Below are 112,130 nucleotides of genomic sequence, written 5' to 3'. Positions count from 1 at the left end.
TTCGAACAGCTGGGCGCCCAGTTCTTCTTCGGCCTTGAGGATCTGCCGGTCGATCGCCGACGCCGACACGTGCAACACCTCGGAGGCCTTGCGGATGCTGCCGCAGCGGGCCACTTCGATGAAATACCGGGTAAAGCGCGAAAAGGTCAGCATGCGGCGGGGCTCGGTTGGCGTTGCATTTTTTGCAATGGCTGGGCTGAAAATCGATGTTTGATCACACACCCCCGGCTTCCTAGAGTCAATCCGGCACCGCTCCCGCCCCACGCCAGAGACCGCCCATGGATGTCGCCGTCCCCGCCCTGCCGCTGCACTGCACCTTCGAGGCCGCCGATTGGCAGCGCCTGGCCCGGCACTGGCATGCGGTGGCGCTGAGCAGCGAGGTGAGCGAAGCGCCGTTCAAGGCCACCCTGCTGGACGAGCCGCTGGTGTTGTACCGGCTGGGCAGCGAGTTGGTGGCCGCGCGCGACGTCTGCCCGCACCGCGGGGTGCCGCTGAGCATGGGCACGGCCGATGGCGGCGGCGTGGTGTGCGCCTATCACGGCCTGCGCTTCGGCGCGGGCGGGCGCTGCAACCATATCCCGGCCAGCCCCAGCCAGAACATCCCGGCCAGGATGCGTCTGCACACCTATGCGGTGGCCGAACGCTACGGGCTGATCTGGGTGTGCCTGGCCAAGCCGGCCGGGGTGAGCGATGCGGACATCCAGATTCCACCGATGCCGGGCTGGGACGAAGACGGCTTCCAGCAGATCGTCTGCCCGGCCTTCGACATCGGCGGCAGCGCCGCGCGGCAGCTGGAAGGATTCATCGACGTGGCGCATTTCGCCTTCGTGCACACCGCCACGTTCGCACAGCCGGACAAGCGCGAAGTGCCGGCCTACACCACCACCGAAACGCCGACCGGCTTCAACGCCGATTACCTGAGCACCGTGGCCAACTATTCGGTGGACATGCCGCTGCCCGACGTGGCGCCGGACTTCCAGTGGCTACGCCACTTCGAAGTGCATCTGCCCTTCACCGCCACGCTCACCATCCACTTCCCGGTACCGGGCAAGCGGTTGGTGATCATGAATGCCGCCAGCCCGGTGTCCAAGCACGCCACCCGGCTGCTGGTGCCGATCGCGCGCAATTTCGACACCCATCTGCCGGTGGAAGACGTGCACGCCTTCAACCTGCGCGTGTTCGAAGAAGACCGCGCCATGGTGGAAGCGCAGCGGCCGGAGTATTTGCCGCTGGACCCGCTGCTGGAAGTGCACATTCCCGCCGATCGCAGTTCCATCGCCTATCGCCGCGGGCTGCGCAGCCAGGGCTATAGCGACTTCTTCCTGCGCTGACGGCCGAGGACACCCGCATGAGCCTGCATGAAGTGCGCGTTGCCGACGTCGTCGATCAGGGTCACCGCCAGCGCGCGATCCGGCTGGAACCGGTGGGCGCGCAATTGCCGGCCTTCGAGGCCGGCGCGCATGTCGACCTGCATCTGCCGGATGGCTTGGTTCGCCAGTATTCGATCGCCAGCGCGCCGCATGTGCGCGACCACTATCTGCTGTGCGTCAAGCTGGCAGACGCCTCGCGTGGCGGCTCACGGCATCTGTGCGAACAGCTCGCAACCGGCGACCGCCTGCGCATCTCCACACCGCGCAATCTGTTTCCGCTGCACCCCGGCGAGCGCCATGTGCTGCTGGCGGCCGGCATCGGCATCACCCCGCTGCTGTCGATGGCCGAGGCGCTGGAAGCGCGCGGCGAGGCCTTCGTGCTGCACTATTACGCGCGCCGGCATGCGGATGTGGCGTTTTCGCAGCGGCTGCAACAAGGCTTTACGCATGGGCAGGTGTACCTGCACCTGAGCGATGGCGGGCAGAGTCCACGCGTGCATGTGCCCGAGGAACTGCGCCAGGCACGTGCGCGCGACCAGCTGTATCTGTGCGGGCCGGCGGCGTTCATGGACCACTTCACCGTGCTGGCAAAGGCGCATGGCTGGACGGCGGCGCAACTGCATCGCGAACACTTCGCCGCCGCGCCCAGCCTCGCCCACGATGCCGACAGCGCGTTCGAGGTGGAACTGGCTGCCAGCGGCCGCGTGGTGCAGGTGCCGGCCGATTGCAGCATCGCCAGCGCCCTGCGCGATGCCGGTATCGAGGTGCCGCTGTCGTGCGAACAAGGCATGTGCGGCGCCTGTCTGACCGGCGTGCTGGCTGGCACGCCAGATCACCGCGACAGCGTGCTCAGCGACGCCGAACGCGCCGCCAACCGGCAGATCACCGTGTGCTGTTCGCGCAGCCGCTCGCCACAGTTGGTGCTGGATCTTTGAGCTCGGTCGTCGCGGCGCCATTGCGGTTGTCATTCACCTCGCGCAGCCTGACGCCTCGCTTGCCCTTCACGATGGCAGGCGACACAGCGCGCCATCGCCCACGGCACGTGCGCTGCCATGCGTGCAGCGGCGGCGCGGCATGCGCCGCAACGATGCGCGATGCCGCGTGACGCTTCCGCGCACCTGTGTGCAAACGCTCCTGCAGCGCAATCCGTGCCCGATGCCCGTGGCAAGCGCAGCGCAACAGGGCAAGATGGGCCGCCCGCGTGCGTGCCCTGCCACGCACCCCGCCCCGTATCGATGAGATCTCTGCCGATGTTCGTTTGTCCTGCCGTCAACCGGCTGTACGCCCCGAGCGCATGCTGATGCGCTGGCCCGGTTTTGCGCTTGCCGCCAACGGCAGCAGCGTGCGCACCGAACTGCTGGCCGGTGCCACCACCTTCCTGACGATGGCGTACATCGTCTTCGTCAATCCCGACATCCTGGCCACCACCGGCATGGATCACGGCGCGGTGTTCGTGGCCACCTGCCTGGCTGCAGCACTGGGTTCGCTGCTGATGGGCGTGCTGGCCAACTACCCCATCGGCATGGCGCCCGGCATGGGCCTGAACGCATTCTTCGCCTTCAGCGTGGTCGCCACATTGGGCTACAGCTGGCAGCAGACTCTGGGGCTGGTGTTCGTTTCCGGCTGCCTCTTTCTGCTGCTCACCGTCACCGGCGCGCGGCGCTGGTTGGTGGATGGCATTCCGCCCACCTTGCGCAGCGCCATTGCGGCGGGCATTGGCTTGTTCCTGGCCCTGATCGGGCTGCAGAAGGCCGGGCTGGTGGTGGCGCATCCACAGACCTTGCTGACCTTGGGCGATCTGCACCGGCCCGAGCCGCTGCTTGCGCTGGCCGGGTTACTGCTGATCGGCGTGCTGGAAGTGCGCCGCGTGCGGGGTGCCATGTTGCTGGGCATTCTTGCGGTGACCGGCGCGGCGCTGGCGTTGGGGCTGGTGCGCTACCAAGGCGTCCTGGCGCTGCCGCCAAGCCTGGCGCCCACCTTGCTGCAGCTGGATATCGTCGGCGCCTTGCACGGCCATGGCGGCGGCGGTGCGCTCGCTGCGGTGCTGCATGTGGTGCTGGTGTTCGTGCTGGTGGAAATGTTCGACGCCACCGGCACGCTGATGGGTGTGGCGCAACGCGCCGGCCTGCTGCACACGCCCGCGCAGCGCCGCCAGTTCGACCGCGCGCTGCTTGCCGACAGTACCGCCATCCTGGCCGGCTCGCTGCTCGGCACCTCCAGCACCACTGCCTATGTGGAAAGCGCCGCCGGCGTGCAGGTGGGCGGGCGCACCGGCCTCACCGCGCTGGTGGTTGCCGCCTTGTTCTTGCTTGCCCTGCTGTTCTCGCCGCTGGCCGCGATGGTGCCGGCCTACGCCACCGCACCCGCGCTGATCTACCTGGCCTCGGTGATGCTGCGCGAATGCACGCAGATCCAGTGGGACGATGTGGGCGACGCCTTGCCGGCCGCCATCTGCATGCTCGCCATGCCGCTGACCTATTCCATTGCGACGGGGCTTGCGTTCGGCTTCGTCACCTATGCCGCGCTCAGGCTCGGCAGCGGCCGCTGGCGTGGGGTGCACCCGGCCACCTGGGCCATCGCGTGCTTGTTCGTGCTGCGCTATGCGCTGGAATGATGCGCGCCTCCACGTGTTCCAGGTCTGCTTGCCGGCGCGTACGTGGGTGGCTTCGGATCGCGCTGGTGGGCACGCTATGGGGCCGCCGGCCGTCGCACGCCACCGTCTCTCAAAACGAGTCTCCTGCATGCCATTTGTTTGCCGCTGTCTGATCCTGAGCGTGTGGGCGTGCTTGCCCGTTGCCGTGCACGCACGGCCAACACCAGCACCGGCGCCTGCGCAACAACGCCAACTGCAGGTGTCGCAGTTGTTCCGTGAGGCGGCCGCGCAGCCGGCACAGCTACGCACTTGGCTGCAGGCCATGCCGAAAGGTGGCGACCTGCATAACCACCTCTCCGGTTCGGTGTATGCGGAAGACTATCTGCAGTGGGCCAGCGACGATGGCGCCTGCGTGCAACTGGACGACCTGAGCCTGCGCGCGCCGCCCTGCGGGGCCGGCCAGGAGCCGGCGGGCGGCCTGGCGACCCGCAATGCCGCGCTGTACGGGCGGATGGTGAATTCGCTGTCGATGCGCAACTTCCTGCCAGGCCCAACGCACCCCAGCGGCCACGATCAGTTCTTCAGCACCTTCGGCAAGTTCGATGCGGTGGTCCGCACCCGCGTTGCCGACACCGTCGCCGCAGTGCTGGAGCAGGCCGCACGCGACCGCGTGCCGTATGTGGAAATCATCGCCAACCCGCCGCAGATGGATCAGGCTGCCAAGCGCATGCAGTTACTGCCGTGGAAGGGCGAAGACGACGCAGCCAATCTGCGTGCGTTGCAGCCCGACCTGGCGCCGCTGGTGCAGGCCGCGCAGCGCAACCTTGCCGACATCGACGCGCAGGTCCGGCGCGTACTGCGTTGCGACCAGGCCGATGCACGCCCCGGCTGCACGGTCGAGTACCGCTATGTTCCGTATGTGCTGCGCGTGCTGCCGCAGCCGATGGTGTTCGGGCAGATGGCGCTGGCGCATGCGCTGATCGCGGCCGGCGGCAGCCGCGCGGTGGCGCTGAACATCGTCGCGCCGGAAGACAATCCAGTGGCGCTGGCCGATTACGCACGGCACATGGCGATGTTCCGCTTCTTCGCAACGCGTTATCCCGGTGTGCCGCTGTCGCTGCATGCCGGCGAGCTGGCGCTGGGGCTGGTGCCGCCGGCGCAGCTGCGCTCGCATATTCGGCAGGCGGTGGATGCCGGTGCACGCCGCATCGGTCATGGCGTGGACCTGCCCTACGAAGACGATGCGGAGACACTGCTGCAACGCATGCGACGCGATCAGGTTGCGGTGGAGATCAACCTCACCAGCAACGATGTGATCCTGGGCGTCAAGGGCATGGCGCATCCGCTGGCGCTGTATCTGCGTGCCGGCGTGCCGGTGGTGTTGTCCACCGACGATGCCGGCGTCTCGCGTGCGGACATGACCCACGAGTACCAACGCGCGATGCAGGAACAAGGCCTCGACTACCCCACGCTCAAACAGCTGGCCCGCAATGGCCTCACCTACAGCTTCCTGCCGGGCACCAGCCTGTGGGATGCCGACGGTAAAGTTGCGCAGGCCTGCGCCACTGCGTTGCAGCGCGAAACCGATGACGCTGCCTGTCGCGCATTCCGCCAGGGCAGCGAGAAGGCGCGGCTGCAATGGCAGCTGGAAACCGACCTGGCCCAGTACGAGCGCACGCTATTGCTGCAACACAGATAGCACCGACAACGACATGACATATGCAACGTAGGAGCGCGCCCGAGTACGAACGGGCTTAACCGGTAACGCACCGTCGCGCGCAGACACGCTCCCACAAATGCCTCTCTCCATCGCCGTTGCAACGCCTTCAACCTTCCACGACAAGAACGCAATGAACGATCCGCACCGCCCCTCATCCAGACGCCGCGTCATTCTCGAAGACGACATCGACGGCTTCACGCCCGCACAGCTGCTGCTGTTGCAATCGCCCGACGTGCAGGTGCTGGGCATCAGTGCCGTCAGCGGCAATATCTGGCGCGATGAGGCGCTGGCGCATACCTGCCGCCTGCTGGAACTGGCTGGCCATCCGCAGATTCCAGTGCTTCCCGGCCCGGTGCATCCGCTGCTCAACAGCGAGTTGGCCACCGAGCGCTGGGAAGCGCTGTACGGCAAACTCGTCTGGAAAGGCGCATGGACCAGGCACTGGGTGGACGGGGACACCGTGCAAAGCGCGCCGCGCTATCACGCCCACGATGTGGTGCCCGAGCTGGCATTGGGCAATCCCAGCGTGGTGCGCCCCGCAGACGAGCCGGCCGCGTTGTTCATGCTGCGCATGGTGCGTCAATACCCGGGCGAGGTGAGCATCATCGCAACCGGCCCGTTGACCAATCTGGCACTGGCGCAATCGCTGGACCCGTCCTTTGCCACGTTGGCGCGCGAGCTGGTCTATATGGGTGGCAGCCTCAATCCACGGCAGCAACGCAACAGCGTGAGTGCGCAGCAATTCGCACGCGAGTTCGTCAATTCGCCGCGACGCGAATTCAATATCCGCTGGGACCCGGAAGCGGCCAGCATCGTCATGCGCGCGCCGTGGCGGCAGATCACCATGGTGCCGGTCGACCCCTCCACCGCCACCGAACTCACCGCCGAGTTGCTGGCGCGCATGAGTGCGGCCGACACCACGATTGGCCATGCACTGCGCCGCCGCGAGCCGGGCTTTCCGATGTGGGACGAACTGGCCACGGCCGTGTGGCTGCGCCCCGACTTGGCCACCCGCACCGAAACGCTGTACGTCGACACCAACACCGCCTTCGATGCCGGGTACGGCGACATCTTGTCGTGGGCACCGGGGTATCAGCCCGGGCTGGGCGAGCAGGCGCAGACGGTGGTGCATGCGGTGGACGTGCCGGCATTCGAACAGCTGCTGGTCGACCGCCTCACCGCGCCGCAACCACCGGCAGTGGGGTTACCACTTCCCCTTTTCCCATCGGACCTCGGTCCCCTTGATGGAACAAGGTGCCCGCAGGGCGAATGAAGGTTCGATATGCGGATGACAGTGCTGCATCGGTAGAGTCGCTGGTGAGGAATGTGGAAACAAATGCCTGGCACATCTCCAACTGCCGTGACAGCCTCGCCCAACGCCGCCAGCGCCCCAGCCCGCGTTTGCGATGCGAACGCTCCCATGCACGCGCACCGGTGGCGCGCAAACCGTGCCTTCTCGCTCCGCGGGAGAGCCGTTCGATCAGGACGTGAGACAGAAAGACGCGCGATGACGCTGCTGCATGATTAGATCGAATGCCGGAAGCTGCACGTCTGCGGTCTTTGCGGTCACAACGACCGCGTAACGGTGACGCGCAATCCCGACAGCCTCGTGTCGGCTCTCAACGCATCAGCCAGCACGTTTGCACGACCCGCACGCCAAGCACACAAGCAAATCTCAACTCCCCAATCCCCGCTTCCAACAGGTGATCCATGCAACTCCCCGCGCAATGGCAGGCAGGCGTCGATCGCAATACCGAAGTGCTGCGTGGGCACGCGCAGCTGCTGGCCAGCTTCCATGCGCCGCCTGCAACGGCACACGAGGGCGGCGGTGCGCGCGGCCAGATTGCCTCCATCGTCAGCACCACGCGCAGCCAGCCCACGCTGGCCGCGCGACTGGCCACCCAGACGCTGACGCGCATCAACCAGGCCAACGACCGCCTGTGCGCCATCACCCGCCTGCTGCCGGCGCGTGCCGCGGCTGATGCCGCGCGCGTGCAGGCCGCGCTTGCCGGGGGCAGCGACGGGGGCGCGTTGGCCGGCGTGCCATTCGTGGTCAAGGACCTGTTCGACGTCGCCGGGCAGGTCACCACCGCCGGCGCCGCGGTGCGTGCGCACTGCCCGCCGGCCAGCCGCGATGCGGCGGTGGTGCAACGGCTCAGCGACGCCGGGGCCGTGCTGGTGGGTACCGCCAACATGGACGAATTCGCGTACGGTTTTGCCACCGTCAACGCGCATTACGGCACCACCGCCAATCCACACGATCTCCAGCACCTGGCGGGCGGCTCGTCGGGCGGCTCGGCGGCTGCGGTGGCGGCCGGGCTGGTGCCGTTCGCGCTTGGCTCGGACACCAATGGTTCCATCCGCGTGCCGGCCGCGCTGTGCGGCATCTACGGCCTGCGCCCCACGCACGGCGCCGTGCCCCTGGATGGCGTGTTCCCGTTTGTCGACGCACTGGACGTGGCCGGCCCATTCGCCACCTCGGTGGCCGACCTGCGCCGCATCCATGAGGTACTGCGCGGGCAGCCGCTGCCTTCGTGCCATGCCGGCAACCTGCGTGTCGCGCGGTTGGGCGGCTGGTTTGAACGCAATCTGGATCCGGATCTGGAGGCCGGGCTGCAGGCCCTGCTCACCGCCTGCAACAGCCTTTCGTCGATCGACCTGCCGGAGGCCGAACGCGCACGCGCCGCTGCCTTCGTCCTGACCGCTGCCGAAGGCGGGCATCGTCACCGCAGCGCACTCACCGCGCACGGCGCGCAGTTCGACCCGGCCACCCGCGACCGCCTGCTCGCCGGCTTGCAGCTGCCCGCCAGCGCGGTGGCCGATGCGCACCGCTTCGCACAATGGTTTGCCGATGCCATGCACGCGCTGTGGGACCAGGTGGAGGTGCTCATCGCGCCGGCCACCCCGTGCGTGGCGCCACGCATCGACCAGGACACCATCCAGATCGACGGTTTGCCCGTCTCCGCACGCGCGAACCTGGGCATTTTTACCCAGCCACTCGGCCTGGCCGCCTGCCCGGTGCTGGCCGCACCGTTGCCGCGTCCCGGGCGCCTGCCACTGGGCGTGCAACTGATCGCCGCGCCCGGCCGTGAAGACCGCCTGTTTGCGCTGGCCGCGCAACTCGAACGCGACGGCCTGCTCGCCTTCAGCCCGCCGCCGGAGTCACGCTGATGGTGCATACCCTGCGCGCGCGCCGCGGCATGGTGGTCGCACCGCACCACTTGGCCGCACAGGCCGGGCGCGATGTCTTGCGCGACGGCGGCAATGCCGTCGAAGCGGCCGTGGCCACCGCCGCCTGCCTGGCGGTGGTCTACCCGCACATGACCGGCATCGGCGGCGATGGCTTCTGGCTCATCCACGAACCCGATGGCCGCGTGCATGCCATCGATGCCTGCGGCCGCGCGGCGCAGGCGGCAACACTGGATTTCTATCGCGGCCACGCCCACGTTCCGTGGCGCGGGCCAGGCGCGGCCAATACCGTGGCCGGCACCGTCTCCGGCTGGGCGCTGGCCCTGCAGCAGGCAAACGGCAGCGTGTCGCTGCAACGCCTGTTGAGCGATGCGATCCATCACGCCAGCGCCGGCGTGCCGGTCACGCTGGGCGGGGCGCAGATCGCCGCCAGCAAGGGCACAGAACTGCGTCTGCAACCCGGCGCCTATGCCGAGATCTTCGAGCCGCACGGCGTCCCGCTGGGCGAAGGCGCGCTGCTGCACCAGGCGCAGCTCGCGCGCACCCTGCAGCGGCTCGCCGATGAAGGGCTGGAGAGTTTCTATCGTGGCGCGATCGCACACGATATCGCCGCAGACCTGCAGGCATTGGACAGCCCGCTCAGCGCACACGACCTGGCGATCCATCGCGCCGACGTCAGCGTGCCGTTATCGGTTGTCATCCAGGGCGCGCGCCTCTACAACCACGCGCCACCCACGCAGGGGCTCGCCTCGCTGTTGATCCTGGCGCTCTTCGATCGCCTGAAGGTGGAAGACGCAGACAGCTACGCACACCTGCACGGGCTGATCGAAGCCAGCAAGCAGGCGTTCCTGATCCGCGACGCACACCTGGGCGACCCCGCCTGGATGACGCTCGACGCGCAAGCCCTGCTCGACGACAGCACCGCACTCGATGCGCTCGCCGCACGCATCGACATGAGCGCCGCACTGCCGTGGCCACAGCCCTCGCAAGCAGGCGACACCGTCTGGTTCGGCGCCATCGACGCGCACGGCCGCGCGGTCAGTTGCATCCAGTCCACCTACTTCGAATTCGGCTCCGGCCTGGTGCTGCCGCGCACCGGCATCACCTGGCAGAACCGAGGCTGCAGCTTTCGCCTCGCCCCCGATGGCTGGAACGCCCTTGCCCCAGGCCGCAAACCCTTCCACACCCTCAACCCGGCACTGGCCACCTTCGACGATGGCCGCGTGATGGCCTACGGCACCATGGGCGGCGAAGGCCAACCGCAAACCCAGGCCGCCGTGTTCTCCCGCTACGCCCGCTTCGGCATGCCGCTGCAGCAGGCGGTCAGCGCACCGCGCTGGCTGCTCGGCCGCACCTGGGGCGAAGACTGCACGGCGTTGAAGCTGGAAGACCGCTTCGACCCGGCCGTCGTGCAAGCCCTGCGCAACGCCGGGCATGCGGTGGAACTGCTGCCGGCGTACAGCGCGGTGATGGGGCATGCCGGTGCCTTGGTGCGCGAGGTCGATGGCGTGATCAGCGGCGCCAGTGATCCGCGCTCCGATGGGGTGGTGGCGGGGTGGTGACTAGGGCGGTCGTTCCGCTGCGGTCGCTCGCCCCATGCGCGCCATGGGCATGCACCGGGTGAAAGTGTCCATGTGTCGCAAGACCATCGTGCCGAAGCCTTCGTAGCGAACCCAACCACGGCAACCTTGGCGATCCGTGTGCCATGCTTAGGCACGCCAACGGCGCGCCATCCACATCTGCGTTACGGCTAACGCGTCGTCCAATCCACTCAAGGAGAGCAACATGACAGACCAAGATCAACATCAACCGTCGCTGGAAGACGTCAAGCTGGCGTTCGATGGCCAGAGCGTGGATTGGTATCTGCAGAAGCTGGTCGGCATTGCCAACACCTCGGACGTGCAGTTCGGCGTCACGCTGTTTGTCGAAGGCATCGTCATTTCCGGCCAGTTGGTCAGCGGCAAGCGGTATTTCGAGGCATTTGCGCAGGAGTTCTCTGCGGCCTACCCCGGCGCGGCCGATGAAAAAGAAGATATCCGTCGCGCGTTTGCCAGCCACGCCAGCATCTACGATTCCGAAGACGATGCGCAGCAGAGCAGCACGCCGCCGCAGTTCATCCACCTGATCGATGCGCGTTGCTTCTCACCGGGCGGCCAGCCGCTGCCAAGCAACCGTGGCGTGTTGTGGCGCGGCAAGGTCAATGCGGTTTCCGGCTTCACCCTGGGGTCGCTGTCGGCAGACTGAGCGCGGCCAACAACACGTCGCGCGCCGCCGTCAGGTGGGCGCGGAAGGCGCGCTCAGAACCGCAGTGTACGCGTGGTACATGCCGATTCCGGGAACAGGCCGCGCCCGCCTGGCGGCTGCAGTCGTTTTGTTAGCTGCTCCAAGCCCCGTACCGTCTGCTCCAGTGTGAGTGCGCGCCATCTCACACTGGACTACCAACCACATCTCGAAGCAGTGCAAGGCCGCTCCAGAACGGCAGCATTTGGCGATCCTGTGTCAGGCAGCGCCGTTGGACCTCAGCGCACGTTGGCGATGCAGTGGCATCAACACGGCCCCGCGTCATACAGACGGCGCGAGCGTACGCGGCAAGAACTCACTGATGTAGTGCGCAATCTCCACCGCATGCGTCTCCAGTGCAAAGTGCCCTGTGTCCAGCAGGTGCACTTCGGCCTTTGGCAGATCCTTGCGGTAGGCCTGCGCGCCGGCCGGGATAAAGGCTGGGTCGTGCTTGCCCCACACGGCCAGCAATGGCGGCTGATGGGTACGAAAATACGCTTGGAATGCCGGGTACGCTGCCACGTTGCTGCGGTAATCCAGGATCAGGTCGAGCTGGATCTCTTCGGCGCCCGGGCGCGCCATGTAGGCGATATCCAGCATGTAGCCGTCCGGCGACAGTGCCCCGGGCGCGACACCGGTACCGTACTGCCACTCACGAATGGTCTGCGGCGACAACGATGCACGGCAGGCCTCGCGATTGGCGGCGCTTGGCTCACGCCAGTAGGCTTGCCAGGCGTCCCATTGGTCGCTGAAGCCATCCAGGTAGGCATTGCCGTTCTGGCTGATGATGGCGCTCACCCGTTCCGGATGCGCGGCCGCAAGGCGGAAGCCGACCGGTGCACCGTAGTCGAACAGGTACAGGCCATAACGCGTCAGCCCCAAGGCGTCGGTAAAGCCTTCGATCACCTTGTAGAGCGCCTCGAAGGTGTAATCGAACTGCCCACGCGGCGGTGCCTTGGTCATGCCGAAGCCGGGGAGATCCGGGGCGATCAGACGGTATTGGCTTGCCAGCAGCGGCATCAGGTCGCGGAACATGTGGCTGGCACTGGGAAACCCATGCAACAGCAACAGGACCGGTGCGTCCTTGCGCCCTGCTTCGCGATAGAACACCTGGACATCGCCAACCTGCTGGGTGCGATACCTGATGCGCTGGGTGGAGTCGTGGGACATGCTGCCTCCGTCAAGTGGTGGGGTGTATGCGCCGGAAGTGTCGGCTGCACGCAATCTGCCGGCCCCCAGGGCCAGTGCCGTGCCAATCCACCCCAGGCGCAGGATGGAGCGGCGCCCGTGTAACGCCGGCGCATGTTGCCGGTGGGAATTGATGCGTGGGTCGGCGTGCATGCTGGTGCGGCAAAGCGTGTGGAAAGGCGGCCATGCTAGGTGCGCCGGTCCAGCACGAGAACCACCCTGGGATTCAATTGAGCATTGCATCGCACGCAATGCCGCGGCCACTGTTGCGTTTGCATGCGCTGCATGGCGCATGCGGCATCCAGGGGTTGCTCACATCGGGCTGCTAGGCTGCGTGCCCGGTCGAAGGTGATTGTCGAAGTCGAGGCGCAGGTGGACCGCATCCAGGAAATGACGCTGTTTGCCGCGCTGGCCGAGCACACCAGCTTTGCGGGTGTCGCACGCCATCTCGGCATTTCCACCGCCACAGTCACGCGCACCATCGCGCAGCTGGAAGCGCGGCTGGGCGTGCTGCTGGTGGTGCGCAGCACACGCACCATGCGGTTCACCGCGGCAGGCCAGCAGTATGCAAGCGACTGCCGGCGCCTGTTGGCCGAGCTGGAGGATGTCGAAAGCCGCGCCGCTGGGCTGCATACGCTCCCCAGCGGCTTGCTCACCGTGACTGCCCCGCAGATGTTCGGTGCACTGCATGTCACACCTGTCGTAGCGCACTTCCTCAGCCGTTACCCGGCGATGCGCGCACGGACACTGCTGGTGGACCGCGTCGTGCCGCTGCTGGAGGAAGGCATCGATGTGGCGATCCGGATCGGCACGTTGCCCGATTCGTCGCTGACTGCCATCCCGGTCGGCAGCGTCCGTCGCATGGTCTGTGCCTCGCCCGGCTATCTTGCAGAACACGGCATACCGCAGCACCCGGACAGGCTGCCGCAGCATGCAACGATTTCCACTTCCGCGGCCGAACGCGCACCCAAGTGGGCGTTTCGTCTGGATGGCCGTGCGCATGAGGTGGACGTTGCCTCGCGCCTGAGCGTCAGCGCATTCAACGCCGCCATCGTTGCCGCAGTGGATGGGTGGGGCCTCACGCAAGTGCCGTCCTACCAGGTCCGCGAACACCTGCAAAACGGAACGCTGGTCAGCGTGCTGGATGCCTTCGAGATCGCGCCCGAACCGGTGCACGTGGTCCATGTCGAAGGCCGCCGCGGCTCGTCGAAGGTGCGCACCTTCGTGGACGAGTGCGTGGCTGCGTTACGGCACGACCTTGGATGTGCGGACGGCGGTTGAGCGGCGCCAGGCAGCCCCGTCATGCCGTTGGCTGCCGCACGCGCGCGAAGGCGCGCCTGACCGCAGCAGCGCCATGCAGTCGATCGGCCGATGCAGTTGCAGCGCGATCCTCCCGAACTGTATGAACAGCCGCCCCCGCCCCATGAGCACGTTCCGAGGTTTTCCTTCGCGCGGCGTGTGGCGCATGGGCTGCGCGTGACGCAGCACCCACGGCGTTGCGGTGCATTCGCGGCGTTGCCGCCAACCGGTTCGGGCAAGACCGTGGCCGAGGTGCCGCTGACACGCGCACGCGTTCGCCGGATGAGGTTCTCGCAAGGGCACGCCTGCCGCTGGCAGCCCCATGCCATCGGGCCAGGTACCGCATTGCATTTTTTGCAGCACAAGCCCGCGAAAAAACTCTTTGATGGCGACAGGACTGCCTCCCTATAGTCCAAGCGTCACCTCTCCCGCCTGCTCCTGGACCGCTGTTGAAGGCTCCGCGAGCCCCGTTGGTCCTGTCGATGCCCGCTGCCCTGCCGTCCCGCCAAGCGACCGCCGACCTCACCGCTCCTGGCGGTGCGCGTGCGGTGGCACGCTGCGACGCGCTGGGCGTTGCGCCCTACAGCGATAGCGATACCGGGCTATTCCGCGGCTGGCTTGGTCCTGCCCACCGCGCCACGGTGGAACAGGTGGGCACCTGGATGAGGGCGGCCGGCATGCAGGTGCGCATCGATCCCCTCGGCACATTGGTGGGCCGGTACGCCGGCACGCGGCCAGACACGCCGGCGCTGCTGATCGGCAGCCACCTGGACAGCGTGCGCGATGCCGGGCGCTACGACGGCCCGCTCGGCATCCTGCTCGGGATCGAATGCGTCGCTGCGCTGCATGCACAGGGGCGCAGGCTACCGTTCGCCATCGAGGTCATCGCCTTCGGCGACGAGGAAGGCTCGCGCTTTCCCGCGTCCATGTTCTGCAGCCGCGCGGTGGCCGGCACGCTCGACCCCGCCAGGCTGGCGGTCACCGACGCCGCCGGCGTCACGGTGGCCAGCGCCCTGGCCGCGTGGAACCTGGACATCGCCCACGTGCAGCACGCCGCCCGCGCCCCGGGCAGCGTGCTGGCGTATCTGGAAACGCATATCGAACAAGGCCCGGTACTGGAAGCCGAAGGATTGCCGCTCGGCATCGTCAGCGCCATCGCCGCCCAGCGGCGCTTCGCGCTGCGCTTCGAGGGCCGCGCCGGGCATGCCGGCACCACCAGCATGGCACTGCGCCGCGACGCGTTGAGCGCCGCCGCCGAAGCGCTGCTGGCCATCGAGCGCATCGCGCGCGTAGGCAGCAGCGATCTGGTTGCCACCGTCGGCACGCTGCAGATGGCACCCGGCGCCACCAACGTGGTGCCGGGGCGTGTGGACTGCACGCTGGACGTGCGCGCCGGCAGCGACGCGAGCCGCGATGCCGCCGTGCATCAGATCGAACAGGCACTGGCGCAGATCGCCATCCACCGCGGCATCGCCATCGCCATCGAGCCACTGCAGACACTGGCTGCCAGCCCCTGCGCGCCGGCACTGATCACGCGGCTGGAACATGCGGTTGCCGCGCAAGGCATCGCACCGCGCCAGCTGGTCTCCGGTGCGGGCCACGATGCCATGGTGATGGCAGCGCTGTGTCCTACGGCGATGCTGTTCGTGCGCTGCGCCGGCGGGATCAGCCATCATCCGGACGAGCATGTCGATCCGGCCGATGCCGAGATTGCACTGGCGGTCATGCGCCATTTCATCGAACACCTGGGAGAACCCCTTGTCACCTGATCTGCGTCAGCTGCACACCTTTGGCGAACTCGATCCCCCGCAGCGCCTGTTGATGGGCCCGGGCCCGGTCAATGCGCATCCGCGCGTGCTGCGTGCGATGGCCGCCGATCTGCTGGGGCAGTTCGATCCGGAAATGACCGCCTACATGAACGAGGTGATGGCGCTCTATCGGCCATTGTTCGGCACCGAGAATCGCTGGACGTTCCTGGTCGATGGCACCGCGCGCGCCGGCATCGAAGCGGCGCTGGTGTCGCTGGTCAGCCCTGGCGAGCGCGTGCTGGTGCTCAACTTCGGCCGCTTCGGGTTGCTGCTCACCGAAATCCTGGGCCGTCTCGGCGCCGATGTGCACACGGTGGATGCGCCGTGGGGCGAGGTACTGCCGCTGAGCGCGATTGCCGAGGCGATCGAGCGCGTGGCGCCCAGGCTGGTGGCCACCGTGCACGGCGACACCTCCACCACCATGGCCCAGCCGCTCGATGGCGTCGGTGCGTTGTGCCGCGCAGCTGGCGCGCTGAGTTATGTGGACGCCACCGCCACCATCGGCGGCATGCCCGTCGCCAGCGACCGCTGGGAGGTGGACGTGGTTACCGGCGGTTTGCAGAAATGCCTGGGCGGGCCGTCCGGCTCGGCGCCGATCACCGTGTCCGAGCGCGCGGCCGAGGCCATCTTCGCGCGTCGCCATGTCGAACGCGGCATCGTGCGCGCCGACATCGCCAACGGCAGCGGCCCGCGCATCGCCTCGAACTATTTCGACCTGGCGATGATCATGGATTACTGGTCGGACAAGCGCCTCAATCACCACACCGAAGCCACCACCATGCTGTACGGCGCCCGCGAATGCGCACGCGTGGCCCTGCAGGAAGGCCTGGATGCACGCTTCGCGCGCCACGCGGCGGCCGGGCGCGCGGTCAGTGCAGGTATCCGCGCGTTGGGGCTGGAAGTGTTCGGCGACGATGCGCATCGCATGCGCAACGTCACCGGCGTGGTGATTCCGCCTGGCATCGACGGCGAGGCGGTGCGCCGCCGCATGCGTGAGGATTTCGAGATCGAGATCGGCACCGCGTTCGGGCCGCTGCAGGGCAAGATCTGGCGCATCGGCGCGATGGGCTACAACGCGATGAAGCACAAGGTGCTGATCACCCTGGCCGCACTGGAAGCGGTACTGCGCGCCGAAGGTGATGCCTGCACGCACGGCCTGGCGGTGGAAGCGGCACTGGCCGCCTGGCACGCGGAAGCGCAGGCATGAACGCTGCGCGCGACCTACTCGGCTATGGCGCAACGCCGCCCGCGGCGCAATGGCCGGGCGGCGCGCGCATCGCAGTGCAGTTCGTGATCAATTACGAAGAAGGCGCAGAAAACTGCGTGCTCAATGGCGATGCCGGGTCCGAAGCGTTCCTGTCCGAAATGGTCGGTGCGCACGCGCAGCCCGGCGCACGCGCCATGGCCATGGAAAGCCTGTACGAATACGGCAGCCGCGCCGGCTTCTGGCGGCTGCATCGCTTGTTCACTGCACGCAACGTGCCGGTGACGGTGTTCGGGGTGGCGCAGGCCTTGGCATCCAATCCGGATGCGGTGGCCGCGATGCAGGCGGCCCAGTGGGAAATCGCCAGTCACGGTCTGCGCTGGATCGATTATCAACACGTGGACGAGGCCACCGAACGCGCGCATATCGCGCAGGCCATCGCCGTGCATACGCGCGTCACCGGCAGCCGCCCGCTGGGTTGGTATCAGGGGCGCACCAGCCCCAACACCGCCCGCCTGATTGCCGAGGAAGGCGGCTTCGTCTACGACGCCGACAGCTACGCCGACGATGTGCCGTACTACGACCACCGCCACGGCCGTGCGCAGTTGATCGTGCCGTACACGCTGGATGCCAACGATATGAAATTCGTCGCCTATAACGGCTTTGCCGATGGCGAGCCGTTCTTCCGCTATCTGCGCGACAGCTTCGAACAATTGCGCAGCGAAGGCGGGCGCATGCTTTCGATCGGCCTGCACGGGCGCATCGTGGGCAAGCCGGCACGCGCGGCGGCGCTGGCGCGCTTTGTCGATCATGTACTGGCCAGCGGCGATGCCTGGATTGCGCGCCGCATCGATATTGCGCGCCATTGGCTGCAGGTGCACCCGGCATGAGCATTGCCGCCTCCCGGATCGATCTGCCCGAGGTGATCGCGCAAGTGACGGCCGCCTTCCATGCCTACGAAACCGCGCTGATGCGCGACGACATCGCGGCGATGGATGCGCTGTTTCATGCAGCGCCCAGCACGGTGCGCTATGGCGTGGGCGAAGTGTTGTACGGCATCGATGCGATCCGCGCATTTCGCAGCGGCCGCGGTGGTTCGCCGCAACGCCAGCTCGCACATGTGCAGGTACACGGCTTCGGGCATGACTTTGCCACTACGCACGCAGAGTTCATTCGCGAGGGCAGCAGCGCACGCGGGCGGCAAAGCCAGAGCTGGGTGCGCTTTGCCGACGGCTGGAAAGTGGTGGCTGCGCATGTCTCGTTGCAAGGCACGCACGCATGAGCGTGGTCGACGACCCCGCGCTGGACGATGCCGCCTTCCTGGCGCGCTACCGCGACCTGTTCGAGCACTCGCCGTGGGTGGTTGAACGTGCGCTGCGCCGGCGGCCGTTGGCCGATGTGCAGCGGGGCCTGATGCAGGTGGTCTACGACGCATCGCCGCAAGATCAGGTCGCACTGATCCGCGCCCACCCCGAGCTGGCCGGCAAGGCCGCGATCGACCGCACGCTCACCGAAGCATCGGCCGCGGAGCAGGCTTCGGCCGGGCTGGACCGGCTCAGCGAGGACGAATTCAAGCGCTTCCACGCGCTCAATCAGGCCTATCGCCACCGTTTCGGATTTCCGTTCGTGATCTGCGTGCGGCTGCACGACAAGGCCGGCATTCTGGCCGCGCTGGCGCAGCGGCTGGAGGCCGCGCGCAATGCAGAGATCGCCACCGCCATCGCCGAAATCGGCAAGATCGTTCACCTGCGCCTGGAGGCACTGCCATGAGCCGGCCCACCTCGAACGTACCCTCGCCCACGACCTGCAATGCCTGGCCCACGGCGGCGATGCCTGGGTGCAACCGCGCGTGCATCCGAGCGGGCACGTCTACGACGTCATCATCGTCGGCGCCGGGCAGAGCGGCCTGGGGGCGGCGTTCGCGCTGCAACGCGAGCGTGTGCACAACCTGCTGGTGATCGACGAAAACCCGGCGGGCCAGGAAGGCCCGTGGGTGACCTACGCGCGCATGCAGACCTTGCGCACGCCCAAGCACATCACCTCGATCGATCTGGGCGTGCCATCGCTCACCTTCCGCGCGTGGTGGGAGGCGCAGTACGGCAGCGCCGCATGGGATGCGCTGGACAAGATTCCGCGCGCGCGCTGGATGGATTATCTGCGCTGGTATCGCACAACGCTGCGCTTGCCGGTGCGCAACGCCACCTGCCTGGTCCGCGTGGAGCCGGACTTCGCACCGGGTATCCATCGCCTGCATCTGGCGATGGGCGCCGCCCTGCTCACGCGCAAACTGATTCTGGCCACCGGCATCCAGGGCGGGGGCCAGTGGGTGGTGCCCGAGTGGATCAGCCGCGCCCTGCCCGCGCATCGCTATGCGCATACATCTGCCCAGATCGATTTCGCCGCACTGGCCGGCAAGCGTGTGGGCATTCTGGGCGGCGGCGCCTCGGCCTTCGACAATGCCTGCTTTGCGCTCGAACAAGGCCTGGCCAGTGCCGAGGTGTTCGTGCGGCGTAGCGAATTGCCGCGCATCAATCCGTTCCGGCACATGGAACAGGCCGGCATCATTCCGCGTTTTCTGGCGCTGCCGGATGCAGACAAGTATCGGATGATGGCCAGCTTCTTCGCGCACAACCAACCGCCCACCAACGACACCTTCCAGCGCGCCTGTGCGCATGCCGGCTTCGCGCTGCATCTTGGCGCGCCGTGGCTGGACGTGGCCGAACGCGATGACGAGATCGTCGTGCGCACGCCGCAGCGCGAACACCGCTTCGATTTCCTTGCCATCGCCACCGGCCTGGTCACCGATCCGCAGCTGCGTCCGGAACTGGCTGCGCTGTCCGGGCGCATCGCCTGCTGGGGCGACCGCTATCGGCCACCGCCGGGCCAGGCCAATCCGGTGCTGGACGCACACCCCTATCTGGGCCCCGGTTTCGAACTGCTGCCACGCACGCCTGACGATGCCGCGCTGCTGCATGGGCTGTTCGCCTTCAACTATTCGGCGCTGATCAATCACGGCCCATCGGCCGCCGCGCTGTCCGGGCTGAAGGTGGCGCTGCCGCGGCTGGCCCGCGCAGTGGCCGACCAGTTGTTCCTGGACGACCGCCAGGCCGTCGTCGACCAGTACTTGGCCTACGACCAACCCGAATTCGTCGGCCAATGGCCGCAGCCCACCCAGGCGGTGGCATGAGCACGCTGTCCACGCACGTGCTGGACACCGCCAGCGGCCGCCCCGCCGCGGGCGTGCCGCTGCGGCTGTTCGCCGGCGAGACGCTGCACTTCGAGGGTGTCACCAATCCCGACGGCCGCTGCCCGGACCTGGCCGCGCTCGCGCTGCAACCCGGCCGCTACCGGCTGGAATTCGACCTTGCCCGCTATTGGCAGGCAACCGGCATGGCGCTGGCCGATCCACCGTTCCTGGACTGCATCCCGATCGCCTTCGGCATCGCCGACGACGGCCACTACCATGTCCCGCTGCTGCTGTCCCCGTACGGGTACTCCACCTATCGCGGCAGCTGAGCGCTGCGTCGTGCCGCAGTGCAGGCAATTCGGGCCCGTCTGCACGACGGCCTGCGCTTCCATCGCCGCCGGTGCGCATGACCCCCTGCGCACGGTGTCAGACCGGTTTCACTCAAGCCCCGTAGAATGGCCGCTTTCCGGCGACAGGCCGGGGCACCGGAACGGTCATGATCCACAACGATGTACTGCGCAGCATCCGCTATATGCTCGACCTCAGCGACGACAAGGTGGTGGACATCACCCACCTGGCCGACCCCGAGTTCGCGCTCGACAAGCCGCAGGTACAGGCCTGGCTGAAGAAGGAAGACGAGCCGGGCTTTGAGCCCTGCACCGATGCGATGCTGGCGCGTTTTCTCGACGGCCTGGTGCTGCGCTTCCGCGGCCGCGACGAGAGCCAGCCGCCACGCCCGCTGGAAACCCGCGTCGGCAACAACCTGGTGTTGAAGAAGCTGCGCGTGGCCTTCGAATTGAAGGACGTCGACATGCACGCCATCTTCGCCAGCGCCGGTTTCCCGCTGTCCAAGCCGGAACTCTCCGCACTGTTTCGCCAACCCGGCCACAAGAATTTCCGCCCCTGCGGCGACCAGCTGCTGCGCGCCTTCCTCAAGGGCCTGACCGCCCGGATGCGCGAAGCGGGATGATCTTCAGCGCACGCGCTTGGCCGCTGGCGCTTGTCCAGCGGATGCCCTTTGTCGGCGCAAGAGCATGAGAACCGCACGCACGCTCTAAATCGCCACCACGGTACGAATGGCCATGCGCCATCCGTACCGTCGTCGTCAGATCACGCGTGACGGCGCCCAAAACGCAGCAGGTGCGATCAGCTGAAACGTCTGTTGCGGATCTGCTCGCGTTCTTGTTCGGTCATATCATCCATGTGGATGTAGTGGACGCCTTGTCCGCGCGGGGCACTGAGAAGCTGCGACTCGATGTCCTCCTGGTCGCCGTCGGGCGAGGAGATCAGACCCACGATGGTACCGTGCGGGGCAACCCGCCATAGCGCCACACGTTGGAAGACGCGCACCTGGTCGGTATCGGTCACTTGGGGATAGGTAGCGTACCAACCATCGGCAGGCAGGTAGCGATAAGAACCGTAGTCGTTCATAGCGTCTCTGGATTGGCGGAGTGGCCTGCCGATTGTGGAAAGACCTTGACCAAGTGGGATACGGGGATTTCCGATTTAGCGCTGCGATTACGTCTCTCGCACCCAATGTTTCGCTGCAGCGTGGAGCGTTTCGTGCGCTGTATTGTGGTGAGCCGGAACGCAGCGGGCTGCCGGCAGTCGCGCACAGGTCTCTGTCGCACTCTATGCAGCACAAACGTATCCTTCCCGCGCATGACCGACCCTGCTTTTCCGATCTCCCCGTTGTTGCCGCAGATCCGCGACAGTCTCGCTGCGCATCCGCGGCTGGTGCTGGAAGCCCCGCCCGGCGCCGGCAAGACCACCCAGGTGCCGCTGGCGTTGCTGGACGCGCCGTGGCTGGCCGGCCGCAGGATCGTGATGCTCGAGCCGCGCCGCGTGGCGGCCCGCAGCGCGGCGCAGTTCATGGCGCGCCAGCTCGGCGAGCCGGTCGGCGAAACGGTGGGGTACCGCATCCGCTTCGAGAACAAGACCTCCGCGCGCACCCGCATCGAAGTCGTCACCGAAGGCATCCTGACCCGGCTGATCCAGGACGACCCAATGCTGGAAAGCGTCGGCGCGCTGCTGTTCGACGAATTCCACGAACGCCATCTGGCCGGCGACCTGGGTCTGGCGCTGGCGCTGGATGTGCAGGCGCAGGTGCGCGATGACCTGCGCATCGTGGCGATGTCGGCCACGCTGGATGGCGAACGCCTGGCCGGCTTTCTGGAAGCGCCGCGGCTGAGCAGTGCCGGGCGCAGTTTCCCGGTGGAGATTGCGCACTTTCCGGCGCGCCGCGACGAAGCGCTGGAGCCGCAGACGCGGCGCGCGGTGGAGCACGCGTTGTCCACGCATCCCGGCGACGTGCTGGTGTTTTTGCCCGGCCAGCGCGAGATCGCGCGGGTGCATCGCGCACTGCAGGAGGCGCTGGATCCGGCGGTGCAGGTGCTGCCGCTGCACGGCGAGCTGTCGGTGGAGGCGCAAAGCCAGGTACTGCAGCCCGACCCGCAAGGCCGCCGCCGCGTGGTGCTGGCCACCAACGTGGCCGAATCTTCGGTCACCTTGCCCGGCGTGCGCGTGGTGATCGACAGCGGGCTGGCGCGCGAGCCGCATTACGACCCCAACAGCGGGTTTTCGCGGCTGGACGTGGCCGCCATTGCGCAGGCTTCGGCCGACCAGCGCGCCGGCCGCGCCGGGCGTGTCGCCAGCGGCTGGGCTTACCGGCTGTGGCCGCAGTCGCAACGGCTGGAACCGCAGCGCCGTGCCGAGATCACCCAGGTGGAACTGGCCGGCCTGGCGCTGGAACTGGCCGCCTGGGGCAGCAGCGCACTGCGCTTTGTCGATGCGCCGCCCAGTGGCGCACTGGCCGCCGCGCACGAGCTGCTGCAGCGGCTGGGCGCGCTCACCGCAAGCGGCGGCATCACCACGCTCGGCCGGCGCGTGCTCGCGCTGGGCACGCATCCACGCCTGGCGGCGATGCTGGCGCAGGCCGGCGATGCGCCGCGTGTGGCGCTGGCCTGCGACCTGGCCGCGTTGCTGGAAGCGCGCGATCCGCTGCGCCAGGGTGGCGATGGGCTGGCCGCGCGTTGGCGGGCGCTGGCGGCATTTCGTCAGGGCCGCAGCGCGGCCGACGCCGATCGTGGCGGCCTGGCTGCCATCGACAGCGCTGCCAAACAATGGCGGCGCCGGCTGCGCTGCGACAGCGCCCCGCCATCCAGCGTGGAGGCGCACGCGCTCGGCGACCTGCTGTCGCACGCATTTCCCGATCGCATCGCCGCACGCCATCCGGCCGACCCGCTGCGCTACCTGCTCGCCAACGGCCGCAGCGCGCGCCTGTTCGACCATAGCGATCTGCGCGGCGAACCGTGGCTGGTGGCCAGCGAACTGCGCTATGAAGCCAAGGATGCGCTGTTGCTGCGCGCCGCGCCGGTGGATGAAGCCTACCTGCGTCGCAGCCTGCCCGAGCGCTTCGTGCAGCAGGACGTGGTGCAGTGGGACGCGGACAAACGGGCCCTGGTCGCCCGCCGCCAATCCAGCTTCGACCGCATCGTGCTCGACAGCCGCCCGGCCGGCCGCGTCGACCCGGCACACGCCGCAGCCGCGCTCACCGACGCAGTGCGTCAACTCGGCCTGGACGCCCTGCCGTGGACAGAAAGCCTGCAGCAGTGGCGCGCCCGCGTGCAGTCGCTGCACAGATGGATGCCAGAGCTGGCGCTGCCCGATCTCTCCGATGCCGCACTGCTGGAGACGCTGGACACCTGGCTACGCCCGGCCTTCGCCGGCAAGACCCGCCTGGACGCGCTGGATGAGGCCAGCCTGGGCGAAGCACTGAAGAGCGCGCTGCCCTGGGAGCGCCGCCAGTGGATCGACCGCCATGCGCCCACCCGCATCAGCGTGCCTTCCGGCATGGAGCGCCCCATCAGCTATGCCCTCGACCCCGCCGGCCAACCGCTACCGCCGGTGCTGGCGGTCAAACTGCAGGAACTGTTCGGCCTGGCCGAAACCCCACGCATCGCCGACGGCCGCATCCCGTTGACCTTGCACCTGCTCTCGCCCGGCGGGCGGCCGTTGCAGGTGACCCAGGACTTGAAGAGTTTCTGGGCGAATACGTATCCGGACGTTAAAAAAGAGATGAAGGGGCGGTATCCCAGGCATCCGTGGCCGGACGATCCCTGGACAGCTGCCGCAACCCACAGAGCAAAACCACGCGGCACCTGAAACGCACAGACCCGCGGCGGCGGTGAAACAGACGGGCGCTCGCAATCTCCTGCGGCGCGGACAGCCGCAGCTACCCACAGAGCAAAACCACGCGGCACCTGAAACGCACGGACCCGCGGCGGCGGTGAAACAGACGGGCACTCGGAATCCACCGCGGCGCACTACCTAACCGTAAGCCAAACGGCACCCGGTCCCGCTAACGCCGCCTATACGCATCAGCGCACAGACTGCAGATCACGTACTCAGAAAGGAAACGCCTCCGATGAGCAAGCTGACTGTGATCACCGAACGCGCCCTGGAGCGTGCCCTGGAACTGGCCGGCACTGCAGGCGACCAGTTGCGTCATGCCGCGTCCAATGCGGGCGATCAGGCACGCCACGCCGGCAGCAGCCTGCGTCATTTCGGACCGAGCGCAAGCGAATGGCTCAAGACCGGCGCCGCGCTCGGCGCAGTGCGCACCGGTGGCAAGGCCGCCAGCAGACTGGTCAAGCGCAACCCGGCCGTGACGGTTGCCGCCGCGGTCGCAGGCCTGGGCCTGATCGGCTATGCGGTGTACCGCAAGCGTCAGCGTGACCAGCAGGTGCTCGGCGGCAATGTGCATCGTCTGGATCGCGAACATGCCAGCAATGCCAACGCACGCCGTGCGGCCTACCAGCGCCGCGGTGCAGTGACCCCGAGCGACGGTATCGAATAAGCCATCGCGCGAAGTCATGCAAAAACGCCACGGCTTGGCGCCGTGGCGTTTTTCGTTTGTGGCATGCATGTCTGCGTGCAGCGCAATGCATCGATGTCAGCGATTGAGGGGCCCACGCTGCGTGCCGTCTGCGTCAGATATGGGACGACCATCAAACCTATCGAATAACGGTCGGCCATACGTGGCTCAGGCGAAGCGCGAGACAAGAACAGGATCTCCCCGATCACACGCTCCGGTCGTTGCGCCCGCCGGCGACGCGAACGTCCTGCCAGCGGCTACACGCGTTAACGCAATGCCACGCGTACCGCGCCCGCCACAGACGCCACACCTCAGCGCCGGCTCCGGCTCGGGCGCGCGCTGGCAGTGTCTTCAGCGCGCCACTGCCCAGGTGCAAGCGCGTCCAGCCGCCAATCGCCGATCGCCACGCGCACCAGGCGCAAGGTCGGCAAGCCCACCGCCGCGGTCATGCGCCGCACCTGACGGTTGCGGCCTTCGGTGATCTGCAGCTCCAGCCAGGCATCGGGCACGGTCTTGCGCACGCGCACCGGAGGATCGCGCGGCCACAGCTGCGGTGCCTGGTCGAGCATGCGCACCTGTGCCGGCCGGGTGGGTCCATCGTTGAGCACCACCCCGTCGCGCAACGCCTGGAGTTGTTCGGGCTGCGGCGCGCCCTCCACCTGGACCCAGTAAGTCTTGGGCTGTTTGTGGCGCGGGTCGGTCAGCCGATGCGCCAATGCACCGTCATCGGTCAGCAACAGCAAGCCTTCGCTGTCGTGGTCCAGACGGCCTGCGGCATACACATCGGGCGGCAAGCCGAATTCGGCCAGCGTGCGCTTGGGCGGCTGCGAGCGGTCGCTGAATTGCGAGAGCACACCGTAGGGTTTGTTCAACAACACCAACATTGCCAATCCTGTTGCGCGACGCGCTGCACATGCCCTAATGACGTCAAACATCTGCATGCCGACACGCGCAACGCGCCGGCATGCAGCCGGGCGTCAGCGCTTGACGAACTTCAAGGTCATGCGGTCGCTCTCGCCGATGGCCTGGTACTTGGCATCGTCGGCCTTGTCATGGCTGTTGCTAGGCGGCAGCGTCCACACACCGCCCGGGTAATCCTTGGTGTCGCGCGGGTTGGCGTTGACCTCGCTCTTGCCAACCAGGGTGAAACCGGCGGCTTCGGCCATTGCAATCACCTGTGCCTGGCCAACGTAGCCGCTCTTGTCGTCGGCCGGCACATCGGCCTTGGCGCGATGTTCGACCACGCCAAGCACGCCGCCGGGCTTGAGCACCTTGTAGAAGCCGGCGAACATCGCCTCGGCAGTGCCGGCCATGCGCCAGTTGTGCACGTTGCGGAAGGTCAGCACCAGGTCGGCGGAGTTGTCCACGCCAAAGGACGGCGACTTGGGCACATACGACACGAGCGAGGGCTTGCCATACACCTCCGGCTTGGCATGGAACTTCTTCTCCAGTTCGTCGCGCGCACGCTGCGCGTAATCGCGGCTGCGGCCTTCCGGTGCCGACGCCGGGTCGACCACTGCGGCCACGTACTTGCCCTTTTCGCGCAGGTACGGCGCCAGGATTTCCGAATACCAGCCGCCGCCGGGAGTAATTTCGATGACGGTCTGGGTCGGCTTGATGCCGAAGAACGCCAACGTCTGACCGGGATGGCGATACTGATCGCGCTGCACGTACACGCGGTCGCGCCAGTTGCCGTTGATGGCCGCCTGCAATGCGGCGTCGGGCGCGGGCAAGCTCGCGCTATCGGCAGGCTTCACCGCCATCGCCAGCGGCGCGCTCATCGCCACCACCACACCCATCACACATGCACAGGCCAGCTTGTTGCCGATCATCGCAGCACCCTCATCCGGGAAAAAGTAGCGCGAGCCTAGCATGCGCTCCCGGGCCTGCCATGTGCCCGTCGTGCATTCGCACAAGGCCTGTTGCCGCGTCCCCCGTCGCCGACATGTTCAGATCCTGTGAGCTGCTGAGGACGATCGGCGGAACGCTGAATCCACGCAGATGTCACACGCAACATCGGTGTGCGTGACTATCCTGTTGCCAGTTCGAATCAGGAGCATCCACGATGACCCAACCCCGCGCACTCGGCCGCTCCGGCCTGCAGGTTCAACCGATCGTCTTCGGCGGCAATGTGTTCGGCTGGAGCGCGGACGAGGCGACCTCGTTTGCCTTGCTCGATGCATTCGTGGATGCCGGCTTCAATCTCATCGATACGGCCGATGCTTACTCCGGCTGGGTGCCGGGCAATCGCGGCGGCGAATCGGAAACCATCATCGGGCGCTGGCTTGCGCGCAGCGGCAAGCGCGACAAGGTGCTGATCGCCACCAAGGTCGCCAAGTGGAGCGAGCATCCCGGCCTGTCGCCGGACAACATCGCAGCAGCGGTGGAAGATTCGCTGACGCGTCTGCAGACCGATGTGATCGATCTGTACCAGGCGCACGAAGACGACGAATCGATTCCGCTGGAAGCAACGCTGGCGGCATTCGGCCGACTGATTGAGCAAGGCAAGGTGCGTGCGATCGGCGCGTCCAACTACAGTGCTGCGCGCCTGCGCGATGCGCTGGATATTTCCGAGCAGTACAAGCTGCCGCGCTACGAAAGCCTGCAGCCGGAATACAACCTGTACGACCGCGCCGGTTACGAAGCCGAGCTGGAGCCCCTCGTGCGCGAACGCGAGCTGGGCGTGATCAGCTATTACTCGCTGGCCAGCGGCTTTCTCACCGGCAAATATCGCAGCGCCGACGACGCCGGCAAGAGCAGCGCACGCGGTGCATCGGTGGTCAAGCAGTACGTCAACCCGCGTGGCCTGCGCATCCTGCAGGCGCTGGACGATCTGGCCGTGACGCACAATGCAACGCCTGCGCAGATTGCGCTGGCCTGGCTGATCGCACGCCCCGGCCTGACCGCGCCGATCGTCAGCGCCACCAGCGTGACCCAGTTGCACGATGTGCTTGCAGCCGCACGCGTGGCGCTCAGTGCCGATCAGATCGCGCAACTGGACAGCGCCAGCGCGCCGGAGTCATCGGCAACGCGCTAGTGCATCAGGGGGCATGTCGCGTTGTGTGCCGACCATGCACCCTGCTGCGCCTGTGACAGCACTCTCCCGCGCAGCCGCACAGCGGCTGTGCTCATCCGACCGCGCACGCGCGGACTGCCTACGAGCCATTCCCATGACGTCCATCATCAACCGCCGCATCGTGCTGGCATCGCGCCCGCACGGAGAACCCAGCGCCGACAATTTCCGCATCGAAGAGGTCGCCGTCGCACCGACCGGGCACGACCAGATTCTGGTCCGCAATCGCTTCCTGTCGCTGGACCCGTATATGCGTGGCCGCATGGACGAAGGTCCCTCTTACGCCGCGCCAGTGGCCATCGATGCCGTGATGGAAGGCGGCACCGTCGGCGAAGTCATTGCGTCCAATCACGCCGACTATCAGCCTGGCGATCTGCTGGTGCTGCCCGGCGGCTGGCAGACGCATAGCCTGTTGACCCCCACGACACCCCTGCGCAAGCTGCCCAAGGACGACAGCCTGCCACTGAGCACCGCGCTCGGCGTCTATGGCATGCCCGGGTTTACCGCGTATGCGGGCCTGCATGAAATCGGCAAGCCACAGCCCGGCGAAACGCTGGTGGTCGCTGCCGCCAGCGGCCCCGTCGGCGCCACGGTGGCGCAGCTGGCACGCCTGCAGGGCCTGCGCGTGGTCGCCATCGCCGGTGGCGAAGAAAAAGTACGTTACCTGCGTGACACGCTGCAGGTGGAGGTGGCGCTGGACCACCGCGCCGACGACTTTGCAGAGCAGTTGCGCGCCGCAACGCCGGACGGCATCGACATCTATTTCGAAAACGTTGGCGGCAAGGTGTTCGATGCGGTGCTGCCGCAGCTCAACGACTTTGCACGCATCCCGGTCTGCGGCGTGATCGCGACCTACAACAGCCGCGGGCAAGCCCACCCCGGCCCGGATCGCCTGCCCGACTTCATGGGCCAGGTGCTGCGCAAACGCCTGACGGTGCGCGGCTTCATCCAGCACGATTTCATCCGCCTGATGCCTGCCTTCCTGCGCGAAATGGGCCAGTGGCTGCGCGAAGACAAAATTCAGTACCGCGAGCACGTGCTGCACGGCCTGGACAGCGCCCCGCAGGGCCTGATCGACGTGTTGCGCGGCAAGAACTTCGGCAAGGCCGTGGTCGCTCTGGACTAACGGTATTCGTCGTGCCTCTCTACACCCTTCGCGCTTGCGATTTTCCATTCCCAAGCGACCCAATGCGCGGCGGCGCCAGCGCCAATCATTCGTGATCCCACACACGACTTCGGCGAACCAGCAACGTTCGCCGAGCACCTTGCCACACTGGGTGCGGGGTTCATGATCGGAGAGCGACATGGGACTATGCATTTCAAAGCCGGCGATGTCTGGGTCGAGCGTGGCAGCGTCACCTGAGCATCCCGAAAGCCCTGCCTCAGAGCAGGTCACCGCCCCCACGCCTTTACCCGAGCCATCGGTGCCGCCTAGCCTGCAGGGCTTGGCGAGACTCGGCGCTGCCCGTGCGAGGCGGAGGCGCTCCGGGAAACCGACCCTGCAGCCGCACGAAGTCCAGCAGGCCGCCTACCCACTCGGAATGCGCCTCAGCGGCAGGCCCATTGAAGACGTTCGCGACCGTCAACGCCTAGCCGACGCTACGGCAACGGTGCACGAGACACGGCTGGCCTTGCATCATGGACGAGGCAATATCGAGAGCGATTTTCGGCTCAGCAATGGGCGCAGCTCCACCTGTAGTTACCTGTCTTACAGTTTCCTGTCTTACTGGCCCGGGAAACATGACATCAATTTGATGGCAGGTTGCGCGCTGGCTGTCAGCGCAGGCAATTGTGACCAAAACGCAGCGATCAACACACGCCGGCATGCGGCCCGCATGGAGGGTGGCGGGCAGATAACCAACGTCTGTGACCAAGCGTGCGCCCACATGTACGCGCTGTACCAGCCTCCAGGCTCGGCAGAGGCCCAAGACTCGGCCGTCGTTCTCGACTCGTGGTCCGATGGTCCGGCGGTTCTACTCAGGGATTCGCGCTGGGCCGGAACATACCACCGCACATCCACCTATCCGATTGAGCGCTTCGACAAGCCGGGTGCAATCGATGCGCTGGCCAGGACCCGCGCATTGCAAGCCGAAATCGAGGATCCGCAAACCGAGTTCCATGCACATCTGCGCGGCGTGGAGAGCGTCGTTCGCACCCCGCCCGTACCTCGCAAGATCTATGCCTCAACTCCGGTCATCGCCCCCGACCTGGTCCAAAGTACGCGCCAGAGGCTGCAAGAGTTATCGCCGCGGACGCGTAAGGCGCTGGCCGCCGATGCGGCGCGGCAAGCCTACGGACTGGATGACGCACAGCCCATCTCGCCGCGCACGACGACAGCGATCCTGAAAGATGCAGCGCGCCTGGATGCCTTGGGTCGCCCGCCCTTGAGTTGGGCGCCAACTTCTCACACACGGCTGAAGCGTTTTGTCACCAATGCCCGAACCAATGCAAGGCAGGCTTTCTGGTATCGACGCGGGTGGCGCCCGCCTGTTGTGGGAGAGAGATGAACGTCATTCGATTCAGACGAGCAGCTGCCTGATCATTTTCATCGCTGCGCCATCGCTGCCCTGATAGGCCGGTGGCGGCCCGCCGGACTCACGTGCTGCGCAAGACATTGGTGGCAGACGGTGGAATGCGGCTGCGCCGCACGGCAGCCTCAGGGCAAGACCACGCCGTCATGCACCATCGTGCAGAAAAACCTGGGGTTGAAGATGATCCGGTGATGCCGCTCGGTCGCGCGCCCGTTCTGCCGGCCGCGCAAGCGTCGACTGCTACGTGCAAGACACTCACGATTACGAGGGTGCGGCCCGATCGCCGCTAGTTCAACGGCCCGATCGCCATCGCCTGGCGGTCGATGCGGTGCTTTTCGGCAAGCGCCTGCATGCCTTGCAGGGTCGAGGCGATCAGGCTCGCGTAACGCAATCGCCACAGGGTGGCGCGGTCGTTGTCGTCGTGCGTGCTGCCCAGGCCGTCGAGCACCTGCGGCAGACGGCGGTCGGCAAGCGCCGACGCGGCCAGGTAGGGCTTTGCGGGAGCGATGACATCCACCGGCTCGCGCCAGTCGGTGGCCACCTGCCGGGCGATGCCGGCCAGATGCGAAAGCTGGTGCATGCCGATCAGCGTCTCGTGCAGCATCTCGCGGCATGCCCATTGCCACAGCGCCACCTTTTCCGACGGGTCCTGGGCAATCTCGGTAAGCGCCAGGTCTACCTTTTCGATGCGTGGGTCGAGCATTGCGTGGCTCCGATGCTGCTGTGCAACATAATTCACACCATCAGCCGTGAGAATCAAGTGAGCGCGTCGTTTGAATGCCGTCAGTGCGCCGATGCTCGACCGGGTTCACGCTTCGCTGCAACCGCCTGTCGACGCGCACCGGCGGCACCCTGACTTCCTTCCCATGGCGGCGCCCTACACCGTGCGCAATGCTGAAGGCCCGATTCCCAAGGCCACCGCATGCGCAGCACCGTGTTCTTCGCACCGTTGTGGCTGCTGGTGGCCTGCGCCGCACAGGCCCAGACCGCAACGCCGCGGCTGTCCTCGCAGCAATGCACGGTCAGCACCTCCTACGACGTGCTCGCAGATAACGGCGGTATCTGGCTGCGCCGCAAACAGGGCCTGCCGCGCGAGATCTTTTTCCACGGTGGCGAGCTCAACGTGGACCGCCAACCACAGCCGGTCAGCGCCGCCGACGCGCAACGCCTGCGCGAGCTGGAGCAAGGCACGCGCGCGTTGATGCCGGCGGTGGCGTCGGTTGCCCAGTCGGTGGTCGACATCACGTTCGATGCGCTCAATGGCGTGGTGCACGTGCTGTCCGGCAGCGCGCGCCAGCGGCGCAAGGTGGAGCAATTGCGCACGGCAGCACGGGCGCAGGTCGATGGCAGCCTCGGGCGTGGACGGTGGGAGCAAGCGTTGTTCGACGAACGCTTTGAAGCCAACGTCGAACATGCCGCCGAGGAGCTGGCCGGCAGCCTCACCCGCAGCATGATGTGGACGGTGATGAGCGGACGCGCTGCGCAGATGGAACGCCGTGGTGCGGACCTGGATGCGCAGATGCAGCAGCAGATGCAGGGCCGCGACGCGCTCCAAGCGCAGGCCCGCACCCTGTGCGTGCGGGCGCAAGCGCTCTACGCCGTGCAGCAAGCGCTGGAGTACCGCTTCAACGGCGAGCGCTTGCAGATGCTGGAACTCAACGCGCACCCGCAGCCGGCGGATGTCGTGGCCTCCACTGGCGTGGCGGCTACGGCGAGGCGCTAAGCAGCGTGTCGCCTTGCGCGCGTCTGCTCGATGCGCTTGCCGTGCGTCACGGTGCGTACGCCGCGCGGCGCATGCCATGACAGGCGACGCCGAAGTGCCCGCTGGCGCGTCATCGCCGGGCAATGCGTGCGCTAACCTGCAATCTTCTCAAGCCACAACGCACAACGGCCCGACGCATGCGCCGGGCCGTCGTTGAAACCGTGACACGCACTGCGCATCGCGGCCTGGCCTGCATTACGCCAGGGTCAGGGTGACGTCGATATTGCCGCGGGTCGCATTGGAGTACGGGCAGACCTGATGGGCCTTGTCGACCAGCGTCTGCAGTTCGGCCTTGTCCATGCCCGGCACGGCGATACGCAGTTCCACGACGATGCCGAAGCCGCCCGGGATCTGGCCGATGCCCACGCTGCTGTCGATGCTCACTTCGCCCGGCAGCTTGAGCTTGTCCTGTGCGGCCACGGCCTTCATCGCACCGATGAAACAGGCAGCGTAACCGGCTGCGAACAGCTGCTCCGGATTGGTACCGTCGCCGCCGGCGCCGCCGAGCTCGCGCGGGGTGGACAACTTGGCGTCCAGCGCCTTGTCCGAGGACACGGCACGGCCTTCGCGGCCGCCGGTGGCAGTGGCGTGGGCGGTGTAGAGGACTTTTTCAGGTGAGGCCATGGTGGTTCTCCAGGGTGAGCGCGAGGGGCGCATGAGGGTTCAATAGGTTCAATAGTTGACGATTGAATCGTGTACAACGCGTTGCAAAACAGTGCACATGCCGGAAGCTCACCCGGCGCCAAGGCTGGAGCGTAGCTTCTCCAGTTCCTGCTTGAGTTGACGCAGTTCGTCCAACGAACAGGCCGACGCACAAAACACCTGCTCCGGTACCGCGCCCGCCTTGCTGCGCAACGCACGGCCGGTCTCGGTCAACGCGATGATGACTTGGCGCTCGTCGTTGGCCGCACGCGTGCGGGTCACCAACCCGGCCGCCTGCAGGCGCTTGAGCAACGGCGTCAGCGTGGCCGAATCCAGGTACAGGCGCTCGCCGATCTCCGACACGCTGCGTTCGTCGGTCTCCCACAGCACCAGCATGACCAGGTACTGCGGGTAGGTCAGGTCCAGCGCCTTCAGCAAGCCGCGGTAGAGCTTGTGCATCGCCAGGTTGGCCGAATACAACGCAAAGCACAGCTGGTTGTCGAGCTGCAGCAGCGCGTCGGTGCGGGCAGTGGTGGCCGTGGCGGTGTCCATGGGACGCAATTTACATAGTGCGCGATCTAATTGCAAGCGATTTATTGGGATGTCCTCTGCGGCTTGGCTCCGTGAGGGACCATCGGCCATTGCGACCAGAACTTTGGACGCTGGCTGGGAGTTGCGTCGCAGTCGCGCTGCAGGGTCAGCGCTGGAAGAAAGAGGCCAGCCGCCGGTGACATGGCGGCGGCACGTATCACGATCGCCGGATGCGCACGGCATCACCTGGGGCGCCTCATCGGCTCCACGAAGGAATTGAAGGACGTACCAGCAACAACCCGACTATCGTCGTCAACCGCAGTTGAGCGGTCACGCTGCCGGCAGTGCAGTGCCACCACCGCACATGCACGGCAGTGGCAATCGCACAGGTCATCGCCTATCCGATGACCGACTCACGCGCGATGCGCCGTTGCCAGATACTCCGCGCTCTGCATTTCGATCAGGCGCGAAGCGGTGCGCTCGAATGCACCGGCCAGGCGCTGGCCGCTGTATAGGGCCGGCGGTGCGTCTTGCGCGGTGCAGACCAGATTGACATGGCGGTCGTACAGCTCGTCGATCAGGTTGACGAAGCGGCGCGCGGCGTCTTCGTTCATGCGGTCGAAGTGCGGAATACCGCCCAGCAACACGGTGGTGAACTCGCGCGCAATCTCGATGTAGTCGCTGGGTCCGCGCGGGCCTTCGCACAGCGCAGCAAAATCGAACCAGGCGATGCTCTTGCCGCGTGCGCGCACCGGAATCTTGCGCGCCTCGATTTCGATATTGCCGGCACGCGCCTCGGCGTTGCCGCTCAACTCGGCCCACCGCTGCGCAAGCCAATCGTCGGCCTGCGCATCCAACGGCGCGCGATACACCGGCGAACGCGTCAGCGCGCGCATGCGGTAATCCTCGGTGCCTTCGGCGTAGAGCTCCACGCAGAACTTCTGCAGCAACCCGATCGCCGGCATGAAACTGTCGCGCTGCAAGCCGTTGGCATAGAGGTTTTCCGGCGCGGTGTTGGACGTGGTCACCAGCGTCACGCCTTCGGCGAACAGGCGTTCGAGCAAACGTGCCAGCAGCATCGCATCGCCGATATCGGTAACGAAGAATTCGTCCAGCACCAGCACGCGCAGGTTCTCGCGCCACTGCTGGGCGATGCGTGCCAGCGGATCGCTTTGCCCTGCGTGCTCGCGCAACTGCTCGTGCACGCCGCGCATGAAGCGGTGGAAGTGGGTGCGGTATTTCTGCTTGATCGGCAGGCCGTCGTAGAACAGATCGACCAGAAAGGTCTTGCCGCGCCCGACACCGCCCCAGAAGTACAAGCCGCGTACCGGCTCGGGCTTTTTCCAGAACGCCGACAGCCGGTCCAGCCAACCATCTTGCGCGCTGTCCACCAGCGCCTCGTGGATGCGGTCCAGCTCGGCCAAGGCCGCCTGCTGCGCAGGGTCGGCGCGCCAGTCGCCGCGTTGTACGCCGGCGGCGTAGCGCTGCGACGGGGTCATCTCACTCATTGCATTCTCCGCGGGCCGCCGGCTGTTGCGCGGACCGCTCAACAGCGCATCGCCTGGCGATACGCGTGGGCCGTGCCGCGGTCAGGCTGCGGCCGGCAACCAGCGCCGGACACCATGCTGGATCGCACCGCGCAGGTCGATCAATTTGCGGTGGAAGAAATGGCTGGTGTCGGGCATGCGCACCAGCTCGGGTTGCTGCTCCAGCGTTTCCAACCAGTCGTAGACCGCCTGCGGGTCGACGATCTCGTCGGCATCGCCCTGGATCACCAACCATTGCGCCGGCGGCTGGATGTCGCTGAAATCCCAGCGCCCGGCCGGCGGCGCGATCGAGATCAGCACCTGCGGTTCGAGCGAGCCGGCGGCGCGCAACGAGACATACGCGCCGAAGCTGAAACCGCCCAACCACAACGTGTGGCCTGGCCGCTGCGCACGCACCCACTCGGCAACCGCACGCAGGTCGTCCTGCTCGCCATCGCCATGGTCGAACGCGCCGGCCGAATTGCCGACGCTGCGAAAATTGAAGCGCACCACGGTGATGCCCAGCTCGCGCAGCGCGCGCGCGGCCATGGTGACGACCTTGTTGTGCATGCTGCCGCCCTCGGAGGAGAGCGGATGGCAGAAGATGGCGGTGACCGCGTGTGCGGCAACATCCGGCTCGGGCAGATCGACCGCGACATCCAGCGGGCCGACCGGCCCGTCCAAGGTCAACGCAGCCGATTCGGTGGGGAATGAGGGATTGGACATGCCTGCATAATAGCCGCCCCGCCGGCCGCGTTCATCGCCCTGCCTGCACACTTCGTTGCGTTGCCCATGCATTTTCTGCTGTTTGCCGTTGTCTGCAGTGTCCTGGTGTCGGTGCTGTTGAAGCTTGCGCCACGCCACCAGATCGACGTGTTTCAGGCCATTACCTGGAACTACGCCACCGCTGCACTCCTGGCCTGGCTGATCCTGCATCCGGCGCTGGACACGCTAAGCGCCACGACCACTCCCTGGTTGGCGTTGCTGCTGTTGGCCGTGGCGCTGCCTTCCATCTTCCTGGTGCTGGCGCGGTCGGTCGCGGTGGCCGGCGTCGTGCGCACCGATGTCGCGCAACGCTTGTCGCTGGTGCTCTCGTTGGCCGCCGCCTTCACCGTTTTCGGCGAACCGGTCAATGGCTGGAAACTGGCAGGGCTTGCGCTGGGCATGGCGGCCATCGTGTGCATCGTGCGACGCCCCCGTCAGCACCTAGCGACCGATCCGCTGCCGAGCACAACCGGCCTGCCCTGGCTGATTGGCGTCTGGATGGGCTTTGCGCTCATCGACCTGCTGCTCAAGCACATCGCGCAGGCCGGGACACCATCGCTGACCTCGTTGACCTTGTGCTTTGCGCTGGCCTTCTTGCTGATGCTTGGCGTGCAGAGCGTGCGTTGGGCACGTGGCGCACGCCTGAGCACCCGCAGCATGCTTGCCGGCGTGCTGTTGGGTGCGCTCAATTTCGGCAACATCCTGTGTTACGTACGTGCCCACCAGCTGCTGCCGCACAGCCCGGCGACCGTGTTTGCCAGCATGAATCTGGGTGTGGTCGTGCTGGGGGCACTGGTGGGCACATTGGGATTTGCCGAACGCCTGGGCCTGCGCGGCTGGTTGGGGCTGGCACTGGCCGCACCGGCCATCGCGGCGATCGCCTGGGGAATACGTCTGGGTTGACGCCCGCTTTCGGCCTGCGCGACGTCGGTTCGCCATCCGCCTTCCGCGCCGGTTGGCGGTCGCTAGCATGAGCGTGCATTCCCGCGGGAGTTTGTGATGCGCCTGACTTCGTTCTTTCGCAGCACTCATCCGGTTGCCCCGGAGCCGTTCAATCCGGCAGCCACCGATACGGCAGCGACAGCAGGTGCGACGCCGTCGCCGCACCTGCTGTCTCACGCGCCCAAGGCCGGCACCGCGCAGGGCGCGGCCAAATCGCGGCAAGGCATGCTGGCTTCGGCACGCAAGTCGCTGGCCATGCTACGCAAACAGCTGCCGTCGATGTGCATGGGAGCGCCAGCCACGAAAACGGCGCAGAGCCAGCCTACGCTGGCCACATCGGCACCGAACGCTGCCAGGCAAGGCACGCACCCGCGTCCACCGGCACTGCAGGCTGGCGTCGATGCGCGATGGAAGGCGCCCGAGGCGATGCCTCAGCCGCGCAATCGTGCGCCGATATACACAGCAGCGCCACCGCAGCAACCGCCGTCGCCGCCACGCGCGTCAGAACGCTTTCAGCAACGTCAACGCGCTCCCGAGCAACAGCGGCAGCAGCAGGTTCCAAACGTGGCCAGGCGCGAACCGCTACGGCCGCCGCAGCAGCCGACGTTCCCCGTGCGGCCAGCACCGGCTGCTTCCCCGAAAGCGGCGACACCGGCTCCGCCCTCGCCGTCCAGGCGGCTACGCCCGGTGCGCAACATGAATCTGGAATTGGCCGCGCTCAACGAGCAGTGCCATAACATCGGCCGGCGCCTCTACAAGGAGCGCCGGGCGCCTAGCCCGCAGGAAAGGTCGGTGTTCGAGATGCGCGCGGCCCTGATCGCCGAGCGCGACGCCGTGCGCGATCGGCAGCTCGATGGGATGTTGGCGGCGCTGGCGCCATTGGAGAAGATCGCTGCGCCGAGGACCACCAGCAGTCGGCTGGCCATGGTCCAATATGACGTGATGCAGTCCAATCGCCGTGCGTTGCTTGCGGTCCGCGAAAATATCGACATGACCAAGATGGCACGGTATTACACGCGCGCGCAGCGGCGCCTGCAATCCTTGAAGGAGAGCGATGCTCCGCCCGACAAGATCCGACGCCTGGAACGCATGATGCAGGGCTATACCAACGTGCTGGCGCTGGAAGACATGGTCAAGCGCACCGACGACCAGTTGCATCGGATGGGTGCGCCACGCTTGATGGACAGCATCCCCACCACGCCGCAGGAGCGTGCGCTGTCCGAGCAGAACGAACGCGACGACCATCAGGAGGCGATCAACAACGGCTATTGAGCGCGTCGTCGTTGCGCGCAAAGCGTCCGCGGACCGCCAGCGCCCACGCACGCCCTGGCGTCAGCCACGACACAGCGTGCCGTTGACCAAAACTGCGATCTCGCCAGTGCAATGGGACTGGCGATGTCCGCGGCTCGCCTGTCGGGCGGCAGCAGTGCTGCCTTCAACGCGCCCAGTGCGGAAATGGGTCGTCCAGCAGTTGCCATTGCGCCGGCCCCTGCCGTAGTTCCTGGTCGCTGAGCAGGCACGCGTCCAGCGCGGCGCGTGTGCGCGGTGCATCCATGTCCACGCCGATCACCGCCAGCTCCTGGCGGCGGTCGCCCCAGAGCGGATGCCACAACCGCTGCATCGCGGCGTATTCGTTGGCATCGCCCACCTCGTGCGGTTGCGGCAGTGGCGCGGTCCAGCACTGCGTCTGTTGCCGCTGCCAGCCGATATCGGTGTATGGCAGTGGCGTGACGCTGGTCTGCAGCGGCTGGCCGACCGACTGCGCATCCACACGGTGGCGCGCAGCGAACCAGAACCCGGCCGCGCTGGTCTGGGTGGCACCGCCCACGCTGGACAGTTCACCCACCCAATCCATGCGACTGGCCAGCCAGAAGAAGCCCTTGCTGCGGATCACCTGCGGCAAGCCGCTGTGCACCATGCGCGCGAAGCGCTGCGGATGGAATGGCCGGCGTGCGCGGTACACGAAGCTGCTGATGCCGTATTCCTCGGTCTCGGGCGTGTGCTGGCCGCGCAGCTCCTGCATCCAGCCCGGCGCCAGCTGCGCACGGGTGAAATCGAAACGCCCGGTGTCCAGCAGCTGCTGCAGCGGCACTTCGCCGTGCGCGGCATCCACAATTGCCGCGTCGCGGTTGAGCGCGCGCAACACGGCGCGAAGGCGTTGCAGCTGCTGCGCGTCGATGCGGTCGCACTTGCTGATCACCAGCACATCGGCGAACTCCACCTGTTCGCCCAGCAACTGCACCAGCCCGCGCGTGTCGTCCGGGCCGGCTTGCTGGCCCAGGTCGGCCAGCGTGGCAGCCGAGCCGAAGTCTTCCAGGAAATGGCTGCCGTCCACCACCGTCACCATGGTGTCCAGCCGGGCGATGTCCGACAGGCTGAAACCATCGGCATCGCGCACCGCGAAGGTGGCTGCCACCGGCATCGGCTCAGCAATACCGGTCGATTCGATCAGCAGATAGTCGTAGCGACCCTGCTCGGCCAGCCGCCGCACTTCCTGCAGCAGATCGTCGCGCAGCGTGCAGCAAATGCAGCCGTTACTGAATTCCACCAGCGTCTCTTCGGTGCGCCGCAACGCCGCGCCGCCCTCGCGAACCAGCTGCGCGTCGATGTTGACCTCGCTCATGTCGTTGACGATGACCGCCACCCGCAAGCCGTCGCGGTTGTGCAGGATGCGGTTGAGCAAGGTGGTCTTGCCCGCACCCAGAAAGCCGGACAACACGGTGACGGGAAGGCGCGCATCGCGCTGGGGGGACAGAGACATCCTGAGAACCTGGCGGGAAAGGAGTGTTACTATATAACACTTACTGGACCGGATGCTTCTGATGCGCGCCACCGCCTCCCTGCTGGACAGCTCGGCCATCGCCCTGTCCGGGTTATGCCTGTTGCATTGCCTCGCCCTGCCGCTGCTGGCCGCCACGCTCCCGCTACTGGGCGCCTGGAGCCGGGCCGAGTGGATACATGTGATGTTCGCCACGGCGGCGGTGCCGCTGAGCGGCTACGCGCTATGGAGCACGCATCGCCGGCACGCCCTGCCGGCGCCGGTCTGGGTGCTGGCGCTGTGCGGACTGGCCGGGCTGGTGATTGGAGCGAGCGGTCTGGTCGGCGATGCGCTGGAAACACCGGTCACGGTCGCCGGCAGCCTGCTGCTGGCCAGCACGCATCTGCTCAATCTGCGGCTGCGTCGCCGACATGGGACATGCGCGAACTAGCGACCGATCGGCGTACGGCACCATCGCCAGAGCGGTCGCCAGGCGGGAAGGGAGGTGGGGCACGCATCGGTGGTCGATGCGCGCCCTGCTGGGCTCGACCACCTCAACGCATGCCGCGCGTCGGCGTCGGCGTCAGTGCTGCCGCCGTGATCACCTTCGCGTCATCGTCCGCCGCGTCCGCTTGGCTTGACGACGGCCTACGCAATCCTCGATGACCGCCCGGTTTGCAGCAGCACGCGCGTCCCCAATTCGCCTTGGCACGCGTGCAGCGTGCACAGCCACGATCGGCAGCGCTACAACGAAAAACCCAGCAACACCGGGTCGTGATCGGAGCTGCGCCACGGCCCCGGCAGGTTGCGCTTGGCGTAGCCGGCGTCGTCCATGACATCGGCATTGATATGCCATTCGGCCGCGCCACGCAGCTGCTTGGCCATCGCCGGGCTGAGCAACGCATGGTCCAGGCGCCCGCTCAGGCCGTCGTAAACGTAGCTGTAGGGCTGCTTCACACCGGCCACTGCAAACGCGTCCTGCCAGCCGCTGGCGCGCAGGCTGCGCATCGGCATTTCCATCGCATAGGCATTGAAGTCGCCCAGCAGCACGGCGAGCTTGGTCTGCGCGCCAGTGGGGTCGGTCTGCAGCCACTGGTGCAACCGCTTGGCCGATTCGGTCCGGGTGGCATTCCAGCAGGCCTGGCCGTCCTGCTGATCGGCGTCTGCACCGCTGGCGTTGCCGCAGCCTTTGGACTTGAAGTGATTGGCGACCACCACGAAGGTGGCTCCGCGCGCACTGCGAAACGCCTGCGCCAGCGGCACGCGACTATGGTTCTCGAACGGCCCGCCGGTCAGCGTGGCCGGCTTGCCGACCGGGGTGACCTGCGAGCTGCGATAGAGGATGCCGACCCGGATCGCATCGTCGCCCGGGCCGCTGCCGGTATCGACGAACTGCCAATCCTTGTCCTTGCCGGCAGCGTTGAGCGCGGCCACCAGTTGCGATACCGCCGCATCGGCGCCGTTGCCGTCGTTTTCCACTTCCATCAACGCAGCCACGTCGGCGTCCAATGGCACGATGGTGGCGACCAGCTTGGCCAGCTGCGCCTGGAACTGTTCGTGCGTGCGTGCGCCACGCTTGGTCGGGAAGCCACCGCCACGGCCATTGCCGTTGAAGAAATTCTCCAGGTTGAACGAGGCAATACGCAGATCGCCGCCCACCTGCGGCGCAACGGCTGTGGGCATCGCCGGCAAGGTCAGTGGGCTCAGCACCTGGATGCGATAGTTGCCGTCGTAGCGTTGATCGACGATGCCATCGACCGATTTGAGCAGGCTGCCGCTGCGCAACACCGGATCGGCCGGCAGATACGACACCGTCTTGGGGCTGCGGCCGTTGCGCACATCGTCCAGCAACACGCGACGACGTGCGTTATCGGCCTGCACCTGCGCGAACGCCGGCGTGCCGGCAGCGGCGACCTCGCTCGGCTGCCACAGGCGTCCGCCGAACGCGGCGACCAGCTCGCCGTACGTATCCAGGCGGTCGCTGCCATTGAGCGTGAGCGAGGCGATGCGCACGTGCTCGCCTTCCAGCGCTTCCCAGTTGGCCGGCGGGCCGCTGAGCATGCGCACCGGCACCGGCTGGCCACTGGCAAGCCGCTCGATGCTGCTGGCGTCCACGGTGGTCAGGCTCGCCTCGCCACCTGCCGAAACCTCGCGCACGGTGCCGACGATGCGCACGCGGTCGCCCACCGCCAGCTCGGCATTGCCGGCCCCGGTGACGAACAGGCCATGCGAGCGCCGCGGTTCGAACCCGGGCTGCTGCACGAACAGGCCGGCCAGCCCCGCGCGCGTATCGGCGGTGACGATTGCTTCCACCTCCACCACGCGACCGTCGTACGGGCTGCGGCTGTCTTCGCCCTGCACGTCGGCAATCGAGAGCCGCTGCGCGGCACCATCGGCGGCGCTGCACAGCAACGGGGCCAACAGACCAACCAAACCGAGCACAACCAGCGGGCGAGGCGACATCGAACGACTCCAGTGAGTGGATCAAACGCAAACGCCGCCCGGAAAGGCGGCGCGTGATAACGAAAAAGCGCGGAAACAGGCTAGCAAACGATGGTCAATGACCGCCAGGCACATACGCTGCGCAACCGTGATGCGGCTAACGCGTGCACTGATGCAGTGCTGTAGCGCCTAGGTCACCTCTGCACGCGAGGCGTTCGATCGGGCGCGCAACGCAGCCAATGCGCGGTACCAGGCGGGAATCGCAGACCCATCCTCCTCCGCCGACTCGCCGAGCCCTTACTTGAGGTTGCCCAGCATCCAATCGACAGTGGCGCGCACCTGCTCTTCGGTCAGCGCCGGGTTGCCGCCCTTGGGAGGCATGATGCCGCCATCCGGACCGGTGTAGCCCTCGATCGCGTGCTTGTACAAGGTGTCCTTGCCCTGTGCGATGCGTGCATCCCAATGCGAATGGTCCAGCGTGGGCGCCTTGCCGACACCGGTGGTGTGGCAGGCGGTGCACAGGTTGTTGAAGATGGTCTTGCCGTCGGTCGTACCGCCGTAAGCAGACTGCGAGGCGGCCTTGGCCAGCGCCGCGGCCTGGGCTGCGGCCTGCGCGGACGCGCCAGTGGCGCCGGCATACACCGCACCGGCAGGCGCAATGCGTTGCTGCACACGTTTTGCGGCGGTAGGCGAGACTTCGTCGGGGATAGCGCGTTGCAAATACGCTGCCAGGGCGATCAGGCCCAGGGTGATCACCACGAGTAAACCGATCACCATCGAGAATTTTTTCAGGAACTCGAGGTCGTAATTCCGCACGCGCTCACCCCTGGCTGTTGGTCGAAGACCTCTGCTAGCGCCGGAGTATAGAGCACACTTTGCGCCAGTCTGACCAGCCTGTATGACAGTTTTCGCAGCGATGGGCGCTGCGCGCCCGGTGGGCGGATGCTTCTGTCCACGGGCACGCTCGCCCCGGCTGGCCAATTGCCGCAGCGCCGCATGCCGCGCATTGGTCTCCGTTGTGGGAATTGCGTATCATTCCCAACAACCACGGTGGCGCGGTTCTCGCCTCGCCGGTCCCGTCCTTGAGGAGTCGCCGCGATGAAATCCTTCCTGCTGTCCTGCCTGGCCTTGGCCAGCATCAGCCTGTCTGCCCAGGCCCACGAAATCTGGATCGAGCGCGACGGCAGCGGCCCGGTGCGCATCTTCTTCGGCGAACCGGCGCAGGACGCGCTGGACCACGGCGAAGACGAGATCAAGCGCGTGGTCAAGCCGAACGTGTTCGGCACTGCCGGCAAGGCCGGCCCGCTGCAGCGCGGGACCGAGTTCCTGACCGCGCCGCTGGCCGGCAGCGGCGATGCGTGGTTGAGCGACGACAGCGTGTTCGAGCCGTGGAAGGGGGAAGCCGGCGGCTTCGAGACGGTGAGCTATTACGCACGCGCCGGCCGTGCCACACCGGCTGCAAAGCTCGATTTCGAGCTGGTTCCCACCGCTGCCAATCGCAATACGCTGACCGTGCTTTATCGCAACAAGCCGCTGCCCAAGGTGGAAGTGACGGTGATCGACCCGCAAAAGTGGCAGAAGACGCTGACCTCCGATGCCAAGGGCCAGGTGACGCTGCCCACGCTGCGCGCCGGCCGTCACATCCTGGTGGCCACCCACAAGGAACCGGTGAAGCGCGAGATCGCCGGCAAGCAGGTGTCGATGGTGCATCACATCAGCACGCTGACGTTCCTGGCCGAGTAAGCGTGGTCGGCACATCTCCCGCGCACTCATGGAACGGGCGCTGCCGCTGCGCGGTGGCGACGCCGGGCTTGCGCGTCCGATGCCACACGCGGGAACCACTAGCGGTTGCCGGCCCACCCGGCTGGGCAACGTTGCGTTGCGGTATGGCGGTTGCCCCACGTCCATCGCGCGCGGTGGCGTGATGTCCAGCGCCTCGCCCCTGCCGCTTGCCTGGTTCAGGCGCCCCTGGCTGGGCGTGCTTGCGCGCACGCTGGCAGCCATCTTCGGTGGCTACGCGCTGGCCAGCGCCACCAATCTGTTGCTGGCGCTGGTGCTGCCGATGCCGCGCAGTGAAGCGGTATTGACCAGCATGCTGATCGGAATCGTGGTGTGCGCGTGTGCGCCGTTGTGGGCCTTCGCCACCGCCAGCGTGTGGCGTGCCTGGGCCGGCATCGCGGTGCCGGCGGCGTTGATGTTTGCGTTGGCCACGTGGCTGCAACGGAGCGCGGCATGAAGCAGGGCTTTCGCCAATCGATGGCGTGGCTGCACACCTGGACCGGGCTGCTGGTCGGCTGGGTCTTGCTGCTGATCTTCATGGGCGGCACGGCCAGTTATTACCGCGACGAAATCAGCCGCTGGATGCGCCCGGAACTGCCCACCACCACCGTGAGCACCGCCACCGCGCTGCGCAGTGCCGAGCAGTATCTGCAGACACACGCAGCCGATGCAGTGAGCTGGAACATCACCTTGCCGGATCCGCGCACTCCGGTGGTGAGCATGTACTGGCAGAATCCCGCGCCCGCCGACGGTAAACCGGCAGAGCGCCGGCAGATGTACGGCACCGCCATCATCGACCCGGCCACCGGCAAGGACATCGCCGCACGCGACACGCTGGGCGGCGAGTTCTTCTACCGGCTGCATTTCGACCTGCATTACGTGCCGGTGATGTGGGCGCGCTACATCGTGGGGTTCTGCGCGATGTTCATGTTGGTGGCGATCATCAGCGGGGTGATCACGCACAAGAAAATCTTCAAGGATTTCTTCACCTTCCGCCCCGGCAAGGGGCTACGGTCGTGGCTGGATTTCCACAACGTCAGCGCGGTGACCGCGCTGCCGTACCACGCGATGATTACCTACACCGGCATCGTGACCTTGATGTTCATGTACCTGCCGTGGGGCATCAAGGCGCGCTATGCCGGCGATGAGATGCGCTTCTACGACGAGGCGGCCAACCGGGTGGCCGATACGCGCAAGGCCGCCGGTGTACCGGCGCACATGCTGCCGCTGGAGCAGTTCGTGGCACGTGCGCGCAGCGACTGGCGTGGTGGCCAGGTGAGCAATGTGGCGGTGTCACTGCCCAACGATGCGCACGCTGCCGTCGGGGTGAGCCAGTTGGCCGACAACCTTTCCACCGACGTGCCCTCCATCCTGTTCGATGCAGTGAGCGGCGAGCGCCTGCAACGCAGCGGGCCGCCGGGCGGTGCCAGTCAGACGCGCGGGGTGATGGTGGGCCTGCATCTGGCCCATTTCGCCGGGCCATGGCTGCGCGCGCTGTTTTTCGGCTCCGGCCTGCTGGGCTGCCTGATGGTGGCCAGCGGCGTGGTGATGTGGGCAGTGAAAGAACGCCCCAAGCATCTGAAAGCCGGGCGAATCGGTTTCGGACTGCGCCTGGTGGATGCACTCAATATCGGCACCGTGGCCGGTTTGCCGATCGCCTTTGCCAGCTTCTTCTGGGCCAACCGCGTGTTGCCGGTCGGCCTGGATGCACGTGCAGCGATGGAGGCCAATGTGTTTTTTGCTGCGTGGGCCACGGCATTGCTGGCCGCATTCGTGTGGCCGCGGCGTGCGATGTGGAGCTGGCAGCTCTATCTGGGCGCGGCGTTGTTCGCGCTGGTGCCGGTGCTCAACGCGATCACCACCGATGCGCATCTGGGCGTGACGCTGCCGGCCGGGCAATGGGCACTGGCCGGTGTGGATCTGGTGTGCCTGTTCCTGGGCCTTAGCCTAGGCATTGCCGCCTTTCGCCTGCAGCGTTGGAAAGCGCCGCAGCCGGCTTCGGCACGACGCGCGCGCGCTGCGGCTGCCGCAACGCCCGTGCCGCACACCGCGCCGATCCAGGAAAGCGCATGAGCGTGTTGCTGTTGCTGGCGCTGAATTTTTCCGGCTTTGCTGCGCTATGCCTGGCGATGGACAAGCATCAACTGGAACTTCGCGGCCGCCTGCTGGGCACTGCACGGTCGCGCCAACTGCGTGTGCTGGGTTGGTTGCTGCTGTGTGTCACCTTCGCGTTGGCGGTGCATGCGCAGGGCTGGGGCATCGGCGCAGTGCTGTGGCTGGGCACGTTGACCGCCAGTGCGGCGGTGTTGTCGCTGTGGCTGCTGCCGTACCGGCGCGGCGCGATCGTACCGGCCGCAGTGGCTGCACCGGTGCTTGCGGGTGTGGTGCAGGTGCTGAGTGGTTGAAGGTGGTTCGCGGCTGATCAGAGGTCTACTGCATGCGTTTGCATGCCGACCCGGCGGCAACGAACAGCATGAAGCACACGCGTGACCGGCCGACGGAATCGCCGAGCTAAACTGTCGGCGGATCGCCCCAACTGCGGCCATCGCGCGGCAGGCGGCCATCGTCAAGCACCTGCAGCACGCGCTCAGGCTGCAGCATGTCCAGAAACAGCACCACGTTGACGCCTTCCGGCCGCGCCATGCTGGGGAAGATCGCGCCGGGAATCTCTGCTTCGCGCAACAGGTCGCCGAGCACCCAGCTCACCGGTTCGATCTTGTTGACCAGCGCCTTGCGCCAGTCGTCGGCCCAGTCGGCCCACACCGCATCCCAGCTGGCATCGAGCAAACGCAGATCGGCCAGCGCCGGAAGATCGGCGGCGTAGCTGACCAGCGTCAACGGTGGCAGGAACGGGGCAGCCTGGGCATATTCGGCCGCGGCGGTTTCCAGTTGCAGCGACAGATAGAGCGCCGGCTGGCCGAAGCGATTGAAGCGCCCACCCGAGCGCGCCGCACCGGCACCGCTCAGCGGTTCGGCGGCCCAGCGCGGGGTAAAGGCGCGATAGAGCGTGCAGTGCGCCGGGGCGCTCAGCTTCAACCGGCGGCCCCTGCGGCGACCGTGCGCAGATAGGTCAGCGCATCGTCGGTGCGCCCCTGCTTGACCACTTCCAGCAAGGTGGCGAACTCGAACGCGGGGATCGGCGTGTTCTTGAGGTGGAACACCACCTGGCGCTCGTCCGGTTGCACCTGCGCCATCGCCACCAGCAGCCGCGACAGATTGCGCAGCAGGTCCTGCACGCGCGGGCTTTCAGGGTGCACGCGCAGGCTGTTGCGATGCACGCCGGCCAGGTCGGCCAGTTCCTGTTGCGAAAGATCCAGCAGACCGGCCATGGCCGGCGGCGACAGGATGGTTCGGTCCGGCACGCGCAGGCGTTCGGTCAAGGCCAGGGGATTGAGAACGGCGACCATCGCACGGCTCCGGCAAGGTAGGTGCACAGTATATGCACAGTCAGCCGCATCCGGGAGGCACATCCATGCGCTCGGTCAGTGCACTGTCAGCTGCGCGCTTGCGCTGCCCCTACCGCGCGCAGACAGAAGCCGCAGATCGCTTCGACCAGTTGCTCGCCCTGTTGCGGGTCGCCACGGCTGGGGGCGATCGGCCCCACCAGGGCCTCGGTAAACGCGCCAACGATGCAGGCAGCCGCGGCATCCAGCGACTGCTGCGGAAACTCCCCGGCCGCCACGCCTTCGGCAAGCAACTGGCGAAACACCTCACCGAACAGGCGGCGGCCGCGGATGCGCTCGGCGTCGACCTCGCTCTCCACCGGCTCGGCGATGAAGGCGTATGCCAATGCCGGGCCGGCCAGCGCCCGCCGTACGAAAGTGGCGATCGCGTTACGCAGGCGCTCGGCTGCGCTGGCCTGGGTAGCCGCAATGGCACGCAGGATGGCCATCTCGCGCTGTACCGCTTCGTTTAGAACTTCCACGAAAAGTTCGGCTTTCGACGGGAAATGTCGATAAATCTGCCCGGTTGATACGCCCGCCGCCGCGGCCACCGCGGTGACCGGTGCATTGCGGTAACCGCCTTCGGCGATCAGGACGCGGGCGGCGTGCAGGATCCGTTCGCGATTGCCGGCCAGGCGTTCTTCCATCAGGGCGGAGCGTCGATAAGCCATGGTGTGATTCTTGGTTCAATAGTTGAATTTTAGTTCACTTTTTTGTTGCGGACCGCTAGTCTGGCCGCATCCGCCGCGCGGCCCGCCCGCTCCCACCCGGCACATCCCGATCCCTGTGGAGTTGTTGCATGCATGTGCCGTCCTTGAACTTCGAGCTTGGCGAAGAGATCGACCTGCTGCGCGAAAGCGTGGCCGCCTTCGCCAGCCACCATATCGCTCCGCTGGCCGCGGCAGCCGACCACGATAACGTGTTCCCCGCCCAGCTATGGCGCCTGCTCGGCGAACAAGGGCTGCTCGGCCTGACCGTAGAAGACGCGTACGGCGGCAGCGGCATGGGCTATCTGGCGCATGTGGTGGCGATGGAAGAAATCTCCCGCGCTGGCGGTGCGATCGGGCTGTCGTATGGCGCGCATTCCAATCTGTGTCTGAACCAGTTGCGCAAGAACGCCAGCCACGAGCAGAAGCAACGCTACCTGCCCAAGCTGTGCAGTGGCGAGCATGTGGGCGCGCTGGCGATGAGCGAAGCCGGCTCCGGTTCGGACGTGGTGTCGATGAAGCTGCGCGCCGATGCGCGCGGCGACCGCTTTGTGCTCAACGGCAGCAAGATGTGGATCACCAACGGCCCGGATGCCGACGTGCTGGTGGTGTACGCCAAGACCGACCCGGACGCCGGCGCGCGCGGCATCACCGCCTTTATCGTCGAGAAGGGCATGCCGGGCTTTTCCACGGCGCAGAAGCTCGACAAGCTAGGCATGCGCGGCTCCAACACCTGCGAGCTGGTGTTCACCGATTGCGAAGTACCGGCGGAAAACGTGCTGGGCACGCTCAACGGCGGCGTGCGTGTGCTGATGTCCGGGCTGGATTTCGAACGCGTGGTGCTGGCCGGCGGGCCGCTCGGGCTGATGGCCGCAGCAATGGACGTGGTGCTGCCGTACGTGCACGAGCGCAAGCAGTTCGGCGAGCCGATCGGCACCTTCCAGTTGATGCAGGCCAAGCTGGCCGACATGTACGTGGGGCTCAATGCCTGCCGCGCGTATGTGTATGCAGTGGCGCGCGCCTGCGATGCCGGGCGTACCACCCGCCAGGACGCAGCCGGCGCCATCCTGTATGCCGCCGAGAAGGCAACCTGGCTGACCGGCCAGGCCATCCAGGTGCTGGGTGGCAATGGCTACATCAACGAGTACCCCACCGGACGCCTGTGGCGCGATGCCAAGTTGTACGAGATTGGCGCGGGCACCTCGGAAATCCGGCGCATGCTGATCGGTCGCGAGTTGTTCGAACGCACCGCCTGACGGAGCCACCATGAGCGTGATCGATAGCCAGCTGCAGGTCAGCGGCGAGACTTTCCAACACAACGCCGCCGCGATGCGCGCGGTGATCGACGACCTGCGCCACACCCTCGCCCGGACCGCGCGTGGCGGCAGCGACGCCGCACGCGCCAAGCACACCGCACGCGGCAAGCTGCTGGCGCGCGAGCGCATCGATGCCTTGCTGGATCCGGGCAGCCCATTGCTGGAACTCGCCCCCCTGGCCGCCCATGGCATGTACGACGACCAGGTCCCGTGCGCGGGCGTGGTGGCCGGCATTGGCCGCGTGTCCGGCGTGGAATGCGTGATCGTGGCCAACGACGCCACCGTCAAGGGCGGCACCTATTACCCGATGACGGTGAAAAAGCACTTGCGCGCGCAGGAGATCGCGCAGCAAAACCGGTTGCCGTGCATCTATCTGGTCGATTCCGGCGGCGCATTCCTGCCGTTGCAGGACGAAGTGTTTCCGGACCGCGACCACTTCGGGCGCATCTTCTACAACCAGGCCAACCTGTCGGCCAACGGCATCCCACAGATTGCCTGCGTAATGGGCTCGTGCACCGCTGGCGGCGCCTATGTGCCGGCAATGAGCGATGAAACGGTGATCGTGCGCGAGCAAGGCACCATCTTCCTGGGTGGCCCGCCGCTGGTGAAGGCCGCCACCGGCGAAGAAGTCAGTGCCGAAGACCTGGGCGGCGCCGATGTGCATACGCGCATTTCCGGCGTGGCCGATCACTTTGCCGACAACGATCTGCAGGCGCTGGCGCGCGTGCGCGCCATCATCGCGCAGCTCAACTGGCGCAAACCTGCCGCATCGCTGGCGCTGCAGGCACCGTTGCCGCCACGCTATGCCGCCGACGAACTATATGGCGTGATTCCTGCAGATACGCGCAAGCCGTTCGATGTGCGCGAAGTGATCGCGCGCATCGTCGACGATTCGCGCCTGGATGAATTCAAACCGCGCTATGGCAGCACGCTGGTGACGGGGTTTGCGCACCTGCATGGCTACCCGGTCGGCATCATTGCCAACAACGGCATTCTGTTTTCCGAGTCCGCGCTCAAGGGCGCGCACTTCATCGAGCTGTGCACGCAGCGCGGCATTCCGCTGGTCTTCCTGCAGAACATCACCGGCTTCATGGTCGGGCGCAAATACGAACATGGCGGCATCGCCAAGGACGGCGCCAAGTTGGTGATGGCGGTGGCCTGCGCCAAGGTGCCCAAGTTCACCGTGGTGATCGGCGGCTCGTTCGGTGCGGGCAACTACGGCATGTGCGGGCGCGCGTATTCGCCGAACTTCTTGTGGATGTGGCCGAATGCGCGCATCGGCGTGATGGGTGGCGAGCAGGCGGCCAGCGTGCTGGCCACGGTGCGTCGCGACGGTATCGAGGCCAAGGGCGGTGCATGGTCGGGCGAAGACGAGGATACGTTCAAGGCGCCGATCCGCGCGCAGTTCGAGCAGCAAGGCCATCCGTATTACGCCAGTGCTCGGCTCTGGGACGATGGCATCATCGATCCGGCCGATACGCGCCGCGTGCTGGGCCTGGGATTGTCGGCGGCCTTGAACGCGCCGATCGAACCCACGCGCTTTGGCGTGTTTCGTATGTGAGTGAGGGGGAGCATTGCAGCCGCGGTTCTGCGTGCTGCGGCACCCGATGCTGGTGTGCAGGCTGGGAGTGAGGTTGTGTGTATGCGTGCCGGCAATCGTCGACGTTTGCGCAGGTGGCTTGCAGCAACACAGCGCCGTGTGACAACAAACCTGCTTGCGCTCGATGCCGGTGTGCAACAGGCAAGCCGTTTATCTTCGTAAGACGACCCGCCGCTACGGCGACGTGCAGAGACTGATCCGATGACCCAGCGCGACCCTATCGCCGCAGCAACGCAAGCGCCCTTCGACAAGATCCTGATCGCCAATCGCGGCGAGATCGCCTGCCGGGTCATCGCCACCTGCCGCACCCTGGGCATTGCGACGGTGGCGGTGTATTCGGATGCAGACCGCAATGCACGGCATGTGCGCCTGGCGGACGAGGCGGTGCACATCGGCGCCGCGCCCGCGCAGCAGAGCTATCTGCGGGGCGAAGCAATCCTGCAAGCGGCACGCGCCACCGGTGCGCAGGCGATCCATCCCGGTTATGGGTTCCTGTCGGAAAACGCGGCATTTGCCGAGGCTTGCGCACACGCTGGCATCGTCTTCATCGGCCCGCCGGCAGCGGCGATCCGCGCGATGGGCGACAAGAGTGCGGCCAAGGCACTGATGCAACGGGCCGGCGTGCCGCTGACACCGGGCTACCACGGCGACGAGCAGGCACCGGCATTCCTGCGTGCGCAAGCCGACGCCATCGGCTACCCGGTGTTGATCAAGGCCAGTGCCGGCGGCGGCGGCAAGGGCATGCGTCGGGTGGATACCAGCGCAGCGTTCGAAGACGCGTTGGCGAGCTGCCAGCGTGAAGCGCAGTCGGCATTCGGCAATGCGCACGTGCTGGTGGAGAAATATGTCCAGCGGCCGCGGCATATCGAAATCCAGGTGTTCGGCGATACGCATGGCGAGGTGGTGTACCTGTTCGAACGCGACTGCTCGGTGCAGCGCCGCCACCAGAAGGTGCTGGAAGAAGCGCCCGCACCGGGCATGAGCGAAGCCAGGCGCGCGGCGATGGGCAAGGCGGCGGTAGATGCGGCACAGGCGGTGGGCTACGTCGGTGCCGGCACGGTGGAATTCATCGCCGGCCCGGACGGCGATTTCTATTTCATGGAAATGAATACCCGTCTGCAGGTGGAGCACCCGGTGACCGAATTGATCACCGGCACCGACCTGGTCGAGTGGCAATTGCGGGTTGCCGCTGGCGCGCGCTTGCCGCGCAGGCAGCACGAGCTGCGCATCCACGGGCATGCACTGGAAGCGCGCCTGTACGCCGAAGATGCCGAGCGCGGTTTTCTGCCGTCCACCGGCACGCTGCGTCAGTTGCAGATGCCTGCTGCCAGCGCGCATGTGCGCGTCGATGCAGGCGTGGAGCAAGGCGACACCATCAGCCCGTACTACGACCCGATGATCGCCAAGCTGATCGTCTGGGATACCGATCGCACGGCTGCATTGGCCCGCATGCGTGCGGCATTGGCGCAATTCCACGCAGTAGGGGTCACCACCAACAGTGCATTTCTGTCGCGCCTGATCGCGACCGATTCGTTCGCATCGGCGAATCTGGACACCGCCTTGATCGAGCGCGAACACGCCGTGCTGTTTCCAGAGGCGCGCAGCCCCGACAACGCCTGGTGGTGCCTGGCAGCGGTGTTGATTGCCGATGCATTGCCGCCAGCGGCCGTTGATCCGGCCGATCCGCATTCGCCGTGGCAGCACGCGGACGGCTGGCGCATCGGTGCGCATGCAGCGCAGCGCATCGTCCTGGAAGCAAACGGCGAGCGCCGCCAGCTCGCTGTGCGCCCGGATGCCGATGGCTGGCAAGTCACCGACGCAGGCCAGACGCATGCCGTGCGCTACCACCGGCAAGAGACGGGCGTGCGCGTGGAGATGGACGGCCGGCAATGGCGTGCACAGGTGTTGCGCGACGGCGCCACGCTGACCCTGATCGGGGCCACGCAGCGGGCCGTCTTCCGTCACCACGATGCACTGGCAGAAGCCGACCAGCCCACCCACGACACCGGCGGACTGACCGCACCGATGCCCGGCCGCATCGTGTCCCTGCCCGCAGCAGTGGGCCAGCCGGTCGCCCGTGGGCAGGCACTGGTGGTGCTGGAAGCGATGAAAATGGAGCACACCCTGCACGCGCCCAGCGATGGCACCGTGCAGGCGTACCTGGTGGCCGAAGGCGACCTGGTGAACGACGGTGCGGCGCTGGTGGAATTTGTGTCCGCGTCTGCGTAGCGGCGCATGGCAGGGTGACCAACGGCACGTTCGCCTGCGCGCACGCTGCCGCTAGCGTGGCAAATCGGCCGGCCCGGCCGCCTTGCCACCGGAGTTCCCATGCAACGCCTGCTTCTTGTTTCCAGCATGCTGCTCGCGCTGTCTGCGTGCAGCGACAAACCTGCGCCCGCTCCCGAGAAAGCGGCAGCACCTGCACCGGCGGCAGCAGCGCCCGCAGCGCCGCCTGGGCTGATCACCCGCGATGCGCTGTTCGGCAATCCCGAGCGGGCCAATGTCAGCATCAGTCCGGACGGCAAGTACCTCAGCTGGGTGGCGCCGCTGGCGGGTGTGCTCAATGTCTGGGTTGCGCCGGTGGATGCGCCCGACCAGGCGCGTGCGATCACCAAGGACACCGCACGCGGCATTCGCAATTACTTCTGGACCTATCAACCCAATACCTTGCTGTATCTGCGCGACAACGGCGGCGATGAAGATTTCCACCTGTTTTCGGTCAATTTGGCTGACGGCAGCAACAAGGATCTCACTCCGTTCAAGAAGACCAATGCCGAGGTGTATCGGGTCAGCGCACAACATCCCGAATCGATCATGGTCGGCATGAACGACCGCGATGCCAAGTGGCACGACCTGTACCGCGTGGACCTGGCCTCCGGCAAGCGCACGCTGGTGCAGAAGAACACCGACAGCCTGGATGCATACCTGCTCGATGGCGACTACCAGCTGCGCTACGCCACGCGCGCGACAGACGATGCCGGCAGGGAGTTGCTGGTGCCCGATGGCAACCGCTGGAAGAGCGTGGACCGCATTCCGTTCGAGGACGTCACCAATACCGCGCCGGAAGGCCTGACCGAGGATGGCAAGACGCTGTACATGCAGGATTCGCGCAACCGCGATACTGCAGCGCTGTATGCCATCGATACGGCCAGCAACACACGCACGCTGCTGTTCGAAAACCCGCGCGCCGACGTCGGCGCCACCTTGAACGACCCCAAGACCGGGGCGGTGCAGGCGGTGTCCACCGACTACCTGCGCGAAGAATGGAAGCCGCTGGACAACGGCATTGCCGCGGATCTGCAGAAACTCAAATCCCTTGGCGGCGGCGATGCCAGCGTGGCCGCGCGCACGCTCGACGACCGCATCTGGATCGTGGGCTATTCCGCGGCAGAAACCCCGCTCACGTACTACCGCTACGATCGCGCCGATGGCGGCAAGCTGACCAAGCTGTTCTCCGCACGGCCCGCACTGGAGGGCAAGCCGCTGGTGCCGATGTGGCCACAGGAGCTGACCGCACGCGACGGCCTCAAGCTGATCAGCTACCTCACCCTGCCGGCCGAAGCCGATGCCAACCACGACGGCAAGGCCGACAAGCCGGTGCCGTTGGTGCTGTTCGTGCACGGCGGCCCGTGGGCGCGCGACAGCTACGGCTACGGGCCGTACGAGCAATGGTTGGCCAACCGCGGCTATGCGGTGTTGTCGGTGAACTTCCGTGGCTCCACCGGGTTCGGCAAGGCATTCACCAACGCCGGCAATGGCGAGTGGGCCGGCAAGATGCACGAGGACCTGCTCGACGCGGTGCAATGGGCGGTCAAGCAAGGCGTCACCAAACCGGACGAGGTCGCCATCATGGGCGGCAGCTACGGCGGCTATGCCACGCTGGTCGGCATGACGTTTACCCCGGACGCCTTCAAATGCGGCGTGGATATCGTGGGCCCGGCCAATCTCAACACCTTGCTCGGCACCGTGCCGCCCTACTGGGCCAGCTTCTACAAGCAGCTGACCCGGCGCATGGGCGACCCCGCCACTGAAGCCGGCAAGCAGTGGCTGACCGACCGCTCTCCGCTGACCCATGTCGACAAGATCAGCAAGCCGCTGTTGATCGGCCAGGGCGCCAACGACCCGCGCGTCAAGCAGGCCGAAAGCGACCAGATCGTCAACGCAATGAAGGCCAAGAACATTCCGGTCACCTACGTGCTGTTCCCCGACGAAGGCCACGGCTTCCGCCGCCCGGAAAACAGCAAGGCCTTCAACGCCGTGACCGAAAGCTTCCTGAGCCAGTGCCTGGGCGGCCGCGTGCAACCGATCGGTGCGGACCTGGAAGGCTCCAGCATCACCGTCCCGGAAGGCGCCGACAAGATCAACGGCCTGAGCGAGGCCTTGAAGACGCATACGCAGGCGATTCGGAAGTAAGCCTGCGCGGGACTTGCTTTAGCCGGGAAACGAAAGCCGACGGCACTCTGCCGTCGGCCTTCGCAGGTGCTACGCAACACCGGAGCGCGGCTCGGATTGTCAGTAAGCGGCGCCAGATACCGGCGGGTAAACCGGGTGTATCAAGGGCAGCTACCAATACGTCAACGGCACACGCTCGGACATAGCGAGAAAGCGAGCAAACTGACCTCACGCGATTGTCCGATACGTCTCAAGTCGCTGCGGACCAAATCGCACCCATAGGATCCAGCTCTGCCGTCACCATGGTCGTGGCGCGCCAGCCAAAGCCGCATACGGCGAGAACGCCTTGCGAAGTCGGGTCCAAACCAAGCGCGCGCTCAAGATGTTTTTCGTTCACCGCACCGGTGATAAACGCCCCCAAACCGAGGTCGGTTGCCGCCAGATACAGCGTCTGCGACAAGTGCCCGGCTTCCAACGCAACCACGCGATACCCTTTGGCATGCTGCCTGTATTTCCAGAAGGTTCGATCAAAGCGCGGCACCAAGGCAACCAGTACATGCGCGTCTGCGAACCAGTGTTGCTGTCCTACAGCCTGCATGACGAAGTCATCGGAGCACTCAAGACCTGACATACGCTCTAAGGCGTGACTATCTGCACGATAGTGGTAGACGCCAGATTCCAGATCTTGGACGTTCCTCACCAAAATGTATGCCTCGATAGGATGCAAGCCACCACCGGAAGGCACATTCTTTTTAAGAAAAACCAGGTCATCGCCCACCTTTACCTTGGCATGAGCAGCGAACACCCGCTGCAACATGTGGGCGAACGTCGGTAGAGGAACGGGTCTGCTCTGATCGAAATTACGACAAGTGACACGCCGTCCCAGCAGGTCATCGAAATCGTTTGCGACCATGGGCGGCAGGCCGATGAGTGTTCGACGGTCATTTGCCGGCAACACTTCCGGAGGCGCAGGCCCCAAGACACGCCGCATTGCCACCGCTGTATCGGTGCCAGAATCCCGGGTGTTCTTGACCGCATCTACCCCATCCCATCGCGTAAATGCGTGCAGCACCGCGGCAAGCGGATGCCAGTGCGAGGCCCTCAGACGCGAATCGGCTTTAGCAAACCTGCTGCCTTGCGTTTGTTCCTCCAGCACCAGGCCCTGCGCGATCAAGCCGTCAAGCGCTTCACTCTCGTATGGCAAGCGGGTCGTCCAGTGCGAGGGACTAAGCTCACCCAGCAACGCCCGCTGAGCTTCTGACACGGCCACCGGGGCGTCGAGATGCGGCGCGAGCGCAAACCACTGCATCGAATGGTCCAGCCCATTGCCGCCTCGTAGAAGACTGTCCAATGTGTAAGACACGGTCTCACGTGGCTCCAGCACGACAATTGCGCAACGCTTGACCAGCATCATCTTCTCCAGCGATCTGAGGTACACCGTGTGCAGATATTTCTGCTCCAGGAATAACGCCCCGCCGTTGCCTAACTTGAGCCAATGCCTGATACCGCTCAAGCCAGCCCCGTTAGAGCCGCTATGTGTTACTTCATCCCACTGAAGTGCCAGCGATGCCAATGCTGAAGCTTGAACCTGCTGTTGCAAGCAACCTGATCGATCTACTGTCTACCGATGATGCCTTTCGTGCATTATTCGTCTCAGACACATTAGAGGCACTACGACAGGTTGGGCACATCGCCGCACCTGGCGACGACATCGAGGCATTCGTTCGCGATTGCGCATGCAATATCCAGTTGGCAGATAAGGATGTAATCGCAGGTGCGCGTGAGCAGATCAACACCATGCTGACGTCTGGGACCTCACACATCGTCCCTCAGCTGGATGCCGGTTACAACGGCGATAGGACGCTCAAATAAAGAACAGCTTTTTGGCACGCTGCAGGTTTACCCCTGCGTCTCTGCTATCCACGAATCTTCTGCTGTTCTCAGATCCACCAGATTGAGCGGCTGCAGACAGTATCCGCATTCGATCTCCGCGTAAGCCAAACCTCGATGCTGGCGGATCCAGTCGTGTTGAATCCGCGCATCTGCGTCACGCTGTCCAAGTTGGGCAGCGCGCATTGCCGTTGCCCTTGTCTGAAATCGCGACATCGAATCCAGATAGGGACTGAGCATGCGGAATGCATCGTCTGGCCGCTGCTCGGCTAATAGAATTTCCGCATCGACAACCGCACCCAGTTCCACCACCAAGCGGTTGGCGTAGGCCAGTGGCGCCACCTTGACCTGCTGCCGGACCCTAGCGGCACCTTGGGTATCGCCGGCGCGGGCCATGATGAGCGCGGCAGCCAATGCGGTGGACAGGTTGTCGATCCTATCGATTGGGACATCTGCGCCTAAATCCCGCAATGCCAACCTTGCCCCCTCTTCGGCGACCTTCGCGGCTTTTGGTCGCTGCCCGGAGGCAAGCAACGCAGTTGCTAGCGGGACGTAATAGTTGATCCGATCAGTTCCTCTCCTGTTCAATCCTGCGCTCAGTCCGACTTGGGCATGCGCGACCGCCGCGTGCAGATCCCCTTCATCAAGAGCGATAGTGGTTCGCGTGATATCGGCATGGAAATTCGTCTTGTCGACTCGAGCAAGCGCATCGCGTGCGCCCGAGTAGTCACGCTTCGCAGCCGCGACAGCAGCCTGACGCAGCAGCGCGCCATTCCATCCTGATCCGACCGCCTTTCTCACTGCCTGATCGGCTTGGTCGTATTGACCAAGAGCCAGCAAGATACGCCCATACATATCGAGCGATACGCTGGAAAGATCGTACTTCCCCTGCGCCGAAGCACGCGCGTACGGCAGAGCGTCAGCGAACCGATTAGCGACGAACAAGTCCATCGCTGCGTTCGCTTGGGCAGGTGCATAGTCGGGATACAACTCCGCCATCTGTATCCAGGAATCGGCCGCCTGCGCTGGATCGAGAATCTGCACGCCCCAGCTTTTTACGTAAAGCGCCTCGCGCGGGGGGAGCCTGGACTTGAATTGCTCAGCAACCCTAAGCGTTTCGGTCGCCTTCTTGTAATCGACATTGGCAAAATGGGCGCGCACTTGACCAAGCCAGGCCAGCGCAAAGTGCGGATCGATATCGACTGCTTTCTGGAAGAAATCCAAAGCAGCACCGTATTTCCCTTCCGAGTATCGTTGTTGTCCCAATGCATAAGCGCGCAACGCATCGAGACTAGATGTGGTGACATCCGGCAAGGCAGGACTGTTTTGTCGAATACTGTCACGGTTTTCGCCGAGCTGCGTCCTCAGTTCGCCCGTCACTGTATCAACAGCAGAAAGAATCGACGGATTTGAGCCGAATGCGGTACTTACAGCAACAGTCTGCTGAGTTTTCGGGTCGACCACTTCCACGACGAAACGTGTGCGCCCCCCAACGTAACCCACGGAAGGAAGTAACACCGCTCTCGCACCGGTGCGTAATGCGACATCCGACGCGTTCTTGCGGTCCAGCGGATCTTTGGTGGGATCTTTGCGCATCAGTGCTAACAGTTTCAGTGTTCTGTCTTCACTGAGAACGTTGACGTATCGCGATTGCTCCAGGCTGATCCGAAATGCCTGATCGAGTGCTCCGTCCAGCATCACGTCATTGGTGAGGTTGCGGACCGTCCCGACAACCACCCAGTCGCGTTCTGCAAACGCGAGCGCTGGTTGCGGCCGTGCAAAGAGCCAGATTGCGAAACCAATCCCCAGCACCACCCCCACCTCAGCCACCAACGCGGCCGGCCTGCGCCACAGCGGCACATCGCGCCAGGCTTTTGCCGAGTTCTTCGGCATGCGCAGGGGAGTCAGGCCGACTTCGCCGACTTCGTAGATCTCCATCGCGGTGGGCATGCCTTTGAAGCGCCAGCGCCCGTGCGATTTCCACAATAACCGGTCGGCCCGGTTGCCGAGTTCGCGTGCGGCGCGATGGGTCAACGACTCGGCTACCGCCGAGAGCAAGATCTGCCCCGGCCGTGCCATCGACATCAGGCGTGCGGCGGTGGGCTTGGCCAGCCCTTCGACTTCCAGCGGCTTGGCGCCGATGCTGATCGCTTCGTCGCTATTGCGCCAGGTCAGCACTTCGCCCACATGCAGGCCCTGACGTGCGCAGAGCGTGAGCGCATGCGCATCGCCCATCGTCTTGAGCCCGCGCGCGTAATCCAGCGCGAAACCCAGGCCATCGATGGGGCGGTCGAACAGCAGCAGCAGCCCGTCGGAACGATCGATCAGGCGGCCGCGCCAGTGCTGCTGCAGCTTGACCACCAGGCGGTCGTGCTCGCGGAACAAGGCGGCTGCGGCGTTGTCGCCGATACGTTCGACCAGCGCGGTCGAATCGCAGAGATCGGTCAACAGCAAGGTGCGCAGCCGCGGCGCCTGGATCGCTTCCGACGACGCGTCCTTGCGTGCGTGGGTACGGCTGCTCATCGCTCAGCGGTGACCGGTGGCAGGCGGTTGATCCAGGGCCAGCGTCTCCTGCATGCACAGCACATTGCCGCCCTGCCGCTTGGCCTCGTACAAGGCGCTGTCGGCGAGCGTGTACCAGTCGTTCCAGGCCGCGTCCGCGTCGATCATGCACGAGCCTACGCTGACCGAGCAGCCTTGTTCGCCCTGGCCGTTGCACAGCCGCGCTTCCACCGCGCGCACGATGCATTCGCCGATGTGGTGCACCAGCTCGCTGGTGCCTTGCGCGACGAGCACGCAGAATTCATCGCCGCCGAGACGGCAGGCCAGGTCGCCTTCGGCGATCACCGAACGCAGGGCATGGGCCACGTTCTGCAGCACGCGGTCGCCTGCCAGGTGACCGAACTCGTCGTTGATGCGCTTGAAACGGTCGCAGTCGATCAGGATCAGGCCCACACCCGGCATGTGGCCGGCCCGCCGGCATTCCTGCAGATGCAACGCCAGCCCGCGCCGGTTGTGCAGGCCGGTGAGCTCGTCGGTCCGGCTCAGTTCTTCGGTGTGGTTGAGCTGGTGCGAGGTGACGTAGAGGTTGTCCAGCGCCGCTTCCAGATCGTGGTTGCGGCGGCGCAGCTGGCGGATCAGCAATTGTTCGTTGTTGACCACCCGCACGATGGAGCGGCGCAGGAAGTGCGCCACCATCGAGGGGTCCTGGTCGACCAGACGCTGGAAATCCTCGTGTGCCAGCTCGATCAGACGGCTGTCGGTGGAGGCGCTGGCGCCGGCGCTGCGCGCGTGATCGCCGATCAGCAGGCCGAGCTCGCCGAAGAATTCTCCCGGGCCCAGATGCTTGAGCATCAGGTCCTCGCCGAAATCCAGGTCGATCTGGCCGCTGACAACGATGTACATCTGCGTGCCCACCGCACCGCGCTCGAACAGCGACTGGCCCGCGGACACCTCGCGCGAACGGCCGAAACGGGCGAAAAACGCCAGTTCCTCGGCAGTCATCAGCGCATGCAGCCCATCGGGGACCGTTTTGGCAACGTTCCCTGTCGGCTCGAGTGCGCCTGCGGTGTTGTGGCACGTCATCGGTTTTCCCTTAGGCCAGCCTGCACCATTAGCCCATGGACAAATCCTACAGGACCCCCTTGTTCAGCACCAGATCACACTATTTCTCACCAAGAAAGAGACGAATTGACGGGTATCGGACGTAAAAAAAGGGCTCGGTTCTCCGAGCCCTTCCCCCTCCCAGGGTGGCGCAATGTGGCGCCGGTTGAATCTGCCTTGGTCGGCTATTGCTGTAGCAACAGCTGCATCAACTCAGCGCCAGGTGTCGCTGCACTGCATTGCCTCATGTACAGCCGCTGCCGTTTGAGGTGCCGCCAGCCATCAGGCCGCCTTGTCGCTATGGAATTGCGCTTCTTCGGTGGAGCCACGCAAGGCGGTGGTGGACGATTGCCCCTGCTGGATCGCCTGCGTCACTGCATCGAAATAACCGGTGCCTACTTCGCGCTGGTGCTTGACTGCGGTAAATCCCCTCTCCGCCGCCTCGAACTCGGCCTGCTGCAATTCGACGAACGCACTCATCTGCCGGCGCGCATAGCCGTGCGCCAGATGGAACATGCCGTAGTTCAAGGCGTGGAAGCCAGCCAGGGTGATGAACTGGAACTTGTAGCCATAGCTCGCCAGTTCGGCCTGGAATTTGGCGATGGTGGCATCGTCCAGATTCTTCTTCCAATTGAAACTCGGCGAGCAGTTGTAGGCCAGCAATTTGCCGGGGAACCTGGCATGGATGGCCTGCGCAAACGCACGCGCAAATTCCAGGTCCGGCTTGCCGGTTTCGCACCAGATCAGGTCGGCGTACGGGGCATAGGCCAAGCCGCGGCTGATCGCCTGATCCAGGCCATTGCGGGTCTTGAAGAAGCCTTCGACCGTGCGCTGCCCGGTGGTGAACGGTTGGTCGTTGGCATCCACGTCACTGGTGATCAGGTCGGCGGCTTCGGCGTCGGTGCGTGCAATCAGTACCGTCGGCACGCCCAGCACGTCGGCAGCCAGGCGCGCGGCATTCAATTTTTCGATCGCCTCACGCGTGGGCACCAGCACCTTGCCGCCCATGTGGCCGCACTTCTTGACCGAGGCCAGTTGGTCTTCGAAATGCACGCCAGCCGCGCCGGCTTCGATCATCGCCTTCATCAGTTCGAAGGCGTTGAGCACGCCACCGAAGCCGGCTTCGGCGTCGGCCACGATCGGCTGCAGGAAGTCGATGGCATCGTTGCCTTCGGCGTGATGCAACTGGTCGGCGCGCAGCAAGGTGTTGTTGATGCGCTTGACCACCGCCGGCACCGAATCGGCCGGGTACAGCGATTGGTCCGGATACATCTGCCCGGCCAGATTGGCGTCGGCGGCAACCTGCCAGCCGCTCAGGTAAATCGCCTTCAAGCCGGCCTTGACCTGCTGCATGGCCTGGTTGCCGGTCAATGCGCCCAGCGCATTGACGAACGGCGTGGCATGCAATGAGGCCCACAATTTTTCCGCGCCCAACCGCGCCAGCGAATGCTCGACATGCACGGTGCCGCGCAGGCGCACCACATCGGCAGCGCTGTAATTGCGGGTGATGCCGCTCCAGCGCGGGTTGTTGGCCCAGTCCTGCTGCAGTTGTTCGGCGCTTTGCAGTGTAGTGCTCATCTTGCGTTCTCCTGAGAGGTACGACGGATGGAACGAGGAAGAATGGTGGGCATGCGGCATGGCAAGGCCGTCGTTGAGCGCGTGTGCGCAACGGGCGTTGGAATGCGTTGAAGTGGAAACTGCGCGACGCCGGTGGCAGGCGTCGCCGCAGGGTGAAATCAATCGATCAGGCGGTACGCCGGTACGGTAAGGAAGTCCGCCAGTTCGTCGGCGCGGCTCAACTCTTCGAGCAAGGCGATCGCTTCATCGATCCGTGCAGCGCCGGGCAGCGCGGTGGCGGTTCCCAGCCGTGCAGGCAGTGCGCGCAAGGTGGCCTGCAGCAGGTGTTGATCGATGGCGGTGCCATCGTCCAGGTGCTGGCCGTGATGCAACCATTGCCACAGCTGCGCGCGGCTGATTTCGGCCGTGGCGGCGTCTTCCATCAGGTGGTGGATCGGAACGCAGCCATTGCCGTCCAGCCAGGCCGCCAGATAGCGCACGCACACTTCGACATTGCCTTCGAACCCGGCGCGGGTGACATTGCCCGGCGAGGGCGCGATCAACATGTCGCGCGTCACCTGCACGTCATTGCGCACTACATGCTGCTGATGCGCGGTGGGCATGTGTTCGTCGAACAGTTTCATCGCCACCGGAATCAGCGCCGGATGCGCCACCCAGGTGCCATCGTGGCCGGCGGTCACTTCGCGCAACTTGTCGGCACGCACGCGGGCCATGGCCTGTTCGTTGGCGGCTTCATCGTGGTTGATCGGAATCTGCGCGGCCATACCGCCCATCGCATGCGCACCGCGGCGGTGGCAGGTCTTGATCAGCAGCTCCGAATAGGCCTTCAAAAATGGCTGGGTCATGGTGACCTGGCCGCGTTCGGGCAGCACGCGGTCGCGGTGCGCCCGAAAGGTTTTCAGGTAGGAAAAGATATAGTCCCAACGCCCGCAGTTCAGGCCCACGATGCGCTCGCGCAGCGCATGGAGAATTTCGTCCATCTCGAACACCGCCGGCAGCGTTTCGATCAGCACGGTGACCTTGATCTGCCCATGCGGCAGGCCCAGCATCGCTTCGATATGCGCCAGCGCGGTGTCCCACAGTGCGGCTTCTTCCATGCTCTGCAGCTTGGGCAGGTACAGGTACGGGCCGCGGTCCTTGGCCAGCAACGCACGGCCATTGTGGAAGGCAAATAGCGCCGCATCGAACAGGCCGCCGGCCAACGGCTGGCCGTCGATCAACACGTGCTTTTCGTCCAGGTGCCAGCCGCGCGGGCGCACGATCAGCACTGCACGTTCGGCCTCCGGGCGCAGGGCGTAGTGCTTGCCGTTGGGCGCATCGAAGCTGAGGTCACCGCGCACCGCCGCAGCCAGGGTGCGCTGGCCGGCCAGCAGGTTGCGCCAGGTCGGCGCGGTGGAATCTTCGAAGTCGGCCATGAACACCTTGGCGCCGGAGTTCAGCGCATTGATGACCATCTTCGGGTCGGTCGGGCCGGTGATTTCGACACGGCGGTCCAGCAGTGCCGCCGGCAGGGGAGCCACACGCCAATCGCCGGCACGGATGGCCTGGGTATCGGTACGGAAGTCCGGCAGCTGACCGGCATCGAAAGTGGCCTGGCGCTGGCGCCGCTGGGCCAGACGCTGCTGGCGGCCGGGCTCGATCGCCCGGTGCAGCGAAACCAGCAGGGCCAGCGCGGCGGCCGGCAGCAGTTCTGCCTGGCCGGCGATCTGGGTGGTCAGCGCAATGCCGGGCGTGGCGTGGTCGGTGGGACGGGCAGCAAACGCGGTGGCAGCCATGTGGGGGTCCTTGTGCATCCGGACCTGCACCGTGCGCCCGATACAATTATTTGACAAAGCAGTTTTATCAATGCTGTAAATAAGCTCGACTTATATTAGACCAGCGCAACGCACGCTCATGGCGCCAACCCCGCGATTTTCCTACAAATCTGATCGCCTCAAGCCGCTGCGCGCATTCTGCCAGACAGTGCGGCTGGGCTCTGTCTCACGGGCCGCTGAGGCGCTCTATGTCAGCCAGCCGGCCGTGACCCTGCAGCTGCAGGCACTGGAGCGTGATCTGGGCGTGCCGTTGTTCGAACGCTCCGGTCGACGCATGGCACCCAGCCGCGAAGGCCAGTTGCTGTACGACATGGCGCAACCGCTGGTGGAAAGCCTGGATGGGCTGGAAGCGAGCTTTCGCGAAAAGGTGCGCGGGCTGGATGCCGGCGAGCTCAATATCGCCGCCAACAGTTCCACCATCCTGTACCTGCTGCCGCGCATCGTGGCCAACTTCCGCGCGCGCCACCCGGACGTGCGGCTGACCCTGCACAACGCCATCAGCGCCGATGGCACCGACCTGCTGCGCGAAGATGAAGTGGATCTGGCGGTTGGCTCGATGCTGGATGTGCCGGCCGACCTCAACTACGCGCCGGTCTACCGTTTCGAGCAATTGCTGATCACCCCGCCCGATCATCCATTGGCCGGCAAGGCCGAGGTCTCGCTGCAGGATCTGTCGCCATATCCATTGATCCTGCCGCCGCGCCGGCAGGTGACCTACCGCCTGGTCGATCTGGTCTTTCAGCAGGCGCGCGTGCCCTACACCGTGGCACTGGAGGTGGGCGGCTGGGAGGTGATCAAGCAATACGTGGCGATGGGCATGGGTATTTCCATCGTCACCGCGATCTGCCTCACCGATGCCGACCGCGACAAGCTGGCCACGCGCTCGCTGAAGGATTTTTTCCCGACCCGCAGCTACGGCGTGGTGGTGCGCAAGGGCAAGTATCTGTTGCCGCAAGCACGCGCGTTTATCGAGCTGATTCAGCCGGATCTGTTCACGCCGCGTGGCTATGACGAGAGCGGCGATTCGGAGCGTTGAGTCGTTCGCGATGGCCCGGCGTCATCGTCTGGCATCGCGGCCATGCGAGCACGCGTCGCGCCATCCATCACGCACATCCGCCGGAAGATGCTGGATCAAGCGCGCCAAACGTGTGTGCCCTGCAGCAATGCGAGCGAACGCGACAAGATGCGTGACCTGCATTCGACCATCTATCCCTTACGTCAGGACGCATTGCCTGCGCGCGTTGATCGCCAACCTGATCGCAGCGCGTCGCCATGCATACACTAAGCGCCGGCATGCCGCGCATCGCCGTGTCGTCGGTTGGGGGGGAACTTGCCGATGCCCTGCAGGACGCGCGGCTGAGCCGACTCAACCACTGGAATGCTCACGCGATGAATCCGACCACGTTGTTGCTGGTGCAGTTGGCAGTGATCCTGGGCGCTGCGCGCCTGTGCGGTGCGTTGTTGCAACGCATTGGGCAGCCGCCGGTCATCGGCGAAATGGCGGCCGGGTTGTTGCTCGGTCCGATCGCATTCGGTGCCTGGCTGCCCGACCTGCACATGGCGTTGTTCGCCGCCAGAAGCCTGCCGCCGCTGTCCGGCCTGGCCACGATGGGCGTGGTGCTTTTCATGTTCGTGGTCGGTGTCGAATTGCGTGCGCCGGAAGGCACCAAGGCGCAAGTGCGCGCCTCGATCCTGGTGGGCGTGTCCGGCATCGTGTTGCCGCTGCTGCTCGGACTGGCTGCCGCGCCGTGGCTGTTCCCGCGCTTCGCACCGCAAGGCGTCAGCTTCTGGCCATTCGCGCTGTTCATTGCCGCGGCGATGTCGGTAACGGCATTTCCGGTGCTGGCGCGCATCCTCAAGGACCGCAACATGACGCGGACGCCCGCCGGCCGCCTGGCGCTGGGCGCGGCCGTGATCGACGACGCCACGGTATGGATCTTCCTGGCGATCGTGCTGACCCTGACCGGCAACAACGCGCATGGCGGCGTGGCGTTCACGGCCATCGGTGCGTTGGTCTTGATCGCCGCCGTGTTCGGTGTGCTCAGGCCTGCCTATGCGCGCGTGCTGCGGCCACATGCGCATGACGGCCGGTATGCACCGAGCGCGCTGGTATGGGTCTTGATCGGTCTGCTGGCGTGCGCCGCGCTGGCGGAGTGGATCGGGCTGCATGCGATCTTCGGTGCATTCCTGTTCGGCATTTGCCTGCCGCGCGATGACCGCCTGCTGGAACATCTGGCCGGGCGTATCGAGCCGCTGGCCATCACCCTGCTGATGCCGGTGCTGTTTGCGGTTGCCGGTCAAGCCACCAGCCCTGGTGCATTCGCCGGCGCCGGCCTGAGCGGACTTGTGCTGGTGATCGGGGTGGCGGTGGGCGGCAAGTTGCTCGGCTGCACGCTGGGTGCGCGCCTGAGCGGCCATCACTGGCGCGACAGTCTCACCGTGGGCTCGCTGATGAACGCACGCGGGCTGATGGAGTTGGTGGTGATCAAGATCGGCCTGGATAGCGGCGTGATCGGGCCGGATCTGTTTACGCTGTTGTTCGGCATGACGCTGGTGACCACGGTCATGGCCTCGCCGATGGTGGCCTGGTTCCAGCGCAAACGTCATGCAGCAGCCGATGCGCTGGCCGCAAGCAATTCACCTCACGGATGAGGGCGCGATGGTGCTGCGGTGCCGCGTCAGGCCCGATACCGTGCATGCAACTGGGCTGCCGTGCAGTGCATGCCATTGAATCATGGCGCGCTCCACGTTGCGGCACTGCACGCGCCCGCATCCACTCTTACGCAGAGTGCCGTCATGTCCGACCCAGCTGAGCCGTGTTATGCCGAAAGCGCGGCACCGCCTGCGTTACGCGCGCAGCTGCAGTGCAGCTGGCAATTTCGCCAGGGCAGTCACGCGCCGCAACCGGTGCTGGTGTTGCCCGATGGCAGCGTCGATCTGATCTGGAATGGCAGCGAAGTATTCGTCGCCGGGCCGGATCGCATTGCCAATCCCGCATCGGTGGCGGCAGGCACGACGTTGACCGGTGTCCGTCTGGCAGCGGGCGTGGCAGCCGGTCTGCCGCAGCTGCCGTTACACGCCATTGCCGACCAACGCGTTGCGCTGGAAACGCTGTGGGGCGAGCGGGGCCGCACATGGCAGCATCGCCTGGAAGACGGCGCCGACCCGTTACAGACCTTGCAGGCACTGTGCCAACAGCACGCCGCAGCGCGCGATCCGCAGATGGCTTGGCTGTTCGAACAACTGACCGTCGGCGCGCCGACCCGGCTAAGCGCGTTGACCGACGCGTTGGGAATCAGCGAGCGCTCGCTGCGCCGCCGCTGTCAGGACGCGTTCGGCTATGGCAGCAAGACGCTGGAGCGCGTCTTGCGCCTGCAGCGCTTCCTTCGGATCGTGCGAAGGCACCGCAACTTGACCGAGGCCGCGCTGCATGCAGGCTACGGCGATGCGCCGCATCTGGTGCGCGATGCACGTCAACTCACAGGGCTGAGTCCGCGCGCACTGGTGCAGCAGCATGCACGCTGAGTTGGCCGTTTTCGCCAAGCCACGCGCGTGCGCCATCTGCATGCTGTGCACTCGCTCAGGAGCACGCCATGACCGACACCACGCAGCACCGCATCGATTATCTGGAATTTGCCGTCGACTCGATCGCCGTCGCCAAAGCCTTTTACGGGCAGGCCTTCGGCTGGACATTTCAGGACTACGGCCCTGACTACTGCGAATTCCGCGACGGCCGCCTGAGCGGCGGTTTCTTCCATGGCACGCCGCAGCCGGGTGGCGCGCTGGTGGTGCTCGCCTCCGATGATCTGGCGCGCAGCCAGGCGCGTATCGAAGCGGCAGGTGGACGCATCACCCAACCGGTGTTCGCGTTCCCGGGCGGGCGCCGTTTTCACTTTGCCGACCCGCACGGCTATCCCTTGGCAGTGTGGTCGAAAGACTAAGCGCAGCTGCCAAAACGGCTGCGCGCGCCGCCAGGCGGCGCGGCCGGTGCGCGAAATCGGGGCACGTCCCACTCGTCCGCTGCGTCTGTGAGTGCGCCGGCTGCGCTCACCTGACGAATACTCGCTACGCCTTGTTAGCAAATGAACGGGCTGCCCGCGCTTATTTGCGCGCGTACAGCCCCAGGAACATCGCCACCGCCGATTCGGCCACCTGCGTCTGTTGCTGCGGCGACAGCGGCGGCTGGCCCATGGTGATCTGCGGCCAGAACGCAAAGCCCTTCACCAGCGCCTGCAACTGCTGCGCGGCGAATTCAGGCTCCACGCCTGCCAGCCGGCCATCGGCCAGTGCGGCACGCAGCCAGGTGGTGGTGCCCTCTTCCTTGCTGCCCAGCTGCGACAACAATTCGCGCGCACGCGCCGGCGAGTGGATGCCTTCGGCGATGGCCACGCGCGACAGATCGATGAACGCCGGGTCGTCCAACAGCCGCAGTTTCTGTTGCAGCAGGGCGATCAACTGCAGGTGCAGCGGTTGGTCGGGCCGATAGGCCAGGTTCACCGCCTCGGCGCTGCGTTGCCACAGTCCGCGCAAGATCTCGCCAAACAAGGCGTCCTTGCTGGGGAAGTGGTTGTAGACCGTGCGTTTGGAAACGCCGGCGGTGGCGGCCACGCGGTCCATGCTGGTCGCTTCGAAGCCGTGCTGCCGGAATTGGGCAATGGCGGCCTCCACGATGGCGTTGCGCTTGCGGTCGGTCAGGCGCTGGGGCGTGGCCGGAGGGGAAGATGCGGTCGACATGGGGCGATTTTACACCCGGCAGTTTACTTTCACGAAATAAAACTACACTGTGTAGTGTAATCAGTGCTGGTGCGCTGTGCGGTTGTCACCCCGCCGCCGTTGGTCTGTAGGAAGCTGCCTGTACGCCCGTCCATGCCGATCCTGACGCCAGGTCCACCCAGTGCTTGCTGCATCGCCGTTGCCTGATCGCTCGTCCTTCTGCTCTCCCACGTCTTGCCCGGACTTCCTATGGCTTCCCCACGCCCTTCCCCGTATGTCGATTCGCCGCAGTTTCGCGCTGGCCGCTTCCGTAATGCGATGCCGTTGCCGACCACCGTCATGACCCTGCGCGAGCAGCTCGGCCTGATGTGGGCCATGGTATTCGGCAAGCCCCGCACCACGGTGCCCTCCGCGCCCTTGCCGGTGCAGCCGCTGACACGCGCGCAACTGCTGGCCGCACCGGATCGCAGCCTGTACCGGCTAGGCCATTCCACCCTGCTGATGAAGCTGGCGGGCGGGCTGTGGCTGACCGACCCGGTGTTTTCCAAACGCGCCTCGCCGGTGCCGTTCGCCGGACCCAAGCGCTTCCACGCCCCGCCGATTGCGCTGGACGCGCTGCCGCCGCTGGCTGGGGTGATCCTGTCGCATGACCACTACGACCATCTCGACCGCGCCACCATCGGTGCGCTGGCCGACCGTGTCGGCGTGTTTGTGGCCCCGTTGGGCGTGGGCGACCTGCTGGTGCGCTGGGGCGTGGACCCGGCCAAGGTGCGGCAGCTGGATTGGTGGGAGTCGATCAGCATTGCCGGCCTGCAGCTCACCGCCACCCCGTCGCAACATTTTTCCGGCCGCGGGCTGTTCGACAATGGGCGCACGCTGTGGTGTTCCTGGGTGATCCAGTCAGGTGACCTGCGTTTGTTCTTCAGCGGCGACGGCGGCTATGGCCCGCACTTCAAGACCATCGGCGAGCAGCTCGGGCCGTTCGATGTCGCATTGATCGAAAACGGCGCCTACGACCACATGTGGCCGCACGTGCATATGCAGCCGGAGCAGACCTTGCAGGCGTTCATCGACGTCGGCGGCCGTAGCCTGCTGCCGATCCACAACGGCACCTTCGATCTGGCCATGCACGCGTGGCAGGAGCCGCTGGACCGGATCGTGGCGCTGGCCGACTCTGCTGGTGTCGCACTGATCACCCCGTGCATGGGCGAGCGTGTGGACTTGAATGCCCCCGGCAACCGCGTGCGTTGGTGGCGGCAGGACGCTGCGGCCACTGCGTCGGATGGAGTGGTGGCAACGCCGTAAATGGCCGGCTGCGGGGCCGGCGTGGGTGGCGGGTGTGGCTACGCCATGGTGCGTGTCATGCTTGTCGACGCCCTGGTGACCGCGTGCACAGCGCGACGCAAAGATCGGCAAGGTCGGTCTCTTCGACATCGCGAGTGCCACTGCCACGTGTCTCGATCTGCGCGTCTCGCACTGCAGCGGCAGGCATGCGGATACGACCGGCATGACGTGGCACGTACCCGGGCACGGTGCGTTAAAAACTGAATGCTGATCCTGAAAGTGGCAATACCGTCATGTAGCGCGTACATGCGCACAAACAAAAAACGGGATGGCACGTGGCCATCCCGTCTTGATTGCTCAGCACTGGCCAGGCATGCATGCCTTCGCATGCAAACATCGCCTACGCAGCACACGCTTACTCGGTCAATCCACGGTTTTCCAGCAGCGCCTTGACGCTGGGGTCCTTGCCGCGGAAATCGCGATACAGCGTGGCCAGGTCGACGGTGTTGCCGCGCGAGAGGATCTTGGCGCGGAACGTGTCGCCGTTCTTGCGGGTCAGGCCGCCGTTTTCCTTGAACCATTCGAACGCATCGTCGTCGAGCACTTCCGACCAGAAGTACGCGTAGTACCCGGCAGAATAACCGCCGCCCCAGATGTGGTCGAAGTAGCTGCTGCGATAACGCGGCGGCACTTCGGCCAGATCCACCTTGAAGCGCTTCAAGGCGTCGGCTTCGAACTTGCTCACGTCCTGCAGCGGCGCGTCGGCCGGCTGGGTGTGCCAGGCCAGATCCAGCAGCGCCGCCGACAGGTATTCGGTGGTGGCGTAGCCGCTGTTGAAGGTCTTGGCCTTCTTGATCTTTTCCACCAGCTCGGCCGGCATCGGCGCGCCGGTCTGGTAGTGCTTGGCGTAGTGGGCGAAGACCTTCGGATCGGACGCCCAGTGCTCGTTGAACTGCGAGGGGAATTCCACGAAGTCGCGCGAAGTGCTGGTGCCGGCAATCGAGGGGTACTTGACCTTGGAGAACATGCCGTGCAGCGCATGGCCGAACTCATGGAACAAGGTGGTGACGTCGTCAAAGCTCAGCAACGCCGGCTGGCCGGCGGCCGGCTTGGTGAAGTTGCACACGTTGTAGACCACCGGCTTGGCACCGGTAAGGCCATCCTGCTCGACGAACACGTCCATCCACGCGCCACCGGACTTGCTGTCGCGCTTGAAGTAGTCGGTGTAGAACAGCGCCATGGAAGTGCCGTCGGCATCGAACACCTCATACACCTTCATATCCGCGTGATAGGTCGGGATGTCGGTGCGTTGCTTGAAAGTGATGCCGTACAGCTGCGTGGCGGCGTAGAAGACGCCGTTCTGCAGCACGTTGTCCAGTTCGAAGTACGGCTTGATCTGCGCCTCGTCCAGGTCGTACTTGGCCTTGCGCACCTGCTCGGCGTAGAAGTCCCAATCGGACGCGGCGAGCTTGAAATCGCCGGTCTTTGCATCAGCACGTTGTGCGTCGATCACCTTTTGCATGTCGGCCACTTCGCGGCGCGCCTTGGCGGTGGCGGCCGGCACGGTGTCGGTCAGCAGCTTGAGCGCAGCATCCGGCGTCTTGGCCATCTGGTCGCCCAGGCTGTAGGCGGCGTAGTTGTCGAAGCCCAGCAACTTGGCCTTTTGCGCGCGCAGCTGCGCCAGGCGCTGGATGGTCTGGCGGGTGTCGTTGGCATCGCCCTTTTCTGCGCGCGTTTCAGAGGCCTTCAACACCTCGGCACGCAGCTGGCGATCCTTCAGCGAGGCCAGCACCGGCTGCTGGGTGGTGTTCTGCAGGGTGAGCAGATACTTGCCATCGAGCTTGCGGGCCTTGGCGGCATCGGCCGCGGCGGCGATATCGCCTTCGCTCAGGCCATCGAGCTTGGCCTTGTCGTCCACCACTACCGCGCCGGCGGCCGAGGCGGCGACCAGGCGGGTATGGAACTGCGTGGAGAGGGTGGTTTCTTCCACGTTGAGCTTGCGCAGGCTGTCCTTGTCGGCATCGGACAGCTGCGCGCCGGCGCGTACCAGCTCTTCGTAGTCGCGCTCGACCAGACGCTTCTGCTCCGGGTCCAGATTCAGCGTGTCGCGCTGGTCGTAAATGGTTTTGACGCGTGCGAAGAGTTTGGGGTCCAGATTGATCTCGTCCTGATGCGCGGCCAGCTTGGGCGCGATCTCTTCCTGGATTTTCTGGCGTGCGTCGCTGGTATCGGCCTGCACTAGCCCGAAGAAGATGCGCGACACGCGCGTAAGCGTTTCGCCACCACGCTCCATCGCTTCGATGGTGTTGTCGAAGGTGGGCGCTTGGGGGTTATCGGCGATCTTGCGGATGTCGGCCAGATGCTGGCGCATGCCTTCTTCGAACGCCGGCAGGTAATCGGCGTCCTTGATCTTGTCGAACGGCGGCGCCTGGAACGGCAGCGTGCTGGCAGTCAGCAAGGGGTTGGATGCAGCATCCGCGGCCGGGGCCGGGGCGGTTTTCTCGGTCACGGTGGTGGACTCCTGGCCGGACGGCTCTTTTCCAGAACAAGCAGCCAGTGCCAAGGTGATGGCAGCGGCCAGAACGACGGTACGCGACATGGCGTGTGATTCCTGAGTGGGTAGTGCAGCCGGCCACGCTAGCGGGTTTCGCGCCCGCTGGCATGTGCCGTTGGATTGGGTCGACGGACGCGGTTGGGGATGGCGGCGCTACAGCGTCTCGTCCTTGAAAATCGCCACATGCGGGGTGCCGTCGGCACCGATCCAGCCGCGGTACATGCCCTCGGTATTGAAGGGAAACGCCAGGTTGCCCTGTGCATCCAGCGCGATGGCGCCGCCGTCGCCGCCGGCCTTTGGGATCTGCTGGTCGATCACGGTCTCGGCCGCCTGCTGCAGCGATTGTCCGGCGTATTTCATGCGCGCGCAGATGTCGTAGGCCGCCACGGCGCGGATGTAGAACTCGCCCCAGCCGGTGCCCGACACCGCGCATTGGCTGTTGGCATAGGTGCCGGCGCCGATGATCGGCGCATCGCCCACGCGGCCATAGCGCTTGTTGGTCATGCCGCCGGTGGAGGTACCGGCAGCCAGATGGCCGTCGCGGTCCAGCGCCAGCGCACCGACCGTGCCGAAATGCTTGGCGGTTTCCAGGTCCAGCTGCGCCTGCGCCTGCCGATCGCCAGCCTCGGCCTTGAGCGCCTTCTGCAGCTGCTTCCAGCGCTTGTCGGTGCGGAAATAGCTGGGGTCGACCAGGGCGACGCCTTGCTCGCGCGCGAATTGCTCGGCGCCGTTGCCGACCAGCATGACGTGCTTGGAGTGGTCCATCACGCGGCGTGCCAGCTGGATCGGGTTCTTGACCGTGTGCACGCCGGCAATCGCGCCGGCCTTGCCGCTGGCGCCGTCCATGATGGCCGCGTCCAGTTCGTTCCTGCCGTCGTGGGTAAACACCGCACCACGCCCCGCATTGAACTGCGGTGCGTCCTCCAGCACGGTGATCGTGGCGGCCACTGCATCCACCGCACTGCCACCGCGGTTCAACACCGCGTGCCCGGCGCGCAGTGCGCGTTGCATCGCCTCGCGCGCCTGCGCCTGCTCGTCCTTGGAAAGGCTGGATTTCTCCACGCCCGCACCACCGTGGATCACCAGCATCGGCGTGGCCGACAGCGCCGGGCCGGCGATGAGCAGCAGAGAAAGCGACAGACACAACGCGCGTGCGCACCTAGCGATCATGAAGTGCCTCGATGGAATGCATATTCGACGACAGGCGCACCGGTTCACCAACCAACGCCGACGATCCTTCAACCGCGCGCCACGCCACTCACAACGTATCGCGATGCTTGCCGCGCCACGGTCGGTACCAGGTGCGGATGGCGGCGATATCGGCGGCCATGTCGTTACCGGTCCAGAACGGCTCGCCGATGCCCACCGTCTTGCTGGGGTAGTCGAAATACACCGGCAGGATCGGCACGTTGGAATCGGAAGCGATCTTCCAGAAGCCGGCCTTCCATTGCTCCACCCGCTTGCGCGTGCCTTCGGGGGTGATCACGTACCACATCTGCTCGGAGTTACGGATCAGCCGCACCGCCTGGCCGATGGTGCCCTGTGGCGAGCTGCGGTCCAGCGGAATGCCGCCGAGCTTGCGCAGCAGCGGGCCCAGCGGCCACCAGAACAGCTGCGCCTTGCCCAGCACGCGCACTTCAAAACCCAGCGCGAACTTGGCCGCAAAGCCCAAAAAGCCGTCCCAGTTGGACGAATGCGGGGCCACGATCATGACCAGCTTGGGCTCGTCGGGCAGCCGCCCGAGCAGGCGCCAGCCGGTCACGCGCAAGGCGGTACGGCCCAGCCAACGGATGAAGCGGCCATGGGCACGCGGCATCCGGGGCGGAGATGGCTGCAGCAGGATGTTGGCCTGTGTTACCGGTGGCAACGACGGGTCGGGTTGACTCACGCTTACTCCCAGTGGGACGCAGAGCGTCCACGCTTGATTTGGCTGCGTTCCCGCTTGGCATCCAGCCGCCGCAGCTTGGCACCATGACTCGGTTTGGTGGCGACCCGGCGCTTGGGCACCGACAGGCACGCACTGATGATTTCGACCAGCCGCTCGCGCGCATCGTCGCGGTTGCGGTCTTGGGTGCGGAAGCGCTGCGCGTCGATCACCAGCACGCCGTCGGCCGTCATGCGGCGGTCGCGCCGCGACAGCAGCCGCGCCCGCAGCGGCTCGGGCAGCGACGGCGACCCAGCCACGTCGAAACGCAGCTCCACCGCGGTGGAGACCTTGTTGACGTTCTGCCCGCCGGCGCCGCTGGCACGCACGAAGCGTTCGACGAGTTCGCTCGGCGGAATCGTCAGGCTGGGGGTGATCTGGATCGGGTCGCTGGCCATGTGCGCCGATTGTATCGGCAGCGGCGTGGACGCGCGCGCGAACGCCGGCTCCCGTATGCTGCGGCCGGTCCCCCGTTTGCAGGATGCTCCGATGACACCTACCCATTCGCTCACTGCCACGCGCCACCTTGCGTGCCGGCTGCTGCTGTCGGCCCTGCTGGCCGTGGCTGCCCCGGCGGCATTGGCGCAGGCGCCCAGCGATGCCGACATCAACCGCCTGCTGGCCGCCTCGCGCGCGCAGACCATGCTGGATACGATGCTGCCGCAGATCGAAGCACTGCAGCAGCAGCAATTCGCCCAGCTCACCGCACAGCGCCAGCTCGACCCCGACCAACAGGCACAGCTGCAGCGCATCCAGGAACGCACCCGCCAGACCGTGCGCAAGGCGCTGTCGTGGTCGGAACTGCGCCCGATGTATGTGGATATCTACAAGCGCTCGTTCTCGCGCGAGGACGTGCTGGCCATGGCCGAGTTCTACGAGAGCTCGGCCGGCCAGAGCCTGCTCGACAAGACCCCGGCCCTGACCCAGAACCTGATGGGCGCCATCCAGCAAAGGATGCTGCCGCTGTTTGCCGACCTGCAGAAGGACCTGGAGAAGATCGTCAACGAACCTGCGCCGGCCAAGAAGCCCTGAGAGGCGGGGAATGGGAAATGGGGAATCGTCAGAGCTTGCTTTGCTGGGGCTTTGAGTTAGCGGAGAGTGGCATGCGCGTTGACCAGGCGGGCTGAGCGCGCGCCCTCATCCGCCTCTGTGGCGCCCCTCCCCCGTAGGACGATCAGGGCGCTCCCGCGCGACAGCGGTGGCGCCACCTACAACTGCGCCACGTCCCAACCAAACAACACACACGCCTTGGTGAACTCCGCATCCAGTGGCGCGGTGATGCTGATGCGCCGGCCACCGCCCGGATGCGGAAATTCCAGGCGTTCGGCGTGCAGCAACATGCGGTGGATGCCGAGCATGCGGAAACTGCGGTTGTGGCGGCCGTCGCCGTGGCTGGTGTCGCCGATCATGTGATGGGACAGGTGCTTCATATGCCGGCGAATCTGCCGGAAGCGGCCGGTCTGCGGCTGACAGCGCAGCAGTGCGTAGCGCGAGGTGGTGAACCCGGTGGAAGGAATCTCCAGCTCGCCGGTGGCCAGACGCTGGAAATGCGTCACGGCCGGCTTCTTGACCGGCTTGCCCGGCCCGCCGTCCAGGTCATGGTCGACGATGAAGCGCTCCTCGGCCGGCCAGCCGCGACAGACGGTGAGATAATCTTTCTCCACCTCGCCCGCCATCAAGGCCTTGCCCAGCGCACTGGCGCTGTCGCGATCGAAGGCCAGCAGCAGGCAGCCGCTGGTGGCGCGGTCGAGCCGGTGCACCAGAAAGATCGGCTTGCCCAGCTGCTCGCGCAGACGGTCGGCCAGGAAGTCGTCCTCCCCACGCGCCAGCTTGCTGTCATGGACCATCAGGCCGGCGGGTTTGTCGACGACGGCCAGGACATCGTCCTGGTAGAGAATCTGCAGATGCTTGGGGGATATGCTCACCGGCGGATTATCCGCATCGCCGACACCGCATGCCACTGCATCGCCGCTGCCGACGGCGAACAGACCGTGCTGTCGCCAGCCACGTGTACGGCAATGGCTGCGGCCTGGACCGCTCGTACGGTGCAATTGCTGCGCGCTCCACACGCAACTGATGCCTGCCCGCCGCATGGGTGGCTGCTTCACGTCTCACTTGCCCCAACCACGCCAGCGTCAGGGCAGCAGACGGATGCGCGTATCGCGGTGTATTGCGCCATCGTGCAACGCCAACAGATGGACCACCACCGGCGCGCTCAGTAGGGCGTGCCGTTCTTGTGCCGGTACGCGCGCTGCCCGTCCGCCACGGGGACCAGCATCAGGTCATCGTCCGGATAGGTCACGCAATCGCCGGCACTGCGGTCGCCCACTTCCAGGTACGTCACCACCGCCTGGCTGCGATTGATCAGGCAATGCGCATCGCCGGCGCGGAAGCCAACGCACATGCCCGGCTGCAGCAACTGCTCGCCGGCGTTGGTGATCAGGCTGGGCGCGCCGCTGACGATGTAGACGAACTCGTACTGTTGCGAATGCCCGTGCCGCAGCGCCGAACGTGCACCCGGCGCCAGCGTGGTCAGGTTGACGCCGAAGTTGCGCAGCCCGAACACCTCGCCCAGTGCGCGCTTCTGGCGGCCGCCCATCTGCGCGGCGAACACCGGCGGATAGCTGGATTCTTGCGTGCGCGGTGGCGCATCCAGCGCCGCAATCGCCGCTACGGGTGTGCTTGCGTCCAAGGTATCGGTTGCGTCGGGCATGGTCGTCCCCTATCGCCGCAACCAGGCGACCAGCAGCGCGGCCGAACCGGCGCCGCCGCTGATCCAGCTCCACACCGGCACCGTACCCAGGTACCAACCATCCGGATGCAGTCCATAGAGCACGGCCGCGACCACCAGTAACCCGCTGCCGGTGATGGCGGTCACCACGCGGGTCTGCAGCTTGCGCAGGCTCAGGTCCAGGGCGAGCAGTTCGGGCGAGCGGATGTCGATCTGATGGCGGCCTTCCACCTGCTGCTTCAGCCAGCTGTGCACCAGGCGCGGCATGTCCGGCGCATGGGTCATGATCTCCGGCAACCGCTTGCCCAGTTCGCGCAGCACGAGGCGCGGGCTGTAACGCTCGCGCAGGATGCGTTCGAGCACCGGTCGCGCCACTGCCCAGATATCCAGCTTGGGGTCCAGCTGCCGGCCCACGCCTTCGATATTGAGCAGCGTTTTTTGCAGCAAGATCAGCTGCGGCTGCAGGGTCAACTCATAGCGCTGCGCCACGCGGAACAATTTGATCAGCACCTGCGCCAGCGAAATCTCCGACAACGGCCGGGTGAAATACGGCTCGCATACCGAGCGCGCGGCCGCTTCCAGTTCGTCGATGCGCACGTTGCTGGGCATCCAGCCGGCCTCCACGTGCAACTCGGCCATGCGGCGGTAATCCTTGTGGAAGATCGCCATGAAGTTCTCGGCCAGGTAGTACTGATCTTCCTGCGAGAGCTGGCCCATGATGCCGAAATCCAGCGCGATGAAGCGCGGGTTGAGCCGGCGTTCCGGGTCCGAATCGACCCAGATGTTGCCGGCGTGCGCATCGGCATGGAAGAAGTTGTCGCGAAATACCTGGGTGTAGAACACGCGCACGCCCTTGGCCGCGAGCGCCTTGCGATCGATGCCCGCCGCATCGAGCTTGGCGATGTCGTCGGATGGAATGCCGTACACGCGCTCCAGCGTGAGCGCGCGCTCGGCGGTGTGCGACCAGATCACTTCCGGCACGTACAGATCGTCCGAGCCTTCCCAGAACCGGCGCAATACGCTGGCGTTGGCGCCTTCGCGCTGCAGGTCCAGTTCGGCGGCCAGCGTGCCTTCGATCTCGGCCACCACTTCACGCGGACGGATCTTGTCGGCACGCGGGTGGGTGCGCTCGACCAAAGTGGCCAGCGAGTGCAGCAACGCGATATCGGCATCGATCTGGCGTTCGATGTCCGGACGCAGCACCTTGACCACCACTTCGCGGCGCACGCCGTTGGCATCGGGCGGCAACGTGGCCGCATGCACCTGCGCGATCGACGCCGAGGCCAGCGGCACGGTATCGAAGCTGGCAAACGCCACGCTGACCGGCAGGCCGAGTGCGGCTTCGACGATCAGGCGCGCGGCCTGGCCATCGAACGGCTTGACCCGGTCCTGCAGCAAGGTGAGTTCTTCGGCCACGTCGGCCGGAATCAGATCGCGCCGGGTGGACAGAATCTGCCCGAACTTGACGAAGATCGGCCCCAGTTCCTGTAGCGCCAGGCGCAGCCGCGCACCGCGCGATTGCGCGGCGATTTCGGCGCTGGCACGCGGCACGAAGGGCTTGGCCAAACGCAACCAGCGCTCGGCCGGGGTGCCTTCCAGCAAGGCATCCAGGCGATAGCGCAGGATCACCCGGCCGATGCGGCTTGCCCGCAGGATCGCCTTCATGCCGTGCCTCCGCTCGCACGCAGGCGGCGCACGCGCGCGGCCAGCCGTTCGACGTCATCGCGTAGCTCGTCCACGTCGTCATGGAAAGCCTCGAGCTCGGCGCGCGGCACCACATCGCGCGATTCTTCGGTGACAAATTCGGCCGCGCTCTGCGCCAGATCCACCGCACTGCGACGTGCCTGCTGCAGCGCTGCGCGCACCGCGCCGGCGATCTGCACGCCCAGGATGTCGCCGAACACCGTAACGAACGGCAACTGCCAATCCGGGTCGAAGCGGCCGGCCAGTTGCTGCAGCTGGCGCGCCAGTTCGGCATCGCCGGAAACCTTGAGCCGACCGGCCGGCGCGCCGGCGCGACGTGCGTTGGCCAGCAGCGGCAGTTGCCCGAGCAAGCCGGCCAGGCTGCTGCGCACCGCCAGGTCAGGTTCCTGTGCCTGATCGACCGGGCCGACCAGCAACCGGCGCTCGTGCACGCGGATCTGCAGGGCCAGCGCGGGCGCCTCCAGGGTCAGCGCGATGCGCTGGCCTTCCAGCGGCAGCAGGGCGTCGCGGGTATCCGGGTCCAGCGCCAGCGCACGGTTGAGCGCTGCCTGCAGGGCCTGGCCGGCGAGCGGCTTGAGAGAATTGAAGAGTGATCCGGGCATGCCCGCATTCTACCGCCCCTGCATGTCGCAGCTGCCTGACGGCGGTGTGGCACGTGCGCCGGCTGTCGGTACGGCGGTCGTGCGGTCGTTGCGACGGCAGGTTGCCGGGCACCGCGGCGCATGGTCAGGCGCATCGGGCACGCCGGCGTTGTTCGCCATGGTTGGCTGCAGCACGACTTCCTTCAGCGCATACGCCACAGGCATCCTGTCCACTTCCAATGGCAGGAGCAGGCAATGCGCATGATTCGGGTCGGCCTCATCTTCGGTGGCAAATCGGCCGAGCACGAGGTCTCGTTGCAATCGGCGCGCAATATCCTGGATGCGCTGGACCCGCAACGCTTCGAGCCGGTGCTGATCGGTATCGACAAGCAAGGCCAGTGGCACGTCAACGACCCCGACAGCTTCCTGCTGCATGCCGACGACCCGGCGCGCATTGCGCTGCATCGTAGCGGGCGCGGCGTAGCGCTGCTGCCGGGCGCGCAACAGCAGCAGGTGCGGCCGATCCAGCCGGAGCAGGCGCTGGCGCAGATCGATGTGGTGTTCCCTATCGTGCACGGCACCCTGGCCGAGGACGGCTCGCTGCAGGGGCTGCTGCGCATGGCCAACCTGCCCTTCGTGGGCTCCGGCGTACTGGGCTCGGCGGTCGCGATGGACAAGGACATGGCCAAGCGCGTGTTGCGCGATGCCGGGCTGGCGGTGGCGCCGTTCGTCTGCTTCAACCGCCACACCGCCGCGATGGCCGATGTAGAGGCGTTGATCGCGCAGTTTGGCTTGCCGCTGTTCGTCAAACCGGCCAACCAGGGCTCGTCGGTGGGCGTCAGCCAGGTGCGCAGCGCCGATCAGTTCGCCGCTGCACTCGCCTTGGCCTTGGCCTACGACCACAAGGTGTTGGTGGAAGCGGCCATTGCCGGGCGCGAAATCGAATGTGCCGTGCTGGGCAATGCCACACCCCAGGCCAGCGTCTGCGGCGAGGTGGTGGTGCACGACGCGTTCTATTCGTACCAGACCAAATACATCAGCGAACACGGCGCGGAGATCGTGATCCCGGCCGACATCGATGCGCGGACCCAGCAGCGCATCCAGCAAATCGCGGTGCAGGCTTACCAGGCGCTGGACTGTGCAGGCCTGGCACGGGTGGATGTCTTCCTGTGCGCCGATGGACGCATCGTGATCAACGAGGTCAACACGCTGCCGGGCTTCACCCGCATCAGCATGTATCCGAAATTGTGGCAGGCAAGCGGGCTGGACTATCGCAGCCTGATCACGCGGTTGATCGAGCTTGCACTAGAACGGCATGCCGACGACCAATTGCTGCGCAGTGCGGTCCAACTGCCTTGATGGCGCTGCCGCCGTTACATCGCATACAAGCGCGCGCCCTCGACCACGACGCCGCGCTTGGACTCAACAACGCACATTCAAAATGCGCGCATCTCCGGCCACAACGCACAGGGCCCGCGTCCTTGCGGAAGCGGGCCCTGTGAGCGCCAACCGGCAGCGCCGCTGCCGTGACGTATCGCAGCTAAGCGTTATACCTTGCCGCGACGGAACATCGAGATCACTGCCAGGATCAGGAACACCACGAACAGGATCCAGGCGATGTTGGTCGCCGCACCGGCGATACCGCTAAAGCCCAGCACAGCAGCGATGATGGCGATGACGAAAAAGATGATGGCGTAATGCAGCATGGCAAGGTATCCAGAAGTTGTCGTGCCGAATCGGCGCAGACGTATCTTGTGGATATGCCGGTCTTTATCCGGTGATGGCGATGTCGTTGGAAGATGAGGATCGCAGCCGTTGCAGGCCTTCTTCGATGCTGATGCGCGGTACATAGCCGAAGTCGCGACGTGCCGGCTCCATGCTGTACCAATGCGGCGTACACAGCTGTTCCACCAGAAAACGCGTCAACGGCACCTCGCCTGGCAGACGCAACAGTGGCCATAGCGTTTCGCACACGGCGCCGATGCGGTAGGCGGTGTTGAATGACAGCGAGCGCGTGACTGCCGGCGCGTCCACCGCAGCCAGCAAACGATTGAGCAACTCGCGCATCGGCAGCGGTTCGCCATTGGAAATGAAGTACGCCTTGCCTGCGCAGGCAGCGCCCACGGCAAGGTGCTCGAACGCATCGAAATGCGCCTGCGCGGCGTTGTCGATGTACGTGCTGTCGACCAGATTGCTGCCATCGCCGACCATGCGCAGCCGCCCGGCACGCGCACGCGCGGCCAGGCGCGGCAACAAGTGATTGTCGCCCGGACCCCAGATCAGGCGCGGTCGCAGCGCCACTGTCGCCAACTGGGCATCGTTGGCCGCCAGCACTGCACGCTCGGCAATGGCCTTGGTTGCCGCGTAGGCGGCGCGCAGATTCTCGCCATACGGCACTTCGTCGGCACCGAGTCCTTCCACCGGGTTGGTGGCGCGATGGGTGACGCTGGGCGTGGAGGTATAGATCAACCGCGGCACGCCATTGGCGCGGCAGGCCTCGATCACGTTCTGCGTGCCTACCACATTGGCCTGGTGATAGCTGTCGTAACTGCCCCATGCGCCGGCCTTGGCGGCATTGTGGAACACCGCATCGATACCGGCGAAGGCATGCCGCACCGCCTGCGGGTCGGCCAGGTCGCCGCGGATCTGGCCCACGCCCAGGCGTTGCAGCACCGGGTAATCGCCGCGCTGGAAGCTCACCACCTCGTGCCCACGCGCGCGCAGGCCGCGGCACAACGCCTGGCCAAGAAAACCGCCACCACCGGTCACCAATACCTTCATCGCACCACACCTCGCCTCTGAGGGACGACACCATAGCCGGCCACACCCGACTTGGCGATCTTGCGTCGACGCGCGGCCGTGCAGGCTGCCGTCAAGGGCCGCAGCGACCAACAAACACTGCGCCTAATCCGTGGCGGGCGGGTGCGGTGATCGGAATCGACCACTTGCGCGCTGCAATTTACGAGTGCGCCATCCATACCCGCCTGACCACTAGGCGCTCCCTGTTGTCATCCGTTCTTGTGCAGCTGCTGCGCTGTCCACACCGCCAGCGTTTCGCGGCCGATCTTGGCGTTGTGGCGGATGTCGACCGGAAAACCGGAGTGGCGCAGGAAACGCGCGATACCTGCGGTGTGCGGGTGGGCAGCGCCCAGCGCGCGCAGGTCGCTTTCCACCTGTGCGAACGCGGGAGCAGACACCCCCGGCTGCAACTCCACGCACAGCACCGGTTGCTGCTGTCCGGGCGCACCCACGCCCACCAGCGCGGTGCGCCGCACCTGCGGATGCACGTTGAACACCGGCTCCACCTGTTCGGTGTACAGCGGGCCGCTGGCGGTTTCCACGCGCTGGGTCTTGCGCCCACAGAACCACAAGCGTCCTTCGGCGTCGAAATATCCGACATCGCCCATGCGGTGCACGACGCGCTCGCTGCCATCGCTGCGGCGTTCGCGAATTTTGGCGATGCGCGTGGCCGCATCGCGGTTGAAATAGGTGTCGGTGGCGGTGGGGCCGGCAACGGTGATCTCGCCGACCTCACCGGTCGCCAGCACGCGCACGCCACTCCAATCGGCAATGGCCGCATCGTCAATCGCAATAATGCGCACCTCATTCGGCGCGACCACCTGGCCCACACAGGTGCCGGCACCAGCCTCGGTGGCGGCGCGCGTGGCATCCAGGGTGCGCCCTTCGATCGCGGCCACCGGCAGGCATTCGGTGGCGCCGTACGGGGTCCAGAACTGCGCATCGTCCGGCAGCAGCGCGCGGATCTTCGCCACCACATCCGGCGGCACCGGTGCACCGGCCGACGTGGCCAGGCGCACGTTGGGAAGCGGCTGCCCATAATCGGCCAGCACGCGCATCAGGGCCGGCGAACCGAACAACTGGGTGACACCGAAGCGCGCGATCGCATCATGCAACTTGCGCGGGTCGGCACTGCCCGGGCGGGTCGGATCCATGTCCGGAATCACCGAGGTCAGCCCCAGCGCCGGATCGAACAAGGCGAACGGCGGAAACGTCGGCAGATCCACCCCGCCCGGCTGCATGCCGAACGCATTGCGCAGCAATTCGATCTGCCCAACAAAGTGCCGGTGGCGATACACCACGCCCTTAGGCACGCCGGTCGAGCCGCTGGTGAACAGGATCGCCGCCACATCGTCCGGCCCGGTGTGGGCCAGCTGGCTCCCGGCGCCGGCACCATCGCGCTCCACGCGCGCCAGCGTCACCCCGCCCCAGCCATAACGTCCGCCGACGGTAACGATCTGTTTGGCAGAGCGCGCCCAGCGCAGCAAACGGCGCGCCAGCTGCGCCAGCGCAATGCCGATAAATGCCTGCGGCTGCGCTTCGTCCAGGCACTGCTTGAGCGCACGTTTGTCGATGCCGGGGTCCACCAGCACCGGCACCGCGCCAGCCTTGAACAAGGCGAACATCAGCAGGAAGAATTCCGGCGACGGCCGCACCATCACCACCGCACGCGCGCCGCGCCCGATGCCGTGGCGTGCCAGCCCGGCGGCGATCGCATCGCTGCGCGCATCCAGCTCGGCATAGCTCAAGGTCAGATCGTAGGCGGCAAACCCGTTGGCACCGCGAGCGCCCGGGCAACGGATGGCGATCTGGTCGGGGCGCTCGCGCGCCAGTTGCGGAAGGGTGGCCGCGATATTGCAGAGGGTCGTCATCTGCGCATTATCACCCATGCGCCAATGACGCCGGCCGCTGCAGGCTGCCTGAAGGCGACGCGCGGCGCGGGCGCAAGCGCGGCTCATCATCACCTGACGCCATGACGCATCGCTGCGCGACAGTACCCGACCCAATCGCCGCAACGCGTTCGCAGCGCATGCCTGGGTGCGCGGCACGCGTGGAGCGCCGCCCACCCAGGCATGGCGGCGCGCATCTGAATCGCTAACCGGTCACCGCGGCACGCTACTTGTATCGCGGCGCGGTTCGGTCAAAATGCCGCGCTTCCCACGCGATTTCGCCGCGCCAGGCTCGGCATTCCATGGCACACCCCTGCCTTACCTGCGGCGCCTGCTGCGCCTATTTCCGCGTCAGTTTCCATTGGAGCGAAGCCGATCCTGCATTGGGCGGCAGGGTGCCGATCGAGCTGACCGACGCCCTACGCACGCATGAGCGGGTGATGCGCGGCACCTCGCAGTCGCAGCCGCGCTGCATCGCGCTGGACGCGGACATCGGGCGCTACAGCCGCTGCAGCATCCACGACCGCCGCCCCTCGTCCTGCGCGGCCGTGCCGGCCTCGCTGGAATTCGGGCAGCGCAGTGCGCAATGCGATAAATCGCGTTTGGCGCACGGCCTGCACGCACTGACCGATGCCGATTGGGTTGGCGTGGACGACGCACAACGCAACCCGCTGCCGCCGGTGTAATGCCGTAGCGCAGCACCTGGTGTCGTGCTCGCAATCGCGTCGGCAGGCATCTGGCCGGGATGACCGATGCGCTGCATCGGATTTGGATGCAGTCATTCCAGTCATTGCGTGCAGTGAGCTGACGCGTGGCCGCACGCTGCTGCCGGCGCAATGCGCTAGAGCGGATTGCGCTCCAGAAACGCGCGAATCGCCGGCACCAACACCTCATGCTTGTCTTCCAGCACATAGTGATTCGCATCGTCGAATGCTGTCACTTCGGCCTGCGGCAGTGCCTTGCGAAAGCCGGCCAGGAAGTGCTTGTCGAAGCAAATGTCGCGCAGGCCCCAGGCAATGAAGACCGGACGATCGGCGAACGCAGGCAGCGCCTGCGCCGAGCGCTCCAGCAGCGACCACCCCTTGTCGGCCGGCGATAGCGGAATATCCTGCATGAAGCGGATGGTGGAGATGCGATTGCGCCAGTTGTTGTACGGCGCCACATACGCACGGCGTACATCCGACGGCATCGGCCGCGACACGCCCAACCATGAAGCGCCGGACGAGAACGCATTGAACGTGCGGATGAACCACTCGCCCAGCCGCCAGTGCCGGCCCATCGCAATCTGCCACGGCATCGGCTTTTCCGCCGGCAGCGGGAACGCTGCGGTGTTGGTGATGACCAGCCGCTTGACCTGGGCGTGATGCGACAACGCCCAGCCGAACCCGATCATGCCGCCCCAATCGTGCACTGCCAGCGTCACCGGCCCGGTGATGCCCAGATGTCGCAACAACGTATCCAGATCGTCCACGCGCGATTGCAGCGTGTAGTCATAACGCGGCTGCGCGTCGGGCGCATCGTCCGGCTTGTCGGACAGCCCCATGCCGATGTGATCGGGCACGATGCAGCGGTAGCGATCGGACAGGCCGCTCACCAGATGCCGCCACAAATAACTCCACGACGGATTGCCGTGCAGCATGACAACCACCTCGCCATCGCGCGGGCCTTCGTCCAGATACGACATCGCAACGCCGGGGCGCACTTCAAGGCGCTTGGGGGTAAAGGGGTAGCCGGGGTAATTCATGCAAAAACGCGTCCGATTCAGTTCGAGTAATTTCGCGCGGTGCAGGTGCTGCCCTGTACCGCACACAAGTGCAGATTACGTTGGTTGTCACGATGCGTCCGGGCCAAGGCACGCCAGCCGTAGCGGAGATTCGAATAGCTCCCAAGCGTCACTCGGCTTGCCTGGCATGCCCCCGATACGGCGGCAGTTGATGCTCGTCGCTGGACAGCAGCTGTAAAAATGCCGGATGTAGGAACAGTTTTTCCTTGCCTAAACGCTGCTCTTTCAAGACACCGATATCTACCAGTTCCTTGAGGTGACGTGCAGCGGTTTGCCTGGTCACGCCCAGCACCTCTACAACATTTTGGATGCGGCAATACGGCTGGTTGAAGATCACATCGACAAGCTCGCGGCTGTAGGCCTTCGGTGCGAGGCTGCGGACGTGATCTTGCGCCTGTGCCTCCAAGCCGCGAATCGCCTGGATTTTGGCTGTTGTCCATGCAGCAGTCTCAGCGACGGCAGCGAGCATGTAATGAATCCACTCGGCCCAGTGCCCATGCCGCGTCACGTCCAGCAGCAAGCGGTAGTAGTCGCTGCGATGTCGAATGATGTAGCGCGACAGATACAGCACCGGTACATCGAGTAATCCTTGTTCGATCAGCATCAGCAGATTCAACACCCGCCCTGTGCGACCGTTACCATCGGTAAATGGGTGGATCGCTTCGAATTGATAATGCGCAACCGCCATCCGGATCAATGGATCGACATCGGTGTGTTCGTGGATAAAGCGCTCCCAGTTCGCGAGTTTGTCGCGTAGCAGCGTTTCACCCACTGGCGGGGTATAAATGATCTGCTGGATCTGATCGTTAGCCAGCGCAGTACCAGGCACGCGACGAACCTGCATCTGTACCGCGTTGATACGACTGCACACGACAATTGCGGTTTCGGTACACAGCGGCCGCTGTCTGAGCGATTGAAAGCCTTCGTACAGCGCACTGCGGTAACGCAGGGCTTCTTTGGTCGCGGGGTTTTGGGCGCGCTCTTGGTCGTCTGCGTAGCGAAATAAATCGTCAGTGGTCGTGACGATGTTTTCGATCTCCGAGCTGGCCTGCGCCTCCAGGACCGGAATCGTATTGATCAACACGGCCGGGTTGGGTAACAACGCGGTGGCCTGTTTCAGTTCGGCCAGGGCGGTGCGTGCGACGATGCAGGCCTTGAGCAGGCTGCGGGTTTCTATATCTCCCGCCGGCGGTAGCGGCGGGAGAGCATTGTGGGGTTGACCCGGGTCGAAAGCGGGTGGTTCATCCATGGCACCTGCTCATGTTGCGAGAACGAACATGATGCAAGAACGCGTTCTAAAAATCCATTTTTTTTAACGCGTCTTTCCGTGCATCACCAAACCACTTCGGCCATCGAGCAGTTCAAGCCCGAGCCAATGCCCAGCAGCGCGATGCGGTCGCCCTTCTTCAGGCGGCCCAGCTCCTTGAGCTTGCTCAGCACGATCGGCACCGAGGCCGGGCCGATGTTGCCGTGCTCGCCGAAGATGGTCATGACCTTGGCCGGGTCGATGCCGAACGACTTCACGAAGGCGGCGGTGTGCGGGCGGCTGACCTGGTGGATGACGAACTGGTCCAGCTCCTCCACCGCCCAGCCCAGCACCTGCCTGGCGGCCATGAAGGTCTTCTGGGCCAGCTTGATCCCTTCGATCAGCAACAAGCGGGTGTCGGTGACCATACGGTCCAGGTTGCCCCGGCACAGCTTGTTCCACTCGGTGGCCGAACGGGTCACGCCGCCCTTGTAGCGCGGCGCGTCGGGCACCAGCTCGGTGCGCGCCATGACCATGGCTGCTGCACCGCAGCCCAGTGTCAGCGCGGCGAGTTCATTGCGAAACTCCTCCTCGGTGACATCCGGCGAGGTCATGCGCTCAAGGGTCTTTTCGTACACCAGGTTGGCAGTCTCGCCATCCACCACCAACGCATAGTCGATCTCGCCGCGCTCGAGCATGCGTGCGGCGATGTCCATGCCATTGATGAAGGCCAGGCAGGCGTTGGCCACGTCGAAGGTGACGCAGTGGTCGCCCACGCCCAGGTTGCCGGACACGATGGACGCCGTGGACGGCTCCAGGTAATCGCGGCTCACCGAGGTATTGACCAGCAGGCCGATCTTCTCGATGCCGATACCGGCATCGATCAGCGCCTTGCGCGCGGCCTGGGTGGCGGCGTCCGATGCCTGGACATCCTGGTCCCACAAGCGCCGTGCATGGATACCGGCAACGTCGCCCAACACGTCGGTCTTGATTCCGAGGCGGTCGTAGGTCGGTTGCAGGCGTTCGTTGATTTCCTTGGAAGTCAGCGTGTGCGGCGCATCAACATGCGCCAGTCCCGCGATGGAGACATTCTGGAAGAGCATCGAAGTAGCGCCATGGCGTCAGGCGAGGGGGCGCTAGTCTAGCCGCTGGCTGGTTTTACCGCATCTTTACAATTGAATCGCCTGCGCCCCAGCCCAACGGTTCAGCGCGGGGGGCAGCGGAAGGCGTTGAAACGCTGGCTGCCGTCGGCCGGCTGGCCTTGCGCCTGCACCGCATTGGCGTTGGCGCCGGGGGCCTCGTTGCGCGCCAGCGTTTCCAGCTCTTCCTGCACGCGCAGCGGGTTGCGGTTGTAGAAGCCGACCTTGCTCTTGACCGTCACCACCACTTCGCCCTGCTGCTGACACCCCGCTGGCACAGGGCCTGCGGGCAGCACCCGCACACTTTTGCCGCTTTGTTCGATCGGCACCCAGGTGCACGCCGCAGTGGTGGTGGCAACCAGAACAGACAGCATCAGCACGCGCATAAGTCATCACACCTGTGGGGAAAGCCGGATTGTGCCGCAGTTGCCTGCTGGCGATCCGGCGCGCGGTGGCACCCGCCATCCACCCATTCAGCGCACCGAACCGCCTTGCCTTGAGCGTGCATACCCGTTTGGCCGCGGTGTCCGCCGTCCTGCAGCGCGTCCGGGTGTCCGGACACGGACACTCCTACGCGACTGAAGACCCTTTAAAAACAATGGCTTTTTGTTGGCACACCGTTTGCTCTTCTGTATCTCGCAACCGCCGGCAGCCGCTGAAACTGACTTTTCGCTGAACAAAATAAAAAGCCACGCGAAAGTTCTTGTGCGTACCGAAGCGGTGTACTACCTTACTACCACACCACTGATTAACAACACCAAGAGACCCCGCCATGAAGACCCAGACCCTGCGCATCGCCCTCTCCACCGCCCTGTTCGCTGGCGCCACCCTGGCCGGGTTTGCCCAGGCCGCGAGCCTGACCACCCTGGACACCGTCCAGGTTCGCCCGGCCGCCGACCAGATCGCCCAGCAGACACTGGAGCGCAACAGCGCCATTCGCACCCTGACCGCCGTGCAAGTGCGTCCCTCGGCCGAGCAAGTGGCCGCGCTGGCCGCCGAACAGGCCGGCCCGCGCATCGTCACCTTGGCGGCGGTGCAGGTGCGCCCTTCGGCTGAACAGCGTGCTGACCTGGTGGTGCGCAGCGCCGCCGCCAGCGCGCAGAGCGCCTCCAGCCAGGCAGCTGGCGCCATCGGTGCACTGATGGGCCAGGTCATCGTGAACCTGCCGACGCCGCAGCTGCAGCCCTCGCCGGCCGAACTGGAAGCGCTGGTCAACGCCGCCATCAGCCTTTAAGCACGCGCGCAGCTACACTTGCGCGCATGCCAGCACCTGTCCTCGACGTCATCCTGTTTCAGCCTGAAATTCCGCCCAATACGGGCAATGTGATTCGCTTGTGCGCCAATACCGGCGCGCGCCTGCACCTGATCGAGCCGCTCGGCTTCGACCTCAGCGACAAGCAGCTCAAGCGCGCCGGCCTGGACTACCACGAATACGCGCCGTTGCAGGTGCACACCGACCTGCCCAGCGCCCTGGCCGCGATCGCGCCCAAGCGCGTCTTCGCGCTGAGCACCCGCAGTACGGTGCGCTACGACACACCGCAGTTCGCCGATGGCGATGCGTTTTTATTTGGTCCGGAAACCCGCGGCCTGCCGGCCGAGGTGCTGGAGTCAATTCCGCCGCAGCACCGGCTCCGTTTGCCGATGCGCCCGGACAACCGCAGCCTCAATCTGTCCAACACCGTTGCGGTGATGGTGTTCGAAGCCTGGCGGCAATGGAATTTCGCTGGCGGCCAGTAACCGGGCGATAGCCGGGACTGTACGCAACGGCATGCGCCTGCGTGCCTGCTGGCAAGACCGCATCGACGGACGCGCGATGAGATGGTGGCTACCGCACCTGATCTCTCACCAGAACGCGGCATCTGTGGTGGTAGCTATCGTTGGACAGCGACAGACACTGCATCGATCCGGACCAACGAGGCGATGATGTGCGCCGCGTCATCTGCGCGACTGCCAGGCCTGCCGGCCGACAGGACACGCCCCTGGTCAGAGCGCACTTGCTCGTCCCTACCAACGCAGTGCGATCGATAGCGCGCAAGCCGCGACGGACAGCGATCGGTCGCTCCGCTTGCGCGCGCCCTGCGCACCGGTCACAGCACTGTCTCGGCCTGAATGGAAGCCGCTGCCTGCAACATGCCGCGACAGCCGGCCCATAACGCCACTGCCAGCAGCGCGATCGCACCCAAGGTCAGAAACGCGATGCGGTAGCCGAAGGCATGCGCCAACCAGCCACCAAACGCCGGACTCAGTGCCGCACCGACGCCCTGCACGGTCATCACCGCGCCCTGGCCGACATTCACGCGCCCGGTGCCTTGCAACAACCGCGCGACCAGTGCCGGCACCACCACGCTTTGCAAGCCGGCGCCGAGCCCATCGAGGATCTGCACCGGAAACACGCCCCAGCCGTGAATCACCGATGCCGCCACCAAGGCGCGCAACGGCAGGGCCATGAACGCCACCAGCAGCACCCACCAGTGCCCATGCACGCGTATCCAGCGCATCGCCAGCAACGCGACCACCACCATCGTGGCCTGTGCCACCACGATGGTGGTGGCCGTCAATGCACTCGGGTCGCCGGCGTGCGCCGCCACGATCGCCATGCCGTACAGCGGCAGCATCGCCGCATTGCCCAGATGGAACAGCCCCAGCGTCACCGCCAGCAGCGCCAGCGGGCGGCAGGTCAGCAGCACACGCCAACCGCTCAACGCATCCCCACCGTTGTTGCTTGCCAGACCGCGTGCTGCGCGGTGGTCGATGGCCGCAGCCGGAATCGCCAGCACCGCCACCAGCGCCAGGGCGCCGAAAAAGGCGGTCAGCAGGAACACGGCGGCGAAGCCATAGCGCCATCCCAACCAGCCGGCCAGCACCGCGGCCAGCACGTTGCCGGCATGGTTGGCCACCTGATTGCGCGCCAGCTGATGGTCGAAACCGTGCGCGTGCACCAGCCCCAACGTAATGCCCGTCAATGCCGGGCCAATGCCGGCCGATGCCAACGCCGAGGCGATCTGGGCGGCGACCACGCCCGAAGAGGTGGGCTGCAGCCAGATCAAGGCGGTGGCAAGCAGGATCGCCAGGCAACCGATGACCACCACGGCGCGTTTGCGCCGGGTGGCATCGACCAGCGCGCCGGCCGGTGTGGTGGCGAGCATGCCGGCAATGCCGCCCACGCTCATCACCGTGCCGATCGCCGCCACCGACCAGCCTTTGGATTGCAAAAACACGCTGAGGAACGGCCCCAGCCCGTCCTGCACATCGGCCACGCTGAAATGCAGTGCTTCCAGCGCGCGTGTCCCACGGGGCCTGGCCTTGGTCATCGGCATGGCACCGCTCCGCTGCGAGCGCGCACGAAGGCGCACGTGGCAGGCCACGGGGCGGGCATCTCAGTGGCGCGCGGTGGCCGCATGTTAGGCTCCTAGTGTTTGGGCTTGGGCTTGGGTTTATGCGCAGGGCCGTGCGGTGGATGCTCGATCTGCTTCAGCGTCGCCGCCTTGCCACCCAAGGCATGGGCATGGATCAGCACACCGTGCGGCGTGGCCTTGGTCTCGCCTTCGGCCACCAGTGGCTTGCCGACCACTAGCTGCTTGGCGAAGTCGCCACCGGCATGCGGCGGAAACCGCACCGTGACCGCATCGTCCAGCAGCACGCCATGCACCTGCCCATGCGGACCGTGCAGCAACCGGGTGATGGTGCCGCTGTGCTGGGCCACTTCCGGCTTGGGCGGTTTGCCGGGCGGTTTGGGTTTGGGCTTGGCATGCGGCCCATGCGGGCCTTCATCGAGGATGCGCTTGCCGCCTTCCGGATCGATTGCCAGCGCCACCAGCATCTCCACGTCGCGCGGCTTGAGGCCACGTACGGTGAGCGCGCTACCAGGCTTGAGCGCCTTCAGCAGCGCCTCGGACAGATGCGGCGGGGTGTGCACTTCGGTGCCATCGGTGAGCAGCAGGCCGTCGATATCGGCCTTGGGGTTGAGCAGGAAACGCGCCAGGGTGCCGCGGGTGGCGGGGAGGAAATCAGGGTCGACCCAATGCATGGTGTTACTCCGAAAAAGGACCGGCATTGCCGGTCAAGCCGCTGGCCACGCGGCTGCGTGACCAGCGGAGGAAACCAACGAACAAAACAGGAGCGGTACGACTCAACGGCCGGCCGGCGGAACCGGCGCGCCCGGCGGCGGTGGCGGCAGCGGGCCGTCCGGACGCGGCGCGGTGAACAGCGCACGCAGCGAGGAGCGATCACGCCCCAGCTGGGTCGCCTCGATCGCACGGCCGTCCGGGGTGGCCACACCGAAGCCGCTGGCGCTCAGCGGCTCACCCACGCGCAGCAGATCGGCAAACTGCAGCGCCAGATGCGGTGGCATCCGCACCACCGTGCCATCGCTGACCAGCGCACCATTGACCTCGCCGGCAGGCCCATAGACCAGGCGCTGGATCGTGCCATCGGACTGCAACGGGGTCAGCTGGCCGGGGGTCGGCGGCGGCGGCGGGGCGGCGCCGAAGGTGGGCGGACGGTCGACCACCTCGCGGCCGCTACGGCCGGAGCGGATCGAACTGACCTGCAGCACCGGCAGATTGCCCAGGCGGAAGCCCTTGACGACGACATTGTCGCCGGCCCGTACGGCTGCCTTCACCTCGCTGGACAGATGCGGTGGAAACCCGACCTGGGTGCCGTCGCGCAGCCACAGTCCGTCGACCTCGCCATTGGGGTTGAGCAGGAAGCGCTCGACGGTACCGCTCACGCTCACCGGTGTGGCGGCGACCGGGGTCGGCGGGGCTGGCGGACCGCCGATCGGGCCGTTGGGCGCCGGCGGCGGCGGCGGGGCGGCCACCTGTGCGGCGGCGGCGCCGATGGTGCAGGCCAGGGCAATTGCAAGAACAGTCTGACGCATCATGGGGATGTCTCCTGCGCGGCGGGAAGGGGCCGCGTACCAGAGACAAAGCAGCAATCGTGCCAACCAATAACTGATTGTTTTGAAAGAGCTTTATTTGCTCTGCAGCCGGACGGAGACGTCTGCATTTCATCCACCCTGTCTGGTTTGGGGACACCTGTCCCGCAGCCTGCGATCGATGTGCGTACAAGTGTCACAGGCCGTATTCCTCCAGCTTGCGATAGAGCAGCTGCCGGTGGATCCCCAGCCGGCGCGCGGCCTCGGCGCGATTGCCCTGGCTGTGTTCCAGCGCCGACCGGATCATCTGCGTTTCCAGCCGCGCCACGGCCTCGGGCAGGGTCCCGGTCACCACCGATGGCTCCTGCGGCGGCAACTCGCCCGCCTCGCCCAGCGCTTCATCCAGATCCGCCGCATCGATGCTGGCGCCACGCACCAAGACCTGGCTGCGCTGCATGACGTTGCGCAATTCGCGCACGTTGCCAGGCCAGCGATGCGCGAGCAGGCGCTCTTGCGCGGCCGGCGACAGGCTCTGCGCACGCGCTGCATCGGCGCTCAGGAAGTGCTGCGCCAGCAGCAGGATGTCCTGGCCACGCTCGCGCAATGGCGGCAGTTCGATCGGCACCACATTGAGGCGGTAACGCAGGTCGCTCCGAAAGCGTCCGTCGGCCACGCAGGCCGCCAGGTCGCGATGGGTGGCGGCCAGCACCCGCACATCCACCTTCTGCGGGCCGCTGCCACCCAGTGGCGTCACCTCGCCTTCCTGCAGGAAACGCAGCAGCTTGGCCTGCATCGGCAATGGCATGTCGCCGATTTCGTCCAGAAACAACGTGCCGCCATCGGCTTCGCGAATCAGCCCGCGTCGGTCGCTGCTGGCGCCGGAAAACGCCCCCTTGCGATGGCCGAACAGCTCACTCTCCATCAAGTCCAGCGGAATGGCCGCGCAGTTGACTGCGACAAATGGCGCATTGGCGCGCGGGCTGGCGCGATGCAGCGCGCGTGCGGCCAATTCCTTGCCGGTGCCGGTTTCCCCGGTGATCAGCACCGGCAGATCGGACGCCGCTGCCAGCCCGATGCGCTTGTGCACGGTGCGCATCGCCGGGCTGTGGCCGACCAGTGCATCCTCATCTTCGACCGGCGCAGGCGAGCTGTCTGTCGCTGCAGCCTGCGCATCGGCACGACTGAGCAGCGCGCGCTCCACCACCTCCACGATATCGGCACGGCCGACCGGCTTGACCAGATGATCGAAGGCGCCCAGCGTCATCGCCTCGATCGTGTTGCCACTGGACACATGGGCGGTCAGCATCACCAGCGGCACCTGACGCGCCTGCGCATCGTCCAGGCGCGCACGCAGCACCGCGATGCCATCCATGCCCGGCATGCGGAAATCCACGAACGCCATGTCGATGCCGCCTTCGCTCAGCCGCGCCAGCCCGTCCGGCCCGTTCCCGGCGGCGACCACCGTATGCCCGAGCGAGCGCAAGGTGGCCTGCAAGGTGGTGCGAAACGCCGCGTCGTCGTCGATGATCAGGATGCGCGCCATGGCAACTCCAGGATGAAATGGGTCAGCCCGTCGGCATGTGCGTAGCGCGCGTGCCCGCCATGCGCACGCGCGATCTCGCGCACCAGCGCCAGCCCCAGGCCATTGCCGTCGGCGCGGCCACTGACGAACGGCTCGAACAGGTGCGCAGCGATCGGTTCTGCGATCGGCGCGCCACGGTTGCAGACCTGCAGCTGCAACATGCCCTCCACTGCTGCCGCCTGCAGCGTGACCTCGCTGCCTGGATCGGCGTGCTGCGCAGCATTGCGCAGCAGGTTGTGCACGGCGCGCCCCAGTTGCTGCGGATCCAGGGTCCAGCGCAACGGCGCGGCCGGAAGCAGCAGGCGGGGCGGCGGCGTGCCCGGCGGTAACGGGCCGTGTTCCAGCAGCGTCGCCAGCCAGTCCTGCACGACCACCGTCTCCAGTTGCAGACGAATCGGCTGCACCATGCCGAGCAGACTCTCGACCACGCCATCCAGGCGACGAATCTGCGCCAGCATCAACTCGCCATGCGCCGCATCGTCCGGCGTCGCATCGCGGCGCGCGATCTCGTTTTCCAGCGCCAACCGCATCGTGGCGATCGGGTTGCGGATCTCATGCGCCACCGTGGCCGTCATGCGCCCCAGTGCGGCAAGCCGTTCGTGCCGCGACAGCTCGTCGGCCAGCCGGCGCGTCTGCGCCAGCGCCTGCGCGTTGCGCTGCGCATAGTCGTTGACCGCCGCGCCCAGGCGGTCCAGTTCCGGCGCACCGGTCGGCGGAATGTGCGGCGTCTGGGTGTCGGCGGCCAGCGCCTGCTGGATCCGCTGCAGGCGCTGGCTCCAGCGCCGTACCAGCACGCCCAGCGCAATGGCCGATATCGCCACCATCGCGAAGATCAGCAGCATGCCAACGACCAATGGCCGCCATGCGTCGGCCTTGCTGGCCGGCACCCGCGTCATCGTCCATGCCGCGCTGCCGGATGCCAACGGACAAGCGCTGATCAGCAGCACCTCGCGGCGACCGTCGCGACGGTATTGCGCCGCCTGCCTTGTCGTCACGCTCTGCTGCGCCGTGTTGACGATGTTGGCCCACTCCGCGGCGGGAATATCGGTCTTGTGATCGCTGCCGTCGTAGGTCGGGTAGGCATAGGCAACAAAGCCCTTGTGCAGGTCCCAGACACCGCCTTCGACGCCTGGCGCATCGGCCAGCACCAACTGCACCACCACCGCTGCCAGGCCTGCGCCATCGTCGCCGCGACGCGCCGCCTCGCTTGCCCCGGCATAGCGTTGCACGATGCGCGCGCATTGCCCGCCCAATTGCTGGCGCGCCTCTTCCAGCCGCACACCCTCGGTCTGCCGATACAGGCCGTACAACATCGTGGCCACGCCCACACAGGCGGCCACGATCACCATCCAGATCAGCAACAGTTGCCGGAGCAGCGAACGGGGCATGGACGAAGCGGCCTGAAGAGGACAGCCAGTGTGCGCGAGTACAACTGAATTAACGCAGGTTGGTCTTCACCAACTCGATGACCTCATCGCCACGCCCGCTCATCACCGCCTTGAGCAGATACAGGCCCATGCCCTTGGCCTGTTCGAGCTTGATCGCCGGCGGCACCGCCAGCTCCTGCGTGGCGATGCGCACATCCACCAACGCTGGACCCGAATGCGCGAAGGCTTGGCGCAATGCACGCTCCAGTTGCGATGATTCGTCCACACGAATCCCGAGGATGCCCATCGCATTGCTCATCGCTGCAAAGTCCGGATTGCGCAGCTCGGTACCGGTATCCAGGTAACCGGCAGCCTTCATCTCCATCGCCACAAATCCCAGCGAAGCGTTGTTGAACACCACCACCTTCACCGGCAGGTTCAATTGCGCCAGCGAGATGAAATCGCCCATCAGCATCGCAAAGCCACCATCGCCCGATAGCGAAATGACTTGCCGACCGGGAAATGCCGCTTGCGCACCAAGCGCCTGCGGCATTGCGTTGGCCATCGAACCGTGATTGAACGACCCCAGCAAGCGACGCTTGCCGTTCATGCGCAGGTAGCGGGCGGCCCACACCGTGGGCGTGCCGACATCGCAGGTGAACACTGCATCCTGATCGGCGATCTGGCTGATCAGCCGGGTCACGAACTGCGGGTGCAGCGGCTGCCCGGGATCTGCCGGCACCGCCAGATCGTCCAGCCCTTCGCGCGCCTTGCGGTAGTGCGCAAGCGACTTTTCCAGAAAGCCACGTTCTTCGCGGCGCTGCAGCTGTGGCAGCAATGCTGCAATGGTTTCACCCACATCGGCGGCAATGCCCAGCTGCAACGGCGTGCGCCGACCGAGCGCGCTCGGGTCGCGATCCACCTGCACGATGGTCGCGTCCTTCGGGTAGAACTGCCGGTACGGAAAATCCGTGCCCAGCATGAGCAAGGTGTCGCAATTGAGCATGGCGTGATAACCGGAACTGAAACCGATCAGGCCAGTCATGCCGACATCGAACGGGTTGTCCCACTCCACGTATTCCTTGCCGCGCAGCGCATGCACCACCGGCGCACCCAACGTGTCGGCCAACGCCACGACTGCGTCATGCGCGCCGGCACAGCCACTGCCGCACAACAGCGTCACTGCCTTGCTCTGCTGCAGCAGCTCGGCCAATTGCCGCACGTCCTCGGCGGCGGGCAGCACCCGCGGCTGACGCAGCGCCGGCCACGCACTGGAGACATGCTTGTCCACCTCCAGCAGCGCGATATCGCCGGGAATCACCACCACCGCCACGCCTTGCTGCAGGATGGCCGTGCGCATCGCCCGATGCAGCACTTCCGGCAATTGCGCCGGGTTGGTCACCAACTCCACGAAGTGACTGCACTCGCGAAACAGCTCCTGCGGGTGGGTCTCCTGAAAATAGCTCAGCCCGATCTCGGACGACGGAATATGCGCGGCAATCGCCAGTACCGGCTGGCGGCTGCGATGGCAATCGAACAGCCCGTTGATCAGGTGCAGATTGCCCGGCCCGCAACTGCCGGCACACACCGCCAGCTGGCCGGTCACCGCCGCCTCTGCACCTGCGGCGAACGCGGCCACTTCTTCGTGCCGCACATGCATCCACGCGATGGTCTGCATCTCGCGCAAGGCATCGGTCAAGCCGTTGAGGCTGTCGCCGGTGACGCCCCAGATCCGCTCGACCCCGGCGCTCTGCAGCGTCTCGGCCAGAAAGCGCGCCAACGTTTTTTTCTTCGCCACGATGCAGCTCCACAGGTGTGTTCAACAGGCGTGCAATGCTCCCAGCGGCGGTGTCAGTGCAATGTGCTGGTGGAGCGAGCGCGCGTAAAACGTTGGAAACCAGGCGATCTGCCGCGTTTGTGTACACATGCCTCACGTCGGCGCCATGTAAGCGCTAGAGCATCACGTTTTGCACGTGCTGTACGCGCATCTGCACGCTACACAAGAAAGCGCAGCTGAATCTGGCGCGATGATTCATCAACTGGTCAGTCCAAAATTCATGTCGCGTTCCATCGAATAACGGAGAATTTACATCTCGGCAGCGAACGGCATCCGCCTCAGCGCCGGTCCAATCAAATAAGTACAGGTATCCCGATCATGAAGACTTCTTTGCTGGCCCTCGGCCTTCTCGCAGCTCTGCCGTTTGCGGCTTCGGCTGCTGAAAACCTCTCCTACAACTTCGTCGAAGGCGACTACGTGCGCACGCCGACCGAAGGTCGCGATGCGGACGGCTGGGGCGTGAAGGCCTCTTATGCCATCGCTCCGAACTTCCACGTGTTCGGCGATTACAGCAAGCAGAATGCTGACGACAACAACAACGTGTTCGAAAACACCGACTCGGACTTCCAGCAGTGGGGCGTCGGCGTGGGCTTCAACCACGAAATCGCCACGAGCACCGACTTCGTTGCGCGCGTTGCCTACCGCAAGCTGGACCTGGACACCCCGAACATCAACTTCGACGGCTACAGCGTTGAAGCCGGTCTGCGTAACGCCTTCGGCGAGCACTTCGAAGTCTATGCCCTGGCTGGCTACGAAGATTTCTCCAAGAAGCGTGGCATCGACATCGGCGACAACTTCTACGGCCGCCTTGGCGCCCAGGTGAAGTTGAACCAGAACTGGGGCATCAATGGCGACATCCGTATGGATGGCGACGGCAACAAGGAATGGTCGGTCGGCCCGCGCTTCAGCTGGTAAGCCGCACGTTTGACTGCAGCGCGCTCTCTCTCCCGCGTTGCACTGGAAGCCCGGTCCTCCGACCGGGCTTCTTTCTTTTGGGCGATCGGTTGGCGGTTTGAACATGCACGTCACGATGCGCGTCACTTCGCACAGGGAACCTCGCCAACGATGCATCTGCGTCACGAGGGTGGGCCGCGCTCGCGTTGGGTGCCCCAACGACCTGGCGCCCGATCCGCCAAAGCGGTGCTTGCGCCGCGCGGCAAGCGGCCAAACAAAAAAAACGCCCGGTACTGCCGGGCGTTGTGTTGTGCATTTTCGCATCGGATGCCGAGGCGCTACCGGTCTTGGCGCGGCGAACAAGACGGAGCGAGCAATCATCCGGTGGCGTGGACAGCGCGCGGAACCGTCATGCAAGGGTGGCGCACGAGGATTCTAAGCACCGGCCCACGCACGACTGGCAGTAAGCGCAGCGGTTTGTCGGCTGTTCTCAGGTAAACAAGGTCTGCGGGTACTCTGGCTTGCGCTCGCGTGCCAGCAGTTCCTTCAGGCCTGCTTCCGGAGTGATTTCACCGTGCAATACCGCGCGCACGGCATTGGAGATCGGCAGTTCGATGCCGTGGTGTTCGGCCTGACGCATGACCTCATCGGCCGTCTGCACCGATTCGACAACCTGGCCGATCTCGCGGATCGCATCGTCCAAGCTCTGCCCGCGCCCCAGGGCCAGACCCAGGCGCCGGTTGCGCGACAGATCGCCGGTGCAGGTAAGCACCAGATCGCCCAATCCGGCCAGGCCCATCAGGGTCTCCGGACGTGCGCCGATCACCGCCGCCAGACGCAGCATCTCGTTCAAGCCACGCGTGATCAGACCGGCCCGTGCATTGAGACCAAGCTGCATGCCGTCGGCCACGCCGGTGGCCACCGCCAGCACGTTCTTCATCGCCCCGCCCAGCTCGGCGCCCACCATGTCGTCGCCGGTGTAGGCGCGGAAGGTGGGGCCGTGCATCGCATCGGCCACCACTTGTGCGAACGCCGCATCGTCGCCGTGCACGGTGATGGCGGTCGGCAGGCCGAGCGTGACTTCCTTGGCGAAGGAGGGCCCGGTCACCACGGCCAGCGGAACGCTGGGGCCGAGGATGTCGCGTGCCACTTCATGCAGGAACCGCCCGGAACCGGGTTCGAAGCCCTTGGTCGCCCAGGCAACGCCGGCACCGGCCGGACGCAGCGGTGCGATCAGCCGGATGGTCTCGGTGAACGCATGCGAGGGCACCACCACCAGGATCCAGGTGGCGTCAGCCACCGCCGCCTGCAGGTCGGTGGTGGCACGCAGACTGTCGGGCAGCGCAATGCCCGGCAGATAGCGCGCGTTCTCGTGGGTGCGGTCGATGGTATCCACCATCGCCGCATCGCGCCCCCAGAGCACGGTCGGATGACCATGCCTGGCGAGCAGCGCGGCCAGGGCCGTGCCCCAGGAGCCGGCGCCGAGAACGGCGATCTTGTGGGTCCAATCGCTCATCGGCGCAATCAACGCTTAGGCGTTGCCAGCCGGCTCGGAATCGGCCAGCGAAGTGCCTTCGTTCTGACGCTGACGCAGGGTTTCTGCGTACAGGGCTTCGAAATTGATCGGCTGCAGGTAGAACGGCGGGAAGCCGCCGGCCTGGATCAGGTCGCTGACCAGGGTGCGCACGTACGGGAACAGGATGTTTGGGCACTGGGTGCCGAGCAGCACGTCGATCGCCTGCGGGTCCAGGCCGACCAGGCCGAACACGCCGGCCTGCTGCACTTCGGCCACATAGGCCGTCTTGCCACCGGCGGTGCAGGTCAGAGTCACGGCCAACACCACTTCGAAGGCGTTGTCGTTGAGGCGCTGCACCTTCTGGTTGAGGTTCAGCTGCAGCTCGGGCTGGTTGGCGTCATTGAAGACGGCCGGTGCGTTCGGAGATTCGAAGGACACGTCCTTGACGTAAATCTTTTCGATGGTGAAGGCGGGACCAGCAGCGGCGTCGGCCGGCGCAGCGGCGCCGTTGAGGATTTCGTCGGACATTCCTAACTCCAGAAACGGTTCGGTGGATGCAGCGTTGAGTGATGCAAACGTGAAAGCGCAAGTCTCTCACGCCAGCAATGGGGGCGTGCCGGTTGCCGCACAAGGCGGATCAGCGGCCCTTGATCAGTGGCAGCTCGGCCATCTGCCAGGCGGCGACGCCGCCTTCGAGCCAGTACACCTGTTCGAAACCAGCTTTCTTCAGCGTCTTGGCTGCACCGGCGGAGGTGGTGCCGCTGCGGCACACCACCACCACCGGCGAGGCCTTGGCGTTGGCCAATAGCTTGCCGGCCGGGTCGAACTTGGCCAGCGCCACGTTTCGGCTGCCGGCGATGTGGCCTTTTTCGAAGTCGGCAGTGGGCGACAGGTCGATCACCAGCGCATTTTCGCTGTTGATCAGACGGGTCAGCTCGGCCGGCTTGAGCGCGCGATAGCCGCGGAACAGGCGCGCGACCTCGGTGACGATCAGGGCGATGGTCAGGCCCACCAGGGCCAGCGACAACATGGGGTTGCGGCCGACAAAGGCCTGCAGCTCTTCGAAATTCACGGGGTCAGGGTCAGTCGAGCGGGCGGGAATTGTCGCACAGCTGGCGCACGCGACGCCCGGCGCGCAGGGGCCAGGCTACTGGCCCTTCCACAGGTCGGGCAGGCCGCTGGCCAACCACCAGCGCTTCTGTTCGGGATTCCAGCGCCAGATCTCGATGCTGCGCACCAGCCGTTCGGCCTGGGTATTGCGGTTGATCACCCGCAACTCGACCTCGCGCCGCAGGTCGCCATTGGGGTCTTGGCCCACGCGCACCTCGCGGTAGCCGGAAATCTGCACCTGCTCGTAGCGCGAACGTTCCAGGTCGCTGAGCGGATGCGCCTGGGCATAGGCCGGCTCGACGAAGCCCTGCGCGGCATCGAAATCGTTCCAGCGCACGGCGGCCGTGTAGGCGGCCTGGATGGTTTCCAGCGCCCGCGCCTGGGCACGGCTGCCGGCATTGGCCACCCCGCTCAGCAGTGCCAGCCCAAGCAGCACGATCGTTGTAATGACTGCACGCATGCGTATTCCCCCGAATCCAGCCGGCATCCTACCGTTTTGGAAACGCCACGAAGCGCCCGCTCAACGTGGCCGCGGCGGCACCGGAGCCCAGTGCGATCTGCGCGCGCATGCCGATGCGCGCCTTGCCACGTTGCCGGAACGTCGCCAGAAAGGCCTCCCAGCTCCCCAGCTCGGACGGCTCGGCATTGGCGACCAGGTCTTCGTACACCGGCGCGACATAGCGCAGCTGGCTGTCTGCAACGTAGACATCGGCGTGGTGCCCGGCCAATTGCAGCTGCAGGGTCAGCCACCCCCAGCTGGCCAGCGTCATCAGCGAGGCCAGGCTGCCGCCGAACGCATTGGCCTTGTCGTTGACGTTGGCCTGCAGCGGCGCCCGCAGGCGCAACGCACCATCGTGCAGACCGTCCACGGCAATGCCCATCGACAGGACCGGCGGCATGGCGATGAACTGCTGCTGCAGCGACTGCAGGGCGGATGCGAGCGTGCACGAAGGAGTCATCGGCAAAGACTGAAAGACGGCGAAGGGCGGCATCATGCCGCAATGTTCTGCGAGCGTCTTGTGCACCTGCATGACATGCGGTACCGCATGGTGAATGCAGTCATCGCCACGTGCGATGTGTGGGCCGGCATCGCGCTGGCCGCATGCAACAACCTTTTCGATGCCTTGGCCCAGCCCGGATCACGCGCTCAGTCAGCACGCGGTATCCGCCACGATGCCTGCCGGTGGCGTTGCAGATAGCGCGCCATGCATCAAACCGCCCGGCACGACCGACGCCTGCGCGCGAGTGCTTGTTTGCCACGCTAAGGTGCAAAGACCACCTTTCGATAGCCCTGCGCCACCCGCAACAGCGCGGTGGCCTTGGCTTTCCAATGCGTGCTGCGCTGCTTCTGTGCGTGCGTCAGCGGCGCATCGATCGTGCTGGTAAACACGATGTTTTCCGCAGCTGCATGGAAGAATTTGTCCTGGATGCACGCAGCCGGCGAGAGCTGATAGGTGGACAACTGGTGCGCCACCGGCGACTCGTTCCAGCCGAACAAAAAGATATCGGCCATGGTGTGCCAGCGCGCCTTCGCAGCCAGCAGCAATCGCGCCGCATCCCTGCTGATGATCAGCGCGCCGGCGCATACCGGCCAGCAATGCTGATACGTCGATGGCCGCACCAGGCGCAGTTGGCGCCCGGCGACATCCGCCACCTTGGCATCGAGTTTGATGCGGTTGTAGGACGGCTCCAGCCGCACGATGCTGCGGCCACCCGGTAGCCAATCGGTGCTGCCCAGCAACGCCGGCAGCGCATCGGACAGATGCATGTCGTCTTCGAAAATCGCCGTGTAGGCGTCGTCGGAATCGGCCGCAATGCGCCACGCTGCCTGATGACTGAGAAAGCAGCCGATGTTGGACGCCGTCCACTTGCGCGGGCCGGTGCTGAAGGCATCGCCCGACCCTTCCAACGGGCGCTCGCGTACAAAGTGGGCGATCTGCTCGTCCGTCAAAGTGGCGCCATCGATGGCAGCAATGCGCTCGAACGGCAGGCCCAGCGCATCGAAGCGCGCCGACATGGCCTGCAACCGGTCGCCGCTGCGCTGCATGTTGATAAGGTAGGACTTGATCACTTCGCCGCTCCAGCACGGTTGTCGGCCAGGATCGTGACCGGATTCCCAGCGGTTGCAAGAGGTTCCGGATCGAGTCGAAGGGCGCCAGTCAGGCTGCCGAATCATCGCTCTGGCTGCCGGCATTGCGCCATCGATTCGTACTGGCATCCCCGGATGCGGCGACAGTGGGCCGCAGGTGACCCACGCTCTCGCATAATCACCTCATGACCGGCCTTGCCCATCCCGACGCTGCCTGGACCCTGATCTCGCTGCGCCCCAGCGGTGAACATGCGCCGTTGCGGCGGGCAGTTGCGCGGCATGGCGGACGGGTACTTGCGCTGTCGCCATGGCGCCTGCAGACCCATGACACCGCACAGGCGCGAGACGCGCTGCGGCAGGCGCTGGCAGCGCCGATTGCGATTTTCACCAGCCCGGCCGCGGTGCAGGCAGCGCATCGTCTGGCGCCGCTGCAGCGCCCGGCGCAGGCGCACTGGGTCAGCGTGGGCGACGGCACTGCGCGCGCATTGCACGCCTGCGGCATCGACAGCGTGGTGCGGCCGGCGCGCATGGACAGCGAAGGCCTGCTTGCGCTGCCGCTGCTGCAGGCACCGCTACAGGCCGTCGGGCTGATCACTGCCCCCGGCGGGCGCGGCATGCTGGCGCCCACGTTGCAGCAGCGCGGTGCACGCATCGTGCGTGCCGATGTCTATCGACGCGTCCCGCTGCGCTTGCGCGCCTCGTCCATCCAGGCGTTGTCGCTTGCACTGCCGCGCAGCGTGCTGGCGCTCAGTAGCGCCGAAGCGCTGACGCTGGTTCTGCAACAGCTGCCTGCCGAATTGGTCGCTGCGTGGCAACAGCGTCCGGTAGTGGCATCCAGCGATCGCATGCTCGACGCCGCACGTGCAGCCGGTTTCGTGCATGGCATGCGCGCAGCAGGCCCGTTGCCGCAGCAGCTCGCCGCTGCTGCTGAGGCGGCAATCATGACACCACCACGACCTTGCTGAACTGCGAACTCAAGCACAGCTTGCCGCCGTCCGGCGCTGCACGCCATGCTGTGTGCGATGACTGCGGCGCCTGCGCCGGTCGTGACTGCCCGAGGATGTCCGAATGACCGAAATGCCCGCTCCTGCGCGACGCTTTCCCTTGGCATGGCTGCTGCTTGTCGTCGCCGTGGCGGCCGTGGGCGTGGCGCTGTTCCTGGGCTGGCGCGCGTGGCAGAACTATCAGGCAACGCAGCTGCAGGCCGCGCAGGCGCAGCAGCAACGCTGGGACGGCACCCAGCAGATGCTGGAGACGCTGCGCCGCGATCAGCGCCTGGCCAACGAGCGTCTGCAGGACGCGGCGGCCACCAACCGCGTCCTGCGCGACGAGATGCTGGGCTTGAGTCAGCGCAGCGCGTTGCTCGAAGACACCGTGCAAAAGCTGGCCGACCCCAACCGTCATGGCGCACAGGCGCTGCGCCTGGATGAAGTGGAGCTGCTGCTGCGGCTCGGCCAGCAGCGCCTGAGTATCGCCGGCGATGCCGATGGCGCGCGGCGCGCCTATGCGCTGGCCAACGGCGCACTCAACGGCATCGACGACCCCGGTTACCTCAATCTGCGTCAGGCATTGGTACAGGAACGCGATGCGCTGGAGCGTCTGGGGGCTGGCCCGCAGGCGGAGGCGGGCAAGAATCTGGATACCTTGGCCGCCGAGTTGCAGCGCCTGCCGGAACAGACCGCACAGGCCAGCGCCGCGGCGCAACCGTGGTGGCAAAAGGCGCTGGCGCCGCTGGTGGACATCCGCCCCAGCCGCGGCGACGCCTTGCTGACCGGCGGCGACCGGCGTGCTGCGCGCGATGCAGTGCAGATCGAAATCAGCCTGGCCCGCGCGGCCGCGGAACGTGGCGATGCCGCCAGTTTTGCGCAATCGCTGCGCCGCGTGGAGACCTGGACCACCCGGCTCTGGCCGGATTCGCCGCAACGTCGTCAGCTGCGTGCACGCTTGCGCAGCCTGCAACAAGCGCCACTGCGTCCGCGCCTGCCGGAACTGGGCACCACCCTGCTGCAACTGCAGGCCATGCGTGAAGGGAGATCCACCCAATGAAAGTGTTGCGTACCGTCTTGATCCTGCTGGTTGCCGTGGCGCTGGGCGTGCTTGGTGCACAGTGGCTGTCGCATCAGAACAGTTACGACCTGGGCAACGTCGTTGTCAGTGTGGGGGGCAACGACTATCACGCCGCCATGCCGCAAGCGCTGCTGATCCTGCTGATCGCATTGCTGGTGCTGTGGCTGCTCTGGACGTTGATCAGCCTGCCGTTCCGCGTGTGGGGCAAGTACCGCCGCAACAAGGGCCGTGCGCGTTTGATCGAAGGTCTGCGCGCTGCCGATCATGGCCAATGGCAGCGCGCCGAGCGGCTGCTGGTCAGTGCCAGCGAAGACGATGAGGTCAGCGGCATTGCCCTGGCCAGCGCGGTGCGCGTGGCCGATGCGCGCGGCGACGAGGCGGCGGCCACGGCACTGGCAAAGCAACTGGCCGAGCGCGACCCGACAGGCTATGCGCTGTTGCAGGGCGAGCGGCACCTGGCGCGCCAGCGCCCGGTCGATGCGATCAATGCACTGGATAGCGCCAACGCGCAGCCGTTGCCGGCACGCGGCCTGCTGTTGCGCACCCACGCCCTGGCGCAGATCGGTCGCGCCGACGAAGCCTATGGCCAGCTCGGTGCCCTGCGTCAGCAGGCGGTCTTGGCGCCCGATGCCTACAGCACGCTGGAAGCGACGCTGGCCGAGCAGACCCTGTTGCAGGCCAGCGACGCCAATGCACTGGCCGAGCGCTGGGAAGCATTGCCCAAGACATTACGCACCACTCCGGCAGTGGTTGGCGCCTACGCGCAACGTGCGGCCGTGCTGCATTGGGACGATGCCGCCGTGCACAGCCTGGAGCAGGCGCTGGACGCGCAATGGGACGAATCGCTGGTACGGCTGTACGGCGTGCTGCCGCTGGAAAAATACGATTCGCGCCGCGCCAGCGCGCAGCGCTGGCTGACCCAATATCCCGACAGCCCAGGGCTGTTGCTGACACTGGCGCGGCTCGCGCGTCATCAACAGCAGTGGTCGCAGGCCGAGGAATTCCTGCATCGCGCCATCGCAAGCGGCGCCGGCAGCGAGGCCTGGGAAGAGCTGGGACACGGGTTTGCCGCCTCCGGCGACCTGCTGTCGGCACAGCATTGCTACGCCAATGCCTTGCGCGCCGCACGCGGCGAACCGGTACGCGACGTCATGCCACAGCAGTCGTTGCGCGGGCCAATCGTCACCACGTACGACCCGGCGCCAGTCGATCCGCACGCAGCGGACGATCGCATTCTGTAGTCGGGACAGCGGCGGTATGCAATGTGCTTACCGCCGCATTGCACTCCCGCGAACGGGGTCAATGCGCGCCAAGCGGCCATCTGCTTCATCGAAGAAGCTGACGTCGCATTGTTAGCCATACAGCGATGGAATTAAGGATGGCGGACCCGCACCGGCAGAATTCAACTGCCGCTTCTGCAAATCCCCAATCCCGAATGCGCAATCCCGTACCGCACCACGGCATCAGCGCTCGACGATCGCCACCACGCCCATGCCGCCGGCGGTGCAGATCGAAATCAATGCACGGCCGCCGCCGCGCTCTTCCAGCTGTTTGGCGGCCGTGGCCACCACGCGTGCGCCAGTGGCGGCGAACGGATGGCCGGTGGCCAGCGACGAGCCCAGCGGATTGATCTTGTCCGGGTCGATGCGGCCCAGCGGCGCGTCCAGGCCCAGCCGGTTGCGGCAGTAGTCCTCGCTCTCCCAGGCACGCAACGTGCACAGCACCTGCGCGGCGAAGGCCTCGTGGATTTCGTAGATGTCGAAATCCTGCAGGGTCAGGCCCTGACGCGCCAGCATCTGCGGCACCGCAATGGTCGGCGCCATCAACAGGCCTTCGCCATGCACGAAATCCACCGCCGCCACCTGCGCATCACGCAGATAGGCCATCGGGGTGTGGCCATGCGCCAGCGCCCAGGCTTCGCTGGAGAGCAGCACCGCGGCCGCACCATCGGTGAGCGGGGTGGAATTGGCCGCGGTCAACGTGCCGCGGCCAGAGGTCTTGTCGAAGGCCGGGCGCAGCGTGGCGAGTTTTTCCAGCGAGGTGTCCGCGCGCAGGATGTTGTCCCGCGAGACGCCGCGGAACGGCGCGATCAGCGAGTCGAAGAAACCGCGCTCATAGGCAGCGGCCAGCTTATGGTGCGAAGCCACCGCCCATTCGTCCTGCGAATCGCGCGAGATGTTCCATTCCTTGGCCATGTCCTCGCAGTGGTCGCCCATGCTCTTGCCGGTGCGCGGCTCGGCCACGCCGGGGAACTCGGGCTTGAGCTCGGCCAGCTTGAAGCCGCGCAGCAGCGCCCTGAGCTTGTCGCCGGTGGCCTTGGCACGGTTGGCGGCCAGCAGCCGTGCGCGCAACTTCTTGCCGTACACGATCGGCACTTCGGAGGTGGTGTCAGAGCCGCCGCCGATGCCCGAGTCGATCTGCCCCAGCGCGATCTTGTTGGCGATGGTGATCACCGAATCCAGGCTGGTGCCGCAGGCGCGCTGCAGGGTGATGCCCGGCGTCAGCGGCGACAGACCCGACGACAGCGCCGCCTCGCGCGCCAGGTTCCAGTCCGCGGAATGCTTGATCACCGCGCCCATCGCCACTTCGCCCAATTGCTGCCCATGCAACCCGAAGCGCTCGACCAACGCGCCCAGCGTGCGCACCGACATGCCCAGGTTGCCCACATCCGCATACGCGGTGTTCTGACGACAGAACGGGATACGAACGCCGCCCAAAATGGCGACGGGACGGGCTGCGGGCATCGGTTGACCTGGCATGGAGGACTCGGGGACATGGCCTGCACAGGGCCGGCAGGCATAATGGCCGCAGTGTAGCTTCGACCCCGTGATGGGCCAACCGCGAATCATGAGCAAGACCGAACACGGCGTAACCGCCATGGGTGTGCTGGCGCTGGAATTGACCGGCGGAAGCGCCCCCGAGCGCGGCGCCTTGGCGCCGGCGCAGGCCGGCATGCTGGCCGAACGCATCGGCCGCGACCTGGCGCAATGGATCCCGGAAGTCCGCGATCTGGAATTGAGCGTGGCGTTGGCGCATTTCGATCCGTCCGAAGTGTTGCGGCCGGGCTGGCCGCTGCATCGGCGCCTGGAAGAGCTGCAGGCGCGTGCACCCGGGCGCGACCAGGGCCCGCGGGTGCTGGCCTTCGGTGCCGACGCGCAAGGCGAGATCCCGCTGCCGTTCCAGGCCGATGCGCAACTGGCCGGCGGTGGGTTGCGCGTGTTGCCGTTCCTGCTGTCCGGCGACCCGCACACGGTTGCCGGCGTGGCCGACGCCATGGAGGAAGTGCTGCTGGCCCAGGGAATGGCGCAGGCCGATACCGCGTTGCTGGCGCAGGAAAGCTTCGGCGCCCGCATCGAGCATGCGCGGTATCTCACCGCCAACGATCTGGCGGCGATGATGTCGATGCAGTACGACAATCAGGGCCTGGCGCCGCTGTGGCCGCTGATCGAAGCCGCACTGCTGGCGCCGCACACCGAAGAGTGGCTGGAGCAGCCCCCCGAGCCGGTGTTGCGCTACATCGATGGCGAAGTGCGTATCGCCTTGTTCGATCCCGCAGGGTGGTGCGATTACTACGCGCACGACCGCGAAGATTGCGAACGCCTGCGCGGCGTCTATGAGCACTATCTGGCACGCCAGCGGCAGATGGCCGCCGTGCTGGAAGCGCATGGGCTGCCCGTGCTGTACGTGCATATCGAGCCGGGCCAGGATCCGCGGCAGGCGCTGGCGGCGTGAGCCAGACGCCGGCGGCCTTGCCCCCTGCGCTGCAGGGCGTGCTGGAGACCGGCGTGTATGTTGCGGACCTGGAGCGCGCATGCGCCTTCTACGCGCGCGTGCTGGGGTTGCAACCGATGCACCGCGATACGCGCATGGCCGCCTACGCCATCGCGCCTGGGCAGGTCTTGTTGCTGTTCCTGCAAGGCAGCACCTCGGCGACGGTCACGCTGCCAGGCGGCACGATTCCGCCGCATGAAGGCAACGGGCGCCAGCATTTCGCACTGGCGGTCGCAAGCGATGCCCTGCCCGGCTGGGAAAATCACCTGCATGCCTGCGGGGTCGCCATCGAAGGCCGTACGCAATGGCCGGGCGGCGGACAAAGCATTTACTTCCGCGATCCCGATGCGCATCTGCTGGAATTGGCGACACCGGGGTTGTGGGCGAATTATTGAGTGATCGCTGCGCGGTGAGCCGCATTTGCCGTGATCGATCAACACCTGAGGTTGTTGCGCGATTGGCGGGCTGGATGCCACCGGTTCGATCTCCTCGAACAGCGTGCACTGCCCCCAAGCGAACTGTTCGCGTGCCCGATTGGCTCTGGCCCGAGCGGCCTTTGACAAGCACCGCGTCTGCCTACGCACAATGACCGCTGGCAAGCGGATCACCGGGTGATCGCAAGGGGCAGTGGAAGACGGCGTTTGCGGCGTTCGTTCGACAATGGCTGCGCTGGATGCGCACGGCTCGCGCTTACGGCATCGGCAAGCTGCCGCATCCAGGCGCATGCACCCATGTGTGCGCCATATCGCGATCGGAGCGAAGGTTGGACGCTGCACCTCGCGCCTACGCAAACGCCGCGGCGCTGTCGCCGCGGCGTTGGTGTGTGAGCTGCAGCGCTGCCTGCATGTCCACCGGCCGGTCGGCCGACATCGCCCGCAACGTCGTCGTATTCAACCGTTGCCGTGCATCGACAACGGTCGCGGAGCGCTTACTTGGTCGCCGCCTGCGCGTTGTCGGTGGTGATCACGCCGCAAGCCAGGCGGCCGCCCGCGTTGCCGGTGGGCTGGGTTTTGTAGTCGTCTGCGTCGGCATGCACGATCACCGCGTGGCCGGCGATATCGAACTGGTCGGCCTTGCCGAGGTTGACGTTGCTGGAGACCGGGCCGTCGATGCTGGCGTTACCCTGCGCGTCGGCGGTGATGTTGGGCATGTCGCCACCATGGTGCGGCTCGGTGCTGACGTTGCCGTGATCGGACTGGGACGGGTTAAAGTGACCGCCGGCGCTGCTGCCGTCCGGTGCGCTGCAATCGCCCTTTTCGTGGATGTGGAAGCCGTGCTCGGTATTGGGCTTGAGGCCGCTGAGCTGGCCGGTGACGCGCAGCGCACCGTCGACGGTCTTGAACGTCACCGTGCCTTTGACGTCATTGCCCTTGGTCGGCTTGAGCTCGGCGGTTGCGGTGGTGGTGGCCGCCGCCTCGGTGACCATGGAGGCGGCGTGTTCGCCACCGTGCGCCGCTTCGGCCGGCGTGCTGGCCTGCGGTGCGGGTGCCGGCTCGGCCGGCGCTGGTTCCTCGCGCTTGCACGCGGTCAGCACCAGGGCGGTGGCCAGAAACAAGGTGGTCGGAACAATGCGCATGGAGTACTCCTGAAGAAAGGCCGCAACTGCAGCCGTTGACGCCCCGACTCAGGGCTGCGAAGGGGGCGTGCCCCATTGGGTGACGCGAATGACGCCGCAGGCCAGGCGCGCACCGGCATTGCCGCTGGGCTGGCTGCGATAGTCGTCGGGGTCGGCATGCACGATCAGCGACTTGCCGACCACGTCGGTCGGGGCGCCATCGCCCAGACTGATGCCGGACAGAATCATGTCCAGATGCACCACGCCTTCGGCGTCTGCACGCAGATTGTCCATGTCGCCCAGATGATGCGCGCCGCCACCGGCACGCCCGTGCGGCGCGCCACCCGGGTTGAAATGCGCGCCCGCGCTGCTGGCATCGGCCGCGCTGCAATCGCCGCGTTCGTGCACATGGAATCCGGACACACCGCCCGGACGCAGGCCGCCGATGGTGCCGGTGAGGCGGATGCCCTGCAGCGCCGGCACCAGCACCACCCGGCCGCTGACCAGGCTGCCCGAGGCCGAAGCCAGCGCGGCCTCGGCTTGCTGCACCGGGCGCGCAGGCACGATCCGCGCCGCTGGCGGCGGAGGCGCCTTGGGCGGCGGTGGCGTGCTGCTGCAGGCGGCCAGCGCCAGCGCGGTGAGGGCAACGATCGTGGGCGACCGGTAACGCATCGAGCAGTTTTCCTGATCAGGCTGGAAACCTATGCGGGCGCATGTTCACGTGTCATGAAATGGGCCTGCTGGCGGCACGGGAGTGTACGGGGTCGGTGTGCCCGGTCGGCTTGTCGGATGGTGTGCGAGGCGCCAGGCACGCTGCGTGACTGCCCGGACGACGGCGTCGGCACGGCAGGGTTGCGGTGGCGTCATCGACAGCGCCGGATGCGGCGGCGTACCACTCATCAATGCTTGCCGCGGGCACTGTCGGGCAGCCTCGGCTCGATCAAGGCATCGCTGGATAGGTGCGCGGGCACTCGCGCTTTCATCGGCACAGGCACCCTCGCCCCAACCCCGTCCCCATCGGCGAGGGGCGTTGGCCCCAGATCAGCGGCGTTTGCGTCCCGGGCCGAGTTTGCGGGTGACCGTGTTGCGGCCCAGTCCCAGGCGGGCAGCAGCTTCGGCGCGACGGCCCTGGGTGAGTTGCAGGGCCGCTTCGAGCAAGGTCCTGTCCAGGCGCTCGCGCGCTTCGGCGTGCAGGCCCTGGGCACCTTCGCTCAGGCGTTGCGCGGCCCAGCTGGAAAGCATGTCGTCCCACTGCCCGTCGCTGCGGCCGCTGCGGTGACGCCGGCCGCCGCGCGCCAATGCGGCGTCCAC

The 112,130-nt window shown here is 66.0% G+C and carries 104 protein-coding genes, 3 other RNA genes and 1 pseudogene (2 of these 108 running past the window's edge); 52 read left to right on the top strand and 56 right to left on the bottom strand.

Translation table 11 applies throughout. The features are described from left to right. On the bottom strand, positions 1 to 153 hold the beginning of the coding sequence (locus tag ACCQ15_RS01515; protein ID WP_008575625.1) for a LysR family transcriptional regulator. The gene continues 765 nt to the left of window position 1, outside the view; only the first 153 of its 918 coding nucleotides appear in the window; it begins with the start codon at positions 151 to 153; its stop codon lies beyond the left edge, outside the window. A gap of 125 nt (positions 154 to 278) precedes the next feature. Between ACCQ15_RS01515 and ACCQ15_RS01510 the strand changes: the two genes are divergently transcribed. The 8 genes from ACCQ15_RS01510 to gvpU all read left to right on the top strand — a co-directional run bounded on the left by ACCQ15_RS01510 (position 279) and on the right by gvpU (position 11,116). Next, on the top strand, positions 279 to 1,331 hold the full coding sequence (locus tag ACCQ15_RS01510; RefSeq protein WP_011346019.1) for a Rieske 2Fe-2S domain-containing protein: 1,053 nt from the start codon (positions 279 to 281) through the stop codon (positions 1,329 to 1,331). Positions 1,332 to 1,348: 17 nt separating this feature from the next. Further along, the gene (locus ACCQ15_RS01505; protein ID WP_218507538.1) at positions 1,349 to 2,305 is read left to right on the top strand and encodes a PDR/VanB family oxidoreductase; all 957 of its coding nucleotides are present in this window, start codon (positions 1,349 to 1,351) and stop codon (positions 2,303 to 2,305) included. A 365-nt stretch (positions 2,306 to 2,670) separates the two neighbouring features. After that, positions 2,671 to 3,984, top strand: coding sequence for an NCS2 family permease (locus ACCQ15_RS01500; RefSeq protein WP_338338830.1), 1,314 nt, complete (start codon positions 2,671 to 2,673; stop codon positions 3,982 to 3,984). Positions 3,985 to 4,111: 127 nt separating this feature from the next. Then, positions 4,112 to 5,662, top strand: coding sequence for an adenosine deaminase family protein (locus ACCQ15_RS01495; protein WP_372381128.1), 1,551 nt, complete (start codon positions 4,112 to 4,114; stop codon positions 5,660 to 5,662). A 151-nt stretch (positions 5,663 to 5,813) separates the two neighbouring features. Further along, positions 5,814 to 6,956 (top strand): nucleoside hydrolase, encoded by a 1,143-nt coding sequence (locus ACCQ15_RS01490; protein WP_046931962.1) that lies wholly within the window; start codon positions 5,814 to 5,816, stop codon positions 6,954 to 6,956. A gap of 437 nt (positions 6,957 to 7,393) precedes the next feature. Then, entirely contained in the window at positions 7,394 to 8,854 is a 1,461-nt protein-coding gene (locus ACCQ15_RS01485) for an AtzE family amidohydrolase (protein WP_011346014.1), read from the top strand. Further along, positions 8,854 to 10,434, top strand: coding sequence for a gamma-glutamyltransferase family protein (locus ACCQ15_RS01480; protein WP_372381127.1), 1,581 nt, complete (start codon positions 8,854 to 8,856; stop codon positions 10,432 to 10,434). Before ACCQ15_RS01485 ends, ACCQ15_RS01480 begins: the two co-directional genes overlap by 1 nt. A gap of 223 nt (positions 10,435 to 10,657) precedes the next feature. After that, positions 10,658 to 11,116 carry a gas vesicle accessory protein GvpU gene (gene gvpU, locus ACCQ15_RS01475; RefSeq protein WP_008572349.1) on the top strand — a complete coding sequence of 153 codons (459 nt, stop codon included), beginning with the start codon at positions 10,658 to 10,660 and terminating at the stop codon, positions 11,114 to 11,116. A gap of 4 nt (positions 11,117 to 11,120) precedes the next feature. On the opposite strand, the gene ACCQ15_RS01470 is transcribed toward gvpU, so the two are convergent. Both ACCQ15_RS01470 and ACCQ15_RS01465 read right to left on the bottom strand, forming a co-directional pair. Then, a non-coding RNA gene (locus ACCQ15_RS01470) (sX9 sRNA) lies at positions 11,121 to 11,197 on the bottom strand. A gap of 237 nt (positions 11,198 to 11,434) precedes the next feature. Beyond that, positions 11,435 to 12,322, bottom strand: a complete 888-nt coding sequence (locus ACCQ15_RS01465) for an alpha/beta fold hydrolase (protein ID WP_372381126.1) — start codon at positions 12,320 to 12,322, stop codon at positions 11,435 to 11,437. A gap of 366 nt (positions 12,323 to 12,688) precedes the next feature. Between ACCQ15_RS01465 and ACCQ15_RS01460 the strand changes: the two genes are divergently transcribed. The 9 genes from ACCQ15_RS01460 (at position 12,689) to ACCQ15_RS01420 (ending at position 20,808) form a co-directional block, all read left to right on the top strand. Beyond that, positions 12,689 to 13,621, top strand: a complete 933-nt coding sequence (locus ACCQ15_RS01460; RefSeq protein WP_122273420.1) for a LysR family transcriptional regulator — start codon at positions 12,689 to 12,691, stop codon at positions 13,619 to 13,621. 500 nt (positions 13,622 to 14,121) lie between these two features. Beyond that, positions 14,122 to 15,408 (top strand): allantoate amidohydrolase, encoded by a 1,287-nt coding sequence (locus tag ACCQ15_RS01455; RefSeq protein WP_008572340.1) that lies wholly within the window; start codon positions 14,122 to 14,124, stop codon positions 15,406 to 15,408. Next, entirely contained in the window at positions 15,398 to 16,654 is a 1,257-nt protein-coding gene (locus ACCQ15_RS01450) for a pyridoxal-phosphate-dependent aminotransferase family protein (protein WP_372381125.1), read from the top strand. Before ACCQ15_RS01455 ends, ACCQ15_RS01450 begins: the two co-directional genes overlap by 11 nt. Further along, complete coding sequence (gene puuE / locus ACCQ15_RS01445; RefSeq protein WP_372183981.1) at positions 16,651 to 17,541, top strand: allantoinase PuuE; 891 nt, start codon at positions 16,651 to 16,653, stop codon at positions 17,539 to 17,541. Before ACCQ15_RS01450 ends, puuE begins: the two co-directional genes overlap by 4 nt. Continuing rightward, entirely contained in the window at positions 17,538 to 17,933 is a 396-nt protein-coding gene (gene hpxZ / locus ACCQ15_RS01440; protein ID WP_014089057.1) for an oxalurate catabolism protein HpxZ, read from the top strand. The genes puuE and hpxZ overlap by 4 nt, the downstream gene beginning before the upstream one ends. Then, complete coding sequence (gene uraD / locus ACCQ15_RS01435) at positions 17,930 to 18,421, top strand: 2-oxo-4-hydroxy-4-carboxy-5-ureidoimidazoline decarboxylase (RefSeq protein WP_136733378.1); 492 nt, start codon at positions 17,930 to 17,932, stop codon at positions 18,419 to 18,421. Before hpxZ ends, uraD begins: the two co-directional genes overlap by 4 nt. A 34-nt stretch (positions 18,422 to 18,455) precedes the next feature. After that, entirely contained in the window at positions 18,456 to 19,838 is a 1,383-nt protein-coding gene (gene hpyO / locus ACCQ15_RS01430) for an FAD-dependent urate hydroxylase HpyO (RefSeq protein ID WP_372381527.1), read from the top strand. Beyond that, positions 19,808 to 20,167, top strand: coding sequence for a hydroxyisourate hydrolase (uraH, locus tag ACCQ15_RS01425; RefSeq protein ID WP_014089054.1), 360 nt, complete (start codon positions 19,808 to 19,810; stop codon positions 20,165 to 20,167). The genes hpyO and uraH overlap by 31 nt, the downstream gene beginning before the upstream one ends. Positions 20,168 to 20,334: 167 nt before the next feature. Beyond that, complete coding sequence (locus tag ACCQ15_RS01420; RefSeq protein ID WP_003489391.1) at positions 20,335 to 20,808, top strand: YehS family protein; 474 nt, start codon at positions 20,335 to 20,337, stop codon at positions 20,806 to 20,808. A 176-nt stretch (positions 20,809 to 20,984) separates the two neighbouring features. On the opposite strand, the gene ACCQ15_RS01415 is transcribed toward ACCQ15_RS01420, so the two are convergent. After that, entirely contained in the window at positions 20,985 to 21,269 is a 285-nt protein-coding gene (locus ACCQ15_RS01415; RefSeq protein WP_008572328.1) for a hypothetical protein, read from the bottom strand. A gap of 231 nt (positions 21,270 to 21,500) precedes the next feature. On the opposite strand from ACCQ15_RS01415, the gene hrpB reads away from it, so the two are divergent. Together hrpB and ACCQ15_RS01405 are read left to right on the top strand one after the other, a co-directional pair. Further along, entirely contained in the window at positions 21,501 to 24,002 is a 2,502-nt protein-coding gene (hrpB, locus tag ACCQ15_RS01410; RefSeq protein WP_372381124.1) for an ATP-dependent helicase HrpB, read from the top strand. A gap of 262 nt (positions 24,003 to 24,264) precedes the next feature. Then, a complete protein-coding gene (locus tag ACCQ15_RS01405; protein WP_218489568.1) occupies positions 24,265 to 24,696 on the top strand; it encodes a hypothetical protein in 432 nt (143 codons plus the stop codon). A 329-nt stretch (positions 24,697 to 25,025) separates the two neighbouring features. On the opposite strand, the gene ACCQ15_RS01400 is transcribed toward ACCQ15_RS01405, so the two are convergent. After that, the gene (locus ACCQ15_RS01400) at positions 25,026 to 25,598 is read right to left on the bottom strand and encodes a pseudouridine synthase (RefSeq protein ID WP_029818317.1); all 573 of its coding nucleotides are present in this window, start codon (positions 25,596 to 25,598) and stop codon (positions 25,026 to 25,028) included. Positions 25,599 to 25,691: 93 nt separating this feature from the next. Next, on the bottom strand, positions 25,692 to 26,546 hold the full coding sequence (locus ACCQ15_RS01395; protein ID WP_011346001.1) for a class I SAM-dependent methyltransferase: 855 nt from the start codon (positions 26,544 to 26,546) through the stop codon (positions 25,692 to 25,694). A 233-nt stretch (positions 26,547 to 26,779) separates the two neighbouring features. On the opposite strand from ACCQ15_RS01395, the gene ACCQ15_RS01390 reads away from it, so the two are divergent. The 3 genes from ACCQ15_RS01390 (at position 26,780) to xopE (ending at position 30,294) form a co-directional block, all read left to right on the top strand. After that, the gene (locus ACCQ15_RS01390) at positions 26,780 to 27,751 is read left to right on the top strand and encodes an aldo/keto reductase (protein ID WP_008572321.1); all 972 of its coding nucleotides are present in this window, start codon (positions 26,780 to 26,782) and stop codon (positions 27,749 to 27,751) included. A gap of 133 nt (positions 27,752 to 27,884) precedes the next feature. Continuing rightward, entirely contained in the window at positions 27,885 to 28,913 is a 1,029-nt protein-coding gene (gene curA / locus ACCQ15_RS01385) for an NADPH-dependent curcumin/dihydrocurcumin reductase (protein ID WP_122273426.1), read from the top strand. A 178-nt stretch (positions 28,914 to 29,091) separates the two neighbouring features. After that, positions 29,092 to 30,294, top strand: coding sequence for a XopE/AvrPphe family type III secretion system effector (gene xopE / locus ACCQ15_RS01380; protein ID WP_372381123.1), 1,203 nt, complete (start codon positions 29,092 to 29,094; stop codon positions 30,292 to 30,294). A 310-nt stretch (positions 30,295 to 30,604) separates the two neighbouring features. Here the strand turns inward: xopE and ACCQ15_RS01375 are convergent, their stop codons facing one another. Continuing rightward, positions 30,605 to 31,021, bottom strand: a complete 417-nt coding sequence (locus tag ACCQ15_RS01375; protein WP_008572318.1) for a hypothetical protein — start codon at positions 31,019 to 31,021, stop codon at positions 30,605 to 30,607. Positions 31,022 to 31,240: 219 nt separating this feature from the next. Here ACCQ15_RS01375 and ACCQ15_RS01370 point away from each other — a divergent pair, with 219 nt between their 5' ends. Beyond that, positions 31,241 to 32,041 (top strand): DUF2884 family protein, encoded by an 801-nt coding sequence (locus ACCQ15_RS01370; protein WP_303400136.1) that lies wholly within the window; start codon positions 31,241 to 31,243, stop codon positions 32,039 to 32,041. Between the two features lie 234 nt (positions 32,042 to 32,275). Here the strand turns inward: ACCQ15_RS01370 and ACCQ15_RS01365 are convergent, their stop codons facing one another. The 4 genes from ACCQ15_RS01365 to ACCQ15_RS01350 all read right to left on the bottom strand — a co-directional run bounded on the left by ACCQ15_RS01365 (position 32,276) and on the right by ACCQ15_RS01350 (position 35,505). After that, positions 32,276 to 32,704 (bottom strand): organic hydroperoxide resistance protein, encoded by a 429-nt coding sequence (locus ACCQ15_RS01365; protein ID WP_003488682.1) that lies wholly within the window; start codon positions 32,702 to 32,704, stop codon positions 32,276 to 32,278. 108 nt (positions 32,705 to 32,812) lie between these two features. Further along, complete coding sequence (locus tag ACCQ15_RS01360; RefSeq protein ID WP_005912321.1) at positions 32,813 to 33,274, bottom strand: MarR family winged helix-turn-helix transcriptional regulator; 462 nt, start codon at positions 33,272 to 33,274, stop codon at positions 32,813 to 32,815. Positions 33,275 to 33,666: 392 nt separating this feature from the next. Beyond that, the gene (gene zapE / locus ACCQ15_RS01355; RefSeq protein WP_011345994.1) at positions 33,667 to 34,761 is read right to left on the bottom strand and encodes a cell division protein ZapE; all 1,095 of its coding nucleotides are present in this window, start codon (positions 34,759 to 34,761) and stop codon (positions 33,667 to 33,669) included. An 81-nt stretch (positions 34,762 to 34,842) separates the two neighbouring features. Beyond that, positions 34,843 to 35,505, bottom strand: coding sequence for an alpha/beta hydrolase (locus ACCQ15_RS01350; protein WP_372381122.1), 663 nt, complete (start codon positions 35,503 to 35,505; stop codon positions 34,843 to 34,845). Positions 35,506 to 35,571: 66 nt separating this feature from the next. Here ACCQ15_RS01350 and ACCQ15_RS01345 point away from each other — a divergent pair, with 66 nt between their 5' ends. Both ACCQ15_RS01345 and xopR read left to right on the top strand, forming a co-directional pair. Continuing rightward, positions 35,572 to 36,447 (top strand): EamA family transporter, encoded by an 876-nt coding sequence (locus ACCQ15_RS01345; protein ID WP_031420709.1) that lies wholly within the window; start codon positions 35,572 to 35,574, stop codon positions 36,445 to 36,447. 96 nt (positions 36,448 to 36,543) lie between these two features. Beyond that, positions 36,544 to 37,758 carry a type III secretion system effector protein XopR gene (gene xopR, locus ACCQ15_RS01340; protein ID WP_277612564.1) on the top strand — a complete coding sequence of 405 codons (1,215 nt, stop codon included), beginning with the start codon at positions 36,544 to 36,546 and terminating at the stop codon, positions 37,756 to 37,758. A 163-nt stretch (positions 37,759 to 37,921) separates the two neighbouring features. On the opposite strand, the gene ACCQ15_RS01335 is transcribed toward xopR, so the two are convergent. Then, the gene (locus tag ACCQ15_RS01335; RefSeq protein ID WP_008572284.1) at positions 37,922 to 39,247 is read right to left on the bottom strand and encodes a GTP-binding protein; all 1,326 of its coding nucleotides are present in this window, start codon (positions 39,245 to 39,247) and stop codon (positions 37,922 to 37,924) included. A 52-nt stretch (positions 39,248 to 39,299) separates the two neighbouring features. Between ACCQ15_RS01335 and ACCQ15_RS01330 the strand changes: the two genes are divergently transcribed. After that, positions 39,300 to 39,695 carry a MerC family mercury resistance protein gene (locus tag ACCQ15_RS01330; protein WP_014089041.1) on the top strand — a complete coding sequence of 132 codons (396 nt, stop codon included), beginning with the start codon at positions 39,300 to 39,302 and terminating at the stop codon, positions 39,693 to 39,695. 293 nt (positions 39,696 to 39,988) lie between these two features. Here the strand turns inward: ACCQ15_RS01330 and ACCQ15_RS01325 are convergent, their stop codons facing one another. Both ACCQ15_RS01325 and ACCQ15_RS01320 read right to left on the bottom strand, forming a co-directional pair. Next, on the bottom strand, positions 39,989 to 41,707 hold the full coding sequence (locus tag ACCQ15_RS01325) for an ExeM/NucH family extracellular endonuclease (protein WP_218539700.1): 1,719 nt from the start codon (positions 41,705 to 41,707) through the stop codon (positions 39,989 to 39,991). A 276-nt stretch (positions 41,708 to 41,983) separates the two neighbouring features. Continuing rightward, entirely contained in the window at positions 41,984 to 42,502 is a 519-nt protein-coding gene (locus ACCQ15_RS01320) for a c-type cytochrome (RefSeq protein ID WP_008572280.1), read from the bottom strand. A 282-nt stretch (positions 42,503 to 42,784) separates the two neighbouring features. Here ACCQ15_RS01320 and ACCQ15_RS01315 point away from each other — a divergent pair, with 282 nt between their 5' ends. The 4 genes from ACCQ15_RS01315 to ACCQ15_RS01300 all read left to right on the top strand — a co-directional run bounded on the left by ACCQ15_RS01315 (position 42,785) and on the right by ACCQ15_RS01300 (position 45,870). Continuing rightward, positions 42,785 to 43,429 (top strand): DUF4198 domain-containing protein, encoded by a 645-nt coding sequence (locus tag ACCQ15_RS01315; RefSeq protein ID WP_008572279.1) that lies wholly within the window; start codon positions 42,785 to 42,787, stop codon positions 43,427 to 43,429. A gap of 181 nt (positions 43,430 to 43,610) precedes the next feature. Next, on the top strand, positions 43,611 to 43,922 hold the full coding sequence (locus ACCQ15_RS01310) for a DUF3649 domain-containing protein (RefSeq protein ID WP_008572273.1): 312 nt from the start codon (positions 43,611 to 43,613) through the stop codon (positions 43,920 to 43,922). Then, on the top strand, positions 43,919 to 45,538 hold the full coding sequence (locus ACCQ15_RS01305; RefSeq protein ID WP_008572272.1) for a PepSY-associated TM helix domain-containing protein: 1,620 nt from the start codon (positions 43,919 to 43,921) through the stop codon (positions 45,536 to 45,538). The genes ACCQ15_RS01310 and ACCQ15_RS01305 overlap by 4 nt, the downstream gene beginning before the upstream one ends. Continuing rightward, positions 45,535 to 45,870 (top strand): DUF3325 domain-containing protein, encoded by a 336-nt coding sequence (locus tag ACCQ15_RS01300; RefSeq protein ID WP_014089036.1) that lies wholly within the window; start codon positions 45,535 to 45,537, stop codon positions 45,868 to 45,870. The genes ACCQ15_RS01305 and ACCQ15_RS01300 overlap by 4 nt, the downstream gene beginning before the upstream one ends. Positions 45,871 to 45,976: 106 nt before the next feature. On the opposite strand, the gene ACCQ15_RS01295 is transcribed toward ACCQ15_RS01300, so the two are convergent. The 3 genes from ACCQ15_RS01295 to ACCQ15_RS01285 form a co-directional block, all read right to left on the bottom strand. Beyond that, a complete protein-coding gene (locus ACCQ15_RS01295) occupies positions 45,977 to 46,501 on the bottom strand; it encodes an RES family NAD+ phosphorylase (RefSeq protein WP_008572268.1) in 525 nt (174 codons plus the stop codon). After that, on the bottom strand, positions 46,498 to 46,872 hold the full coding sequence (locus tag ACCQ15_RS01290) for a DNA-binding protein (protein WP_372381121.1): 375 nt from the start codon (positions 46,870 to 46,872) through the stop codon (positions 46,498 to 46,500). Before ACCQ15_RS01290 ends, ACCQ15_RS01295 begins: the two co-directional genes overlap by 4 nt. An 86-nt stretch (positions 46,873 to 46,958) precedes the next feature. After that, positions 46,959 to 47,579, bottom strand: a complete 621-nt coding sequence (locus ACCQ15_RS01285; protein ID WP_372168454.1) for a TetR/AcrR family transcriptional regulator — start codon at positions 47,577 to 47,579, stop codon at positions 46,959 to 46,961. 128 nt (positions 47,580 to 47,707) lie between these two features. On the opposite strand from ACCQ15_RS01285, the gene ACCQ15_RS01280 reads away from it, so the two are divergent. From ACCQ15_RS01280 to ACCQ15_RS01265, 4 genes are all read left to right on the top strand, one after another. Further along, the gene (locus ACCQ15_RS01280; RefSeq protein ID WP_008572264.1) at positions 47,708 to 48,871 is read left to right on the top strand and encodes an isovaleryl-CoA dehydrogenase; all 1,164 of its coding nucleotides are present in this window, start codon (positions 47,708 to 47,710) and stop codon (positions 48,869 to 48,871) included. A gap of 10 nt (positions 48,872 to 48,881) precedes the next feature. After that, complete coding sequence (locus tag ACCQ15_RS01275) at positions 48,882 to 50,492, top strand: carboxyl transferase domain-containing protein (RefSeq protein WP_372168453.1); 1,611 nt, start codon at positions 48,882 to 48,884, stop codon at positions 50,490 to 50,492. A 240-nt stretch (positions 50,493 to 50,732) separates the two neighbouring features. Continuing rightward, on the top strand, positions 50,733 to 52,760 hold the full coding sequence (locus ACCQ15_RS01270) for an acetyl/propionyl/methylcrotonyl-CoA carboxylase subunit alpha (protein ID WP_372381120.1): 2,028 nt from the start codon (positions 50,733 to 50,735) through the stop codon (positions 52,758 to 52,760). A 99-nt stretch (positions 52,761 to 52,859) separates the two neighbouring features. Further along, a complete protein-coding gene (locus tag ACCQ15_RS01265) occupies positions 52,860 to 54,944 on the top strand; it encodes a S9 family peptidase (protein WP_372381119.1) in 2,085 nt (694 codons plus the stop codon). Positions 54,945 to 55,173: 229 nt separating this feature from the next. Here ACCQ15_RS01265 and ACCQ15_RS01260 read toward each other — a convergent pair whose 3' ends face one another. Then, positions 55,174 to 56,334 carry a putative peptide maturation dehydrogenase gene (locus ACCQ15_RS01260; RefSeq protein ID WP_039417208.1) on the bottom strand — a complete coding sequence of 387 codons (1,161 nt, stop codon included), beginning with the start codon at positions 56,332 to 56,334 and terminating at the stop codon, positions 55,174 to 55,176. Positions 56,335 to 56,495: 161 nt separating this feature from the next. Between ACCQ15_RS01260 and ACCQ15_RS01255 the strand changes: the two genes are divergently transcribed. Next, a complete protein-coding gene (locus ACCQ15_RS01255; protein WP_008572251.1) occupies positions 56,496 to 56,795 on the top strand; it encodes an NHLP-related RiPP peptide in 300 nt (99 codons plus the stop codon). 27 nt (positions 56,796 to 56,822) lie between these two features. Here ACCQ15_RS01255 and ACCQ15_RS01250 read toward each other — a convergent pair whose 3' ends face one another. From ACCQ15_RS01250 to aceB, 4 genes are all read right to left on the bottom strand, one after another. Further along, the gene (locus ACCQ15_RS01250) at positions 56,823 to 59,336 is read right to left on the bottom strand and encodes a putative peptide modification system cyclase (RefSeq protein ID WP_372381118.1); all 2,514 of its coding nucleotides are present in this window, start codon (positions 59,334 to 59,336) and stop codon (positions 56,823 to 56,825) included. Positions 59,337 to 59,339: 3 nt separating this feature from the next. Beyond that, positions 59,340 to 60,398 (bottom strand): GGDEF domain-containing protein, encoded by a 1,059-nt coding sequence (locus ACCQ15_RS01245; protein ID WP_008572249.1) that lies wholly within the window; start codon positions 60,396 to 60,398, stop codon positions 59,340 to 59,342. Positions 60,399 to 60,698: 300 nt separating this feature from the next. Next, positions 60,699 to 61,994 (bottom strand): isocitrate lyase, encoded by a 1,296-nt coding sequence (gene aceA / locus ACCQ15_RS01240; RefSeq protein ID WP_372381117.1) that lies wholly within the window; start codon positions 61,992 to 61,994, stop codon positions 60,699 to 60,701. Positions 61,995 to 62,152: 158 nt separating this feature from the next. Beyond that, complete coding sequence (gene aceB, locus ACCQ15_RS01235; protein WP_372381116.1) at positions 62,153 to 63,769, bottom strand: malate synthase A; 1,617 nt, start codon at positions 63,767 to 63,769, stop codon at positions 62,153 to 62,155. Positions 63,770 to 63,887: 118 nt separating this feature from the next. On the opposite strand from aceB, the gene ACCQ15_RS01230 reads away from it, so the two are divergent. The 5 genes from ACCQ15_RS01230 (at position 63,888) to ACCQ15_RS01210 (ending at position 67,889) form a co-directional block, all read left to right on the top strand. Next, positions 63,888 to 64,844, top strand: a complete 957-nt coding sequence (locus ACCQ15_RS01230; RefSeq protein ID WP_372381115.1) for a LysR family transcriptional regulator — start codon at positions 63,888 to 63,890, stop codon at positions 64,842 to 64,844. Positions 64,845 to 65,197: 353 nt separating this feature from the next. Next, entirely contained in the window at positions 65,198 to 66,460 is a 1,263-nt protein-coding gene (locus ACCQ15_RS01225) for a cation:proton antiporter (RefSeq protein ID WP_031420693.1), read from the top strand. Positions 66,461 to 66,604: 144 nt separating this feature from the next. Then, positions 66,605 to 67,333: a helix-turn-helix transcriptional regulator gene (locus ACCQ15_RS01220; RefSeq protein ID WP_372381114.1), complete on the top strand. Its 729-nt coding sequence runs from the start codon at positions 66,605 to 66,607 to the stop codon at positions 67,331 to 67,333. A gap of 68 nt (positions 67,334 to 67,401) precedes the next feature. Continuing rightward, positions 67,402 to 67,749: a VOC family protein gene (locus tag ACCQ15_RS01215; protein WP_011345970.1), complete on the top strand. Its 348-nt coding sequence runs from the start codon at positions 67,402 to 67,404 to the stop codon at positions 67,747 to 67,749. 63 nt (positions 67,750 to 67,812) lie between these two features. After that, positions 67,813 to 67,889: non-coding RNA, sX9 sRNA (locus tag ACCQ15_RS01210), on the top strand. Between the two features lie 20 nt (positions 67,890 to 67,909). On the opposite strand, the gene ACCQ15_RS01205 is transcribed toward ACCQ15_RS01210, so the two are convergent. Both ACCQ15_RS01205 and ACCQ15_RS01200 read right to left on the bottom strand, forming a co-directional pair. Beyond that, a complete protein-coding gene (locus tag ACCQ15_RS01205) occupies positions 67,910 to 68,542 on the bottom strand; it encodes a TetR/AcrR family transcriptional regulator (protein WP_014089023.1) in 633 nt (210 codons plus the stop codon). Positions 68,543 to 68,551: 9 nt separating this feature from the next. After that, positions 68,552 to 68,772: pseudogene (locus ACCQ15_RS01200) on the bottom strand (hypothetical protein). Here ACCQ15_RS01200 and ACCQ15_RS01195 point away from each other — a divergent pair. Next, a complete protein-coding gene (locus ACCQ15_RS01195; RefSeq protein WP_372381113.1) occupies positions 68,771 to 69,826 on the top strand; it encodes an MBL fold metallo-hydrolase in 1,056 nt (351 codons plus the stop codon). The pseudogene ACCQ15_RS01200 and the gene ACCQ15_RS01195 overlap by 2 nt on opposite strands. Before the next feature lie 394 nt (positions 69,827 to 70,220). Here ACCQ15_RS01195 and dcp read toward each other — a convergent pair whose 3' ends face one another. The 4 genes from dcp to arfB form a co-directional block, all read right to left on the bottom strand. Then, on the bottom strand, positions 70,221 to 72,404 hold the full coding sequence (dcp, locus tag ACCQ15_RS01190; protein WP_372381112.1) for a peptidyl-dipeptidase Dcp: 2,184 nt from the start codon (positions 72,402 to 72,404) through the stop codon (positions 70,221 to 70,223). A gap of 108 nt (positions 72,405 to 72,512) precedes the next feature. Beyond that, positions 72,513 to 73,529, bottom strand: coding sequence for an isoaspartyl peptidase/L-asparaginase family protein (locus ACCQ15_RS01185; protein WP_218489007.1), 1,017 nt, complete (start codon positions 73,527 to 73,529; stop codon positions 72,513 to 72,515). Positions 73,530 to 73,617: 88 nt separating this feature from the next. Then, positions 73,618 to 74,247 (bottom strand): lysophosphatidylcholine acyltransferase, encoded by a 630-nt coding sequence (locus tag ACCQ15_RS01180; protein WP_011345965.1) that lies wholly within the window; start codon positions 74,245 to 74,247, stop codon positions 73,618 to 73,620. A 2-nt stretch (positions 74,248 to 74,249) separates the two neighbouring features. Next, complete coding sequence (gene arfB, locus ACCQ15_RS01175; RefSeq protein WP_005912264.1) at positions 74,250 to 74,681, bottom strand: alternative ribosome rescue aminoacyl-tRNA hydrolase ArfB; 432 nt, start codon at positions 74,679 to 74,681, stop codon at positions 74,250 to 74,252. Between the two features lie 55 nt (positions 74,682 to 74,736). On the opposite strand from arfB, the gene ACCQ15_RS01170 reads away from it, so the two are divergent. Beyond that, entirely contained in the window at positions 74,737 to 75,315 is a 579-nt protein-coding gene (locus ACCQ15_RS01170) for a DUF2059 domain-containing protein (protein ID WP_057681362.1), read from the top strand. Between the two features lie 176 nt (positions 75,316 to 75,491). Here the strand turns inward: ACCQ15_RS01170 and ACCQ15_RS01165 are convergent, their stop codons facing one another. The 4 genes from ACCQ15_RS01165 to ACCQ15_RS01150 form a co-directional block, all read right to left on the bottom strand. Beyond that, positions 75,492 to 76,244, bottom strand: coding sequence for a pseudouridine synthase (locus ACCQ15_RS01165; RefSeq protein WP_372381526.1), 753 nt, complete (start codon positions 76,242 to 76,244; stop codon positions 75,492 to 75,494). 254 nt (positions 76,245 to 76,498) lie between these two features. Beyond that, positions 76,499 to 76,996, bottom strand: coding sequence for a cupin domain-containing protein (locus ACCQ15_RS01160; protein ID WP_372381111.1), 498 nt, complete (start codon positions 76,994 to 76,996; stop codon positions 76,499 to 76,501). A 9-nt stretch (positions 76,997 to 77,005) separates the two neighbouring features. Further along, positions 77,006 to 78,679, bottom strand: coding sequence for a ubiquinone biosynthesis regulatory protein kinase UbiB (ubiB, locus tag ACCQ15_RS01155; protein WP_372381110.1), 1,674 nt, complete (start codon positions 78,677 to 78,679; stop codon positions 77,006 to 77,008). Further along, positions 78,676 to 79,320 carry a ubiquinone biosynthesis accessory factor UbiJ gene (locus ACCQ15_RS01150; protein ID WP_011345960.1) on the bottom strand — a complete coding sequence of 215 codons (645 nt, stop codon included), beginning with the start codon at positions 79,318 to 79,320 and terminating at the stop codon, positions 78,676 to 78,678. Before ACCQ15_RS01150 ends, ubiB begins: the two co-directional genes overlap by 4 nt. Before the next feature lie 234 nt (positions 79,321 to 79,554). Here ACCQ15_RS01150 and ddlA point away from each other — a divergent pair, with 234 nt between their 5' ends. After that, positions 79,555 to 80,658, top strand: coding sequence for a D-alanine--D-alanine ligase (gene ddlA / locus ACCQ15_RS01145; protein WP_372381109.1), 1,104 nt, complete (start codon positions 79,555 to 79,557; stop codon positions 80,656 to 80,658). A 188-nt stretch (positions 80,659 to 80,846) separates the two neighbouring features. Here ddlA and ACCQ15_RS01140 read toward each other — a convergent pair whose 3' ends face one another. The 3 genes from ACCQ15_RS01140 to oleC all read right to left on the bottom strand — a co-directional run bounded on the left by ACCQ15_RS01140 (position 80,847) and on the right by oleC (position 83,969). Then, entirely contained in the window at positions 80,847 to 81,005 is a 159-nt protein-coding gene (locus ACCQ15_RS01140) for a DUF1328 domain-containing protein (protein ID WP_003468167.1), read from the bottom strand. A 64-nt stretch (positions 81,006 to 81,069) separates the two neighbouring features. Beyond that, on the bottom strand, positions 81,070 to 82,080 hold the full coding sequence (oleD, locus tag ACCQ15_RS01135; RefSeq protein ID WP_008572201.1) for a 2-alkyl-3-oxoalkanoate reductase: 1,011 nt from the start codon (positions 82,078 to 82,080) through the stop codon (positions 81,070 to 81,072). Between the two features lie 227 nt (positions 82,081 to 82,307). Further along, a complete protein-coding gene (gene oleC, locus ACCQ15_RS01130) occupies positions 82,308 to 83,969 on the bottom strand; it encodes an olefin beta-lactone synthetase (protein WP_372183966.1) in 1,662 nt (553 codons plus the stop codon). 320 nt (positions 83,970 to 84,289) lie between these two features. Here oleC and ACCQ15_RS01125 point away from each other — a divergent pair, with 320 nt between their 5' ends. Continuing rightward, entirely contained in the window at positions 84,290 to 84,673 is a 384-nt protein-coding gene (locus ACCQ15_RS01125; protein ID WP_008572198.1) for a YkgJ family cysteine cluster protein, read from the top strand. Between the two features lie 155 nt (positions 84,674 to 84,828). Here the strand turns inward: ACCQ15_RS01125 and ACCQ15_RS01120 are convergent, their stop codons facing one another. From ACCQ15_RS01120 to ACCQ15_RS01105, 4 genes are all read right to left on the bottom strand, one after another. Beyond that, the gene (locus ACCQ15_RS01120) at positions 84,829 to 85,731 is read right to left on the bottom strand and encodes an alpha/beta fold hydrolase (RefSeq protein ID WP_014089013.1); all 903 of its coding nucleotides are present in this window, start codon (positions 85,729 to 85,731) and stop codon (positions 84,829 to 84,831) included. A 148-nt stretch (positions 85,732 to 85,879) separates the two neighbouring features. Next, positions 85,880 to 87,019 carry a protein adenylyltransferase Fic gene (gene fic / locus ACCQ15_RS01115; protein ID WP_081711015.1) on the bottom strand — a complete coding sequence of 380 codons (1,140 nt, stop codon included), beginning with the start codon at positions 87,017 to 87,019 and terminating at the stop codon, positions 85,880 to 85,882. Positions 87,020 to 87,102: 83 nt separating this feature from the next. Beyond that, on the bottom strand, positions 87,103 to 88,119 hold the full coding sequence (locus ACCQ15_RS01110) for a 3-oxoacyl-ACP synthase III (protein ID WP_008572193.1): 1,017 nt from the start codon (positions 88,117 to 88,119) through the stop codon (positions 87,103 to 87,105). A gap of 101 nt (positions 88,120 to 88,220) precedes the next feature. Then, a complete protein-coding gene (locus tag ACCQ15_RS01105; protein ID WP_008572192.1) occupies positions 88,221 to 88,541 on the bottom strand; it encodes a DUF4156 domain-containing protein in 321 nt (106 codons plus the stop codon). A gap of 386 nt (positions 88,542 to 88,927) precedes the next feature. Here ACCQ15_RS01105 and ACCQ15_RS01100 point away from each other — a divergent pair, with 386 nt between their 5' ends. Both ACCQ15_RS01100 and ACCQ15_RS01095 read left to right on the top strand, forming a co-directional pair. Then, positions 88,928 to 89,389, top strand: coding sequence for an XAC0231 family protein (locus ACCQ15_RS01100; RefSeq protein ID WP_008572191.1), 462 nt, complete (start codon positions 88,928 to 88,930; stop codon positions 89,387 to 89,389). 26 nt (positions 89,390 to 89,415) lie between these two features. Then, positions 89,416 to 89,892 carry a tRNA (cytidine(34)-2'-O)-methyltransferase gene (locus ACCQ15_RS01095; RefSeq protein WP_008572190.1) on the top strand — a complete coding sequence of 159 codons (477 nt, stop codon included), beginning with the start codon at positions 89,416 to 89,418 and terminating at the stop codon, positions 89,890 to 89,892. A gap of 350 nt (positions 89,893 to 90,242) precedes the next feature. Here ACCQ15_RS01095 and ACCQ15_RS01090 read toward each other — a convergent pair whose 3' ends face one another. The 6 genes from ACCQ15_RS01090 to poxB form a co-directional block, all read right to left on the bottom strand. Beyond that, on the bottom strand, positions 90,243 to 91,472 hold the full coding sequence (locus ACCQ15_RS01090; protein WP_372381108.1) for an MFS transporter: 1,230 nt from the start codon (positions 91,470 to 91,472) through the stop codon (positions 90,243 to 90,245). A gap of 92 nt (positions 91,473 to 91,564) precedes the next feature. After that, the gene (locus ACCQ15_RS01085) at positions 91,565 to 92,182 is read right to left on the bottom strand and encodes a hypothetical protein (RefSeq protein ID WP_003488352.1); all 618 of its coding nucleotides are present in this window, start codon (positions 92,180 to 92,182) and stop codon (positions 91,565 to 91,567) included. Positions 92,183 to 92,284: 102 nt separating this feature from the next. Next, on the bottom strand, positions 92,285 to 93,037 hold the full coding sequence (locus tag ACCQ15_RS01080; protein WP_014089009.1) for a hypothetical protein: 753 nt from the start codon (positions 93,035 to 93,037) through the stop codon (positions 92,285 to 92,287). 190 nt (positions 93,038 to 93,227) lie between these two features. Next, positions 93,228 to 94,574 carry a sigma-54-dependent transcriptional regulator gene (locus ACCQ15_RS01075; RefSeq protein WP_136733402.1) on the bottom strand — a complete coding sequence of 449 codons (1,347 nt, stop codon included), beginning with the start codon at positions 94,572 to 94,574 and terminating at the stop codon, positions 93,228 to 93,230. Then, positions 94,559 to 96,001, bottom strand: coding sequence for a sensor histidine kinase (locus ACCQ15_RS01070; RefSeq protein ID WP_136733403.1), 1,443 nt, complete (start codon positions 95,999 to 96,001; stop codon positions 94,559 to 94,561). Before ACCQ15_RS01070 ends, ACCQ15_RS01075 begins: the two co-directional genes overlap by 16 nt. A 49-nt stretch (positions 96,002 to 96,050) precedes the next feature. Continuing rightward, positions 96,051 to 97,760 (bottom strand): ubiquinone-dependent pyruvate dehydrogenase, encoded by a 1,710-nt coding sequence (poxB, locus tag ACCQ15_RS01065; protein ID WP_029818263.1) that lies wholly within the window; start codon positions 97,758 to 97,760, stop codon positions 96,051 to 96,053. Positions 97,761 to 98,135: 375 nt separating this feature from the next. Between poxB and ACCQ15_RS01060 the strand changes: the two genes are divergently transcribed. Beyond that, entirely contained in the window at positions 98,136 to 98,732 is a 597-nt protein-coding gene (locus ACCQ15_RS01060) for an OmpO family porin (protein WP_003488520.1), read from the top strand. A gap of 333 nt (positions 98,733 to 99,065) precedes the next feature. Here ACCQ15_RS01060 and ACCQ15_RS01055 read toward each other — a convergent pair. From ACCQ15_RS01055 to ACCQ15_RS01025, 7 genes are all read right to left on the bottom strand, one after another. Beyond that, positions 99,066 to 99,139, bottom strand: a non-coding RNA gene (locus ACCQ15_RS01055) — sX9 sRNA. Positions 99,140 to 99,201: 62 nt separating this feature from the next. Further along, a complete protein-coding gene (locus ACCQ15_RS01050) occupies positions 99,202 to 100,227 on the bottom strand; it encodes an NAD(P)H-dependent glycerol-3-phosphate dehydrogenase (protein WP_008572015.1) in 1,026 nt (341 codons plus the stop codon). A 15-nt stretch (positions 100,228 to 100,242) separates the two neighbouring features. Further along, on the bottom strand, positions 100,243 to 100,755 hold the full coding sequence (gene secB / locus ACCQ15_RS01045; RefSeq protein WP_003488515.1) for a protein-export chaperone SecB: 513 nt from the start codon (positions 100,753 to 100,755) through the stop codon (positions 100,243 to 100,245). A 109-nt stretch (positions 100,756 to 100,864) separates the two neighbouring features. Then, positions 100,865 to 101,299 carry a rhodanese-like domain-containing protein gene (locus ACCQ15_RS01040; protein ID WP_005912207.1) on the bottom strand — a complete coding sequence of 145 codons (435 nt, stop codon included), beginning with the start codon at positions 101,297 to 101,299 and terminating at the stop codon, positions 100,865 to 100,867. Between the two features lie 75 nt (positions 101,300 to 101,374). Next, the gene (locus ACCQ15_RS01035) at positions 101,375 to 101,797 is read right to left on the bottom strand and encodes a hypothetical protein (protein WP_011345931.1); all 423 of its coding nucleotides are present in this window, start codon (positions 101,795 to 101,797) and stop codon (positions 101,375 to 101,377) included. 28 nt (positions 101,798 to 101,825) lie between these two features. After that, positions 101,826 to 102,296 (bottom strand): YiiD C-terminal domain-containing protein, encoded by a 471-nt coding sequence (locus ACCQ15_RS01030; RefSeq protein WP_017156408.1) that lies wholly within the window; start codon positions 102,294 to 102,296, stop codon positions 101,826 to 101,828. 302 nt (positions 102,297 to 102,598) lie between these two features. Continuing rightward, entirely contained in the window at positions 102,599 to 103,408 is an 810-nt protein-coding gene (locus tag ACCQ15_RS01025; RefSeq protein WP_136733405.1) for a glycosyltransferase family 25 protein, read from the bottom strand. 203 nt (positions 103,409 to 103,611) lie between these two features. On the opposite strand from ACCQ15_RS01025, the gene ACCQ15_RS01020 reads away from it, so the two are divergent. The 3 genes from ACCQ15_RS01020 to ACCQ15_RS01010 all read left to right on the top strand — a co-directional run bounded on the left by ACCQ15_RS01020 (position 103,612) and on the right by ACCQ15_RS01010 (position 106,734). Then, a complete protein-coding gene (locus tag ACCQ15_RS01020; RefSeq protein WP_008572011.1) occupies positions 103,612 to 104,391 on the top strand; it encodes a uroporphyrinogen-III synthase in 780 nt (259 codons plus the stop codon). A 103-nt stretch (positions 104,392 to 104,494) separates the two neighbouring features. Continuing rightward, positions 104,495 to 105,472: a uroporphyrinogen-III C-methyltransferase gene (locus ACCQ15_RS01015; RefSeq protein ID WP_372381107.1), complete on the top strand. Its 978-nt coding sequence runs from the start codon at positions 104,495 to 104,497 to the stop codon at positions 105,470 to 105,472. Further along, positions 105,469 to 106,734: a heme biosynthesis protein HemY gene (locus tag ACCQ15_RS01010; protein WP_071117615.1), complete on the top strand. Its 1,266-nt coding sequence runs from the start codon at positions 105,469 to 105,471 to the stop codon at positions 106,732 to 106,734. Before ACCQ15_RS01015 ends, ACCQ15_RS01010 begins: the two co-directional genes overlap by 4 nt. 222 nt (positions 106,735 to 106,956) lie before the next feature. Here ACCQ15_RS01010 and ACCQ15_RS01005 read toward each other — a convergent pair whose 3' ends face one another. Next, the gene (locus ACCQ15_RS01005; RefSeq protein ID WP_011345927.1) at positions 106,957 to 108,252 is read right to left on the bottom strand and encodes an acetyl-CoA C-acetyltransferase; all 1,296 of its coding nucleotides are present in this window, start codon (positions 108,250 to 108,252) and stop codon (positions 106,957 to 106,959) included. A gap of 88 nt (positions 108,253 to 108,340) precedes the next feature. Here ACCQ15_RS01005 and ACCQ15_RS01000 point away from each other — a divergent pair, with 88 nt between their 5' ends. Then, positions 108,341 to 109,225, top strand: a complete 885-nt coding sequence (locus tag ACCQ15_RS01000) for a hypothetical protein (RefSeq protein ID WP_039417480.1) — start codon at positions 108,341 to 108,343, stop codon at positions 109,223 to 109,225. After that, positions 109,222 to 109,659 carry a VOC family protein gene (locus ACCQ15_RS00995; protein ID WP_031420653.1) on the top strand — a complete coding sequence of 146 codons (438 nt, stop codon included), beginning with the start codon at positions 109,222 to 109,224 and terminating at the stop codon, positions 109,657 to 109,659. Before ACCQ15_RS01000 ends, ACCQ15_RS00995 begins: the two co-directional genes overlap by 4 nt. 533 nt (positions 109,660 to 110,192) lie before the next feature. Here the strand turns inward: ACCQ15_RS00995 and ACCQ15_RS00990 are convergent. The 3 genes from ACCQ15_RS00990 to ntrC all read right to left on the bottom strand — a co-directional run. Next, positions 110,193 to 110,840, bottom strand: a complete 648-nt coding sequence (locus tag ACCQ15_RS00990; protein WP_014088999.1) for a superoxide dismutase family protein — start codon at positions 110,838 to 110,840, stop codon at positions 110,193 to 110,195. A 48-nt stretch (positions 110,841 to 110,888) separates the two neighbouring features. Further along, a complete protein-coding gene (locus tag ACCQ15_RS00985; protein ID WP_011345922.1) occupies positions 110,889 to 111,491 on the bottom strand; it encodes a superoxide dismutase family protein in 603 nt (200 codons plus the stop codon). A 369-nt stretch (positions 111,492 to 111,860) separates the two neighbouring features. Beyond that, a protein-coding gene (ntrC, locus tag ACCQ15_RS00980) for a nitrogen regulation protein NR(I) (RefSeq protein WP_008571547.1) crosses the window boundary here: on the bottom strand, positions 111,861 to 112,130 show its 3' end. The gene runs 1,158 nt beyond the window's last position; only the last 270 of its 1,428 coding nucleotides appear in the window; its start codon lies off the right edge, out of view — the gene reads right to left on this strand; the stop codon is at positions 111,861 to 111,863.

The sequence above is a fragment of the Xanthomonas sp. NCPPB 1754 genome, from assembly GCF_041475725.2.
Taxonomy (GTDB): Bacteria; Pseudomonadota; Gammaproteobacteria; order Xanthomonadales; family Xanthomonadaceae; genus Xanthomonas; species Xanthomonas euvesicatoria.
This window is presented reverse-complemented; position numbering and strand designations above follow the sequence as displayed.

Bases quoted from the DNA above. Each gene is read 5' to 3' on its own strand.
- ACCQ15_RS01100 (WP_008572191.1), top strand. From the start codon at position 88,928: ATGAAGACCCAGACCCTGCGCATCGCCCTCTCCACCGCCCTGTTCGCT.
- ACCQ15_RS01400 (WP_029818317.1), bottom strand. From the start codon at position 25,598: ATGTTGGTGTTGTTGAACAAACCCTACGGTGTGCTCTCGCAATTCAGC.
- ACCQ15_RS01300 (WP_014089036.1), top strand. From the start codon at position 45,535: ATGAGCGTGTTGCTGTTGCTGGCGCTGAATTTTTCCGGCTTTGCTGCG.
- aceB (WP_372381116.1), bottom strand. From the start codon at position 63,769: ATGGCTGCCACCGCGTTTGCTGCCCGTCCCACCGACCACGCCACGCCC.
- ACCQ15_RS01310 (WP_008572273.1), top strand. From the start codon at position 43,611: ATGTCCAGCGCCTCGCCCCTGCCGCTTGCCTGGTTCAGGCGCCCCTGG.
- ACCQ15_RS00990 (WP_014088999.1), bottom strand. From the start codon at position 110,840: ATGCGCATTGTTCCGACCACCTTGTTTCTGGCCACCGCCCTGGTGCTG.
- ACCQ15_RS01345 (WP_031420709.1), top strand. From the start codon at position 35,572: ATGCATTTTCTGCTGTTTGCCGTTGTCTGCAGTGTCCTGGTGTCGGTG.
- ACCQ15_RS01030 (WP_017156408.1), bottom strand. From the start codon at position 102,296: ATGACTCCTTCGTGCACGCTCGCATCCGCCCTGCAGTCGCTGCAGCAG.
- ACCQ15_RS01360 (WP_005912321.1), bottom strand. From the start codon at position 33,274: ATGGACACCGCCACGGCCACCACTGCCCGCACCGACGCGCTGCTGCAG.
- ACCQ15_RS01225 (WP_031420693.1), top strand. From the start codon at position 65,198: ATGAATCCGACCACGTTGTTGCTGGTGCAGTTGGCAGTGATCCTGGGC.
- ACCQ15_RS01260 (WP_039417208.1), bottom strand. From the start codon at position 56,334: ATGCTGGTCAAGCGTTGCGCAATTGTCGTGCTGGAGCCACGTGAGACC.
- ACCQ15_RS01000 (WP_039417480.1), top strand. From the start codon at position 108,341: ATGAGCAAGACCGAACACGGCGTAACCGCCATGGGTGTGCTGGCGCTG.
- ACCQ15_RS01335 (WP_008572284.1), bottom strand. From the start codon at position 39,247: ATGTCTCTGTCCCCCCAGCGCGATGCGCGCCTTCCCGTCACCGTGTTG.
- ACCQ15_RS01080 (WP_014089009.1), bottom strand. From the start codon at position 93,037: ATGATGCGTCAGACTGTTCTTGCAATTGCCCTGGCCTGCACCATCGGC.
- ACCQ15_RS01365 (WP_003488682.1), bottom strand. From the start codon at position 32,704: ATGGCCTCACCTGAAAAAGTCCTCTACACCGCCCACGCCACTGCCACC.
- ACCQ15_RS01480 (WP_372381127.1), top strand. From the start codon at position 8,854: ATGGTGCATACCCTGCGCGCGCGCCGCGGCATGGTGGTCGCACCGCAC.
- ACCQ15_RS01500 (WP_338338830.1), top strand. From the start codon at position 2,671: ATGCGCTGGCCCGGTTTTGCGCTTGCCGCCAACGGCAGCAGCGTGCGC.
- ACCQ15_RS01020 (WP_008572011.1), top strand. From the start codon at position 103,612: ATGACCGGCCTTGCCCATCCCGACGCTGCCTGGACCCTGATCTCGCTG.
- ACCQ15_RS01510 (WP_011346019.1), top strand. From the start codon at position 279: ATGGATGTCGCCGTCCCCGCCCTGCCGCTGCACTGCACCTTCGAGGCC.
- ACCQ15_RS01110 (WP_008572193.1), bottom strand. From the start codon at position 88,119: ATGCTCTTCCAGAATGTCTCCATCGCGGGACTGGCGCATGTTGATGCG.
- fic (WP_081711015.1), bottom strand. From the start codon at position 87,019: ATGGATGAACCACCCGCTTTCGACCCGGGTCAACCCCACAATGCTCTC.
- ACCQ15_RS01405 (WP_218489568.1), top strand. From the start codon at position 24,265: ATGAGCAAGCTGACTGTGATCACCGAACGCGCCCTGGAGCGTGCCCTG.
- ubiB (WP_372381110.1), bottom strand. From the start codon at position 78,679: ATGAAGGCGATCCTGCGGGCAAGCCGCATCGGCCGGGTGATCCTGCGC.
- ACCQ15_RS01010 (WP_071117615.1), top strand. From the start codon at position 105,469: ATGAAAGTGTTGCGTACCGTCTTGATCCTGCTGGTTGCCGTGGCGCTG.
- uraD (WP_136733378.1), top strand. From the start codon at position 17,930: ATGAGCGTGGTCGACGACCCCGCGCTGGACGATGCCGCCTTCCTGGCG.
- dcp (WP_372381112.1), bottom strand. From the start codon at position 72,404: ATGTCGCGTACCGTCGTTCTGGCCGCTGCCATCACCTTGGCACTGGCT.
- ACCQ15_RS01280 (WP_008572264.1), top strand. From the start codon at position 47,708: ATGCATGTGCCGTCCTTGAACTTCGAGCTTGGCGAAGAGATCGACCTG.
- hpxZ (WP_014089057.1), top strand. From the start codon at position 17,538: ATGAGCATTGCCGCCTCCCGGATCGATCTGCCCGAGGTGATCGCGCAA.
- arfB (WP_005912264.1), bottom strand. From the start codon at position 74,681: ATGGCCAGCGACCCGATCCAGATCACCCCCAGCCTGACGATTCCGCCG.
- xopR (WP_277612564.1), top strand. From the start codon at position 36,544: ATGCGCCTGACTTCGTTCTTTCGCAGCACTCATCCGGTTGCCCCGGAG.
- ACCQ15_RS01195 (WP_372381113.1), top strand. From the start codon at position 68,771: ATGGCTTCCCCACGCCCTTCCCCGTATGTCGATTCGCCGCAGTTTCGC.
- ACCQ15_RS01215 (WP_011345970.1), top strand. From the start codon at position 67,402: ATGACCGACACCACGCAGCACCGCATCGATTATCTGGAATTTGCCGTC.
- ACCQ15_RS01350 (WP_372381122.1), bottom strand. From the start codon at position 35,505: ATGTCCAATCCCTCATTCCCCACCGAATCGGCTGCGTTGACCTTGGAC.
- ACCQ15_RS01185 (WP_218489007.1), bottom strand. From the start codon at position 73,529: ATGATCGCTAGGTGCGCACGCGCGTTGTGTCTGTCGCTTTCTCTGCTG.
- ACCQ15_RS01415 (WP_008572328.1), bottom strand. From the start codon at position 21,269: ATGAACGACTACGGTTCTTATCGCTACCTGCCTGCCGATGGTTGGTAC.
- ACCQ15_RS01160 (WP_372381111.1), bottom strand. From the start codon at position 76,996: ATGCCCGACGCAACCGATACCTTGGACGCAAGCACACCCGTAGCGGCG.
- ACCQ15_RS01370 (WP_303400136.1), top strand. From the start codon at position 31,241: ATGCGCAGCACCGTGTTCTTCGCACCGTTGTGGCTGCTGGTGGCCTGC.
- ACCQ15_RS01465 (WP_372381126.1), bottom strand. From the start codon at position 12,322: ATGTCCCACGACTCCACCCAGCGCATCAGGTATCGCACCCAGCAGGTT.
- zapE (WP_011345994.1), bottom strand. From the start codon at position 34,761: ATGAGTGAGATGACCCCGTCGCAGCGCTACGCCGCCGGCGTACAACGC.
- ACCQ15_RS01330 (WP_014089041.1), top strand. From the start codon at position 39,300: ATGCTTCTGATGCGCGCCACCGCCTCCCTGCTGGACAGCTCGGCCATC.
- xopE (WP_372381123.1), top strand. From the start codon at position 29,092: ATGGGACTATGCATTTCAAAGCCGGCGATGTCTGGGTCGAGCGTGGCA.
- ACCQ15_RS01070 (WP_136733403.1), bottom strand. From the start codon at position 96,001: ATGCCCCGTTCGCTGCTCCGGCAACTGTTGCTGATCTGGATGGTGATC.
- ACCQ15_RS01230 (WP_372381115.1), top strand. From the start codon at position 63,888: ATGGCGCCAACCCCGCGATTTTCCTACAAATCTGATCGCCTCAAGCCG.
- ACCQ15_RS01050 (WP_008572015.1), bottom strand. From the start codon at position 100,227: ATGAGCGATTGGACCCACAAGATCGCCGTTCTCGGCGCCGGCTCCTGG.
- ACCQ15_RS01390 (WP_008572321.1), top strand. From the start codon at position 26,780: ATGACCCAACCCCGCGCACTCGGCCGCTCCGGCCTGCAGGTTCAACCG.
- ACCQ15_RS01125 (WP_008572198.1), top strand. From the start codon at position 84,290: ATGGCACACCCCTGCCTTACCTGCGGCGCCTGCTGCGCCTATTTCCGC.
- ACCQ15_RS01270 (WP_372381120.1), top strand. From the start codon at position 50,733: ATGACCCAGCGCGACCCTATCGCCGCAGCAACGCAAGCGCCCTTCGAC.
- ACCQ15_RS01090 (WP_372381108.1), bottom strand. From the start codon at position 91,472: ATGCCGATGACCAAGGCCAGGCCCCGTGGGACACGCGCGCTGGAAGCA.
- oleD (WP_008572201.1), bottom strand. From the start codon at position 82,080: ATGAAGGTATTGGTGACCGGTGGTGGCGGTTTTCTTGGCCAGGCGTTG.
- ACCQ15_RS01255 (WP_008572251.1), top strand. From the start codon at position 56,496: ATGCTGAAGCTTGAACCTGCTGTTGCAAGCAACCTGATCGATCTACTG.
- ddlA (WP_372381109.1), top strand. From the start codon at position 79,555: ATGCGCATGATTCGGGTCGGCCTCATCTTCGGTGGCAAATCGGCCGAG.
- ACCQ15_RS00985 (WP_011345922.1), bottom strand. From the start codon at position 111,491: ATGCGTTACCGGTCGCCCACGATCGTTGCCCTCACCGCGCTGGCGCTG.
- ACCQ15_RS01315 (WP_008572279.1), top strand. From the start codon at position 42,785: ATGAAATCCTTCCTGCTGTCCTGCCTGGCCTTGGCCAGCATCAGCCTG.
- ACCQ15_RS01220 (WP_372381114.1), top strand. From the start codon at position 66,605: ATGTCCGACCCAGCTGAGCCGTGTTATGCCGAAAGCGCGGCACCGCCT.
- ACCQ15_RS01290 (WP_372381121.1), bottom strand. From the start codon at position 46,872: ATGGTCGCCGTTCTCAATCCCCTGGCCTTGACCGAACGCCTGCGCGTG.
- gvpU (WP_008572349.1), top strand. From the start codon at position 10,658: ATGACAGACCAAGATCAACATCAACCGTCGCTGGAAGACGTCAAGCTG.
- ACCQ15_RS01245 (WP_008572249.1), bottom strand. From the start codon at position 60,398: ATGACGTGCCACAACACCGCAGGCGCACTCGAGCCGACAGGGAACGTT.
- aceA (WP_372381117.1), bottom strand. From the start codon at position 61,994: ATGAGCACTACACTGCAAAGCGCCGAACAACTGCAGCAGGACTGGGCC.
- secB (WP_003488515.1), bottom strand. From the start codon at position 100,755: ATGTCCGACGAAATCCTCAACGGCGCCGCTGCGCCGGCCGACGCCGCT.
- ACCQ15_RS01015 (WP_372381107.1), top strand. From the start codon at position 104,495: ATGACCGAAATGCCCGCTCCTGCGCGACGCTTTCCCTTGGCATGGCTG.
- ACCQ15_RS01490 (WP_046931962.1), top strand. From the start codon at position 5,814: ATGAACGATCCGCACCGCCCCTCATCCAGACGCCGCGTCATTCTCGAA.
- ACCQ15_RS01265 (WP_372381119.1), top strand. From the start codon at position 52,860: ATGCAACGCCTGCTTCTTGTTTCCAGCATGCTGCTCGCGCTGTCTGCG.
- ACCQ15_RS01075 (WP_136733402.1), bottom strand. From the start codon at position 94,574: ATGGCGCGCATCCTGATCATCGACGACGACGCGGCGTTTCGCACCACC.
- ACCQ15_RS01505 (WP_218507538.1), top strand. From the start codon at position 1,349: ATGAGCCTGCATGAAGTGCGCGTTGCCGACGTCGTCGATCAGGGTCAC.
- ACCQ15_RS01275 (WP_372168453.1), top strand. From the start codon at position 48,882: ATGAGCGTGATCGATAGCCAGCTGCAGGTCAGCGGCGAGACTTTCCAA.
- ACCQ15_RS01395 (WP_011346001.1), bottom strand. From the start codon at position 26,546: ATGATCGGCAACAAGCTGGCCTGTGCATGTGTGATGGGTGTGGTGGTG.
- ACCQ15_RS01060 (WP_003488520.1), top strand. From the start codon at position 98,136: ATGAAGACTTCTTTGCTGGCCCTCGGCCTTCTCGCAGCTCTGCCGTTT.
- ACCQ15_RS01095 (WP_008572190.1), top strand. From the start codon at position 89,416: ATGCCAGCACCTGTCCTCGACGTCATCCTGTTTCAGCCTGAAATTCCG.
- ACCQ15_RS01085 (WP_003488352.1), bottom strand. From the start codon at position 92,182: ATGCATTGGGTCGACCCTGATTTCCTCCCCGCCACCCGCGGCACCCTG.
- puuE (WP_372183981.1), top strand. From the start codon at position 16,651: ATGAACGCTGCGCGCGACCTACTCGGCTATGGCGCAACGCCGCCCGCG.
- ACCQ15_RS01150 (WP_011345960.1), bottom strand. From the start codon at position 79,320: ATGCCCGGATCACTCTTCAATTCTCTCAAGCCGCTCGCCGGCCAGGCC.
- ACCQ15_RS01250 (WP_372381118.1), bottom strand. From the start codon at position 59,336: ATGAGCAGCCGTACCCACGCACGCAAGGACGCGTCGTCGGAAGCGATC.
- ACCQ15_RS01495 (WP_372381128.1), top strand. From the start codon at position 4,112: ATGCCATTTGTTTGCCGCTGTCTGATCCTGAGCGTGTGGGCGTGCTTG.
- ACCQ15_RS01420 (WP_003489391.1), top strand. From the start codon at position 20,335: ATGATCCACAACGATGTACTGCGCAGCATCCGCTATATGCTCGACCTC.
- ACCQ15_RS01170 (WP_057681362.1), top strand. From the start codon at position 74,737: ATGCTGCGGCCGGTCCCCCGTTTGCAGGATGCTCCGATGACACCTACC.
- ACCQ15_RS01455 (WP_008572340.1), top strand. From the start codon at position 14,122: ATGCCCGCTGCCCTGCCGTCCCGCCAAGCGACCGCCGACCTCACCGCT.
- ACCQ15_RS01485 (WP_011346014.1), top strand. From the start codon at position 7,394: ATGCAACTCCCCGCGCAATGGCAGGCAGGCGTCGATCGCAATACCGAA.
- ACCQ15_RS01325 (WP_218539700.1), bottom strand. From the start codon at position 41,707: ATGTCGCCTCGCCCGCTGGTTGTGCTCGGTTTGGTTGGTCTGTTGGCC.
- ACCQ15_RS01035 (WP_011345931.1), bottom strand. From the start codon at position 101,797: ATGCGTGCAGTCATTACAACGATCGTGCTGCTTGGGCTGGCACTGCTG.
- ACCQ15_RS01105 (WP_008572192.1), bottom strand. From the start codon at position 88,541: ATGCGCGTGCTGATGCTGTCTGTTCTGGTTGCCACCACCACTGCGGCG.
- hrpB (WP_372381124.1), top strand. From the start codon at position 21,501: ATGACCGACCCTGCTTTTCCGATCTCCCCGTTGTTGCCGCAGATCCGC.
- uraH (WP_014089054.1), top strand. From the start codon at position 19,808: ATGGCCGCAGCCCACCCAGGCGGTGGCATGAGCACGCTGTCCACGCAC.
- ACCQ15_RS01375 (WP_008572318.1), bottom strand. From the start codon at position 31,021: ATGCTCGACCCACGCATCGAAAAGGTAGACCTGGCGCTTACCGAGATT.
- ACCQ15_RS01005 (WP_011345927.1), bottom strand. From the start codon at position 108,252: ATGCCAGGTCAACCGATGCCCGCAGCCCGTCCCGTCGCCATTTTGGGC.
- ACCQ15_RS01205 (WP_014089023.1), bottom strand. From the start codon at position 68,542: ATGTCGACCGCATCTTCCCCTCCGGCCACGCCCCAGCGCCTGACCGAC.
- ACCQ15_RS01120 (WP_014089013.1), bottom strand. From the start codon at position 85,731: ATGAATTACCCCGGCTACCCCTTTACCCCCAAGCGCCTTGAAGTGCGC.
- oleC (WP_372183966.1), bottom strand. From the start codon at position 83,969: ATGACGACCCTCTGCAATATCGCGGCCACCCTTCCGCAACTGGCGCGC.
- ACCQ15_RS01140 (WP_003468167.1), bottom strand. From the start codon at position 81,005: ATGCTGCATTACGCCATCATCTTTTTCGTCATCGCCATCATCGCTGCT.
- curA (WP_122273426.1), top strand. From the start codon at position 27,885: ATGACGTCCATCATCAACCGCCGCATCGTGCTGGCATCGCGCCCGCAC.
- ACCQ15_RS01305 (WP_008572272.1), top strand. From the start codon at position 43,919: ATGAAGCAGGGCTTTCGCCAATCGATGGCGTGGCTGCACACCTGGACC.
- ACCQ15_RS01285 (WP_372168454.1), bottom strand. From the start codon at position 47,579: ATGGCTTATCGACGCTCCGCCCTGATGGAAGAACGCCTGGCCGGCAAT.